The sequence below is a fragment of the Rhodococcus ruber genome (genome assembly GCF_027270735.1).
GTDB classification, from domain to species: domain Bacteria; phylum Actinomycetota; class Actinomycetes; order Mycobacteriales; family Mycobacteriaceae; genus Rhodococcoides; species Rhodococcoides rubrum_A.
Genome location: NZ_JAPWIJ010000007.1, coordinates 173015 through 288357, shown reverse-complemented (window position 1 = coordinate 288357; position 115343 = coordinate 173015). Strand labels below are relative to the sequence as shown.

General features: G+C 63.8%; 99 protein-coding genes, 1 pseudogene and 1 riboswitch (2 of these 101 running past the window's edge). Of the genes and pseudogenes, 46 read left to right on the top strand and 54 right to left on the bottom strand.

The window, feature by feature from the left end; all coding sequences use genetic code 11:
• On the top strand, positions 1-1016 hold the 3' portion of the coding sequence (locus O4220_RS18250; protein WP_269606778.1) for a benzoate/H(+) symporter BenE family transporter. It extends 232 nt beyond the left edge of the window; the window shows 1016 of its 1248 coding nt (coding positions 233-1248); its start codon lies off the left edge, out of view; the stop codon is at positions 1014-1016.
• Positions 1017-1099: 83 nt separating this feature from the next.
• Here the strand turns inward: O4220_RS18250 and O4220_RS18245 are convergent, their stop codons facing one another.
• Positions 1100-2098, bottom strand: coding sequence for a fumarylacetoacetate hydrolase family protein (locus O4220_RS18245; protein WP_269606775.1), 999 nt, complete (start codon positions 2096-2098; stop codon positions 1100-1102).
• A gap of 698 nt (positions 2099-2796) precedes the next feature.
• On the opposite strand from O4220_RS18245, the gene O4220_RS18240 reads away from it, so the two are divergent.
• Positions 2797-3579 carry a class II aldolase/adducin family protein gene (locus O4220_RS18240; protein ID WP_269606773.1) on the top strand — a complete coding sequence of 261 codons (783 nt, stop codon included), beginning with the start codon at positions 2797-2799 and terminating at the stop codon, positions 3577-3579.
• A gap of 42 nt (positions 3580-3621) precedes the next feature.
• On the opposite strand, the gene O4220_RS18235 is transcribed toward O4220_RS18240, so the two are convergent.
• Entirely contained in the window at positions 3622-4332 is a 711-nt protein-coding gene (locus O4220_RS18235; RefSeq protein ID WP_269606771.1) for a potassium channel family protein, read from the bottom strand.
• Positions 4333-4513: 181 nt separating this feature from the next.
• Between O4220_RS18235 and O4220_RS18230 the strand changes: the two genes are divergently transcribed.
• Together O4220_RS18230 and O4220_RS18225 are read left to right on the top strand one after the other, a co-directional pair.
• Entirely contained in the window at positions 4514-6505 is a 1992-nt protein-coding gene (locus O4220_RS18230; RefSeq protein WP_269606769.1) for a TerD family protein, read from the top strand.
• A gap of 146 nt (positions 6506-6651) precedes the next feature.
• A complete protein-coding gene (locus O4220_RS18225; RefSeq protein ID WP_037173634.1) occupies positions 6652-7116 on the top strand; it encodes an SRPBCC family protein in 465 nt (154 codons plus the stop codon).
• 68 nt (positions 7117-7184) lie between these two features.
• On the opposite strand, the gene O4220_RS18220 is transcribed toward O4220_RS18225, so the two are convergent.
• The 6 genes from O4220_RS18220 to O4220_RS18195 all read right to left on the bottom strand — a co-directional run bounded on the left by O4220_RS18220 (position 7185) and on the right by O4220_RS18195 (position 13540).
• Positions 7185-8003: an Fpg/Nei family DNA glycosylase gene (locus O4220_RS18220; RefSeq protein ID WP_269606765.1), complete on the bottom strand. Its 819-nt coding sequence runs from the start codon at positions 8001-8003 to the stop codon at positions 7185-7187.
• Between the two features lie 55 nt (positions 8004-8058).
• On the bottom strand, positions 8059-8640 hold the full coding sequence (locus O4220_RS18215) for a hypothetical protein (RefSeq protein WP_269606763.1): 582 nt from the start codon (positions 8638-8640) through the stop codon (positions 8059-8061).
• 69 nt (positions 8641-8709) lie between these two features.
• Entirely contained in the window at positions 8710-9105 is a 396-nt protein-coding gene (locus tag O4220_RS18210; RefSeq protein ID WP_269606761.1) for a VOC family protein, read from the bottom strand.
• Complete coding sequence (locus O4220_RS18205; RefSeq protein WP_269606758.1) at positions 9102-10712, bottom strand: MFS transporter; 1611 nt, start codon at positions 10710-10712, stop codon at positions 9102-9104. Before O4220_RS18205 ends, O4220_RS18210 begins: the two co-directional genes overlap by 4 nt.
• Before the next feature lie 66 nt (positions 10713-10778).
• Complete coding sequence (locus O4220_RS18200; protein ID WP_269606755.1) at positions 10779-11600, bottom strand: alpha/beta fold hydrolase; 822 nt, start codon at positions 11598-11600, stop codon at positions 10779-10781.
• Between the two features lie 122 nt (positions 11601-11722).
• Positions 11723-13540, bottom strand: coding sequence for a sensor histidine kinase (locus O4220_RS18195; protein WP_269606753.1), 1818 nt, complete (start codon positions 13538-13540; stop codon positions 11723-11725).
• A gap of 72 nt (positions 13541-13612) precedes the next feature.
• Here O4220_RS18195 and O4220_RS18190 point away from each other — a divergent pair, with 72 nt between their 5' ends.
• Positions 13613-13984, top strand: coding sequence for a response regulator (locus O4220_RS18190; protein ID WP_269606751.1), 372 nt, complete (start codon positions 13613-13615; stop codon positions 13982-13984).
• Positions 13985-13991: 7 nt separating this feature from the next.
• On the opposite strand, the gene O4220_RS18185 is transcribed toward O4220_RS18190, so the two are convergent.
• Positions 13992-14660 carry a response regulator gene (locus O4220_RS18185; RefSeq protein ID WP_269606749.1) on the bottom strand — a complete coding sequence of 223 codons (669 nt, stop codon included), beginning with the start codon at positions 14658-14660 and terminating at the stop codon, positions 13992-13994.
• A gap of 396 nt (positions 14661-15056) precedes the next feature.
• Here O4220_RS18185 and O4220_RS18175 point away from each other — a divergent pair, with 396 nt between their 5' ends.
• Positions 15057-15476: a hypothetical protein gene (locus tag O4220_RS18175; protein WP_269606747.1), complete on the top strand. Its 420-nt coding sequence runs from the start codon at positions 15057-15059 to the stop codon at positions 15474-15476.
• Positions 15477-15483: 7 nt separating this feature from the next.
• Here O4220_RS18175 and O4220_RS18170 read toward each other — a convergent pair whose 3' ends face one another.
• From O4220_RS18170 to O4220_RS18155, 4 genes are all read right to left on the bottom strand, one after another.
• The gene (locus tag O4220_RS18170; protein WP_269606745.1) at positions 15484-15708 is read right to left on the bottom strand and encodes a hypothetical protein; all 225 of its coding nucleotides are present in this window, start codon (positions 15706-15708) and stop codon (positions 15484-15486) included.
• A gap of 569 nt (positions 15709-16277) precedes the next feature.
• Positions 16278-18341: an AMP-binding protein gene (locus O4220_RS18165; protein ID WP_269606743.1), complete on the bottom strand. Its 2064-nt coding sequence runs from the start codon at positions 18339-18341 to the stop codon at positions 16278-16280.
• A 223-nt stretch (positions 18342-18564) separates the two neighbouring features.
• Positions 18565-19887: a flavin monoamine oxidase family protein gene (locus O4220_RS18160; RefSeq protein WP_269606741.1), complete on the bottom strand. Its 1323-nt coding sequence runs from the start codon at positions 19885-19887 to the stop codon at positions 18565-18567.
• A gap of 28 nt (positions 19888-19915) precedes the next feature.
• Complete coding sequence (locus tag O4220_RS18155) at positions 19916-21199, bottom strand: serine/threonine-protein kinase (RefSeq protein WP_269606738.1); 1284 nt, start codon at positions 21197-21199, stop codon at positions 19916-19918.
• Here O4220_RS18155 and O4220_RS18150 point away from each other — a divergent pair.
• Genes O4220_RS18150 through O4220_RS18140 form a run of 3 tightly spaced genes read left to right on the top strand, consistent with a single transcriptional unit; the run spans position 21182 to position 24671 of the window.
• Positions 21182-22696: an EAL domain-containing protein gene (locus O4220_RS18150; RefSeq protein ID WP_269606736.1), complete on the top strand. Its 1515-nt coding sequence runs from the start codon at positions 21182-21184 to the stop codon at positions 22694-22696. The genes O4220_RS18155 and O4220_RS18150 overlap by 18 nt on opposite strands.
• A 57-nt stretch (positions 22697-22753) precedes the next feature.
• A complete protein-coding gene (locus O4220_RS18145; protein ID WP_269606735.1) occupies positions 22754-23374 on the top strand; it encodes a GyrI-like domain-containing protein in 621 nt (206 codons plus the stop codon).
• 25 nt (positions 23375-23399) lie between these two features.
• Positions 23400-24671, top strand: a complete 1272-nt coding sequence (locus tag O4220_RS18140) for an MFS transporter (protein WP_269606734.1) — start codon at positions 23400-23402, stop codon at positions 24669-24671.
• Between the two features lie 18 nt (positions 24672-24689).
• Here the strand turns inward: O4220_RS18140 and O4220_RS18135 are convergent, their stop codons facing one another.
• From O4220_RS18135 to O4220_RS18125, 3 genes are read right to left on the bottom strand one after another with little or no spacing between them, the layout of a single operon-like run.
• Complete coding sequence (locus O4220_RS18135) at positions 24690-25109, bottom strand: VOC family protein (RefSeq protein ID WP_269606732.1); 420 nt, start codon at positions 25107-25109, stop codon at positions 24690-24692.
• A 58-nt stretch (positions 25110-25167) separates the two neighbouring features.
• Positions 25168-25485 (bottom strand): hypothetical protein, encoded by a 318-nt coding sequence (locus O4220_RS18130; protein ID WP_269606730.1) that lies wholly within the window; start codon positions 25483-25485, stop codon positions 25168-25170.
• Positions 25486-25504: 19 nt separating this feature from the next.
• The gene (locus tag O4220_RS18125) at positions 25505-26665 is read right to left on the bottom strand and encodes an NAD(P)/FAD-dependent oxidoreductase (protein ID WP_269606728.1); all 1161 of its coding nucleotides are present in this window, start codon (positions 26663-26665) and stop codon (positions 25505-25507) included.
• A 79-nt stretch (positions 26666-26744) separates the two neighbouring features.
• Between O4220_RS18125 and O4220_RS18120 the strand changes: the two genes are divergently transcribed.
• Positions 26745-27308 (top strand): dihydrofolate reductase family protein, encoded by a 564-nt coding sequence (locus O4220_RS18120; RefSeq protein WP_269606726.1) that lies wholly within the window; start codon positions 26745-26747, stop codon positions 27306-27308.
• A gap of 15 nt (positions 27309-27323) precedes the next feature.
• Here the strand turns inward: O4220_RS18120 and O4220_RS18115 are convergent, their stop codons facing one another.
• A complete protein-coding gene (locus O4220_RS18115) occupies positions 27324-27620 on the bottom strand; it encodes a DUF503 domain-containing protein (protein ID WP_269606724.1) in 297 nt (98 codons plus the stop codon).
• A gap of 70 nt (positions 27621-27690) precedes the next feature.
• Positions 27691-31218: a carboxylic acid reductase gene (car, locus tag O4220_RS18110; RefSeq protein WP_269606722.1), complete on the bottom strand. Its 3528-nt coding sequence runs from the start codon at positions 31216-31218 to the stop codon at positions 27691-27693.
• Positions 31219-31535: 317 nt separating this feature from the next.
• Between car and O4220_RS18105 the strand changes: the two genes are divergently transcribed.
• The gene (locus tag O4220_RS18105) at positions 31536-33332 is read left to right on the top strand and encodes an acyl-CoA dehydrogenase (protein WP_269606719.1); all 1797 of its coding nucleotides are present in this window, start codon (positions 31536-31538) and stop codon (positions 33330-33332) included.
• A 27-nt stretch (positions 33333-33359) separates the two neighbouring features.
• A complete protein-coding gene (locus O4220_RS18100; protein WP_269606717.1) occupies positions 33360-34121 on the top strand; it encodes an SDR family NAD(P)-dependent oxidoreductase in 762 nt (253 codons plus the stop codon).
• A 6-nt stretch (positions 34122-34127) separates the two neighbouring features.
• Here the strand turns inward: O4220_RS18100 and O4220_RS18095 are convergent, their stop codons facing one another.
• The 3 genes and pseudogenes from O4220_RS18095 to O4220_RS18085 all read right to left on the bottom strand — a co-directional run bounded on the left by O4220_RS18095 (position 34128) and on the right by O4220_RS18085 (position 35838).
• Positions 34128-35390 carry a cupin domain-containing protein gene (locus O4220_RS18095; protein ID WP_269606715.1) on the bottom strand — a complete coding sequence of 421 codons (1263 nt, stop codon included), beginning with the start codon at positions 35388-35390 and terminating at the stop codon, positions 34128-34130.
• Positions 35390-35572, bottom strand: a pseudogene (locus O4220_RS18090) (BatC protein); the annotation flags it as partial. The pseudogene O4220_RS18090 and the gene O4220_RS18095, both read right to left, overlap by 1 nt.
• A gap of 101 nt (positions 35573-35673) precedes the next feature.
• The gene (locus O4220_RS18085) at positions 35674-35838 is read right to left on the bottom strand and encodes a hypothetical protein (RefSeq protein ID WP_269606713.1); all 165 of its coding nucleotides are present in this window, start codon (positions 35836-35838) and stop codon (positions 35674-35676) included.
• Positions 35839-35882: 44 nt separating this feature from the next.
• Here O4220_RS18085 and idi point away from each other — a divergent pair, with 44 nt between their 5' ends.
• The 12 genes from idi (at position 35883) to gcvP (ending at position 46489) form a co-directional block, all read left to right on the top strand.
• Positions 35883-36500, top strand: coding sequence for an isopentenyl-diphosphate Delta-isomerase (gene idi, locus O4220_RS18080; RefSeq protein ID WP_269606710.1), 618 nt, complete (start codon positions 35883-35885; stop codon positions 36498-36500).
• 10 nt (positions 36501-36510) lie between these two features.
• A complete protein-coding gene (locus tag O4220_RS18075; RefSeq protein ID WP_269606708.1) occupies positions 36511-37146 on the top strand; it encodes an NUDIX hydrolase in 636 nt (211 codons plus the stop codon).
• Between the two features lie 60 nt (positions 37147-37206).
• A complete protein-coding gene (locus O4220_RS18070; RefSeq protein ID WP_269606706.1) occupies positions 37207-37809 on the top strand; it encodes a CDP-alcohol phosphatidyltransferase family protein in 603 nt (200 codons plus the stop codon).
• 128 nt (positions 37810-37937) lie between these two features.
• Positions 37938-38732: a DUF881 domain-containing protein gene (locus tag O4220_RS18065; RefSeq protein WP_269606704.1), complete on the top strand. Its 795-nt coding sequence runs from the start codon at positions 37938-37940 to the stop codon at positions 38730-38732.
• On the top strand, positions 38729-39169 hold the full coding sequence (locus O4220_RS18060; RefSeq protein WP_269606702.1) for a small basic family protein: 441 nt from the start codon (positions 38729-38731) through the stop codon (positions 39167-39169). The genes O4220_RS18065 and O4220_RS18060 overlap by 4 nt, the downstream gene beginning before the upstream one ends.
• A 3-nt stretch (positions 39170-39172) precedes the next feature.
• Entirely contained in the window at positions 39173-39922 is a 750-nt protein-coding gene (locus O4220_RS18055; protein WP_269606700.1) for a DUF881 domain-containing protein, read from the top strand.
• 40 nt (positions 39923-39962) lie between these two features.
• Positions 39963-40367: a glycine cleavage system protein GcvH gene (gcvH, locus tag O4220_RS18050; protein ID WP_032377956.1), complete on the top strand. Its 405-nt coding sequence runs from the start codon at positions 39963-39965 to the stop codon at positions 40365-40367.
• A gap of 212 nt (positions 40368-40579) precedes the next feature.
• The gene (locus O4220_RS18045; RefSeq protein WP_057479400.1) at positions 40580-41077 is read left to right on the top strand and encodes an FHA domain-containing protein; all 498 of its coding nucleotides are present in this window, start codon (positions 40580-40582) and stop codon (positions 41075-41077) included.
• Positions 41074-41811, top strand: a complete 738-nt coding sequence (locus O4220_RS18040) for a MerR family transcriptional regulator (RefSeq protein ID WP_269606696.1) — start codon at positions 41074-41076, stop codon at positions 41809-41811. The genes O4220_RS18045 and O4220_RS18040 overlap by 4 nt, the downstream gene beginning before the upstream one ends.
• A 96-nt stretch (positions 41812-41907) precedes the next feature.
• Positions 41908-42381: a bifunctional nuclease family protein gene (locus tag O4220_RS18035; protein WP_269606694.1), complete on the top strand. Its 474-nt coding sequence runs from the start codon at positions 41908-41910 to the stop codon at positions 42379-42381.
• A 412-nt stretch (positions 42382-42793) separates the two neighbouring features.
• Positions 42794-43333: a MerR family transcriptional regulator gene (locus tag O4220_RS18030; protein WP_157226114.1), complete on the top strand. Its 540-nt coding sequence runs from the start codon at positions 42794-42796 to the stop codon at positions 43331-43333.
• Between the two features lie 11 nt (positions 43334-43344).
• Positions 43345-43442: riboswitch (glycine riboswitch) on the top strand.
• A 194-nt stretch (positions 43443-43636) separates the two neighbouring features.
• The gene (gene gcvP / locus O4220_RS18025; RefSeq protein WP_269606691.1) at positions 43637-46489 is read left to right on the top strand and encodes an aminomethyl-transferring glycine dehydrogenase; all 2853 of its coding nucleotides are present in this window, start codon (positions 43637-43639) and stop codon (positions 46487-46489) included.
• A gap of 17 nt (positions 46490-46506) precedes the next feature.
• Here the strand turns inward: gcvP and O4220_RS18020 are convergent, their stop codons facing one another.
• From O4220_RS18020 to O4220_RS17995, 6 genes are all read right to left on the bottom strand, one after another.
• Complete coding sequence (locus O4220_RS18020) at positions 46507-47646, bottom strand: metallophosphoesterase (protein ID WP_269606689.1); 1140 nt, start codon at positions 47644-47646, stop codon at positions 46507-46509.
• Between the two features lie 3 nt (positions 47647-47649).
• Positions 47650-49314, bottom strand: coding sequence for a substrate-binding domain-containing protein (locus O4220_RS18015; RefSeq protein ID WP_269606687.1), 1665 nt, complete (start codon positions 49312-49314; stop codon positions 47650-47652).
• A gap of 67 nt (positions 49315-49381) precedes the next feature.
• The gene (locus O4220_RS18010; RefSeq protein ID WP_269606686.1) at positions 49382-51556 is read right to left on the bottom strand and encodes a malate synthase G; all 2175 of its coding nucleotides are present in this window, start codon (positions 51554-51556) and stop codon (positions 49382-49384) included.
• A gap of 64 nt (positions 51557-51620) precedes the next feature.
• On the bottom strand, positions 51621-52535 hold the full coding sequence (locus O4220_RS18005; RefSeq protein ID WP_269606684.1) for a 3-methyladenine DNA glycosylase: 915 nt from the start codon (positions 52533-52535) through the stop codon (positions 51621-51623).
• Positions 52536-53666 (bottom strand): hemolysin family protein, encoded by a 1131-nt coding sequence (locus O4220_RS18000; protein ID WP_269606682.1) that lies wholly within the window; start codon positions 53664-53666, stop codon positions 52536-52538.
• The gene (locus O4220_RS17995; RefSeq protein WP_269606680.1) at positions 53659-55038 is read right to left on the bottom strand and encodes a hemolysin family protein; all 1380 of its coding nucleotides are present in this window, start codon (positions 55036-55038) and stop codon (positions 53659-53661) included. Before O4220_RS17995 ends, O4220_RS18000 begins: the two co-directional genes overlap by 8 nt.
• Here O4220_RS17995 and O4220_RS17990 point away from each other — a divergent pair.
• The gene (locus O4220_RS17990) at positions 55037-55237 is read left to right on the top strand and encodes a hypothetical protein (protein WP_269606678.1); all 201 of its coding nucleotides are present in this window, start codon (positions 55037-55039) and stop codon (positions 55235-55237) included. The two genes, O4220_RS17995 and O4220_RS17990, sit on opposite strands and share 2 nt — an antisense overlap.
• Before the next feature lie 144 nt (positions 55238-55381).
• Here O4220_RS17990 and O4220_RS17985 read toward each other — a convergent pair whose 3' ends face one another.
• The 3 genes from O4220_RS17985 to O4220_RS17975 are packed head-to-tail and all read right to left on the bottom strand — an operon-like array spanning position 55382 to position 59081.
• Positions 55382-56818, bottom strand: a complete 1437-nt coding sequence (locus tag O4220_RS17985) for a GuaB1 family IMP dehydrogenase-related protein (RefSeq protein WP_269606675.1) — start codon at positions 56816-56818, stop codon at positions 55382-55384.
• An 11-nt stretch (positions 56819-56829) separates the two neighbouring features.
• The gene (locus O4220_RS17980; RefSeq protein WP_269606673.1) at positions 56830-57729 is read right to left on the bottom strand and encodes a DMT family transporter; all 900 of its coding nucleotides are present in this window, start codon (positions 57727-57729) and stop codon (positions 56830-56832) included.
• On the bottom strand, positions 57726-59081 hold the full coding sequence (locus O4220_RS17975; RefSeq protein ID WP_269606671.1) for a DEAD/DEAH box helicase: 1356 nt from the start codon (positions 59079-59081) through the stop codon (positions 57726-57728). The genes O4220_RS17980 and O4220_RS17975 overlap by 4 nt, the downstream gene beginning before the upstream one ends.
• A 142-nt stretch (positions 59082-59223) precedes the next feature.
• Between O4220_RS17975 and O4220_RS17970 the strand changes: the two genes are divergently transcribed.
• Entirely contained in the window at positions 59224-59694 is a 471-nt protein-coding gene (locus O4220_RS17970; RefSeq protein WP_269606669.1) for a DUF4262 domain-containing protein, read from the top strand.
• Positions 59695-59760: 66 nt separating this feature from the next.
• Here the strand turns inward: O4220_RS17970 and gndA are convergent, their stop codons facing one another.
• The 4 genes from gndA to O4220_RS17950 form a co-directional block, all read right to left on the bottom strand.
• Complete coding sequence (gene gndA, locus O4220_RS17965; protein ID WP_269606667.1) at positions 59761-61212, bottom strand: NADP-dependent phosphogluconate dehydrogenase; 1452 nt, start codon at positions 61210-61212, stop codon at positions 59761-59763.
• Between the two features lie 165 nt (positions 61213-61377).
• Positions 61378-63114, bottom strand: a complete 1737-nt coding sequence (locus O4220_RS17960) for a DEAD/DEAH box helicase (RefSeq protein WP_420030421.1) — start codon at positions 63112-63114, stop codon at positions 61378-61380.
• A 278-nt stretch (positions 63115-63392) separates the two neighbouring features.
• Positions 63393-64349, bottom strand: coding sequence for a M56 family metallopeptidase (locus O4220_RS17955; RefSeq protein WP_269606665.1), 957 nt, complete (start codon positions 64347-64349; stop codon positions 63393-63395).
• Between the two features lie 23 nt (positions 64350-64372).
• On the bottom strand, positions 64373-64789 hold the full coding sequence (locus O4220_RS17950) for a BlaI/MecI/CopY family transcriptional regulator (RefSeq protein WP_269606663.1): 417 nt from the start codon (positions 64787-64789) through the stop codon (positions 64373-64375).
• Positions 64790-64990: 201 nt separating this feature from the next.
• Here O4220_RS17950 and O4220_RS17945 point away from each other — a divergent pair, with 201 nt between their 5' ends.
• A complete protein-coding gene (locus tag O4220_RS17945) occupies positions 64991-66292 on the top strand; it encodes an alpha/beta hydrolase (protein WP_269606974.1) in 1302 nt (433 codons plus the stop codon).
• A gap of 128 nt (positions 66293-66420) precedes the next feature.
• Positions 66421-68943 (top strand): bifunctional lysylphosphatidylglycerol flippase/synthetase MprF, encoded by a 2523-nt coding sequence (locus tag O4220_RS17940; protein ID WP_269606972.1) that lies wholly within the window; start codon positions 66421-66423, stop codon positions 68941-68943.
• Between the two features lie 6 nt (positions 68944-68949).
• Here the strand turns inward: O4220_RS17940 and O4220_RS17935 are convergent, their stop codons facing one another.
• The 3 genes from O4220_RS17935 to O4220_RS17925 form a co-directional block, all read right to left on the bottom strand.
• Positions 68950-69819, bottom strand: coding sequence for an ABC transporter ATP-binding protein (locus O4220_RS17935; RefSeq protein WP_269606661.1), 870 nt, complete (start codon positions 69817-69819; stop codon positions 68950-68952).
• A complete protein-coding gene (locus O4220_RS17930) occupies positions 69816-70811 on the bottom strand; it encodes a FecCD family ABC transporter permease (RefSeq protein ID WP_269606970.1) in 996 nt (331 codons plus the stop codon). Before O4220_RS17930 ends, O4220_RS17935 begins: the two co-directional genes overlap by 4 nt.
• A gap of 101 nt (positions 70812-70912) precedes the next feature.
• Positions 70913-72388, bottom strand: a complete 1476-nt coding sequence (locus tag O4220_RS17925) for a FecCD family ABC transporter permease (protein ID WP_269606659.1) — start codon at positions 72386-72388, stop codon at positions 70913-70915.
• A 180-nt stretch (positions 72389-72568) separates the two neighbouring features.
• On the opposite strand from O4220_RS17925, the gene O4220_RS17920 reads away from it, so the two are divergent.
• The 8 genes from O4220_RS17920 (at position 72569) to O4220_RS17885 (ending at position 79816) form a co-directional block, all read left to right on the top strand.
• Positions 72569-73330 carry a hypothetical protein gene (locus tag O4220_RS17920; protein WP_269606657.1) on the top strand — a complete coding sequence of 254 codons (762 nt, stop codon included), beginning with the start codon at positions 72569-72571 and terminating at the stop codon, positions 73328-73330.
• A gap of 223 nt (positions 73331-73553) precedes the next feature.
• Positions 73554-74015: a PaaI family thioesterase gene (locus tag O4220_RS17915; protein ID WP_269606654.1), complete on the top strand. Its 462-nt coding sequence runs from the start codon at positions 73554-73556 to the stop codon at positions 74013-74015.
• 5 nt (positions 74016-74020) lie between these two features.
• Positions 74021-75289 carry a DUF6986 family protein gene (locus O4220_RS17910; protein WP_269606652.1) on the top strand — a complete coding sequence of 423 codons (1269 nt, stop codon included), beginning with the start codon at positions 74021-74023 and terminating at the stop codon, positions 75287-75289.
• Between the two features lie 85 nt (positions 75290-75374).
• A complete protein-coding gene (locus tag O4220_RS17905; protein WP_269606650.1) occupies positions 75375-76007 on the top strand; it encodes an urease subunit gamma in 633 nt (210 codons plus the stop codon).
• A complete protein-coding gene (locus tag O4220_RS17900; RefSeq protein WP_269606648.1) occupies positions 76007-77728 on the top strand; it encodes an urease subunit alpha in 1722 nt (573 codons plus the stop codon). The genes O4220_RS17905 and O4220_RS17900 overlap by 1 nt, the downstream gene beginning before the upstream one ends.
• On the top strand, positions 77728-78384 hold the full coding sequence (locus O4220_RS17895; protein ID WP_269606646.1) for an urease accessory protein UreF: 657 nt from the start codon (positions 77728-77730) through the stop codon (positions 78382-78384). The genes O4220_RS17900 and O4220_RS17895 overlap by 1 nt, the downstream gene beginning before the upstream one ends.
• Positions 78385-78436: 52 nt before the next feature.
• Complete coding sequence (gene ureG / locus O4220_RS17890) at positions 78437-79141, top strand: urease accessory protein UreG (protein ID WP_269606643.1); 705 nt, start codon at positions 78437-78439, stop codon at positions 79139-79141.
• A gap of 6 nt (positions 79142-79147) precedes the next feature.
• Complete coding sequence (locus O4220_RS17885) at positions 79148-79816, top strand: urease accessory protein UreD (RefSeq protein ID WP_269606640.1); 669 nt, start codon at positions 79148-79150, stop codon at positions 79814-79816.
• Positions 79817-79899: 83 nt separating this feature from the next.
• On the opposite strand, the gene O4220_RS17880 is transcribed toward O4220_RS17885, so the two are convergent.
• The 6 genes from O4220_RS17880 to dapA form a co-directional block, all read right to left on the bottom strand.
• Positions 79900-81303: an NAD(P)/FAD-dependent oxidoreductase gene (locus O4220_RS17880; protein ID WP_269606638.1), complete on the bottom strand. Its 1404-nt coding sequence runs from the start codon at positions 81301-81303 to the stop codon at positions 79900-79902.
• A 106-nt stretch (positions 81304-81409) separates the two neighbouring features.
• A complete protein-coding gene (locus O4220_RS17875; RefSeq protein ID WP_269606636.1) occupies positions 81410-82210 on the bottom strand; it encodes a HugZ family protein in 801 nt (266 codons plus the stop codon).
• A 22-nt stretch (positions 82211-82232) separates the two neighbouring features.
• Positions 82233-82910 (bottom strand): GAP family protein, encoded by a 678-nt coding sequence (locus tag O4220_RS17870; protein WP_269606633.1) that lies wholly within the window; start codon positions 82908-82910, stop codon positions 82233-82235.
• A 19-nt stretch (positions 82911-82929) separates the two neighbouring features.
• Positions 82930-83211 carry an isochorismatase family protein gene (locus O4220_RS17865; protein WP_420030428.1) on the bottom strand — a complete coding sequence of 94 codons (282 nt, stop codon included), beginning with the start codon at positions 83209-83211 and terminating at the stop codon, positions 82930-82932.
• Positions 83208-85592 carry an excinuclease ABC subunit UvrA gene (locus O4220_RS17860; RefSeq protein WP_269606631.1) on the bottom strand — a complete coding sequence of 795 codons (2385 nt, stop codon included), beginning with the start codon at positions 85590-85592 and terminating at the stop codon, positions 83208-83210. Before O4220_RS17860 ends, O4220_RS17865 begins: the two co-directional genes overlap by 4 nt.
• A gap of 6 nt (positions 85593-85598) precedes the next feature.
• Positions 85599-86543, bottom strand: coding sequence for a 4-hydroxy-tetrahydrodipicolinate synthase (gene dapA / locus O4220_RS17855; RefSeq protein WP_269606629.1), 945 nt, complete (start codon positions 86541-86543; stop codon positions 85599-85601).
• Between the two features lie 72 nt (positions 86544-86615).
• Here dapA and O4220_RS17850 point away from each other — a divergent pair, with 72 nt between their 5' ends.
• Positions 86616-87515 (top strand): LysR family transcriptional regulator, encoded by a 900-nt coding sequence (locus tag O4220_RS17850; RefSeq protein ID WP_269606627.1) that lies wholly within the window; start codon positions 86616-86618, stop codon positions 87513-87515.
• On the opposite strand, the gene helR is transcribed toward O4220_RS17850, so the two are convergent.
• From helR to O4220_RS17820, 6 genes are all read right to left on the bottom strand, one after another.
• Complete coding sequence (gene helR / locus O4220_RS17845; RefSeq protein ID WP_269606625.1) at positions 87476-89692, bottom strand: RNA polymerase recycling motor ATPase HelR; 2217 nt, start codon at positions 89690-89692, stop codon at positions 87476-87478. The genes O4220_RS17850 and helR overlap by 40 nt on opposite strands.
• 249 nt (positions 89693-89941) lie before the next feature.
• Positions 89942-90358 carry a hypothetical protein gene (locus tag O4220_RS17840; RefSeq protein ID WP_269606623.1) on the bottom strand — a complete coding sequence of 139 codons (417 nt, stop codon included), beginning with the start codon at positions 90356-90358 and terminating at the stop codon, positions 89942-89944.
• A gap of 225 nt (positions 90359-90583) precedes the next feature.
• Positions 90584-92779, bottom strand: coding sequence for a GGDEF domain-containing protein (locus O4220_RS17835; RefSeq protein WP_269606621.1), 2196 nt, complete (start codon positions 92777-92779; stop codon positions 90584-90586).
• Positions 92780-92917: 138 nt separating this feature from the next.
• A complete protein-coding gene (locus O4220_RS17830; protein ID WP_269606619.1) occupies positions 92918-93580 on the bottom strand; it encodes a class I SAM-dependent methyltransferase in 663 nt (220 codons plus the stop codon).
• Between the two features lie 42 nt (positions 93581-93622).
• Positions 93623-94162, bottom strand: a complete 540-nt coding sequence (locus O4220_RS17825) for a hypothetical protein (RefSeq protein WP_269606617.1) — start codon at positions 94160-94162, stop codon at positions 93623-93625.
• A 144-nt stretch (positions 94163-94306) separates the two neighbouring features.
• A complete protein-coding gene (locus O4220_RS17820; RefSeq protein WP_269606615.1) occupies positions 94307-94966 on the bottom strand; it encodes an HAD family hydrolase in 660 nt (219 codons plus the stop codon).
• Between the two features lie 156 nt (positions 94967-95122).
• Here O4220_RS17820 and O4220_RS17815 point away from each other — a divergent pair, with 156 nt between their 5' ends.
• The 6 genes from O4220_RS17815 (at position 95123) to O4220_RS17795 (ending at position 101180) form a co-directional block, all read left to right on the top strand.
• The gene (locus O4220_RS17815) at positions 95123-96307 is read left to right on the top strand and encodes a GNAT family N-acetyltransferase (protein ID WP_269606613.1); all 1185 of its coding nucleotides are present in this window, start codon (positions 95123-95125) and stop codon (positions 96305-96307) included.
• A gap of 78 nt (positions 96308-96385) precedes the next feature.
• Entirely contained in the window at positions 96386-96730 is a 345-nt protein-coding gene (locus O4220_RS17810; RefSeq protein ID WP_269606611.1) for a nuclear transport factor 2 family protein, read from the top strand.
• Complete coding sequence (locus O4220_RS17805) at positions 96727-97566, top strand: SDR family NAD(P)-dependent oxidoreductase (RefSeq protein ID WP_269606609.1); 840 nt, start codon at positions 96727-96729, stop codon at positions 97564-97566. Before O4220_RS17810 ends, O4220_RS17805 begins: the two co-directional genes overlap by 4 nt.
• Before the next feature lie 125 nt (positions 97567-97691).
• Positions 97692-98033 carry a hypothetical protein gene (locus O4220_RS17800; protein WP_269606608.1) on the top strand — a complete coding sequence of 114 codons (342 nt, stop codon included), beginning with the start codon at positions 97692-97694 and terminating at the stop codon, positions 98031-98033.
• Positions 98034-98053: 20 nt separating this feature from the next.
• Positions 98054-98413, top strand: a complete 360-nt coding sequence (locus O4220_RS27940; RefSeq protein WP_420030420.1) for a PadR family transcriptional regulator — start codon at positions 98054-98056, stop codon at positions 98411-98413.
• A 1174-nt stretch (positions 98414-99587) separates the two neighbouring features.
• On the top strand, positions 99588-101180 hold the full coding sequence (locus O4220_RS17795; RefSeq protein ID WP_269606605.1) for a TPM domain-containing protein: 1593 nt from the start codon (positions 99588-99590) through the stop codon (positions 101178-101180).
• A gap of 24 nt (positions 101181-101204) precedes the next feature.
• On the opposite strand, the gene O4220_RS17790 is transcribed toward O4220_RS17795, so the two are convergent.
• The 3 genes from O4220_RS17790 to O4220_RS17780 all read right to left on the bottom strand — a co-directional run bounded on the left by O4220_RS17790 (position 101205) and on the right by O4220_RS17780 (position 103963).
• On the bottom strand, positions 101205-102842 hold the full coding sequence (locus O4220_RS17790; RefSeq protein WP_269606602.1) for a cation:proton antiporter family protein: 1638 nt from the start codon (positions 102840-102842) through the stop codon (positions 101205-101207).
• A 206-nt stretch (positions 102843-103048) separates the two neighbouring features.
• Positions 103049-103504 carry a tellurite resistance TerB family protein gene (locus O4220_RS17785; RefSeq protein ID WP_027497122.1) on the bottom strand — a complete coding sequence of 152 codons (456 nt, stop codon included), beginning with the start codon at positions 103502-103504 and terminating at the stop codon, positions 103049-103051.
• 126 nt (positions 103505-103630) lie between these two features.
• The gene (locus O4220_RS17780; RefSeq protein WP_269606598.1) at positions 103631-103963 is read right to left on the bottom strand and encodes a hypothetical protein; all 333 of its coding nucleotides are present in this window, start codon (positions 103961-103963) and stop codon (positions 103631-103633) included.
• Between the two features lie 193 nt (positions 103964-104156).
• On the opposite strand from O4220_RS17780, the gene O4220_RS17775 reads away from it, so the two are divergent.
• The 3 genes from O4220_RS17775 (at position 104157) to pabB (ending at position 107237) form a co-directional block, all read left to right on the top strand.
• Positions 104157-104495, top strand: a complete 339-nt coding sequence (locus tag O4220_RS17775) for an RNA polymerase-binding protein RbpA (protein WP_027497120.1) — start codon at positions 104157-104159, stop codon at positions 104493-104495.
• Positions 104496-104771: 276 nt separating this feature from the next.
• Complete coding sequence (locus O4220_RS17770) at positions 104772-105167, top strand: chorismate mutase family protein (protein WP_269606597.1); 396 nt, start codon at positions 104772-104774, stop codon at positions 105165-105167.
• A 9-nt stretch (positions 105168-105176) separates the two neighbouring features.
• Entirely contained in the window at positions 105177-107237 is a 2061-nt protein-coding gene (gene pabB, locus O4220_RS17765) for an aminodeoxychorismate synthase component I (RefSeq protein WP_269606594.1), read from the top strand.
• 68 nt (positions 107238-107305) lie between these two features.
• On the opposite strand, the gene O4220_RS17760 is transcribed toward pabB, so the two are convergent.
• Positions 107306-107902, bottom strand: coding sequence for a hypothetical protein (locus tag O4220_RS17760; protein ID WP_269606592.1), 597 nt, complete (start codon positions 107900-107902; stop codon positions 107306-107308).
• A 100-nt stretch (positions 107903-108002) separates the two neighbouring features.
• Positions 108003-115343 carry the final stretch of a non-ribosomal peptide synthase/polyketide synthase gene (locus tag O4220_RS17755; protein WP_269606590.1) on the bottom strand. Its footprint extends 19428 nt past the window's final position, so the window shows 7341 of its 26769 coding nt (coding positions 19429-26769); the start codon falls outside the window, past its right edge; its stop codon occupies positions 108003-108005.

Here is a 115343-nt window from a genome sequence, read left to right as displayed (position 1 = left end):
TCCTGACCGTCGTAGCAAGCTGGGTGTACCGGATGCCGCTCAGCTTCTTCTGGACCATTCCGGGCACCGTTCTGGTCGGTCAATCGCTGGCCTCGCTGACCTGGCCGGAAGTCGTGGGGGCCTACCTCGCTACCGGAGTCCTCGTCATCGTTCTCGGAGCCACCGGGGTGGTCACGAAACTGATGGCATTCCTGCCACACAGCGTCGTGATGGCGATGGTCGCCGGTGCATTTCTGTCCTTCGGAACCGGACTCGTGCAGTCTGTTTCGTCCAACGTACTCGTCGCCGGGGCCATGGTGGTGGCATGGTTCGCGCTGACCCGATCCGCTACGTGGTCGAAGCGGATACCGCCGGTGCTCGCTGCGTTGGTTGCCGGTCTCGCTGCCCTCGCAGTCACGGGCGGATTCACCCGGGTGAGTGGGCCTGCAGCCGAGCTACCCCTGATCGGCCTGCCTGAACTCGTTGCGCCGGCGTTCAGTGGGGCAGCAATGGCCCAGTTGGTCGTACCGCTGGCTATCACCGTGGTTGCGGTACAGAACGGGCAGGGCGCGGCAGTACTGAACTCTGCCGGCCACCGGCCGCCGATGACCGTCGTCACCATCGCCTGCGGCGTCTGGTCACTTCTCGTCGCGCCGCTGGGCGCGGTGTCGACATGTCTTGCCGGTCCGACCAACGCCTTGCTCGTTGCGATGGGTGAACGATCGCGGCAGTACACCGCCGGAATGACGTGCGGCGCATTGGCGATTGTGGTGGGTCTCCTCGCGCCGCTGCTGGTGCGCGGTCTTGCCGTGGTACCCGCAACGTTCATTGCCGCTCTCGCAGGATTGGCCATGCTCGAGGCTCTGCGCGGTGCGTTCACCGCCGCGTTCTCCGATTCGACCGGTCGGCCGATTCTCGCGCCCCTGATCACGTTGCTGGTCACCATCTCCGGCACCGATGTCGGAGGACTCGGCGCACCGTTCTGGGGACTGGTTGCAGGTGTTGCGGTCACTTACCTGCTCGATCGCCGTCAGTAGGGGGATAGCGCTGTGTTAGTCGTCGTTCGATCGCTCTGGACTCCGCAGCACCACAGACCGTATGGGGCAGGTTCGAGCTTTCATCATCGACCGGGAAAGCCGACCTCGTTGGTCACCGATCCGATTGTCTCGATATCCAGTGTCAACGCGTCACCGGGACGAATCCACCGATCGAGTTCCAAACCACATCCCGACGGCAGCGTCCCCGAACTGAAAAGCTCTCCCGGGTAGAGGTTTTCGGCTCGACTCGCGTAGGCGATCGATTCGCCGGGGCTGTACCTGAGCCCGCTGGTACTCGTCGTTGTCCATGTTTCACCATTGACCGACACCGAAGCCGAGAGGTTGCCGAGATGGGGGAGCACCTCGTCAGGCGTGACAACGACAGATCCCATCGAGCTGCCAAACGTTTTCGTCTTGACCACGGGACCGAACGGGCCGTTACGTTGCTCGTCCCACTGAACGTCACGGGCACTCATGTCGTTGAACACGACGAACCCGCCGATCGCGTCCGAACCCTCGTCCTCGGTCGCGTCCAGAACAGGCCGGTCGATGATCATCGCGAACTCGAGCTCGAAATCGAGTTGGCGGGTGTATGCCGGCCATCGGAGAATCTCACCGTCAGCGACAATGCTCAAGGGGTTGCCGGTGTAGTACACCGGATGCTCGTCGAACGAAGCCCCCGGTCTGAGTGCGGGAAAATCGCGGCGTACGACGGATTCGTACGCCGCGATGGCCGGTTTCAGTATCGGGAGATTCTTACGAACCAATTGATGCGCCGCCTGACTCCAATGCTTCTCCCAACCCATGAAGCACCTGAGAGACGTGGGTTGATATGGCATGCCGGGCGGCGGATCGTCCAGTGTCGCAACATCCTCCGCGGCGGCGGCTTTCATCAGACGTTCGGCTGCCTCGCGGCCACTCTCACGGCTGGCGAGGAAGGTCAGCATGTCCGTGGTCCAGGGGCCTTGTCGAGAGGTATCGAACTTCGACGCGGCGGCATCGAGGTCGATCCAAGCCGTGGACTCCGGGTCCCAGGCAGCCAGCACTGCACGGTTGCCTGAACGAACGCGCCTGATCTTCACGATTCCCCCCGGAAGGGCACGGGTCGGCCCGGAAGTCAAGCTACCACTTGATCTCGCCGAGCCTATGTGTGCCCATCGCACGGCTGCGGTTGGCGTCGCGCAGGCGGCACCTGGGCGCCGATGAATTTCGAGTGTGAGCAACCCTTCGGGTGTCGGTGCCCTGTGCGACTCTGCACGGCATGGCGATCTGCATGGCGTGCAATCTGGAAATGCTCGATTCGGTGGGCTGTACTTGGCGGCCCAGTCGAATACCCAACGGGAGGAGCAAGTGTCACGACTGTGGCACTCCACCGAGAGCGCTTCATCACCCGGGGTGTGACGGCGAGCGGTGCCGGTGTGGCCAGATGCTCTCGTGCGGCAGCGGGTGCGCAGTGGACGAGTGCGAACGTGAAGACGGCCACGACTACGTCGACGCGAGCTGCAGGTGGTGCAACGAACCGTTCGGACAGCTCCGCGTGGTGGATAGCCGATGACCCTGCCGCCTGCTGATTGTTGTGCTGGTGGACCGACTCCGTCCCGGAGGTGGTGAGAAACCCCGGTCGGTTTTCGCGATCGAATGTGGGACTCGCGGGTGTAGAACTGAAGCATGACCGAGCAGTGATGTTTCGCTGCGAGGTCTGTCATTCGGACCGTCCGCTACGCGTCGACCATGCCCGAGGTAGCGCGCCGAAACGACACCTGCGACTCGAAGGAACACGATGTCCGAACTGGCACAGACCCGCCCAGGAATCGACGTACCCGCTCCGCCGGTTTTCGAGTCGGTCGACGACGAACGGCAGCACCGAAAGCAACGACTTGCGGCCGCTTTCCGGCTTTTCAGTCAGTGCGGCTTCGACGAAGGGGTAGCAGGGCATATCACCGCTCGTGACCCAGAGAAGACCGACCACTTCTGGGTCAACCCCTTCGGTATGCATTTCAGCATGATCAAGGCAAGCGATCTGATCCTGGTCGATCACGAGGGCCAGATCGTCGAGGGGAATCGTCCGGTGAACCGTGCCGCTTTCGTCATCCACTCCCAGGTGCACGCGGCTCGACCGGACGTGGTGGCGGCCGCTCACGCACATTCGTTATACGGGAAGGCCTTGTCGAGCTTGCGGATGGGGCTGGCACCTCTGACCCAAGACGCCTGTGCGTTCTACGACGACCACGCAGTGTTCGACGACTACACCGGTGTTGTTGCCGAGTTGGAGGAGGGCAGAAGAATTGGCGAAGCACTCGGTCAGCGCAAGGCGATTGTGCTGTCGAACCACGGTCTGCTCACGGTCGGCCGTACCGTGGACTCCGCGGCGTGGTGGTTCATCACAATGGAGCGATCCAGTCAGGCGCAGCTCATCGCCATGGCCGCGGGTGAACCGAAACCGTTGGATGACGTGACGGCGAAGCTGACCTACAACCAGGTGGGTCTCGAGTACGCCGGGTGGTTCCAGTTTCAGCCGATGTACGACCGAATCGTTGCGCAGCACCCGGAGCTGATGGACTGAACGACATGAGCGACGCGGACTCCGTGGACGCCGCGGCCTCGGTCATTCCGGCCGCAACGCGAGTTCGGTTCGCAGCGCTGCAATTTGGAAGGTCAGCTCCGCAACCTGTTGCTGGGTCGCAGCCTGGTTCGCGTCGTCCTGTTCGGCGACCTTCTGAACGAGCCACGACGCCAGGGTTGCTGTGACGACTCCGAGCAATGCGATGCCTGCAACCATCAGTCCGACGGCGATGAATCGGCCGGTCGCTGTTGATGGTGAGAAGTCGCCGTAGCCGACCGTCGTAATAGTCGTAGCTGCCCACCACAGGGCATCAGGGAAGGTCTTGATACTGCCAGCCGGTGCGGCGCGTTCGGCGTCGAACATCGCGAGTGACGCGACAAAAACCAGCATCGAGGTTCCGGCGACGGCATAGGTGACTACCCGACCACGGAGAGCGCCACCGATCGAGCGTTGCAGCAGGCTTATCAACGTAAGAAGGCGGAGCAATCGTAGCGGGCGCAGTACCGGCAGCGCGACGATTGCGAGTTCGTGCAGGTGTAGAAAGAACCAGCGCGTGCGTTGCTCGGCAAGGGCCAGCCGCACGAGGTAGTCGATCCCGAACAATGTCCAGATCCCGAGGATCGCGTACTCAGCGACGCGTGCCCCCATGCCTGTCGGTTGGCTCAGCACAGTCCAGGTGTAGATCGCCAGGAACGTCAGAGCCGATCCGGCAAGCGGCCACTCGGTTGCTCGCTCCCACTGCCGATAGTCCATGGGCGTGCACTGTACTGCGGGACCATGGGGCCTGGCCTGACCAATTTCCACTGTTGGCTCAGATTGCGCCGGTCGGTTGGTAGGTCGAATGAATGAAAGTCGAGCGAGGACGACTCACACTGCTACGCGGTGCATAGGGTGTGCAGTCGTAGTCCGTTTTGTCCGACAGGAGCGTGTCAGCGTGAGTTCACCCATTCTCGCCAAGGGCCAGAACATTTCTCTACCGGACGACGTGACCGAGTTGGATGTCATCGTGTCCTGGGTCGACCCGGAGCGAGATCTGGATGCGTCTGCACTGTTGGTGACGTCGAGCGGGCACGTTCGGTCAGATGCGGACTTCGTCTTCTACAACCAGCGGGAGTCTGCGGACGCGACCGTGCGCTACCGCGGGAGCAGTAGCACCGACGAGGGAAAACAGGAACGCGTATCGATCCATCTCGATTCTCTCGCAGCCGAAGTCGACAAGGTGGTCATCGCGGGTAGCTCCGACGATGTTCCGTTGGGTCACTTCGGGAAACTGTCGATGCAGGTGCGGGATCAAACCGGTTCGGTGCTCGGGGAGTTCCTGACCGCCGATGCGTCGTCGGAGCGCGCGTTGGTTTTCGGCGAGGTGTATCGGCGAAACGGAGCGTGGAAACTACGCGCGATCGGGCAGGGCTGGGAATCCGGATTGGGTGGTCTGGCGCTGGACTTCGGCGTCGAAGTCGACGACAGTGAGCCCGAAGCGTCCGTGAACGATGTGGTCGTGGTCGAGGTCGCTGACTCTCATGTGCAGGCCGTCGACAAGACCGGTGAGATCGTCGACGTCTCAGTTGTCGATGTCGAACCGCCGAAACGCGGCGTCCGCACCAAAAAGCCGATTGCCAAGAAGGTCACGCCGCCTCAGTTCACCCTGGCTGGGGGAGAAGGGTGGCAGACAGCTCGCCTGTTCTCCGTTTCCGGTGTTGGATCCGGTGAGGAGCAGGAGAAGAGGGCTACCTCCGCACTCATCGCGACGATGCAGGCGGTTCGTCCGTTCGCTCGCGCAATCTGCGCACATGCCGGTGCGCCGTCCGGTCCCTTCGAGGGCTACCTCGAAGTGCAGTTCGCCAAGGGCGAGGGCAAGGTCGTTCCCGATGGTGTGTTCCGTGTATCTCGCGCGGGCCAAGTGTGGACCGCGTTGCTCGAGGTGAAAACTGGCACCGGCAAGCTACAGAAAGAGCAGCTGGAGAACTACCTCGATGTCGCAAAACGACACAGGTACGAGACCGTTCTGAGTCTGTCCAACGACATACCAGCGTCCGCCGGTGAGCTCCCGGTCCAGGTGAACAAGACCAAGATGAACAAGGTATCGCTGCGGCATATCTCCTGGTCCGAGGTCATTCACGAGGCTCGAATGCTGTTGTCGCACGGCGACCTTGGGGATTCACTGCAAGTATGGATTCTGAGCGAATTCGTCCGGTATCTGACGCACCCGAAGTCCGGCGCGACGGAGTTCGTCGACATGGGTCGCCATTGGGTGGCGGTTCGTGACTCCGTCACTGCCGGAACCCTCCGCTCGAGTGACGTCAAAGCTTTGTCAGTGGCGAACACATGGGCGTCGCTGTCCAGGCATCTGGCGCTGCGGATGACGGCCGACCTCGGCGTTCCAGTGAAGCACCACCTCCCGAGAAAGTTCAGTGCTGACCCTCAGGCACGCAACGAGTACATCGTCGAGCAGCTCGTTGCCTCCGGGTGCCTCTCGGCTACGTTGCGCATTCCTGATGCCGCGGGAGATGTCACGGTCCAGGCGGATATGCGGACCAACAAGATTCAGTGCAGTACCGCTATCGACGCGCCGAGGGAAGGAACCGCGCTTCGACGAGCGTCGTGGCTACTCAAGCAATTGAAGAACGCTCCCGCCGACATCCTGGTCGAAGCCGTGTTCGAAGACCCAGGCGAAGTTTCGTGCGAGAACCTGGCGACAGTGCGAGCGGATACGAAATCGTTGACCGCGGGCCGGACCAGTGAGCTGCAGTACTTCACGTTGACCTCACCGACCAAGATGGGCAGCAAGCGCTCCGGATCGGCGGCCAGTTTCATCGGCAGCGTGACCGACGGTCTCGACGCCTTCTACCGGGACGTCGTACAGCCTCTGAAGCCATGGGTCCCTTCGGCCCCCGGAGTCAGTTCTGTCGAGACTATGGATGACTGAGTAGCCGAGATCTTGGAATGCCCCACGACGGGATGCAGCACAACCGACCCGTCGACTACGCGGTTGAATGTTCAGTCGGTTCAGGCCAAACGAGTTCTGTGCGAACGTCATGATTGAGGACGACGCACAGTGGGCACCCGGTACGCATGACAGACAATGCCAAGGTCACAGTCGAACGCACCATCGAGGCACCCGTCGACGCAGTATTCGACGTCCTGTCCAATCCCGAGCGGCACCAGGCGCTCGATGGATCAGGCTTCGTACGCAGCGTGGACCACGCCGATCGAATTCAGAAGGTCGGCGAGAAGTTCACGATGAATATGCAGGGCGATCACATGGGCGGCGAGTACCAGACCGACAATGTGGTGAGCGGCTACATCAAAGACAAGCTGCTCGCCTGGAAGACAGCCCCCGCCGGCAACGAGCCTCCCGGCTGGGAGTGGTTGTGGGAGTTGGAGTCGCAAGGTCCCAACGAGACCTTGGTGCGCCATACCTACGACTGGTCCAAGGTCACGGACAAGAAGCTGCTCGAGCAGATCAAGTTTCCGTTGGTCACAGAGGATCAACTGAACGACACTCTCGCTCGCCTCGCAGTGGAAGCGACGTCCTGATCGACTGAGATACGGATCGATCGACTATGAAGGCCGGCCCCCCGGGGCCGGCCTTCTGTATCTTCCGCTCAGGCCTGCTCGCGCGAGCACCACCAGGTGGTACGTCCGCCGACTGTCCCGCGAGTCATGGGCGCACCACACCGAGGACATGCCGCATCCGCCTTGCGGAACGGAATGATCTCCCCGGTGTGCACGCCACCCTTCTTGATCGCCGATCTGATCGCGCGACGCAGAATGACCCGAAGCTCGTCGAGTTCTTCTGTCGTCAGCGACTTGGCGCGTCTGGACGGTGATTGCTCGCTCTGCCACAGCACCTCGTCGGCCAGCAGATTACCGACTCCTGCGATCGCGGCCTGATCGAGCAGCCTCGCTTTGAGAGGTGCACCGCTGGAACCGATTCGGTGCCGAAACTCGTCGCGCGTGATCTCCGCGGCATCCGGTCCGAGAGCATCGATGTCGGGCTCGAGTCGAACCCGGCCGAGGCGGCGCTTGTCGAAGAGCCGAAGCTGGCCGCCGTCGTCGAACGTCATGGAGAAGCGCGTCCACTCCGGCTTGTCTGTTGCACGCTCACCGACGTGAGGATCGCCTCCGCCGTACTGCGACGTCCGCTCGCCGTCGGGAGCAGTGACGATGACACGTCCACCCATGCCGAGGTGAATGCCCAGGGTCGGGCCGCTTGAGCCGTCGGCCGTGATGGTTTCGCACCACATCGCCTTGCCCTGTCGACGTGCCTCGGTGAGTTTCCCGCCCGTCAACGCTCGGGCAATATCGCCTGGCATGTGCGGTCGGCATTCGAAGGAGTCGGTGTCATCGATGTCGACGATGACACGATCGAGAGCTTTTTCGACGACCTGTCGAGCGTTTTCGACTTCGGGTAGTTCGGGCATGCATCCGGTGTACCCAATTGGTCAGCAGTATGCGCGGATCCGTCGATCCGAACGTTCAGTCCCAGTAGGACGGCTCGATGTCGGGGTGGTCGGTGACGGTATCTATGACCGTCTCGGCCAGAACGCGGTCGACGGCCTCGGCGCTGCCTGCGACCGTCGCGAAGTGAGGGTCGACATCATTGGTGATGCACCACGCACGATCGGCAGGCCAGATGAAAGCGGGATCTGGTGAGTCGCCGTGCGGCCAGAGGACTGGATCATCGCTGCTCCAATTCTCGTAGTCCGCGAGTGAACCTCGAAAGAGAAAGTAGTCACGGTTCGGGACCTTGAACTTCGGCTGTGAGGCGATGTCGATCGAACTCCATCCGTCCCACAGAGCGAAGTAGCACTCGTCCGGCGTGGTCGTGTAGCGAGACAGGACGTCGAGTGCCACGCCGACCTGCGCCAGTTCGCTGATCTTCTGCTCGAATTCGACGTCGCCGGTGGATTGCCCCGGAAAATCCGGATCGGGTATGAACAACACCCGCGCGTACTTCTCGAACCCGATGGGACCCCGACCAGCCAAGTGGTACCAGGGGAGATTCTGATCGAGCAGCCACTGACCGGCCGACGCATCGTCACACAATTCGAAGCTCACGTGGTCATCGTGGCGTATGGCATGGAGAGGGGCCACCCCCATTCTCAGCGCACCGAGACACCAGCCAATTCATGGTCCGGCCGTGTCACTTCGGTTTTCGCTGACTGCCGTTGGCTGCCTGAAGCCGATGAGGTTGCCGAAGGGATCGAGTACCTGGCAGAGCCGCTCGCCGGTGAACACGGTTTTGGGTCCCCGATGCGCGACGCCTCCGCGGCTGACGCAGTGTGCGACCACCGCGTCCACGTCGTCGACATCCCAGTAGGACACCGAGCCGGCAGTTCCGGCCGGCCGGTTGTAGGTGTCGGTCAGGTGGACGGTCAGACGAGTTCCGGATACGTCGAAGGCTGCGAGTTGCGGATGCTCGTCGACGGGATCGATTCCCAGCAGCGCTCGGTACCACTCGATGGCGGCGGGGAGATCGTCGGCGAAATAGAAGACGTTTCCCACCTGGGAGATCGAGGTCATGTTCTTCCTTTCCTGCTGGTGCGCAATGGAATCGCAATGTCGTGTGTCTCGGTTTGGGTGGCTTCTCCGACCGCGTGGGCCAACGCGTTCTGCATCACTTCGTGGTCGGATCCGGTCCATCGCTCCTCTCGTTGACGCCGGTATTGGTTCCAAGACGGGATGGTGAATTGCTCGACCATCGTGTCGTTCACGTCCAGGCTGCGGTACAGGTTCCAGGAATACGCACCTGTTCGTTTCCGTGCGGCACCCACCGGTGCCATCGACGAGATGAAATCGTCGACAGAATCTTTCATCACTCGATAGGTGATGGTGACGCGCACCGGACCGTCCTCGGGCACGGGTTCGAGCAGAACCGTCGGGGTGGGCCATGCAACGGAGACAGCTCGGTCGAGAGTCCCCGTCTCGGGGTGCAAGGGGAGCACCGCGACACTGGCCGCCACCACCACGAGTACCCCGACTGCCACCGCCAGTGCATCCACTATGCCGATTTTGGACGCCAGCCAACCCCACGCCAGTGAGCCGACAGCCTGCGCGCCCATGAACACCAGTAGGTACACCGACATTCCGCGAGCACGCACCCAGGACGCAAGCGACAGTTGAATCGATGCGTTCAGTGCGGTCAAGGTAGTGATCCACGCGATGCCCGAGAGCAGCAGCGCCGGAACCACCAACCACAACGGTAGCCACGCAACTGCCGCCATCCCGACGGCGTACCCGACGGCCGAACCGATGAGGAGGGTGTTCGCGCCGAAGTTCTTCCTCAACACGGGCGTCAGCGCGACGCCCGCGATGGCTCCGACACCCAGTACACCCAACAGCACGCCGTACCCGACGGCCCCGAGCCCGAGGACCGCCGACGATGCCGAGGGTAGAAGCGCCCACAACGCGGACGCCGGAAATGCAAACAGCGCCGAGCGCAGGATGATTCGCCGAATCACCGGACCGGATCGGATGTAGCGCACCCCGGAGACGATCGACTCTGCCAAACCCTCCCGATCCACGACGACGTTGCGTGGGCGCTTCCACGCGATCAAGACACCCAGCGTGGCGAGGAAGGACACCGCGTTGATGGCGAACACGAAGGTCGGCCCGGAGACGGCCACCAGGACTCCGGCGAGTGCCGGCCCGATCGCTCTCGCACCGTTCACGGTGACGCCACCCAGCGCAGAAGCCGCCGGAATCTGTTCACGCGGAACCAGTTCAGGCTGAATCGCTTGCCACGCCGGAGCGGACAGCGCCGACCAGCAACCGAGGACGAACGTGCACGCGAGCAGTCCCCACGGAGACAAGGTGTCGGTCCACGCGAGTGCGGTGAGAATGCCTGCAGTGAGCATCGATGCACAACCGACGACGATCAGGAGGACCCGGCGATCGAGCGCATCGGCCAACGCCCCAGCCAACAGGGCCAACAGCAGGGTGGGGAGCAAACTGGCCGTTTGTACAGCGGCGATGACGGTGGTCGACGCTTCTCGCTCGACCAGAAACCACTGCGCGCCGACCGTCTGCATCCACCCACCGATGTTGGAGACCAACTGCGCGATGAACAGGCTGCGGTACATGGTGTTTCGTAGCGGAGCCCATGCCGATGTACCAACAATCGTGTTCATCGATCTTCGCTCTCTTTCCGAGGTGGACCCAGGTGGCGACGGTGGTCGCCACCTGGGCGGTTCTGTCTACTTCGAGATGAAGGCGAGAATATCTGCGTCCAGGGCCTTCTGGTATTCGCCGTAGATGCCGTGCGGCGCGCCGGGGTACACCTTGAGGGTGCCGTCCTTGACGAGCTCTACAGTCTTCAGTGCTGCCGCAGCGATCGGAACGATTTGGTCGTCGTCACCGTGTGCGATGAAAATCGGAACGGTGAGAGCTTTCAGATCTTCGGTGAAGTCGGTCTCGGAGAAGGCCTTCACGCAGTCGTACGCGGCGGTGAGATTGACGAGCATGCCCTGACGCCAGAAGTCGTCCTTGGCTCCCTGCGAGACGTTCGAGCCCTCACGATTGGCTCCGAAGAACGGCTCGGACAAGTCCTGGTAGAACTGCGAGCGATCGGTGAGAACACCGGTGCGGATGTCGTCGAATGCCTCGATCGGTGTGCCCTCCGGGTTCGACTCCGATTGCACCATGATGGGAGGAACAGCGCCTGCGGTGATGACGCGGGCAACGCGACTGCCACCGTGTTGTGCTGCGTATCGGACCACCTCGCCGCCACCTGTCGAATGACCGATGAGGGTGAGCTCCTGCAGATCGAGCGCCTCGACCAGTTCGGCGAGATCTTTTGCGTAGGTGTCCATATCGTGTCCGACGGCAGTCTGCGAGGACCGGCCGTGTCCGCGGCGATCATGGGCGATGGCGCGGTAGCCGGCATCGGCTAGCAACTTGAGCTCGAGCTGCCATGCGTCCGAGGACAACGGCCAGCCATGGCTGAGCAGCACAGGCTTTCCGGTGCCCTGCTCGGTGTAGTAGATCTCGGTTCCGTCGGTGGTGGTGATGTACGGCATGGTGCGCTCCTGGGGTGTCGGTGTTCCTTCGGGGTACCGACAACATTGGTCCGGGAGTGCAGCAAAAACGTCGCTGCTGGCGTCCAACTCGGGGGAGTGGATACCGGCGTCGCCACTACCGGCTACCCGGTAGTGAGGGCGATCCCTACCGAGATCACCGTGCCGACACCGGGTGGGCTGGAGATGGTCAGAGCCCCACCGACCGCGGCCACCCGATCCTGCAGGCCGATCAGACCCGACCCGTTGTTCGGATCCGCGCCACCCCGACCGTTGTCTACCACCGTGAGCTCGAGGTTCTCGTCGATCACGCGCGCGGTGATCTCGACGTCCGTGGCACCGGCGTACTTCGCGGTGTTCGTCAACGCCTCGGCGACAACGTAATACGCCGCTACCTCCACGGATTCGTCCAATCGAGAGGGGATATCGGTGGTGAGGGAGACGGGCACAGGGCTGCGCCGTGCAAGGGTCTTCAGCGCGGGGGCCAACCCACCGCGGGAGAGTATCGCGGGGTGGATGCCGCGCGAGAGCTCTCGCAAATCCGTATGCACCTGAGACAGCGTTTCGACACTGCGGTCCAAGCTGTCCCGTAATTCGCCGAGGTGACGGGGAACCGCAGCCTGAGCAACACGCAGCTCCATTCCCAACGAGACTATTCGTTGCTGCGCGCCGTCGTGCAGGTCACGTTCGATGCCGCGTCGTGCCTGGTCTGCCGCCGCAACGACACGCGATCGGGACCGCGTCAGCTGGAGCCGTGTGTCGTGGTTGTAGACGGCGGTGGCGATGAGGTCGGCGAAGTCGGTCAATCGATCTCGCACGCCGTCGCCCACGAAGTCCCGAACAGTGGTGGTGCCGAGAATGATTGCTCCCCACGTGGCACCGTCCACGGAGATCGGTACGCCCTCGGACTGCAGAATTCCTCGACCTTCCAGCCGAGCCGCGATGTCTCCTGTCGCAGTGGTGAAGTCGATGGTCGCGGGCCGGCCCGTCTCTGCAACGATAGTGGCGACATTTCGTCCACCGAGCGGCAGCTGGTCGCCGACGGTCAGTGACCGTTCGACATCGTCGCGGTGGGCCACGATTGTGTAGTAACTCTCTGCGTACCGCACCACGCAGACGTGTTCGTTGTCGAGACCGTCGGCCAGTTCGTGTGCGACGGCCGCGAACACATCGTCGGGTTCGGCTCGCAGCGCGACCAAGGTGGCAACTCGTCGCAGCGAAGTTTGTTGTCGTGCAAGCGCGACGGTACGGCCGTGCATGTCCTGCCGCTCGCGCGCGGCGGCCAGCAGAGCCTCGATCGATGGCACGACCCGTCGGATACGGCGAGACACCGTCGGATCCAGATTGGCGGGTACGACGAGGGACGCCGTCACCACGGGCCCGTCGTGCATCAGGGTCTTCTCCTGATCCGCCGACACGGGAGCGTCTTCGGACCCCAACGCCGCGTAGGGCAGGTCGAGCACAGCAGCCAGTCGGCTGCTGGCGGCGTCGAGCATCTCGGGTGTGTAGTCCGAGCGCAACATCGTTCGCGCGAACAATGCGAGCAAGTCTGCTTCACGGCGCCGTTGATCGGATTCGGCTGCGCGCAATCGTGATTGGCCGACGAGCATATTGGTGAGCAGTGCCAACACAAGAAAAACGATGACCGCAGGGACCAGGCTTTCACTGCTTTCGATGACGTGGATGTAGGCGTATGCGGCAGCGCTTGCCACTGACGTTGCTATCGACAATCGGAAGCCCCAACCCGCCGACACCACCAGAACGCCGAACAGGAAGATGGCTCCGAAGGCGTTCTCGGGGGCAACTCGTTTGAGGAGCAGCACGATGAATACCTCGGCCACGATCAACGCAGCGGCCAGCACTGCGCCCCACGCCACCGGTGGCGAGCTCGGCCGAAGAACGAGCGTCGTGAGCCGATCGCGGAGTGCGATCTCGCCAGTCATCGTCGAACCCGGGAGGCGAAAGTACCGTTAGCCGGAATGCCGGCCCCCGCGATTTCTGACACCCTCGATGGAGTGACGTCTTTTGGCCTGCGGTGTTTGATAGTCGACGACAGCGACGCGTATTGCGTCGCTGCGAGTCGGCTGCTCGAGTCGGCGGGCATCGTCGTGGTCGGAACGGCATCGACGTTGCCCGACGCAATTCGCGCCGCACAGTCGACGCACCCCAGTCTGGTATTGGTGGATATCGATCTCGGCACGGACAACGGCTTCGACGTCGTCGAAGCACTCGATTCGCTGGTCTTCACACCGAAGCCGGCGATCATTCTGGTGTCCACGCACGACGAGGACGACTTCGTGGACCTGGTGGAAATGAGCTCGGCCGTCGGGTTCCTTTCCAAGTTCGAACTTTCGGCCGCCGCCATCGACACCATGCTGAGCCGATGACCGGGTGTCATCCGACGGTGTCGAGGTAGAGGATCACTGCGCGTACTCGCCGATGGTCGTCGGCCGTCTCCGCCAGATCGAGCTTGGTGAGAATGCTGCGCACGTGTTTCTCGACGGTTCCCTCGGTGATCCACAACCGCCGACCGATACCGGCATTGGAAAGTCCCTCGGCCATCAATGTGAGGACATCGCGTTCTCGGCCACTCAGCGCGCCCAGCGGGTCTCCGCGACGTTTCGCCGCCACCAATTCGTAGACCAGAGCCGGGTCGATGACGGATGCGCCGGCGGCGACGCGACGAATCGTGGAGACGAAATCGGCCACATCGGTCACCCTGCTCTTGAGCAGATATCCGATCCCCTTTGCGCCGTTGTTCCCGCTGTCGAGTAGTTCCAGAGCATGGTCCACCTCGACGTGGGCGGACAGTAGCAACAACGCAACATCCGGGAATTCGGATCGAATGCGCAATGCTGCGTCGAGCCCCTCGGCGGTGTACGTCGGAGGCATCCTGATGTCGATGATGGCCAGGTCGGGTTGGTCTCGGTCGAGCAGCGCCAGCAGTTCCTCGGCGTCGCCGGCTCGGCCGACGACGCTCAAACCCGCCTCCGTGAGCAGGCTGGACATGCCCTCACGCAACAGGACGTCGTCATCGGCGATCACGACTTCGATTTCGGACATCACGCTCCCTGAACTGCGTCGAATCGCACAATCTTAAGCGACATGATGCGCCGTCATCGGGCGTTCGACTTGCCTGCCGTATCGAGCGGTCCGAGTTCGGCGTCGAGCACTTTCTGCACAACTCGCATCGTCGTCAGCGCGGCCGGTGCTCCGCGATGAGAATTCCGAGATCGAGCAGACTGCGGCTGCGGTGATCGAGTCCCTGGCGCGTCCACACACCTCCCCACACGGTGTCGGTGACGAAATCCTGCAGTGCGTCCTTCGTCTGCTGGGTGCCTTCAGATCATGTCAGGCGCAGACAGGCGAGGTCTCGATTCGGCCGCGACCCTTGTTCCAGCGATGAAGGGGGTGGAGTATCGAACACGCTCGCTTACCGAACCCTTGGAGGCTGCCTACATGAAACATGTTCGTGCACTTGTATTTTTCGCATCAATTGTCCTCGGGTCGGCTCTGGCGACGGTGGGTACTGCGTCCGCGGCGACAGCAGTACCATTTCAGATCAACCCTGCGCCGTTCGGAAATCCCAACGGAAGTTTCGATGCGCCCTCGGTTCGATGTATCGCTGTCGTCGGAGAGCAGGCCGGCACGATCAGAATCACCGGTGGTAAAGAAGGCGGGTGGGGCTGCCTCATCTCGTCCCAGGTGTACTGGGTGAACCTGTCGAGCGGGGCGGTCGGCACCGCCGTGACTTCGGCGGGCCTGCAGGGCTTCGCTCCTGAAGCGACCCTGGCGACCGGTCCCGGTCAGGTTGCGATCACGATTGTCTCGCGCGGCGGCATCATCACTCCGGGCCTGGCCACGGTGTCCGTTCCGTAGGGGTGACCTACTCCGGCGACGCGTCGGGTCGACCTGAGTCCGTACGGGGATCGCCGCGATCGGGTGGGGCGATCCCCGGTGTGCGTGTAGCTCCCATGAACGCCGAACCGCCGACCGAGCTTTCGATTCCGTGAAAGCGTCCGCTTCGCATCCTGGCGCGAAGTAAGCGCGCGATCGCGACGAAGACAACAAGAACCGCGACGACGGCGGCGACCACCAACGCAGTGTCCACAGTTGCTCTCCCTGTTCGTCCGTACTCCCTACCGTCGGACATCATCGCGCCGCTGTCAAACGCCGATGGATCTGTCGAGTTCGAGAACGCTGCCGAACCGATCAGTGACGACCAGTCGATGCGTCGTCGTGCGTGGACGCGTAGTCGCCGGGTGGTTGTTCCTCGCGAGTGGCTTCGAGGAACAGCTGGAGAAAGGACGAATGTTCGGGGCGTTTCTGGGTGGAATTCTTTCCGTGAGGCTCTTCGGATTGCTGTGGCATTTCGATTCGCGCCCTCCCGTATCGGCTGCTCGGAGTGCTCACGTCATTGCTGACTCCGGCAAACAGTCTCAGATTCTGAATAGTCAAACAACTGAGATAGTACCGAAGTGTCGAGCAGAACGACTGACTACGATGTTCGGCGGCGGCGAGGTTGCCGAGAAGCTGCAACGCATCGGAGGAAGAGCTGCCGGGTAGCCACCCGTTCTCAGGTGCTGGTAATTGCGGTGCAGCTCGCGTTCGTCGGCGTCGAGGAATGTTGTTTCGACGATTGTCAGGAGGCGAATCCGGTCGGTCGTAGGCCCACAGGGTTCACATTCCGGCGGCGGTCGGGGGTTCGATCAGCATTCTCTTGATGACCTTGCCGGTCGCAGTGCGGGGGAGTTCGTCGAGGAACGTGATGTCTCGTGGAACGCAGAAGCGGCTCAGCCGGTTTCGAATGTAGGCACGCACCATGTCTGCATCGAGTCCTGCCGCACCGCGGCCGACGACGAACGCTGCAAGACGTTGTCCGTACTCGCTGTCGGGCACACCGACAACTGCGACCTCGCCGACCTGGGGGAGATTGGCGATTGCATCCTCGACTGGTCCCGGAAATACGTTTTCGCCACCGGAAATGATCATCTCGTCGTCCCTGCCGCACACGAACAACCGCCCGTTGCAGTCGATGTACCCGAGATCTCCGGTGTCCATCAAGGCGGCTCCACGCGCAGACGCGGTGGGCGGAGGTTCGGCGTTGGTGTAGCCGTCGAACAGCATGTCGTTACCGACGAAAATGCGGCCGAGGCTTCCCACCGGCACGGCCGTGCCCTCGGCGTCGAGCACAGCGATGGTCGTGCCGAGCGGCGGACGTCCTGCGGTGCCAGGTGACGCGCGTAGGTCGTCAGGTGTGGCGATCGTGGCCCACGAGACCTCGGTGGACCCGTAGAAGTTGTAGAGAATATCGCCGAAGACGTTCATGAAGCGGCTGACTGTCGACCCGGTCAGCGCGGAACCGCTACAGGCGACGACGCGCAGACTGGAGGTGTCGTAACGGGATCGCACCGACTCGGGCAGATCGAGTATTCGTTGCAGCATGATAGGTACGGCTATCAACGAGGTGCATCGATTCTCCTCGACTGCGCGCAGGCAGTCTTCGGCATCGAATCGATCCTGGAGCACAACCGTGGCTCGCAACGAAGTGCTGATCTGCAAGGCTGCGAGCCCCCAGCTGTGAAACATGGGTGCTGCTATGAGCATCCGCTCGTTCGTCTTGAGAGGCATCCGAGACAACATGGCGGCGATGGTGCCGAAACCCCTCGGGGTGGGGCGGAGCGCGCCCTTGGGCGACCCGCTGGTCCCTGATGTCAACACGACGACCGACCCGGGACGATCCGGCCGTGCGAAGGTGGCGGACGGCGGTGCGACAAAATGCTCGAGGGTGCGCCGCCGCGGAATGGCGGTATGAGAAGAGAGACTTACTCGGGTGACGTCGTCCGGCAGGTAGCGAACCATCGAGTCGAATTCGTCGTCGACGAACAGCATTCGGAGCTCGTGGCGGGCGGCAATAGTCTCGATCTGCCGCGCCGCGAGGCCGGTATTGAGAAGCACGACCTCGACTCCGAGCATGCCGCACGCGACAGTGCATTCGATCATGGCCGAGTGGTTGCGGGCCAGAATTCCGACCGTGCTCCCGGGACGAATCCCTGATGCATCGAGACCTGCTGCGATGCGGTGTGACCGGTGGTGGATCTCCGCGAACGTACGGGTCCCTCGGTCGTCGACAACGGCTATCTCGTCCGGTGACTTCGCCGTAGCGGCCGCGAATCCGCCTCCCAATGTGAAGCCCCACTTCGCCAGCGAGTTCAACTGCCGGTACGCGCGGTCGGGACGTGCGGCACGGACGACGCCCGTTCCCACCATCGTTTTCAGGATTGCCAATTGCAGCGACCGGAAGTCGCCGCTGTTCGAGACAATGGAGTCAGCGGTGCCGGAAAGAGAATTCTCCAGTCTGCGAAGGCCTCCCAAGACCCAGTCGACCACCGCGCGGTTGTGTTCGGGCTGGGGCGCGTAGGCCCCGCCGAGACCTGCCTTGAACACGGTGACATCTATCTTCGTCTCGCCGGCCGATCGTCTGCTGAGGGTGAATCTGATGAAGCCACCGGACTCGACGTGCTCGATGGTGATGATCGGTTGATTGCGCCGGTTCACGACGAACTCGAGGTTGTGCTCGACGCCGCCGACGCCGCATCGGTACCCGGTGGCGGTGTCACGCAACGTGCAGTATTCGAGACCGGGGAAATAGCGTGGGAACAACTCGACCGCGCTCAAGACCTCGCATACCTGCTCGAGGTCGTGTGCGAACACAACCTTGCAGTCGATGACGTCCGAAACCATTCCCCACCCCTGTACCCGCCGAGGCGGACGACAACGCCGCATCAGCACCGACCAGGGGATGGCGGCGAGCGCTTGGAACGGGTCATCCGCCTGGATGAAATCGCTATGGTAATCCCGGTGCACGGTTTCGGGGGTGGAATCGGCCGAACTCGGTTCTCGACAGCCGACAACTCGGTATGAACCCACAGCGCCCGATCGTTGCGAGACTTCTGGCGCGTCCGACTTAGGTCCAGACGTCGCCGAACGCAACGGTGCGGCCCAGGATTCGTTCTGCAGCGCGGTGTCCCGACTTCATCGCAGCAGTGACCGTTGCCGGGTCGTCGGTCCAGGTGGCCTCGCCCGCAAGATGCAGCACATCTCCGATCGGCGTGGCGAGATCGTCGTGATCACGCGTCTGCGAACCGACTGTCATGTAGGAGTACGAACCGTACGAGAACGGATCGTCCTGCCAGCGTGTGACATACACACCGTTCGGCGGGACGACGCGGTTGCCGTAGATGCCGCGCAACGTGTGGACGACCGAGTCCCCGATACGTTCGTCCGACCAGTGTCGGGTCTCCTGTGCACACGGCCCCGCTGCGAAGGTCAGAAGAGTTGGCCTGCCACCCGGCTGTGTCACGTCGTACCACGAGTGCCACCAACGCCCGGCCTCGCCCTGCTGCCGTATGGCGTAGACGTCAGGGTCCCAGAACTTGACTGGGAACTGGAGGAACACTTTCTCGAAGGCGTTCATCGCGAGCCGGTCCAGCGCACCCGAAACAGGTTCTGGTAGCGGAGGTTCGACGCCGAAATCCGGCGACTTCAGTACCCCGATCGGCACTGTCACCACGGCGCGATCAGCCGAGAAGGAGCCTGCTGCGGTTGTCACGACCACTCCGTCTTCACCCCAGCTGACTTGCGAGACCTCGTGCGCGAGTCGAACGTCCAGTCCCTCGGTGAGACGGACCGCGAGTTCGTCGTAACCGTCGGGAAATACGACTTCGTCGCCGTCGATGGCGTCGTCGTCCAAACCGTGTGCGTCGAGATCTCCCTGGGCTACCCCCAGCTGTTCCTCGGCTCGGTGGCCGAGAAATTCGCGGACTCGGTTCAGGCGGTCGCTGTCCCAATCCAATCGAGTCAGAGTCGCTTCCACCGCATCACCGAACGATGTCCGTGGAGGGGATTCGGCAATGGTCCTGGCGAACCGTTCGTCGAAGTCGTGAACGTCGGCGGCAAACCGTGCGGCCGCGGACTCGCTCAATCTGACACCGGTGGGGGAGTAGTACGCGATGGGTCGACCATCCGGTTGATAGCTGCCCACGGTGAACTCGGCTGTCCGCAGACCGAAAGCGCGCACGGCGTCGGCGACGGGGTTGTTGTCGATCCCATGAATCCAGGACGCACCGACGTCGAGGGTGTCGACCTCGCCGCGGACCGTCCAGACACGACCGCCCACGCGATCGCGAGCCTCGAGGACGACAACTCGCCGACCTGCACGGTGCAGAATCCTGGCTGCGGTAGCACCGGATATCCCTGCTCCCACCACGATCGTGTCGAAATGGGTCATAGCTGCTCCGATCACGTGGTGGGCCTGCTCAGTTGCCTCGACCGGGGTTTCCCGGACCCGAATTGCCGTTGCCGGGGTTTCCCGGACCCGAATTGCTGTTTCCGGGGCCCGAATTGCCGTTGCCGGAGTTGCCGGGGCCTCCGTTGCCGGGGCCCGAATTGCCGTTCCCAGGGTTGTCGTTCGGCTGTGGTGCGGCTGGTGCGGCGGGCTGGATCAGCACCGGATTCGACGTCGGTGTCATCTCGGCGTCGGTTGGGTTCGCGAAGGTGGTTACCGGAGGCTTCGGCACCTGCGTCGTGGGTACGGCGATCGTCGACTCGTTCCGTGTCGGCGTCGGCGTAGCCGGTGAAGCAGGCACCTGACCTGGGTCGTCACCCGCGCTGGACGCGATCCAGATGATCCCCGCTCCCAGCGCGAGGACGAGCGCGGCCGCCCCAGGAACGATCCGCCGTCGACGCTGAGGATGGTGTGCGGTGCCAACCGGACCAGCGGCCGCAACGACGTTCGTGCGCTCGACTGGCATCACGGCAGTCGGGGGGAGCGGGGTCGCACTTCGGAGGATCCTGCGCAGTCGGTGCGCGACCGCAGCTGCGTCCGGGCGATCCCCTGGCTGCCGCGACGTCATAGCCGTCAGCAGCGAGTGCCACTCCGGCCCGAGCTGCTCGGGAACGGCGGGATCACGGTGTAGTCGCGCCACCGCGGCGGCCACCGCGCTGCCCTCGAATACCATTGTGCCGGTGAGGCATTCGATGAGAACGAGGCCGAGCGTGTAAATGTCGGTAGGCGGGCCAGCGGGCGTACCCGTCGCCTGTTCCGGGCTGAGATAGTGCGCGGTGCCGACCGTGGTGCCGTGCTCGGTGAGTCGCTCGGAGTCGACGATGCGGGCGATGCCGAAATCGGCCAGCTTGACGCACTGACCCGCACGTGAGTCCGGGGCCTGCGCGATCAGGATGTTGGCTGGTTTGATGTCGCGGTGCACCACACCTCGGTCGTGGATGTACGCGAGCGCCTCCGCCATCTCGCTTCCGATGCGCGCGACGTGAACGGCGTGCATCGATCTGTTCTGACGAAAGCTGTTCAGCGTGGGGCCGTCGATCAATTCCATCACCAGGTAGGGCGACGGAATTCCTGTGGAGTCCGGCGCAGTCCCTGCGTCGTACAACGTCACCAGACCCGGGTGCGACAGCGACGCCAGCGTTCGAATCTCCGCGTCGATCCGTCGGACTGTGTCCACCGGCTCGCCGTGGCGGAATATCTTGACCGCCACCGACCTGCCGAGAACCTGGTCTTCTGCATGCACGACGTCGGCCATCGCGCCGCGCCCCAGCACTTCGCCCAATCGATATCGACCCGCGAACAGACGATCCTGAGCAGCGCGAGAACGGGCATCCTCTTCCAACGTGATTCACCGCCGTTCGTCGACTACTCCGAGCACCTTATAACCAACGAATCGTCGTTCGGAGTGCAGTGGGTTGTCGACACCGTGGTTCCGTCGGGCATGATGATTCACCGGGTGGGGGACAGATCGAGCAGGCGGCGAGGAAAGGTCCTACCCATGCGTCCCCAATCGACGAATGCGCAGATCTCGCCGATGTCGACCGATATCACGTCGGCCTACCAGCCGATAGTCTCTCTGGACGACCGCGCCGTGGTGGGGTACGAAGCCCTCGTGCGGACCAGCGGCGACGGTCCGTCCATTGCTCCGCAGGAACTCCTGCGCGCCGCACGAGAGCAGGGTGTGACCACCGACTTCGACTGGCGGTGCAGAGCGAGCGCCCTGCACGGTGCAGTCGAGGCCGGTTACCCCGACGAGCTGACGCTGTTCGTCAATGCCGAACCCGCCGCACTCGACACGCCGCCACCGGGACACCTCCTACCGCTGATCGTCGACGCGGCGCGCTTGTCGATCACCGTCGAAATCACCGAACGAGACCTGATGGGCGATCCGGCCGGTCTGCTGAGGGCGGCCGAGCATGCCCGAAACATGGGTTGGCGGGTCGCTATCGACGACGTGGGTGCAGACTCGTCCAGTCTGGCGTTGATCCCGTTGCTACGTCCCGACGTGATCAAGCTCGATATGGCCCTCGTGCAAGAGCGTTCGACCGACCAGACCGCCGCCATAGTCGCTGCCGTCGCTGCCGAGGGCGAACGCACCGGCGCCCTGGTGTTGGCCGAGGGAATCGAAACCGACACACACGAAAGCTGTGCCCGCGACATGGGTGCCGTTCTGGGGCAAGGTTTCCTCTACGGTGCTCCGGGGCCGCTGCCGAACTTCGGGGGCGTATCCCGCCCTGTCGATTCGCTCGAGCTGAATGCAACTGTCACCGTCCGCGCTCCGGTCGCCGTGACACCCTTCGGACTCACCCACCAGCTCGGTGCCCGCAGGCATGCCGAGGCAACGTTTCTCGAAGCTATCGAAAACAGCCTGCTGGCGAGCGCGTTCGGCACCGGACCGTCGACGATCGTGTTGGCGACCGCAGACGTGTCGAACCGGCTGACGCCCGCGCGTGCAGCCCTCTTCGACGACCTGGCCGCGCGTTCCGCTCTTGTGGCAGTTTTCGGCTCCGATCAATCGCTGATGCAGCACCGCTTTCGTTCGGTGTCGGTCGGGGAGAACGAGCCGTTGGCCATGGAGCGTTCGACAGTGATCGTGGCACCGATGTCGAGCGTGGCGTTGATCGCTGTCGAGTGTGGTGTCACGCCCGATGGAAAGACGCTTTACGACTACCGCCTGACCTACGACCGAGACGTCGTACTCGATGCGGCCACGGTGCTTCTCAGGCGAATTCCTGCTCGGCCCACTCCATGATCGTCCGCCATCACATACAGGGTGTTCGCCATCCGACTCGTCGGCGAAGGTGAGCGTGTGAAGATCGACTTCAAGAAGACGCTCGACTCGTACTCCGCGCGGCACAACGTCTTTCGCAGTCTTGTTGTGCCGCCGCTGAGTTATCTGATGATCGACGGGCACGGAGACCCGAACACCGCGCCCGAGTATGCGGACGCGCTCGCCGCTCTCTACCCCGTCGCGTACGCGCTGAAGTTCGCCAGCAAGAAGGGCCTCGACCGCGACTACGTCGTCCCGCCGCTCGAGGCGCTGTGGTGGGCCGACGACATGGCGTCGTTCACCACGGACCGCAACAAGGCCGAGTGGAACTGGACCGTCATGATCCTGGTGCCCGACTGGATCGATCGAACGATGTTCGAGGCCGCAGTGGCGTCCGCCGGCGCGAAAGGCAAATCCGAGGCGTCCACCAGCGTTCGGATGGAGACCCTGAACGAGGGACTCTGCGTGCAGACACTGCATATCGGGTCCTACGACGACGAGACTACGGTGCTGGCCGAACTTCACGATAGGTACATTCCCGATTCCGGATTGACGATGACCGGCAGACACCACGAGATCTACCTGAGCGATCCGCGCCGGGTCGAGCCCGCGAAGCTTCGCACCGTTCTCCGCCAACCGGTTGTGCGTTCAGCGGGGTAGACGACGCTCTGACACGATGTCCGACATGACCAATGCGGTGCGTCCGGCGTCGTTCACTGCCGGAACCCTCACCTTGCTCGGGGCTCTCTACTTTGCGCAGGGACTGCCGTTCGGATTCTTCACCCAGGCACTCCCGGTTGTGCTGCGGGAGTCGGGATTCTCGTTGGTGAAGATCAGTGCCACCGGTGTGCTGTTTCTGCCCTGGGCGCTGAAGTTTCTCTGGGCACCGTACGTCGATCGTTACGGATCCAGACGGCGTTGGTTGCTGTCGCTGCAGTGTTCGGCCGCGGTGGTGGCTCTGGCGTTGTCGTTCCTCGACCTGTCGTCGACGTTGCGCTGGTTGTTCGTCGGCATCTTCGTCATGAACGCTCTCTCGGCCACGCAGGACATCGCGACCGACGGCATCGCTGTCAGAACGCTGACCACGGCGCAGCGCGGGTTGGGCAACGGCCTCCAAGTCGGTGCCTATCGAATCGGAATGGTGTGTGGCGGTGGACTGCTGTTGTGGCTGTTCACCTTTGCCGGGTGGCGGGTGTTGTTCGTCGCGATGGCGTTGCTCATCGTATTGACGACTGTCCCGGTGTGGTGGATGCGCAGGCAACTCGACGCTGCGGATGCCGCTTCCGATCGGCGCGCCGAGTCGGAATCGCCGGCTCGGCTTGCGGTTGCATGGTGGTCCAGGCTCCGCAGGCCCGGCATGGTCGCGTTAATACTGCTGATCATCGGGTTCAAGTTCGGAAACTCGATGGGATCGGCATTGGTGGGGCCGTTTCTGTCGGACAGTGGACTGTCGCTGCCACAGATCGCGTTGGTCGAGGGCGGCCTCTCTTCGGTGGCCGCGCTCGGCGGTGCTGCCCTCGGGGCGTGGATGACCTTCCGGCACGGACGTCGCCGGGCGCTGTTGGTGGGCGGAGTGAGCCAGACCATGAGCCTCGCGTTGTACGTCATCGCATCCCTCGGCATTGGTGGATTTCCACTACTGATCACGGCGAACATCACCGAGCACGTGCTCGGCGGCGCGGCCACGGTCGCGGTGTTCGCGCTGATGATGGACGCATCGGAGAAGCGTTTCGCAGGAAGCGACTACACGTTGATGGCCTGTGCGGTCGTCTTCGCGCAAGGAGCGGCAGGAATCGCAGCCGGTGTGGTGGGAGACCTGTTCGGCTACACAGCAATGTTCGGTTCTGCCCTGGTGTTGTCCGGAATCGGCTGCGCAGCATTGCTTGTCGCGCTCGACCGGGGTTGGGGCCCCGAAGGTCTCCGGCAGGTGATTCCTCCGAAGACCTTCGCCGGCTAGGGACGGTTGCGCCTGCGCTCAGCTACCGGGTGTGGATCCCGCGATGTTCACCATCCATTGCACACCGAACTTGTCGGTCAGCATGCCGAACGTATCGCCCCACGGAGCCTTGTCGAGGCCCATCGTGAATTGCGCGTCGACGGCCAGCTTGTTCCAGTACCCCGTCAATTCGTCCTCCTCGTCGCCGCTGAGAGAGACGCTCATCGCGCTACCGGGAGTGTGTTCCATCGAGGACGGTGTGTCGGCACCCATCAAGGTGAATCCGTTGGAAGTGGTCAACTGGCCGTGCATGATCTTGTTCTCGTCGGCGGGATCCTCGCTTGCGTGTGCCTCGCCGAGCGTGGTGAAAGTGAGCTCGCCCCCGAAGACGGACCGGTAGAACTCCATGGCCTCGCGGGCGTTGTCTCGAAACGAAAGATACGGATTGAGAATGGACATGACAGGCTCCTTTTCGCTGATGTGCACCGACGGCATCCGTCGAAACGGTAGACCGGCGCTACGACGAAAAGTCACCGGAGGAGGTATCGGTATCTCCCGGCCTGGGAATTTCGGACTCCCATCGAGCCCGTCGCTCGTCTTCGGACTGCTCCCACCACGGTGTTCCCCGTTCACCGAGAGCAACCTTGGTTGCCTGCACACCCGCGCGAGACTCCGGGGCACCCGACGTACGTTTGACCTCCCTGCGCCAAGCCATGAGAATCGACCGCAGTTCTGCGTTTCGATCCTCGGGTATGTCGGGATCCGTTGCGCGCCAACGTCGCCCCTTTATGACAACGTAGTGGCCGTCTTCGGTGCGTTCCGGTTCGTCAGCCATGAGTACACACTGCCATGGGTCAGCTGCTCAGATACGTCGGAACCTCGATTGCGTCCAGTCCGAGGGCCACAGCAGCGCGAGCGGTCACCGGCCCGACGAGATTGCCGGTTCCGTTGTAGCCACCGAACGCGATCACTCCGTCATCGACGTAGCCACACAGCGGGCGCCCGTCCGCGGTGAACCCCACCGACGCTGCCCACCGGGCGTTCACGGAGACGTGTTCACCGGCAAACAACTCGGCGAGCGAGTCGAGGTAATTCTGCACTCGGGCCGTCGGTTCGTTGGAGAAGGTCCACTCTTCCTCGGCGAACAAGTCGCGGCCACCCCCGACGTACAGCCGTCCCGACGCGTCCTGCTGCGCATAGTCGTATCCCCACCGTCCGTACACGGGGCACGGCAACCGACCCGCCGAGACAGGAGCGGTGGCGAGCATCTGGAGGCGGGCCGTCCGAACTCGACCGTCGAGCTGGGGGAGTACGCGTTCGAGGCGACCGTCTACGGCAACCAGTATGAGACCACAGCGGATCACCCCGGTCGGCGTCGTCACCGCTCCGGGTTCGATGCCAACCGCGGGGGTGTACTCGTGGAGCCTGGCGCGACCGGCCAGCGCCGCCGCCATTCCGACTGCACGACGGGCAGGATTCATCACCGCATCATCGGGCAGCAAGATGCCGTGCCCCAGCTCGCCCGAATACGGTTCGACGGCAATGTTGTTCTCGCGCAGGCACTTCTCCAGATCCGAGCAGTCCCGCGCATCGGCGGGGTCGGCCTGCGTATCCGGGACGCCCGCAAGCCTGATAGACCCGGTGCGGCGGATCACGCACGACCCGAGGAGTGCCTCCAACGAATCGATCTCGGTGAGGGTCGCACGATAGAGATCGACGGCGCACGGCCCCCACATCGACAACGCGGTGTGCAGAAACGTTGCGGGGCCGCCCAGCAGAAAGCCGCCGTTTCGACCCGCAGCACCGGCTGCGACTCGCCCTGCATCGATCCCGACCACATCGAGTCCGCGGTCGACGAGGTCGGCGACAGCGGCCAGACCCGAACCACCGAGACCGACGACGCAGACGTCAGCAGAGCAGTCGCCGTCCAACGTGGGCAAGCCCCGCCAACCCGACACCGCAGGATCGTCATCCCACGCCGGACGGGACATGTCGGTGGGGACGGTGCCGATCATGCCGACAATGGTATCCGTCGACCGGCACTGCATGGTTTACGATTCCGGCACCCGACACCCTTGACTGTGAGGACCGCCAATGCGCACTCTGATCGTGACCGCGTTCGTTTCGCTCGACGGCGTAATGGAAGGACCCGGTGGCGAAGCTGGCTACCGCAACTCCGGGTGGACGTTCCAGGACATCGAGTTCGACCCGGCGGCATACGAAATCAAGGGGCGTGAGCAGAGCGAAGCGTCGGCGCTGCTACTGGGCCGCACCTCGTACGAGGCATTCGCGCCGATCTGGCCGACGATGGACGATTTCGCCGAATACAATGCCATGCCCAGATATGTGGTCTCGACCACGCTGGAGCAGGACGATTCACGTTGGCCTGCAACCATTTTGCGCAGTATCGACGATGTAGCCGAGCTCAAGAACACCGACGGTGGCCCGATCTCCGTGCACGGTAGCGCCACGCTGGGCCGGAGTCTGGCCGACGCCGGGCTGGTCGATCGATACCACCTGCTCGTCTTTCCGCTCCTGCTCGGTGCGGGCAAGCGCCTGTTCAGTGCAGCAGACAAGGACACCACGCATCTCGACTTGGTCGAACACGAGGTCTACGGAAACGGAATTCAGAAACAGGTGTTCGACGTCCGCCGTTAGTCCGTCGGGCAGGCCTCAGATATCGTCGCTTCGGATGGTTCGCCGACGAACCGATACGAGTTGAAGCTCGGGCCGTGACGCCGCAGCCCGCTCGATGCGGTCGAGAACGTCGGTGACATGATCGAGATCGCCCGCCACGACGGAAGCGCCGATACCTGCTCGCCGGTGCAGTTCACGATGGTCGGTCTCTGCGACGGATACCGCAAATTTGCGGTGCATCTCAGAGATCACCGGCCGAACAACGGAGCGTTTCTCCTTGAGTGAGTGCACATCGCCGAGAAGAAAGTCGAATTCTATCCATCCAATCCACATAGAGTTATGACCTTACCGTCCGGGTGGCCACATCCCGATGCGGGCCACGAGGCCCGCATCGGGAGATGCTTCAGCGTTTGCCGACGAGTCCGAGGGCCACGAGATCGGATAGATACTTCTCGATCAGTCCACGCCCGAGGTGTGGAATCTCCCCTACGGCCGCAGCGAACTCGTCCGCCGGCAACATCGCACCCGACGACGGCTGCTGCGGTTGCGCGTACGACTGAATCAAGGGCAGCAGCGAGTGCGATCGCTGCTTCTCCGGAAGAGCCTCGACTGCAGCGCTGAAACGCTCGAACCATTCGTCGTAGTCGTCGACGATCTCGATGTCGCGACCTGCCTCACGGATCCAATCGACGAACGTGTCCAGCGAGATGTTGTCGTCGTGTGGGTTGAGGATGTCGAAAGTTCGGTAGCCCGAGACTTCGGCACCCGCAATCGTCGTGATGGCACCGGCGCTGAAATCGGCGGGAAGCCCGTCGTAATGGGCCAGGGGACGCCCACTTTCGTCCGTCGGCGCACCGGTTCCTGTGCCGTAGAACGTCCTGGGAGCCAGGCCGGTTGCCACAACCGACAGGATCAGACGCGTGAACACATCCGGTACGTTGAGCTGCCCCGACCACGTGCTGTGCGCCAGGATCATATCGGAGCGAAAGACCGACACCGGCAAGCCGAATTCGTCGAATGCGTTGCGCAACAACACTTCACCGGCCCACTTGGAGTTGCCATAGCCGTTGGCGTACGAATCGTCGACAGCTCGCGAGGGGCTGTCTATGCGGATGTCGCCGTTCTCCCGGAAATTGTCGACGCCCACAGCGACGGCGACCGTCGACAGGTAGGTCACCGGCTTGACGTGGTCGGTCAGCGCGAGCCGGATCACCTCGGCCGTACCGACGACATTGGGACCGAACAGGTGCTCGTACGGAAGAGCGTGGTTGACCAGCGCAGCGGGGTGAACGATGCGATCGATCCGCTCGGCCAGAGCCGCGAACTCGTCGTGGCCCAAGCCGAATCGAGGCGTGCCCAGATCTCCTGCCACGACCTCGAGCGCAGAGTCTGCCAGAGCTCGGTAGTGAGCGGACAGCTCTGTGTCTCCACTGTCGAACGCTGCATCGAGTCGGGAACGCGCGTCGGAATCGGAGCGTCCGCGAACCAAGCACACCACAGTTCCGCCGACCTCGGCCATACGCTCGAGCCACTCCAGGCAGAGGAAGCGGCCGAGGTATCCGTTGGCACCGGTCAGCAACACCGTTTCGGTTCGGGTGCGAGGGCCCGAAACATGATGAGCAGTATCGAGGAGCGACTCGTCCAGGAAGGCAGACAGGCGCAGGTCGGAGGCGTGCGCAACCGTGGCGTCGCGTCCGTGCACCGAGGCGAATGTTGCTGTGTCGGAATCGTTGTCCCGGGCCGAGGTGATGTAGTCGGCCAAGGCAGACAGATCCATGGCCGGCCCGGTGATCACTCCCACCGGGACGTCCACTCCGTAGATGTCCCGCAGGAGCGTCGAGAACGTCAACGCCGACAACGAGTCTCCACCGAGATCACTGAAATGGGCGTCGGGTCGGACGTCGGATCCGTCGCATCCCAGCAGTGCCTGTGCCGCATCGCCGACGGTGGTCAGCACCGGGGCGTCGGCACCGCTGCGTCGAAGCTCGCGTAGGCGTTCGTTCTGACCCGACTCGAGTTCTGCGTAGCGACGCTCGAGATCGGCACCGTAGCGTTCGACGAGTTTCGGCCGTAGTTGCTTCCCGGCACCGGAGAGCAGACCGTTCTCCTGCGTGAACGGCTGGTGCTCGATCGTCACGTCCCGCGGAATTTCGTAGGAATTGAGCGATTCCGTACCAGCGATTTCTTGCAGCGATTCGATGATCGAGGCGGTGGTCGTATCCGGATGAGCCGGGACGACGACGGCCAGAAGGTACGCGCGTTGGCTGTTGCCGTAGAGGAATATCTGGTCGACCAGGTCGCTGGTACCGAACACGGCCTCGAGACGGGCAAGGGCCACGAACTCACCCTGGGCCAGCTTGAGAACGTTCTTGCGGCGGTCGACGTAGGCAAGTCGGTCCGGCTCGATCTCGGCGACGACGTCTCCGGTGCGATAGAAGCCCTCGGAATCGAACACGTCCGCGGTGACGTCCGGGCGCTTGTAGTACCCGGGAATGATGGACGAGGTCTTGAGTAGGAGTTCGCCGCGCGGATGCGGGGTGTCGGTGGAGAAGTAGCCGAGCTCGGGTACGTCGTCGAGTTTGTACTCGATCACCGGTGGACGCGCGATGACGCCATCGTGCAGCACCATTCCGGCTTCGGTCGAGCCGTAGTTGTCGCGGACCGCAATATCGAGCAGCTCGGTGACGAAATCCTTGACCTCCGTCGCGATCGGTGCGGTGCCGACCATCGCCGCCAGGATGCGGCCGCCGAATTGCTCGTTCCGGTAGCGCCCCAGAACATCTCGCCGTACGGCGTCTTCGTCTCCTACCGTGGAGCGCTCGACCTCTCGGTCGATCTCGGCGAGAACGTTGTGTCGAATCATTTCGCACACTCGGGGGATCAACAGCGCCATCGTGGGCCGAGCCAGAGCGAAGTCGTCGAACAGGGTGGACAGGTCGCTGGCTCCGGCGAAGTGCACCGTCCCGCCGGCAGCGAGCGTCGAAAAGACGAGGCCACGGCCGGCCAGGTGACTCATCGGAAGATAGTCGAGAGTGATCACGGGGAAAGCAGGCCGGTCCACGGATTCGGAGGAAGCTCCGGTGTGGTGCCAGGCTCCGGTCCAGGCTCCGCAGACGATTCGTTCGGTGTGCATCGCCCCTTTGGGAGTTCCGGTGCTGCCGGAGGTGTAGATCAGTGTCGCGAGTCGGTCGGGATCTTCGGCATCGGGTAGTGGAACCTCCGGTAGTTGCTCACCGTCGCGAACCAGCTCGGTGAGGGGCCGGATGACAACCCCGACCTGCTCGGCATCGTTATGTGCGGACTTCATGATCCGTGTGTGCACGTCGAGTGCAGCGTCGTAGTCGAGGACGACGATTCGTCTGATGGACCTGCACTGCGTGGCGACTTGGACCGCGACGGACAGATTGTCGACATCGGCTGCGAGGACGACGGGCTCGACTTCGGCGGCGATGGCCGAGAGCTGGCCCGCGGTGGCACCGGCCTGCAGCGGAACGGCTATTGCGCCGAGCCGAATCGTGGCCAACTCCGCGATGACATACTCGGCGCTCGCGAATCCCAGGGTTGCGAAGAAGTCACCGGGAGCGATTCCGACCGCGTCGTGAGTCAGAGCCGAGGCCAGTGCGCCGGCGTCGTTCCAGGCTTGCCCGTAGGTGATGGTGTCGAAGAGAGGGAGCAGGCGAAGAGTGTTTGCGTTGTCGACTCGGGCGATTTCTCGAGCCCGGCTGCCCAGCGCCGGCCGGTCCGAGTATCGCGTCATGATCTCGGCAACGACGCGGGCCAGATTGGGCGACAACTCCTGGGCGGCGTCCGCAACTGCACTGTCCGGTTCGGCGGCTCGAAACTCCTGGTCGGACTCGTGCAGCTCGTGGAATCGACTGCGTTGCCTGCTCTCTCGATCCTGTCGGCTGTCGACGGCCAATGTGTGCGTCATGCTCGACTCCCTCCGACGACACGCACCGGTTGCCCGGGGCGCCTCGCGATTGTCCGCTTCATATCGTTATCAAAGGTAAGTATATGCCGTCGGGGACCACGTCAATCGTGACGCTGCTCATAGTCCGATAAGTCGTAAAAGTCTGCCTGGCTGCGTTTTTGGAGCCCGGACAGCGAACGCGGATCTGCAGTGACAGCTCGGGCGGGTACTCGGTGAAAGCCGGAGATCGCGACTTGTATGGTGAATCCACAGTCATGTGCGTCACAGTGCTCGTCACCATCGTGCGCACGTGTCACCCCTCGCGATCGGAGAAGTGAATGTCGGACGTCCTCTCGCGCCGCGACCTGGATTTTCTGCTGTACGAGTGGTTGGACGTGGCAGGCCTGACCACTCGTCCCCGCTTCGCCGAACACTCGCGCGAGACCTTCGACGCAGTACTCGACCTCAGCGCGGATATTGCGCGCAAGCACTTCGCGCCGCACAACAAGAAGGCCGATGCGCACGAGCCGACCATGAATTCGGACGGCTCGGTGCAGCTGATCCCCGAGGTCAAGGCAGCGCTCGACGTGTACGCGTCGGCGGGTCTGATCGCCGGGCAGTTCGACGAGTCGATCGGCGGAATGCAACTGCCTGCAACGGTCTCTCGGGCGGCGATGGCATTCTTCCAGGCCGCCAACGCCGGGACCTCCTCCTACCCGTTCCTCACCATGGCGAATGCCAACCTGATCGCAACGTACGGCACACCGGATCAGGTACGTGATTACGTGCGGCCCATGCTCGACGGTCGGTGGTTCGGAACCATGTGTCTGTCGGAGCCGCAGGCCGGATCATCGCTGGCGGACATCACGACCAAAGCGGTACCGCAGGACGACGGCAGCTTTCGTATCACCGGTACCAAGATGTGGATCTCCGGCGGCGATCACGAACTGACCGAGAACATAGTCCACCTGGTGCTCGCGAAGACACCGGGAGGTCCTCCCGGTGTCAAAGGGATCTCGCTGTTCATCGTTCCCAAATTCCTCCCGAACGGCGACGGCGGTGCCGGCGAGCGCAACGACATCGTGTTGACCGGCCTCAATCACAAGATGGGCAACCGCGGCACCACCAACACCCTGCTGGCATTCGGCGACGGAACCCATTCTCCCGCAGGGCAACCCGGTGCAGTCGGGTTCCTGGTCGCCGAGGAGAACCGCGGACTGTCGTACATGTTCCACATGATGAACGAGGCCAGGATCGGGGTCGGATTCCTGGCCATCGCGCTCGGGTACGTCGGCTACCTGAAGTCGGTCGAGTACGCGAAGACGCGCACCCAAGGGCGACCGCTCGGTGCAAAGGATCCAGCAGCACCTCCGGTCGCACTGATCGAACATGCCGACGTTCGCCGAATGTTGCTGGCCCAGAAGTCCTATGTCGAAGGAGCGCTCGCGCTCGGACTCTACTGCTCACGTCTGGTGGACCTCCAGGACTCGGCGTCCGACGACGCCGAAGCGGCGCGCTCGACCCTGTTGCTCGACGTCCTGACTCCCATCGCCAAGAGCTGGCCGTCACAGTGGTGCCTCGAGGCCAACAGCTTGGCCATCCAGGTGCACGGCGGGTACGGATACACACGCGACTACGACGTCGAACAGCACTACCGTGACAACCGGCTCAATCCGATTCACGAAGGCACGCACGGTATTCAGGGGTTGGACCTGCTGGGTCGCAAGGTCGTGATGCAGGGCGGCGCGGGATTGGCGCTACTCGGCGAGCAGGTCTCGGAGACGGTCGCGCGGGCTGACGCTGCCGGCGGTGACGCTGCCACCTTCGGCGCGGAACTGCAGGACCGATTCGCAAGAATCGTCGAGGTCACCGCGGCAGTATGGGGGACCGGTGACGCAGCTCTGGCTTTGGCGAACTCCACTGCCTACCTCGAAGCCATGGGGCACATCGTCATCGCCTGGATGTGGCTCGAACAGCTACTGGCCGTCGGCGCGAAGTCCGGAGACTTCTACGACGGAAAGCGTTCTGCAGCGCAGTACTTCTACGTCTACGAGTTGCCGAAAGTGACGGTTCAGCTCGATCTGCTGGCGCGACTGGACCGCACCACCCTCGATATGTCACCCGCCTGGTTCTGACCACGACCCACAAGGAGATTCACGTACATGTCGATCTTGGACAAATTCCGCCTCGACGGGCGAGTCGTCATCGTCACCGGCGCATCCTCCGGTCTGGGTGTTGCCTTCGCGAAAGCAGCAGCCGAGGCCGGGGCGGACGTTGTGCTCGCTGCACGCCGCGTGGACAAGTTGGCGCAGACCGCGAAGCTGATCGACAGTGTCGGAGGACGTTCGATCTCCGTCGCAACCGATGTGGTCGATCCGGACCAGTGCACCGCTATGGTCGACGCCGCAGTGGCAGAGTTCGGCAAAGTCGATGTACTGATCAACAACGCCGGTGTCGGCACAGCGTTCCCCGCGACCCGCGAGACTCCCGAACAGTTTCGCTCGGTGATCGACATCAACCTGAACGGGTCCTACTGGGCAGCCCAGGCCTGCGGTCGGGTAATGGCACCCGGGAGTTCGATTGTGAACATCTCCAGCGTGCTCGGGTTGACCACTGCAGGTCTACCGCAGGCCGCCTACAGCGCAAGCAAGGCCGCCATCATCGGCCTCACCCGCGACCTCGCGCAGCAGTGGGGCACCCGAAAGGGGATCAGGGTCAACGCGATTGCGCCGGGCTTCTTCCAGAGCGAGATGACCGACAGCTATCAGCCCGGGTACCTCGATTCGATGACTCCACGAATGATCCTCGGCCGCAAGGGCGACCCCGAGGAACTGGCCGCCACCGCGATCTGGCTCGCCTCCGACGCCGGGGGATACGTGACGGGTCAGACCATCGCGGTCGACGGTGGAGTCACGATCACCTGACAGCTGTCACGGTGCTGCGGTCACTGCAATCCCCTCGCGGATGAGTCTGCGCGCAACCACCAGTGCATCGTCGGGGTCGAGGCCCGGCATCGCATCGAGGCGGCACGAAGCGCCCTTCATCAGGCTCTCGATCGCGTCGGCGCACTGAGAGGGCAGCGTGACCGTTTTGTTCCGAAGCACCATCGAGACGCCGTCCTCGATGTGCGCGATCCGCGCGAAGATGCCGGGCCGCAATCGGATCGAATCCTCGCCCCGCAGCGCGCCCATCGCGGCGACGCTCGCCAGTGGGCGCACCGCTTGCGGTCGGACGAGGTCGTCGTGACGATCTGCGAGGCGTTCGGCGAGGCGACGTACCGCGTCGGGGTCTCGGTCGATCTCGTCGAGCGCGGCGCGCATGGCGTCCACAACACGGTGTACATGCGGAACGAGGGACTCCGAGTCGGAGTGGTCGAGGCCGGCGGGGAGGGGGGCACGCAGACTCTCGACGTCGCCGAGCGACTTCAGCACATGGTGGGCGAGGTCGTAGTCGTTGTACGACGCGACGCCGATGGTCAGGTGCACGGTCGTGTCGCCGAGCGCCTGCGCCGAGTGGATCCACCCGCGCGGCAGGTAGAGTACATCGCCGGGTTCGAGCACGATGTCCAGTTCGGGAGTGTTCGATGCGTGGTCTTCGACGGCCGACCGTCGGTCCGACCACGGTTGATTGTTGAGCGGATGCACGTGCACCGGCGAATGAATGCTCCACCGCTTGGTCCCCGCGATCTGCACGACGAACACATCGTGCACGTCGTAGTGCGGTGAAAAGCCTTGCGACGCAGCCGGTGTGACATACGAATTCACCTGCACCGGATGGCCCAGCTCTCGAACGAGATCACCGACGAAATGAATCAGCGGGGGCCACAGCCTGTGCAGGCCCTGAAGTACCAGTGTATTGCCGGCCGCGAAGGCCGCCAGCACAGCTGCGGAGTCGACCTGGTCCGTCACCTCGGCACCGAACCCGCCGGACGACGTGAACTGCGACTTGTCCAGCAGCCGACCGTCTTTGGCCATCCGCACGAACGGAGTGCGTACTCCGCGTTCGGAGATGAGCTCGTCGACCGCGTCGAGCGTCATCAGGTCGTCGAACGAGCCCGAGAGATCAGCTGATCTGGTCAGCTTGGGAGCAACGCCCCAGAACCGATCTGCGAAAGTCCCGAGGTCGATACCGGTGAGACGACGGAGCGCGGACCGGTTTCCCGATCCGCGCTCGCCGCTCGGCTCAGTGCTCAAGCGGTGCCGTCCGCACCGCCGTCGTGCCCGTTGGGGTTGGATCCGCCGTCGGCCGGGCCTTCGCCTGCTCCGGCTGGGCCGTCTGCTCCGCCGTCGTGACCGCCCGGGTTCGATCCGCCGTCAGCGGGGCCTTCGCCCGCGGCTCCGCCTGTGGTGGTGATGTCGTCGTCGTTGATGCTCATCGAGATCCTTCCGGTCGTGGAGGTTCGTGTGCCCGCGCGGCGCGAGAACATCGGGGGTATTGACGCGAACTCTGTTTTTCAAACAGCGGTGGTACGAAAATTCAGGCAGAGTCCTCGGCGATCTCGGGCGCGACCTCACGTGTCGCCATCCCGCCGCCGCCCCCGCCGTCCACCGGTCCCGGTCGGCCGCCCTTCGGCGAATCCGGCGTGGTCGATTCCTTGTCGTCGGTCGGTGTCTCGTCGCCGGTGTTCTCTGTGCGTCCCATGGTTCGACAGTAGACCGCGAGTTCGACCGTGGGACCATGGAACGATGGATCGATCACCGGCGCAGCACGTGGTGCTGCTCGACGACGAAGGCCGCGCCGTCGGCACACAGGACAAGACGACCGTGCACACGCTGCAGACGCCGCTGCATCTGGCGTTCTCCAGCTATGTGGTCGGACCGGACGGTGCGGTATTACTCACGCGGAGGGCGTCGAGCAAGAAGACCTGGCCCGGCGTGCTGACCAACACGTGTTGCGGTCATCCCGCCCCCGGTGAAGACCTCGCCGATGCAGTGCTGCGCCGGATCGGTGAAGAGTTGGGGCTGCACGCGGACTCCGCCGAACTGGTTCTCCCGCACTTTCGGTACCGGGCCGTCATGGACAACGGCATCGTGGAGAACGAGATCTGTCCCGTGTATCGCGTGCGGGTGGACGAGAGCGCGAGACTCGACCCCGACCCACTCGAAGTGGACGAGACCCGGTGGGTGTCGTGGCCGGAATTTGCTGCCGGCGTGCTCGACGGAACCGTCGACGTATCACCCTGGTGTCGAACGCAAGTGGAACAATTGGCGATTCTTGCCGACGACCCGCTCGGCTGGCCGGTTGCCGCCGACGACCTGCTTCCGCCCGCCGCCCTCCGCCCGCCGATACCGCCGGGGCTCTAGTGTTCGTGCTGTGAGTGACGATACTTCCGCTGAGTCGGCCGAGGACCTGCTCGATCGAGGTTCCGTCGCGCGCGAACTCGCAGGGTTCACCCACCGCACCGCCCAGGCCGACGGCCTACGCGCCGCCGCGGTGGCCGTCGCACTCGGCGGAGCGCCGGGGGACAGGCGGATGCTGCTGACGAAGCGGCCGAGTCGATTGCGCGCGCACCCGGGCCAGTACGCCCTGCCGGGCGGCGGCGTGGATCCAGGCGAATCCGCGATTGAGGCGTGCTTGCGGGAATTGCACGAGGAGCTGGGTATCCGTGCTGTAACGACCGACATACTGGGCAGGCTGGACGACTACGTCACCCGATCCGGCTACGTCATCACCCCGTTCGTGGTGTGGGTGGGTGACTACTCGTCCACGTTGCGCCCCAACGAGGACGAGGTATCCGAGGTGTTCGAGGTGACCGTCGACGAACTCGACGTCGACGCGCAGTTCGTATCGATTCCCGAATCGTCCCGCCCGGTGATTCGATGGCCGTACCGAACCGGAGCCATCCATGCTCCGACCGGTGCGATCGTCCATCAATTCCGTGAGGTGGCGATGCACGGTCGACACACCCGAGTCGCCGACTTCGAGCAGCCCGTGTTCGCGTGGCGCTAACGTGGCCGCAGGCTCGGCCCGAACGCACGACGAGCAGAAGCGACAGGAGGTGACGGTTCGGTGACGGACAACCGTGAGCTCGAGGTATCCGATCGCATTGCGACCGTTCCGAACCTGCTCAGCGCCATCCGGCTCGCCGGTGTTCCGCTGTTTCTGTATCTATTGCTCGGGCCCGCCGCTGATGGGTGGGCACTGGTCATTCTGCTCGTCAGCGGCGGAACCGATTGGCTGGACGGCAAACTCGCTCGGATGCTCGGACAGGCATCGAAGTTGGGTGCCGTCCTCGATCCGTTGGTCGATCGGCTGTACGTCGTCAGCACCCTCGTCGCCTTCGTTCTGCGCGGCATCATTCCGTGGTGGGTGGCAGCGATACTGATCGGGCGCGATGCCGTGCTCGGATTGACGATGTTCGTCTACCGACGTCGATCTCTACCTCCTCCGGACGTCATCTACCTCGGCAAGGCCGCAACCTTCGTCGTCATGATCGCGCTGCCGGTGCTGCTGGTCTCCGCGGGCACCAGTTCGGTGGCCGCCGCGGCAGGACCACTGGGTTACGCACTACTCATCTGGGGCACCGTGTTGTATTCCTGGACGGGTCTGCTGTACCTCGGCAAGGCCATCGCAGTGGCCAGGGCGGTCGACCCGACAGCGGCCGGCACCTGACGGTGGAGCCTGCGGAACGACCTGGAGCAGGAGTGGAGCCTGCGGAACGACCCGGGGCAGGAGTGGAGCCTGCGGAACGACCCGGGACACGGGTCAGGAGGAATCCTGTCCCGTCACTGTTGACCTCGTTGCTGACCGACCACCTCGATCCGGGATACGCAGCCGCGGCAGCCGAACGCACGGCGCAACACACCCGTAAGCCGCGCGTACCTGCCGCTCTGTGGTTGCTGACCGGTGCCGTCGTGGTCGGCCTGATATTCGGTGTCGCTCTCTCGCAGTTGGCATCCGGTGCGGCCGCGGTCGACCGAGCAGGTGCCGATGCGTCGGCAGCCGTCCGAGCCGCCCAGGGCCGAAGCGTCGACCTGGAATCGACGAGAGACGAACTGACCGAGCGGGTGTCGACCGAGCGCGATCGAGTTCTGCAGTCCGACGCCGCGGGCAGTGCACTGCTGGACCGATTGAGTGCCGTCGAATCCGCCGCAGGCATCGACACTGTCTCGGGTCCGGGTCTGTCCGTAGTCGTCACGGAGCCGGCGGGCGCGAGCGGTTCGTCGGCTCGCACGGGCTCGGGCGCTGCAGTGCTCGATCGAGACATCGCCGCAATTGTCAACTCGCTGTGGGCAAGCGGTGCCGAGGCGGTGTCGGTGGACGGCGTTCGAGTTGGCCCGAACGTGACCATCAGGCAGGCCGGAGGGGCCATGTTGCTGGACAATCGCCCGATCGACTCGCCCTACGACATCGAGGCGATCGGACCCCCGCAGCGTATTCAAGTCCAATTCGTCGTCAGCGACGCGTATCTCCGGATGAGCACCGTGGCGCAGTTGTACGGCATCGGGTTCTCGGTACGCCCGGCCTCCGATCTCGAACTCGGTCCCGCCGCTGTGAGAGAGTCGTTCGAGGCAGAGGAGGCAGGCCCACGATGACGGAGCACGACCCGACGACGGCCGTACCGGCCGACGACGACGAGGCAACAGACGCCGAGACAGCTGCGGAATCCCCGATCACCACCACTCACGGTGCATATGCAATCGCCGCTCTCGCCGCACTTGTCGCCGGAGTGGTCATCGGCACGGTTGCCGGACCGCAGGTGCCTTCGGTCGTCGCGCCCTATCTGCCGATCGCCGTCGTCGCTGCGATCGATGCGGTATTCGGTGGTCTGCGTGCGTTTCTCGACGGAATCTTCGACGCCAAGGTGTTCGTCGTCTCGTTCGTCTTCAACGTTCTCGTTGCTGCGATGATCGTGTGGCTCGGTGATCAGCTCGGTGTGGGTACGCAGCTGTCCACTGCCATCGTCGTCGTTCTGGGAATTCGTATCTTCGGCAATGCGGCCGCTCTGCGCCGCCGTCTGTTCGGAGCTTAGGAGATGACGGCACGGACCGGGCGGCACGGCTGGCGCGTTCGAGCCCTGGATGCAGATCGACGCAGGCGCGGAAAGGCGTTCGGCATTCTTGCGCTCGCCCTGTTGTGCGTCCTCGGAATAGGTATCGCCACGCAGGTGCGAGAGACGAGTACCTCCGACAATCTGGAGAGTTCCCGGCCGGAGGACCTGTTGGTCGTGCTGGACACCCTCACCCGGCGCGAGGCGTCGATTCGCGACGAGATCAGCACGCTGCAGGCCACGTTGGCGACTCTGCGCCAGTCCGGTTCGGGATCGGAGGCAGCAGTAGCCGAGGCGCAGGAACGACTGTCCGCGTTGTCGATTCAAGTCGGTACGGTCGCTGCCCAGGGCCCGGGCGTCACTTTGGTCGTCGTTGACCCGAATTCGGGAGTCGGGTCCGAGGTGTTGCTCGACGCCATGCAGGAGTTGCGTGCCGCCGGTGCCGAGGCACTCCAGATCGAGGGCGGCGGTAGTGCCGTCCGCATCGGCGTCGATTCGTGGATTGCTGGGCCCGCCGGTCGGGTGGTGGTCGACGGCCGCGAACTGCGAGCCCCGTACACGTTCACGGCAATCGGAGACTCGCCCACGCTGGCGTCGGCTCTGAACATCCCCGGGGGCGTGGTGGACACCGTCACTCGCAACGGGGCGTCGTCGAACATCACGCAGTCGGACCAGGTCACGGTCTCCGCCTTGCGGGACCCGCGCCCGCGTCAATACGCTCAGCCCGGTAACTGACCGCCCGACCGCCCGGGCCACGATCGAAGGGAATGCCGCGTTGAGCGACATAGACACACCAGCTGATCTGTACTACACGCCCGAGCACGAGTGGGTGCAGCGCACGGGCCCGGCGGCAGTGCGAATCGGTATCACCGATTTCGCGCAGTCTCAGCTGGGGGACGTGGTGTTCGTTCAGCTTCCGGCGGTCGGCGACACCGTCACCGCGGGTGAGTCTCTCGGAGAAGTCGAGTCGACCAAGAGCGTGTCCGACGTGTTCAGCCCGTTGACTGCGAAAGTGATTGGCGTGAACCAGGATCTGGACGGCGAGCCGGAGAAGGTGAATTCGGGACCGTACACCGGAGGCTGGCTGATCGACTTGGAGGTTTCATCCCCGGAGGAGTTGGACGCGGCACTGGCGCAGATGCTCGATGCTGCCGGATATGCTCTCATCACGGCCGAGTGATCGGCCGGCTGTCGACACCTGCCAACCGGCCACACGGTCCGTACTGCGCAGGGTACGGTCGACACCGAGCGAATACCCTGTCGGGGCGAAGGTCCAGCAAGCTGTACAGACGTAAATAGAACCAGGCGCAACGCAATACCAGATGTGAAGACCATGTACTGCGTTACCCGCGGCGCTCATTGCCCGGGTGAACGGACTGAGAAGGAGTAACGGTGAGCCAGAACGACAACGACAGCAACTACGGGGAGTCGCCGGCCGAGACCACCTCGGTCTTCCGCGCAGATTTCCTCCAGGAGCTGGACAACTCCGCGGCCGCCCAGAGCACCGAAGCTCCGGTCTCGGGTGTCGAGGGGCTGCCTGTCGGTGCCGCTCTGCTCGTCGTCAAGCGCGGTCCCAATGCCGGATCGCGGTTTCTGCTCGACCAGCCGACCACCTCCGCCGGACGGCATCCCGACAGCGACATCTTCCTGGACGACGTCACTGTCAGTCGTCGGCATGCCGAGTTTCGACAGGACGAGGACGATTTCCAGGTCGTCGACGTCGGCAGCCTCAACGGCACCTACGTCAATCGGGAGCCGGTCGACTCCGCAGTTCTGGCCAACGGCGACGAGGTGCAGATCGGTAAGTTCCGGTTGGTTTTCCTGACCGGACCGCGGGGCGGCAACGGATCTCAGGTCGGCGACACGTCTGCGGGTGCAGGAAGCCAGTGACCGCCGTCGGGCAGCAGTCCAACGGGGGGATGTCGATTGGCTCCGTCCTCGATCGACTTCGGCCCGACTTTCCGGATGTGACGATCTCGAAGATCAGATTCCTCGAAGCCGAGGGTCTGATCTCTCCGGAACGCACTCCGTCGGGCTACCGGCGGTTTTCCATTGCAGACTGCGAACGGCTGCGATTCGTTCTGACCGCCCAGCGTGATCAGTACTTACCGCTCAAGGTGATCAAAGAGCAACTCGAAGCTATCGATCACGGTGTTGCAAGTGTCGAGCGGGCAGACACATCGGTCAAACGACCGCGGTCTCTGACGCTCGCAGCGGGCGAGGTGTCGCCCGAGGAGTTCTTGCCGGACCGAGAGGTGCGGATCAGCAAGGCCGACCTTCTGGCTCAGGCCGGTATCGACGATGCGTTCCTGACCGAGCTGCTGCGGAGCGGGCTGATCACTCCCGGGCAGGCCGGTTTCTACGACGACGGTGCCGTGACGCTTGCTCGTACGGCACACGCAATGTTGCAGTTCGGTCTCGAAGTGCGCCACCTCCGTGCCTTCAAACTCGCGGCGGACCGCGAGGCCGGTCTGGTTGCACAGATCGCCGGACCGGTCGCCAAGGGCCGCGACGCCGGTGCCCGCGATCGCGCGGAGGAAATGATCAGAGAGCTCGCGGCGTTGTCGTTGACGCTGCACACCTGTCTGGTCAAAGCGGCAGTGCGCGGTGCACTCGACAGGTGACGCTCGCTCGCGTCTGTTCGACTTCCAATAGACTCGGCTGCGACGAGCTGAACGAACGAAGTGCAGCCCGGATTCACGAGGTGAGAGGCAGACACGATGAGTGAGATGCGTGTGGTCGGTATTCGTGTCGAACAGCCGCAGAATCAGCCCGTGCTGCTGCTGCGTGAGGCCGATGGAGACAGGTATCTGCCGATCTGGATCGGTCAAACCGAGGCTGCTGCAATTGCTTTGGAGCAACAGGGTGTCCAGCCCGCCCGGCCGCTCACCCACGATCTCGTCAAGAACCTGATTTCGGCATTGGGTCGCGAGCTCAAGGAGGTGCGCATCGTGGACCTTCAGGAGGGCACCTTCTACGCCGATCTCGTGTTCGACAAAGATGTCCGAGTTTCTGCTCGTCCGTCTGATTCCGTCGCCATCGCACTGCGAGCAGGGGTGCCGATCTTCGCCGAGGAACCCGTGCTCGCCGAGGCCGGCTTGATCATGCCCGACGAGCGCGAGGACGAGGTCGAGAAGTTCAAGGAATTCCTCGACTCGGTGTCGCCGGACGACTTCAAGGCCACCGACGGGTAACAGAAGAGTCTCAACCTCAACTTTAGGTTCAGGTTTACGGCGCGTTGCGTTGAATCTGCGCGATCGTCCCCATAACGTTCGTGCCAGTGAAGTTCATCGCCGTCGCTGGTCGGATTCGGTGCAGTTTCGCGCCTCTCGCAGACCTGCCGAGGCGTACTCTGGCCTGGTACACGGTATGACTTCACGCGAGTACACCGAGGCGTTCAGGTGCCCCGGACGGATCGCAGTACTGACTCGATCCGAACGCAGTGAGACATCCGAGAGGGAGCAGTCAGTGGGAGATCAGCCGCAGCAGCACGACGGCAGTCGAGAGTCCGAAGCCGCAGGCCGGACCGAGGACGCGTCCGTCTCCGATGCTCGGGTCGACACCCCCGACCAGGCGTCGAACGTCCGAGTCGACACACCTCAGGACATTCAGCCGGGATTGTTCCCCGATGATTCGGTGCCGGACGAGCTCGTGGGTTACCGAGTGCCCAGTGCCTGCCAGATCGCCGGCATCACCTACCGTCAGCTCGACTACTGGGCCCGCACCGGGTTGGTCGTCCCGTCCATTCGCGGCGCGGCAGGCTCAGGCAGTCAGCGGCTGTACTCCTTCAAGGACATGTTGGTTCTCAAGATCGTCAAGCGGCTGCTCGACACCGGTATCTCGTTGCAGAACATCCGCGTCGCCGTCGATCACCTACGCCAGCGCGGGGTGGGCGATCTCGCCAACATCACCCTGTTCTCGGACGGCACCACCGTCTACGAGTGCACGTCCGCCGAAGAGGTGGTCGACCTACTTCAGGGCGGTCAGGGCGTGTTCGGCATTGCCGTGAACGGCGCGATGCGCGAGCTCACCGGCACGATCGCCGATTTCCCAGCCGAACGAGCCGATGGCGGCGAAAGCCAGCCGAGTCCCGAAGACGAGCTGGCCTCACGCCGCAAGAATCGCGCGAGCCGCAAGACCGGCTAGACTTTCCTCGTCGCGCCCGCGCGGGAGAGTTCCGAGGCATCCAGTCTCGGACGCCGAAGGAGCAATACCTCCCCGTCAATCTCTCAGGCACACGGACCGTGTGGGCTTCGACAACTCTGGAAAGTGGTGGGAGTACCCACCCGCCCAAGGGGAAAGGTGCCGGCGCAGTCCACATGACGCGCCGTGTCCAACCGAATCTCTCAGGCGCACGCGTCAGCGGGCACACGACAGAGGGGGAGGAGCGGCCGGCGCATATGCCTCGGTCGTCCGACGCCTCGTCTTTCCGGCACCTGGGAGAACACCGTGACCGACCGAACTGCCTCGTCCGCACACACTTTCGTCGATCGGCACATCGGGCCCGACGCGACCGAACTGGTTCGCATCCTCCACACCATCGGCGTCGACAACCTGGACGAACTTGCCCGCAAAGCAGTGCCGTCCTCGATCCTCGATACCGTGGTAGACGGTGTTCCCGACGGACTGGCGACGCTCCCGCCGGCTCTGAGCGAGCACGAGGTACTGGCTGCTTTGGCGGACCTCGCCGGGCAGAACACCGTCGCGACGTCCATGATCGGCTTGGGCTACTACGACACACTCACTCCGCCGGTGCTGACCCGAGGGATCTTGGAGAACCCGGCCTGGTACACCGCGTACACGCCGTATCAGCCCGAAATCAGCCAGGGTCGGCTCGAGGCGTTGCTGAACTTCCAGACCATGGTCGCCGACCTCACGGGCATGGACGTGGCCAATGCGTCGATGCTCGACGAGTCCACTGCGGCAGCCGAATCCATGACCTTGATGCGACGCGCGAACAGAGCGTCGAAGTCGCCTCGGTTGCTTGTCGATTCCGATATCTTCCCGCAGACGGCAGCCGTTCTCGCCACTCGCGCCGAGCCGTTGGGAATCGAGCTGGTGTACGCCGATCTGACAGACGGCCTGCCGGACGGAGAGTTCTTCGGGGTGTTGACCCAGCTGCCTGGAGCGTCGGGCCGTCTGGTCGATCACACGGCGATCATCGAGGCCGCGCACGAACGTGGCGCCCTGGTTGCCGTCGGCGTGGACCTGCTGGCAGCTACCGTGGTGACTCCGCCCGGTGAGATCGGCGCGGACGTCTGCTTCGGCACCACCCAGCGATTCGGTGTTCCGATGGGATACGGCGGACCGCACGCCGGCTACCTCGCAGTGCGATCCATGCATTCCCGTCAGCTACCCGGCCGTCTGGTCGGGGTCTCGCTCGACGCGGACGGACACCGCGCCTACCGATTGGCGCTGCAGACCCGTGAGCAGCACATCCGCCGCGAGAAGGCGACGTCGAACATCTGTACCGCTCAGGTATTGCTGGCCATCGTCGCCGCAATGTACGCCAGCTACCACGGCGCAGACGGATTGCGCGCCATAGCAACTCGTGTCAACATGCACGCTCGATCCCTGGCTGCCGGCCTTCAGGAGGCCGGCGTCGAGGTGGTGCACACCGACTTCTTCGATACCGTTCTCGCGGCGGTTCCCGGTCGGGCGCAGGCCGTCACCGACGATGCCAAGCAGCGCGGGATCAATGTGCGACTGGTCGATGCCGATCACGTCGCAGTCGCGTGCGACGAGGCGACGTCCTCCGACACGATCGTGGGTGTGCTCGCTGCGTTCGGTGCCGAGCCTGCCGGCTCCGGTGCCGAATCGGTGCCCGCGAACATGGCCCGCACGTCGGAGTACCTCACACATCCGGCCTTCACGCGGTACCGCACCGAGACGGCGATGCTTCGTTACCTGCGCGCACTGTCCGACAAGGACATTGCCCTCGACCGAAGCATGATCCCGCTGGGCTCGTGCACGATGAAGCTGAACGCTACCGCGGAGATGGAATCGATCACCTGGCCGCAGTTCGCCCGCCAACATCCCTTCGCTCCGGCTTCGGACGTGCCCGGCCTACTGCGCGTGATCGACGACCTCGAACGGTGGCTCGTCGACATCACCGGTTACGACGCAGTGAGTCTGCAGCCGAACGCGGGAAGTCAGGGCGAGTACGCGGGGCTGCTGGCCATTCGTCGGTACCACCTCGCCAACGGCGACGCCGAGCGCGTCGTGTGTCTGATCCCGTCGAGCGCACACGGAACCAACGCGGCGTCGGCCGTGATGGTGGGCATGCGTGTCGTGGTGGTTGCCTGCCGCCCCAACGGCGACGTCGATGTGAACGACCTGCGCGCCAAGATCACCGAGCACGCCGACACGCTCGCCGCGATCATGATCACGTACCCCTCCACACACGGCGTCTACGAGCACGAGATCTCCGAGATCTGTGCAGCGGTGCACGACGCAGGCGGTCAGGTGTACGTCGACGGTGCAAACCTCAACGCCCTTGTCGGACTCGCGCGCCCCGGCCGATTCGGCGGCGACGTCAGCCATCTGAACCTGCACAAGACGTTCTGCATCCCACACGGCGGCGGCGGGCCAGGAGTCGGACCCATCGGTGTTCGATCACACCTGCAGCCCCACCTGCCGGGCCACCCGTTGGCCCCGCAGCTCGGTTCGGGACCGACGGTGTCCGGAGCCCCGTACGGCAGCGCTTCGATCCTGACGATCACATGGGCTTACATCGCGATGATGGGCGCGACGGGACTCCGGCAGGCGACGTTGACGGCGATCGCCTCGGCCAACTACATCGCTCGTCGCCTCGACGAGTACTTCCCGGTGCTCTACACCGGTGACAACGGCATGGTTGCCCACGAGTGCATTCTGGATCTGCGAGGTCTGACGAAGGACACCGGCGTCACCGTCGACGATGTGGCGAAGAGACTGGCGGACTACGGATTCCACGCGCCGACGATGAGCTTTCCGGTTCCCGGAACCCTGATGGTGGAGCCCACCGAGAGCGAGAACCTCGAGGAGATCGATGCGTTCTGCGACGCGATGATCGCAATCAGAGGCGAGATCGATCGCGTTGGATCCGGCGAGTGGACCGTGGACGACAACCCGCTTCGGGGAGCGCCCCACACTGCCCAGTGTCTGGTAGCGGACTGGGAGCACCCGTATTCACGGGAGCTGGCGGCCTACCCTGCCGGTTACGAACGTCCGAAGGTGTGGCCGGCGGTGCGGCGCATCGACGGCGCACACGGCGACCGCAATCTGGTGTGCTCGTGCCCGCCGATCGAGGCGTTCGCCTGATTCGACGGGAACCATGGTCAGCCCCGCGTGAGTTCGAGCATCGCGATCTCGGGCGGGGCGGCCACCCGCACCGGTGGACCCCATGCGCCCGCACCGCGGGTGGTGTACAGCGTGGTGTTGCCGATCGTGTCCAGCCCTTCGACACTGGGCTGCTGCAGCGGCACCAGATAGCGGATCGGCCAGATCTGGCCCCCATGCGTGTGCCCGGACACCTGCATGTCGACTCCGAAGTCCGATGCCTCCACCGCTTGCTTCGGCTGATGTGCCATCAGTAGTACGAATCGATCGGGATCGATCCCGTCCAATGCCGCCGGAAGATCGGGCTCGTACGGAGCCGGTGCGGTGGCGTCGTTGATGCCCGCGATATCGATCGCAGCGTCGCCGCGAGTGATCGTCGTGCGTTCGTTTCGCAGTACGTCGATGCCGAGCGTCGACCAGAAGTCGAGCCATTCGCCGCCGTCGCCCGCGTAGAACTCGTGATTGCCGCTGACGGCGAACACCCCCAGCGGCGCTTGGAGGTCGCGTAGCGGCTCGAGATCTTCTCCCACCAGAGCAACTGTGCCGTCGATGAGATCGCCGTCGAGCAGCACGACATCGGGATTCTGGGCGTTGACCGAATCGACGACCCTACGAACGAACCCCGCACCGCGGGACGGACCGGCATGCAGATCCGACACCAACGCCACTCGTACTCCGTCGAATTCGGCCGGTAGCCCACCCAACGCAACGGAAGTGTTCGTCACGCGCGGAGTCGCAGCCTCGACGAGTCCGTACCCCACCGCGGCAATGCTGACGAGCGCCGTGATCGCCGAGCCGACCCTCGACACCCGCAACCGTGCAGCGGCCGAATCGCGGCGCATCATCGCGAAGACGACTCGAACGACGGTGCAGACGAGCCCGACGAGCACCGTTCCGAGGAACAGATACAGCACCACGGCGAGCCAGGTGAGGCCGACGAACGCCGGGCCACGAGCCCAGGACGGATCGAACACGACACCGCTGCCGAACCCGATCAGCGCGCACAGCCACAGGACTAGCAACAACACATCCGCCGGCCGCTTCAGCCGAGTCGGTGCTCTGGTGACGGACAGGAACCGCCAATGTAGAAAGAGGGTGACGAGTAGCAGGAAGACGCCGACAAAAAGTACACGAGACATGTTCTAGTACAGCAACTTTCCGAGTCGATCGATGAGGTCTGGAGAATCCGATGTCGGTACCGCTTCTACGGTTCCGCCGGTCCGGGCGGCGATGTCGTCGAACGAGGAGGCATCGGGGTTGTCTCCGATACGCACGATGTTCACCGCCACCGGACGCGCCGGATCGGCCGCGGCGGTCAGGTCGGTGAGCAGTTCCTCCGTGGACAAGGACGAGTCGTCCGGTCCGTCGGTTATCAATACGACGGAATTGACACGGCCGGGAACGTATCCGGCCACGGCGTCGAGATATGCCACCAGTACGGAGGCATACGTGAACGACCCGGTTGCCGGCGTCAACGCCGCCGCGGTGGAGTCGAGTGCGGCGCGTCGGGGAGTCGTTCCGACCGGAACCGTCATCGGTCCGGTCGGAACGTCCACTCGGAAAGGCAGGGAGTTGTTCAGATTTTCGCTGAAACTCCACAGACCAAGCTCGGTGGCGTCGGGTACACGCTCGAACTGCTCGCCCAGGGCGCGAACGGTGTTCTGCAGTCTTGTCGCGCCGCCTTCTGCCGTACCCATCGACTCGGACACGTCCAGCAGAACGGTGGCGCGTCGCGGCAGGACGGGATTGCGCAGCACGGCGAGCAATGCGTCGGTAACCGGTCCCGATGGTGGGGCGACGACCCCCGCGTCCTCTGCTTCGTCGACGTCGAACCCGGCATCTCGGAGTGTCTGCGTGCCGTCCGCCTGACGTACGAACTCGACGAACGTACTTGCGGCTCGGGTGGACGTCTCGTCGCCGGTGAGGACGACGGCGGGATGATCGGCGACAGGCGTCGGACCTTGCGGTCGAACCGCGGTCAATGTCGACGAATCGGTCGACGCCAGTTGCTGTTCGGTCACCGGAACCGCATGAACAGGGGCCTGTGGGCCCGCTGCGTTCTCGAGGCTCGCCAGGGCGTCGTACGTCGTGCACGTGGACAGCGCGGCGGTGTTCGTATCCGTGACGGCCAGCTCCGACATCGCCGAAACCAGCTCTCTCGACGAGACCTGCTCGACGGTCAGCGGCGTGGTCGGGTCGCCCCGGACGCCGGCTGCGATCGCAGCTACCGCGAGAGCGGTGGCGCCGGTGTCCGAACCTGTCGGGACAGCGAGACGGAGACCGCCCCATTCACCCAGTCCGAGAGCCTGTGGGTCGCGTTGCAACCGCACCAGGTCGGCCCAGCTCGAGCCCGCGGCGGTGACGGCGTCGGCGACGACAGTCGGTGCCGCGAGTACCACCGGGCTGGACGCGAGCGACCGTGGAGTGCCGTCTACGGATCCGCGCGCGGTCACAGCCTCGACGTCGGCCGTGGACTGAGGTATCCACAGGCCCGGTCGGTCACCGAGCGCACCGGCATCCCAGGAGTCGATACCGGAGTTCAGGGCCGACCGCACCACGTCCGAGGCCGTGGCTCGAACCTGCACTGTCACACAGTGATCCCGAACCACCGGAGCGGTGGCGTTGAACCGCTCGGCCAACTGTTCGACGGGCCCGGAGATGTCGGGATCGGCGGCCACAGTGAGCACCGCCGATCCCTCCACACACTGGCTCGCAGCTTCGATACCTTGATCGGAAATCCGATCTCGTAGCTGAAACCACCCGAACACCGCCGCGACGATCACCGCGATCGCGATCACGACGACCACGGGTCCCGCGGCTATGGACCGCCCGCGCCCTCTGTTCCGATGTTCACCCACGTGATCGACAAGACCGTCAGGCGTTGACGGCCTTGTACTCCCGTCGGCGGCGGTGCAGGATCGGCTCGGTGTATCCGTTGGGCTGGCTCGTGCCCTGGAAGATGAGATCGCTCGCGGCCTGGAATGCGATGTTGGTGTCGAAGTCGGGAGCCAACGGCTTGTACGTCGGATCCGATTCGTTCTGACGGTCGACCACCGGGGCCATCCGCTTCAGCGACTCGCGCACCTGTTCTTCGGTGACGACGCCGTGACGCAGCCAGTTCGCGATGAACTGACTCGAAATGCGCAGCGTCGCACGGTCTTCCATGAGCGCGATGTCGTGGATGTCGGGCACCTTGGAGCATCCGACACCGTGGTCGATCCACCGGACAACGTAGCCCAGGATCGACTGCGAGTTGTTGTCGAGTTCGTTCTGCTTCTCTTCGTCGGTCCAGTCCGTGGACGGGGCCAGAGGGATTTCGAGAATGTCGTCGACCGTGGCCCGCTTGGCCTGTGCGATCTCGTGCTGACGGGCGAACACATCGACCTTGTGATAGTGCAGGGCGTGAAGGGTGGCTGCAGTGGGGGAGGGAACCCATGCGGTGTTGGCCCCGGCCTTGGGGTGGCCGATCTTCTGCTCGAGCATGTCGTGCATCAGATCCGGCATGGCCCACATGCCCTTACCGATCTGCGCCTTGCCTTCGAGGCCGGCGGCCAGGCCGGTGTCGACATTGAAGTCCTCGTAGGCGGCGATCCACTTCTCGCCCTTCATCGCACCCTTGCGGACGACCGGACCTGCCTCCATCGAGGTGTGGATCTCGTCGCCGGTGCGGTCGAGGAAGCCGGTGTTGATGAACACGACGCGCTCGGATGCGGCTTGGATGCACGCCTTCAGGTTCACCGTCGTGCGGCGTTCCTCGTCCATGATGCCGACCTTGAGCGTGTTGGTCGGCAGTCCCAGAACCTGTTCGACACGGCCGAACAGCTCCGCAGTGAAGGCGACCTCGTCCGGTCCGTGCATTTTCGGCTTGACGATGTACAGCGAACCGGTGCGCGAGTTGGACAGCACGTTGTCCGCAGTCAGCGAATGCAGGCCTGCGAGCGAGGTGAACAGCGCATCGAGAATGCCCTCGGGGACCTCGTTGCCGTCGGCGTCGAGGATCGCGTCGGACGTCATCAGATGACCGACGTTGCGGACGAACAGCAGCGAGCGACCGTGCAGCGTCAGTTCGGAACCGTCGACCGAGGTGTAGGTGCGGTCCTTGTTCAGCGCGCGAGTGAATGTCTTGCCGCCCTTGGAGACCTCTTCGGTGAGATCGCCCTTCATCAGACCGAGCCAGTTGCGGTAGCCGAGAACCTTGTCGTCCGCATCGACTGCCGCGACGGAGTCCTCGAAGTCCATGATGGTGGTGACCGCCGACTCGAGCAGGACGTCCTTGACGCCTGCGCCGTCGGTCTTGCCGATCGGGCTCTCGGCGTCGATCTGGATCTCGAAATGCAACCCGTTGTGCACGAACAGGATTGCCGTCGGCGCGTCCGGGGTGCCCTGGTAGCCGAGCAGCTGTGAGGGATCCTTCAGCCCGACCGTGCTGCCATCGGCGAGAGTGACCGTCAACGATGCGGCGTCCACGACGTAACCGGTGGTGCCGACGTGCGAGCCGGAGCTCAACGGCAGCGCCTCGTCCAGGAAGTCACGAGCGAAGGCGATGACCTTGTCGCCGCGAACCTTGTTGTAGCTCGATCCCTTCTCGGCCCCGTCGGCCTCGGGAATGGCATCGGTTCCGTAGAGAGCGTCGTACAGCGAGCCCCACCGTGCGTTGGACGCGTTGATCGCGAACCGGGCATTGAGCACCGGCACCACGAGCTGCGGACCGGCTGTGGTGGTGATCTCGGTGTCCACTCCAGCCGTGGTGATCTGGAAGTCGGCCGGCTCGTCGAGCAGGTAGCCGATCTCCTTCAGGAATGCCTTGTAGGCGGCGCGGTCGTAATTCGGGCCTGCGTGCTCGCCGTGCCAGGCGTCGACCTTGCCCTGGATCTCGTCGCGGACGGCCAGCAGAGACTTGTTCTTGGGAGCGAGATCGGCGATCACCGACGCGGCACCGGCCCAGAAGGCATCGGAATCTACATCGGTACCCGGCAGCGCCTCCTTCTCGACGAAATCGAATAGGACCTTGGCGACCTGAAGTCCACCAGCCTGCACACGATCGGTCATGAATTCCTCACTCTTTCCGGTCTCGGACACCGATGACGGTGTCCCCACGACAACGATGTCGATGTTACTCGGCAGTAAGTCCGTCGCCGAACTCGCCGCCGATCAGTAAATTCTGGCACCGAGCCATCAACGCCGAGCGTAGTGGTGCCGCTTCGCTCGACAGTTCCCCCTGAGCACGCACGTATTCTGCTCGCCCGGCCGCGGTCTCGATCCGAATGGGTTCGAGGTCGTAGTCGCTCAGATCGTAGGGACTCGCCCGCATGTCGATCGTGCGCGCGTGCAGCGCCAGCTCGAAACAGTCGGTCAGAAACTCCGAATCGATCAACGGCCCCAGCTTGTAGCACCATTTGTACAGATCCATGGAGGCATGAATGCAACCGGGCTGCTCGGACCCCAGGCGCGATTCCGGCGAAAGCGTCACAGCGTTGCGCGGTGTGGCGTCGGGGGTGAAGAACCGGAAGGCGTCGTAGTGGGTGCACCGCAACGACATCGAATCGACCACAGCATCGGTCCCGTCACGGCCGAGGCGCAGTGGCACCTTCTCGTGCCGCTGCGCCGAGATTCCTCCGCGGTAGACCATCGCCCACTCGTGTAGGCCGAAGCAGCCGAGCAGGGGTGCTCGCTCGGCGGTGGCGGTCAGCAGTCCGAGGATGAATTCGATACTGGCGCGGCGGCGCTCGACGAGATCCGACCGCACCCGGTAACCGACGCCCCGGGCGGTCTGCACCTGTTCGTAGGACGCGAAGTCGGCGTATTCGCGTGCACGGTCGCCGGTCAGCACGATGCCGTGACCCGGATTCCACCGGCGCAGTTGACCAGGTCGGTGACTGTAATAAGTGAACAGGAAATCCAGCACCGGATGGGTGTTGCCACGTCCTCGGTCGGTCAGATAATCACCGACGAGAAGCTCGACCCGCGCCGTGTGCGCAGCCCGTCTGGTGGTCCACTCCGCTTCGGTCAGCGACGTCGAGCCGGACATCTACGCGTTCCGCGGGGTAGTGCTCGACGAGCTCGATGCAGGTTGACCCGGCCGAGGGCCGGCTACCCGGTGCGTGCCGTCCCGAACGGTACCGACGAACTCCTCGACCAAGTCTTCGAGCGCAACGATCCCGACCGTGGCCCCCGTCGAGTCGTGCACGGCCCCGAGGTGGCTACTGGCGCGTCGCAATTTGGTCAGTGCGTCGTCGAGCACCGTGTCGATGGAAACGATGGGCAGTGCCCGAACGTCGCTTCGTGGGATGACCGTGTCCGGTCCGGCCGATTCGTCGGCCATGTCGTCGAGAACGTCCTTGAGGTGCAGGTAGCCGACCAGCGCGCCGGACGCGTCGCGGACCGGGTACCGCGAGAAACCGGTCTCGATGACGGCGCGTTCGACGGAGCCCAGTGTGGGTCCGAGGGTGTGATCGGGCCCGGACAACTCGATGCTGCGAACCTGGTGGGAAGGGATCAGCACCTCGCCGACCGTCCGACCGGACGTCTCGAGTGCCTGCCGCAGTCTGCGGTGCTCCTCGGCGTCGATCAGTCCCTCGGATCGTGATTCGCCGATCATCTGCGACAACTCCACCGCCGAGACCGAAGAACTCAGCTCGTCCTTGGGCTCGATACGCAGCATCCGGAGCGTCAGGTTGGCGCACAGGTTGTAGAACGAGATCAGCGGCAGCGCGACCTTGATGAACACGAGGTGGATCGGCACCAGAATCATGGCGGTGCTCTCCGGACCCGCGATCGCGATGTTCTTGGGAACCATCTCGCCGACCAGGATGTGCAGTACGACCACAAGCGTCAACGCGATGGCGAAGGCGATCGGGTGCAGGAACGACTCGGGGATTCCGACGGCGTCGAGGGGAACCTCGATCAGGTGCGCCACCGCCGGCTCGGCGACCCGGCCCAGAAGAATCGAGCAGATCGTGATGCCGAGCTGGGCAGCGGCGAGCATCTGCGACAGATTCTGACCTGCCTCGATGACACTCTGTGCGCGTTTTTTGCCCTGCGCGAGCAGTGCTTCGAGTCGATCGCGTCGAGCGGAGATCAAAGCGAACTCGGCTCCGACGAAGAATGCATTGCCGGCCAGCAGGAGAACAGCGAGACCGACTCCGAACAGGTCACCCATCGATCTCTCCCTCCGATCTCATTCGCGCCACCGTTGCGGCATCGACGGGCAGGATCAACACCCGATCTATCCGACGACCGTCCATGCGGATGACCCGTGCCACCCAGCCACCGTCTCCGTCGAGCGGATCCTCGCTCGCCGGCGGCGGCAGGAGAACCGCGTCTCCCTCGGTCGGTATGCGTGCCAACTCGGACAGAACCAGACCACCGATGGTTTCGTACTCGCCCTCCGGGGCGGAATAGCCTGTAGCCGACGCCACTTCGTCGATGCGCAGTAGGCCGGCGCAGTCCCATCCCTCGCCCGAACGCGAGACATCGAGTTCCGGCTCGTCGTGTTCGTCGCGCACGTCACCGACGATCTCCTCGATGAGATCTTCCATCGTCACCATGCCTGCGGTACCGCCGTACTCGTCGACGACGAGCGCCACCTGCATGCCGTCTGCCCGTACCCGTTCCATCACCGCGTCGCCGTCGAGGCTCGACGGTACGACGGGGACATCGCGCGCCAGGGACTCGACCGTTGTCGAACGCCGGAGCGCTCCGGCGACGGTGAACGCATGTTTGATGTGGACGACGCCGACGGTGTCGTCCAGATCGCCGTCGACCACCGGGAAGCGTGAAAAGCCGGTCCGCGCCGCAGTTTCTATCAGATCGGCCACGGTCGAGTCGGTGGCGAGCGTCTCGATCTTGACGCGTGGTGTCATCAGCTCCTCGGCTGTTCGATCGCCGAACTGCAGCGACCGATCCACCAGTCGAGCCGTGTTCTCGTCGATCGATCCCTGCCGTGCCGACGTCCGCACGAGCGAACCCAATTCTTGTGGCGATCGCGCCGATCTGAGTTCCTCGGCAGGCTCGATTCCGAGCCGTCGAACGAGCCAGTTGGCAGAGCCGTTGAGACCGTTGATCGCCCACTTGAAGATCAGCGAGAACCCTGCCATGGCACCTGCGGTGACACGGGCCGTCGACATCGGTTTCGCGATGGCGATGTTCTTCGGGACCAGCTCACCGAAGATCATCGAGAACGAGGTCGCCAGGATCAGCGCCACGGCAAGTGAGATCCCGGAAGCGAGCGTCTGGGACGCGCCGAGTGCACCGGCCACCGGCCGGATGAAGCCGGCCAACACCGGTTCGGCGAGATAACCGGTGATCAGAGTTGTGATGGTGATGCCCAGCTGCGCACCGGAGAGTTGAAACGACAGGGTCTTGTGGGCGTGCAGAACCTGGCGCGAGCGCATGTCGCCGTTCTCGGCCTGAGACTCGACCGCACTGCGTTCCAAGGCAGTGAGGGAGAACTCCGCCGCGACGAACAAAGCGGTACCGGCAGTCAAGGCGACGAAGCCGAGAAGGCTGACGATGGTGAGAAGAGTCGCCATGTCTCAACTCCGTCCGAGCCGGGGCCGTCGAAGCTGGGACAAGAGCATCGCGCCGCCGGACTGCGTGCGGCTGCTGAAATCGGTGTCGCCGGGTTTCTCTCCCGGCTCGATAGAGGAGCCCTCCGAAGTGGAACTCTCGTCGTGCTGCTCTGCAGTTGCCGGACCGGCAACCGAAATAGTGGGTGCCTCGGGCACCTGATTCCCTTCTGTATGGTCCGCGATGTGACCCCACTCTTGCGGGACCTACGATTCGACGGCACTCAGGCGCGAGTGATCGGCCTCGGGCGCACAGCGAGCGCGGACAACTGTGATTGCTGTTGGAGAGTCTAACCGTGAACTGGGGTCACCACCCGGACGGCAGGGGGCGCCCCTCGGCGAATCCGGCTGCGGACTGAACTCCCAGAACTGCGCGTTCGGCCAACTCCGGGAGAGTGCGGGCTCCTGCGTAGGTGCAGGTGCTCCGAACTCCGGCACAGATGTGATCGATCAGATCCTCGACGCCTGGGCGGTCGGGATCCAGGCGCATCCGAGAACTGGAAATGCCCTCCTCGAACAAGGCCTTGCGAGCCCGATCGAACGCACCGTCGGTAGCGGTACGTGCGGCGACCGCACGCTTGGACGCCATGCCGAAGCTCTCTTTGTAGCGATTGCCCGACGCGTCCACTCTCAGGTCGCCGGGAGACTCGTACGTTCCGGCGAACCACGAGCCGATCATGACGTTGGCGGCTCCTGCGGCCAGGGCGAGCGCCACGTCACGGGGGTGCCGCACGCCGCCGTCGGCCCACACCGAGGCTCCGAGTTCTGCTGCCGCAGCGGAACAGTCGGCCACCGCCGAGAACTGAGGGCGCCCGACGCCGGTCATCATCCGCGTCGTACACATCGCGCCCGGACCGACACCGACCTTGACGATGTCCGCGCCGGCCTGCACCAGATCGCGCGTACCCTGCGCAGACACCACGTTCCCGGCAGCGAGGGGCACTCCGAGATCGAGAGCGCGGACTGCAGCGAGAGCGTCGAGCATCTTCTCCTGATGTCCGTGGGCCGTGTCCATCACCAGAACGTCGGCACCGGCCTCGACGAGTGCGGTCGCCTTCTCCGCGACGTTGCCGTTGATGCCGACAGCCGCGGCGATCCGTAGGCGCCCCGATGCGTCCACGGCAGGGGCGTAGATGCCCGTACGAACCGCGCCGGTTCTCGTCACGACACCCGCCAGCGAGCCGTCGTCCTCCACGACGACAGCAAGGTGAGCATGTGCCGACTCGATCTTCTCGAACACTTCCTTGGGCGACGCGTGGCGGGCAACGCGCACGAAGTCGGCAGACGCCACGGAACTGAGCCGGGCGAATCGGTCGACGTCGGTGCAGGCGCTCTCGGTGACGACTCCGATGGGCTTGCCGTGTTCGACGATCACGACCGATCCGTGGGCTCGCTTGTGTACGAGCGCCAAGGCGTCGGACACGGACGCGTTCGGCCCGAGCACCACTGGTGTGTCCGCGATCAGGTCACGGCTCTTGACGAATGCGACGGTGTCGGCGACGGCCTCGGTCGGCAAGTCCTGCGGGATGACGGCGATGGCACCGCGGCGGGCGACCGTTTCGGCCATTCGCCGACCCGATACTGCCGTCATGTTCGACACCACGATCGGAATGGTCGTTCCCGAGCCGTCCACCGTGCTCAGGTCGACGTCGAAACGCGAGGTGACATCGGTTCGGTTGGGGACGAGGAAGACATCGTCGTAGGTGAGATCGTAGGGCGGCTGGTGACCATCGAGGAACTGCACGTTGATCGAGACTACCGGTCGGATGAAGTTCCCGTGTTCGACGCCCGGTCCGGCGTCGTCGAATCGGCAGTGTTGGCCGCCTGAGTGCGCGACAGGAGGACGGTGGTGACGATCATGACGGCGATCGCCAACACGATCGTCGCCAGGGCTGCGCCCTCGGTTCTGATTCTCTCGTCCAGGACTGTCACTCCGATGAATGCTGCACCGAGCGGTTCGCAGATCGTGACGGCCGGCATCGATGCAGACAGCGGCCCCACCTGGAACGCGCGTTGTTGCAGGTAGAAACCGACAACGCCGGATCCGATCAGGGCGTAGGTCTGCCACGCCGTCAATGCTGCAAGTGGATCGGCGTCGACGAGATCGGTCACGAATTTGGTGAGAGCTGCAGCGAGTCCGAACAACAGACCTCCCGCAGCTCCGAGAAGCAGGGCCCGCAGGCCGGGGGAGGACAGCACCAGGCCGCCCACTGCCGCGACGCCGATCACGACAGCGGCAACGAGCAGAGGCACGATCCACGCTACGAGTGGAGCGTCGGTCGTCCCTTCGCTCGGGTCACCGACCACGATGAAGACCGCGAGAGCGGCAGCGAGTAGAAACGCGAGTGCCCAGGTCGACCCAGGCAGGGAGCGGCGCGCGAACTTCGCCGACATCGGCAATGCGAACAGCAGGGCAGTGACGAGCAGCGGCTGCACGACGAGGACCGAACCGACCCAGAGCGCCGCGATCTGAACCGCGTAGCCGCCCCCGTCTCCGACCACGCCCATCCACCATCGAGGACTACGAACGAGGGCTGATACCAGCGATGTTCCCTCTGGAACGGACGCAGCGGCGCTCTGCTGCGCCACCGCCGCGCACGCGAACAGGAATGCCGAAATCAGAGCGAGTACAACCGACAACCAGGGCGAAGTCACCCGCGTCGTCCTCGGCCGGTGCCCCGACTTCCTCCGGCTCGGCCCCGTCGCTCGTGCCGCGCGGGGGCGGCACCCCGGCGTGCCCCGCGCTCCGGCAGATCGCTGCGGGCGGATCCCGAGGTGTCTGCCGGATTCGACAGTGGTCTGCCGACGGGGGTGCGAGCGCCGGTCATGCTGCGCCACGAGACGGGGTCCGCTTCGGTATCGACGACGGTGGCCGAGATTCCCGCTTCGTCTGCCATGGCGCGCACCTGCGCCAACTGATCGTCGGTAGCCAAGGTCACGACGGTCCCGCTGGCTCCGGCTCGCGCGGTTCGGCCTGCTCGGTGCACGTAGTCCTTGGAATCCATCGGCGGGTCGACGTGCACCACCAGTGTGACGTCGTCGACGTGGACACCGCGAGCCGCGACGTCGGTTGCGATCAGCGCGGGCGAGCTTCCGTCCGCAAAGGCGGCCAGTGAACGCGTGCGGTGCGCCTGAGTCTTGTTGCCGTGCAACGACGATACGGGTACGCCCAGTCGGCGACACTCGTCGGTGAGTCGATCGACCGCGTGGGTGGTACGTACGAACAGCAGCGTTCGTCCGTCTCGGTTGGCGAGTGCGGCAGCTACTTCGGTCTTGCGCGCGGCATCGACCTCGAACACGTAGTGCGCAATGTCGGGCACGCTCACCGATTCGGCAGTGGAGTGCTCCGCCGGATCGTGCATGAACCTCTCGACCAGGCGGTCGGTGTCCTGGTCGAGGGTTGCCGAGAACAACAACCGCTGGCCGTCGGGCGGCGTCGCAGACAACAGCGATTCGATCTGGGGCAGAAACCCCATGTCCACCATTCTGTCGGCTTCGTCGATCACGGTCGTCTCGACGCGATCCAGCGCGATGGAACGCCGTTCGAGCAGGTCGTTGAGACGACCGGGGGTGGCGACCACGATGTCGACACCGCGCTGAATCTCGCGGACATTTCGTTCGAGGGGGACACCGCCCACGACACCGACGGTGCGCAGGCCGAACGTGGCACCGTGCAGGTCGAGGACCTCGTGGATCTGTAGTGCGAGTTCCCGAGTCGGCGCGAGCACGAGCCCACGCGGTGCCGCCGGCTCGCTTCGACGACCTGCCAGCCGTACGAGCAGTGGAAGTCCGAACGCAAGCGTCTTTCCCGATCCGGTCGGGGCGCGTCCGAGGACGTCGCGGCCGGCAAGTGCGTCGGGGACGGCAGCAACCTGGATCGGAAAGGGGTGTGACACACCCGCGTTCTTCAGCGAATGTACGAGAACCACCGGGAGCCCCAGGTCTGCGAACGATGAAGCGGGTGGAGTGGAGCCTGCGGAACGCCCCTTCGGTGATTGACCCGGCATAGCTGTGACCTTACCGCTGCGTCGAGCACGCATGGAATCTTCTTGTCGGTGCCGCGCGCAATACTCGGTTGTAGAACGCACGTTCGAATGCGTTCGACATCGCGGTTGCCGTGGGGGCGACCGCTCGCCGAGTGGGGGAGCTATGTGCAAGACGTGTGAGGGCTACGGCGTCGACGAGTACATCGGAGATGTGAGAAGTGCTATCGATCGATTCGGATGGGCCTTGCAGTACGTCGAATCGGAGGTCGACCGGGACGGTATTCATCCCGCGTTCTGCTACACCGTCGGTCTCACCGGTTTCGGCAGTCCGGAGATCGTCGTGACGGGTCGCGATCCGAACGAATCTTCACGAATACTGAATGCGCTCGGCACTTCGGTTGCTTCGGGTCTCTTGGAGGTCGAGGCTGGAATCGGTTGCTGGGCTGCAGGATTCGAGCTTTTCACCATCGACGTACCGGCTTGTGCAGACATTCTTCATGCGGCATCGGACGTGTACGGCACGGGGTGCTTCAGCGCCGTTCAGGCTGTCTGGAAGGACTGCGAGGGTTCGTTGCCGTGGGAGGGTATTCCCTCGACGGTGGTCCAACCGGTGCTCGGTCCGTTGCCCTACTGACCGACGTCGTCCATGAACCGGAGGCGCTGCGTGAAGCACGCGGCGCCTCCGGTGGACGAGGGTCGGTCAGGCCTCGATCTCGGAGCGATCGCCACTCCAGAGGGTGTGGAACTTTCCATCCGAGTCGGTTCGCTCGTAGGTGTGGGCACCGAAGAAGTCTCGCTGCCCTTGAGTCAGTGCCGCGGGCAGACGCTCTGCCCGCAACGCGTCGTAATACGAGAGAGACGACGCGAATGCGGGTACCGGAATGCCCAGCGAGGCAGCGGTGATGACGACGCGACGCCAGCTGTCGATGGCGTTCTCGATGGCGTCACGGAAATACGGAGCCAGGATCAAACTGGGCAGCTCGGCGTTGTCGTCGTACGCATCCTTGATGCGGTTGAGGAACCGCGCGCGAATGATGCAACCGCCTCGCCAGATCGTGGCCAGGTCACCGGGATGCAGATTCCAGTCGTATTCAGCGCTACCCGCGGCGATCTGGTCGAAGCCCTGTGCGTAGGCGACAATTTTCGACGCGTACAGCGCCCGGCTGATGTCGTGTGTGAACTGCTCCGCGTCGGTGGGCTTGTCGGCAAGGACACCCGAGGCCAGCCCTACGGCCGCCTTGCGCTGCGCCCGCGACCCCGACAGCGCCCGAGCGAAGACCGCTTCGGCGATACCGGTGACGGGAACTCCCAGATCGAGGGCCGCCTTGACGGTCCAGCGTCCGGTGCCCTTCTGCTCGGCGGCGTCGACGATCACGTCCACCAGCGGCTGACCTGTCTTGGCGTCGACCTGACGGAGCACCTCGGCGGTGATCTCGACCAAGTAGCTTTCCAGATCACCGTTGTTCCACTCGGTGAACACGTCGGCAACCTGCGCCGGGGTGTATCCGAGGGCGTCGCGGAACAAGTTGTACGCCTCGCCGATGAGCTGCATGTCGGCGTACTCGATGCCGTTGTGCACCATCTTCACGAAGTGGCCGGAGCCGTCGGGTCCGATGTGAGTGCAGCACGGCGTGCCGTCCACTTGTGCCGCAATGGACTCGAGCAGCGGACCGAGTGCCTTGTAGGACTCGGCCGGGCCGCCCGGCATGATCGACGGGCCGTTGAGTGCGCCCTCCTCGCCTCCCGAGATTCCGGCACCGACGAAGAGCAGGCCGCGCTCCTTCATGGCGGCCTCACGGCGGATGGTGTCGGTGTAGAGCGCATTGCCACCATCGATGATGATGTCGCCCTCCTCCATCGCGCCGGCGAGCTCCTCGATCACAGCGTCCGTCGGGTCGCCCGCCTTGACCATGATGAGGACCCGGCGCGGCTTCGCGAGTGCAGCGACGAATTCCTCGATGGTTTCGGTACGAATGAACGAGCCCTCGCTGCCGTGCTCGGCGATCAGGGCATCGGTCTTGGCGACACTGCGGTTGTGCAACGCGACGGTGTGACCGTGATGGGCGAAGTTGCGTGCGATGTTGGAGCCCATGACGGCGAGTCCGGTGACTCCGATCTGAGCCAGTTCTGTCGATTCTGCTGCTGAGGTCATACCGACAGCTTTCCCTGCCGAGCGGCGTCGCGCGAGCCAACCCCCCAGCAGAACTCAAACCTGGCCGTGGACAACGACAAAAGGTGCCGCATTCGCGAAGAATGCGACACCTCGTGTCGTCGAAACATGTTCCGGTCGGTTCACGACCGCACGGTTACGAACCGATCAGTGGCTACGAGCCGGACCTTCGAAACCGTCGTACGAGCGACGGTCCGTGCGGCTGCGGAAGCCACCCGACCGGTGCTCGTCCTGGCGGGGAGCGGATGCCGGGCGACGGTTGTCCGAGCCCCGGTTGTCGGAGCTGCGTCCTTCGTAGCCACGGCCTTCGGAGCCACGGTACGAGCTCGAATCGGTGCGACGCGGGCGGTCACCCTGGTATCCGCCCTCGCTGCGCGGGTTGGAGCCCTGGTATCCGCCGCTGGATCGCGGGTTGGAGCCCTGGTAGCCGGTGCGGGGGCGGTCACCCTGGTAGCCGCCTTCACTACGGGAGTTGGAACCCTGGTATCCGCCGCCGCTGCGGGGATTCGAGCCCTGGTATCCGCCGCTGGAGCGCGGGTTGGATCCCTGGTATCCGCCGCTGCTGCGGGGGTTGGAGCCCTGGTAGCCGGGACGGCTGTTCCGGTCGCGCGGAGCGGACTCGGCGCGCAACGGTTCACCGGTGGGCTTCTTCGCGCCGGTGATGCTGTTCAGCTCGGCCGAACCGGGCGAGACGTTGACGGCAGTGGCCTTGACGCCGGCCATACCGGTCAGACGCAGAACCTGACGACGCTGGTTGGGGAGCACGATCGCGACGACGGTGCCCTTTTCGCCTGCGCGTGCCGTACGTCCTGCGCGGTGCAGGTAGTCCTTGTGGTCTGCGGGCGGATCGACATGAACGACCAGGTCGATACCGTCGACATGGATTCCGCGAGCGGCAACGTCGGTAGCGACGAGGACGGGGGTGCGGCCGTTCTTGAAGCGCTCGAGAACGCGGGTGCGCTGATTCTGTGCCTTGCCACCGTGCAGTGACTCCGCGGCGATACCGAGAGCGCGCAGGCGGTCGGTGATTCCGTCGCAGCCCAGCTTGGTACGCGCGAACATGATGGTGCGGCCGCCTTCGCGGGCACCGATCTCGGAGAGAACCAGATCCTTCTGACCCCGGTCGACCATGAGGACGTAGTGGTCCATGGTCCGGACGCTGGCCTTGCCGTCCTGGGTGGAGTGCTCGACGTGGTCGGGCAGGAACTGGCGCACGAGGGACTGAACCTCGCGGTCGAGGGTTGCCGAGAACAGCATGCGCTGTCCGTCTGCCGGAGTGTCGGCGAGGACGGCACGCACCTCGGGCAGGAAGCCCATGTCGGCCATCTGATCGGCCTCGTCGAGTGCTGTGATCTCGATGGAATCGAGGATGCAGGTGCCCTGACGAAGGTGATCGGCGAGGCGGCCGGGCGTGGCGACGAGTACGTCTACTCCGCGTCGGAGCTGCTCGACCTGCTTGTTGAACGGGGTGCCGCCGACGGCCGGCATGACCCGGAGGCCCTGCGCGTTGGCGTAGGGAGCCAGAGATTCGACGACCTGGAAAGCGAGTTCGCGGGTCGGAACCAGCACGAGCGAACGCGGGCGCTTGGCGGCCGGTCGATCGGTGTGCAGCGACAGGCGCTGCAGAATCGGCAGGCCGAAGGCGAGGGTCTTGCCCGAGCCGGTCTGTGCGCGACCGAGAACGTTCTTGCCGGCAATGGCGTCGGGAAGTGCCTTCTCCTGAATGGGGGATGGCACCGTGATCGAGTTACGCGCCAAAGCGGCGACGACGGCCTCGGGCAGTCCGAGCTCGGCGAAAGTGAAGGCCGGTGCCGCTACGGGCGTCGGGACTGCCGTGGTGTCGGAAGTGGTGGGAACGGGTGTGTTGGAAACAGCGTGGGTCACGCAGTAAAGCCTCTCCGGATTACGGGCACGCCAATAAGCCCGAAGCTGAGAGCACCCGAACGAGAAGGGAAACACGAAAAACAGCCAGAACACATTGATACGAGCCAGGGCACTGTCACCTGGCCATCGATATGCAGATGAGAACCGCATAAAGTGGGGCTGTTTGTGCCATTTCGATTGCATGGTCGCGATGGCGACCGAGGTCCACTGTACTCGACGCACCGCGAATTGTTCACCCGGAGTCGATGTGACCTGTACGACCCCGACCGGTCGTCGATTCAGCCGATCAGTTTGCTCAGTTCCTCGAGCCACGGCATGGCCACGTAGATCGTCGGAAGAACGAGGATCACCACCGCTGCCGCATACGCGACCGCGGCGATGCGGACGTCGCGTCCAGGTCCGCTCAACCGTTGAACGCGGATGAGAGTGTGCGGTCCGCCTGCCGCCATCGCGCCCCGCGGTGCAGTGGACCCGGCGCACGTGATTAAGGCCCGAGCGAGTGGGGTGGGTCCGGTGACCTTCACGGCCGAATCGTCTGCGAGGAGTTCGACCAACAGTTGCACGCTGCCGAGGGCCGACTTGCTGCGCACGATTCTCGGAAATGCTTCGTTGACGGCGGTGAATGCTTCGAGGACCAGGTCATGGCGGGCACGAAGGTGTGATCGTTCGTGGCTGAGGATGGCGGTGACTTCGGCTTCGGAGAGATTGGCAAGTGTTCCCCGGCTCAGGACCACTCTCTGGCGCAGGCCCGGTAGGCAGTAAGCGATGGGTTCCGCCGCGTCGAGCACGCGAATGTCTGCGTCACGAAGGCCACGGAAAGGGTTGTCGCTGAGGTTGTTTCGGTCCAGTAGGTCGACGAGCATGCGGTGCCGGGAGCGGCGTCGGCGGGTTCGGACCGCTACCTGGACCACGGAGAACATCAGCTTGGCGCCGATGCCGAGTGTGGTCGCGAGTACGACCACGTACAGGATCCACAGGGGAAGGCCGAGTGCGTCGATCTCGTCGGTGGGTGCTGTGGTGGGACGACCGTCCGGGCCGGGAACCAGAAGCAGTCCGCCGATAGCGAGACCGGAGCTGAATGCCGAGAGCACGGCGGCCAGCGCAATTGCCTGCCACAGAACCAGCGCTGCACGCGGGGACCGATACGGCCAATTGGCGCGAGCGAGCACGGCTGGCACCGGCCCCGCCAGAATCAGCGCGAGTACCGCGAATACCAACGCAGTCGTCGAGTTCATGTCCTCACTTACTACGGCGAGCGTCAGTCCGTCGGACGGCCTTCTCCAGCCGAAGGGGACTCTCTCTCCGATTGTGCCACTTCCAGAGCGGCGAGTGCCTCACGGAGTGCGGCGGCTTCGTCGGCACCGACCTGTCCGACGAAGTGGACGAGTGCGGCAGCGCGTCCACCGGACGCGGGTGCCTGCGACAACGCGTCGACCATCAAGCTCGCAACCAACTCGTCGCGACCGTGCAGAGGTGCGTATCGATGCGCTCGATCGTCGCGCTGCTGAACAACCAACTTCTTCTTCGCCAGACGCTGCAGCACCGTCATCACAGTCGTGTAAGCGAGCTCACGATGTGTCGCCAGTGCCTCGTGGACCTGACGAACGGTCTGGGGATCCGACGACTCCCACAGATGGTCCATCACTGCGCGCTCTAGTTCACCAAGACCAGCCATTCTTCGTACTCTACGGCTACTCCGACGCTGATGCGTACTACCCGTGGTAGTACCGACCGTTCCGGCACTGTGGGTTCGGTCATAGTCGTAACGTCTCGAATCGACGGGTCTCGACTGGCAGAACATCGGGGCGAATATCCTTCTCACGTGATCGTGCCGCCCCGCGGCCCGACTCTTCGAGAAGTGAGCGGAGACGCAAGCGTGGAGTGGTTCGATTCTCTGTCGTTGATCGACGGCCCGGTGCCGGTGATCGTGTCCGTTCTGGGCGCGCTCGGTGGTGTGTGGCTGGTCGTCTCGTCGTCGCGGCGATACTCGAGGCGTGCGCTGCCGATCGCCGCGACGGTCGCGGTCGTTGCCACGGCTGTCGGTTACGTGGTGGTCGAGAAGGTGTGGCGACCGTTTCCGGATCCGATAGCCACCTCGATCTACGTCTGGATCGGGGTGGGCCTCGCCGCACTGTTTGCGGTGATGCCCCGGTTGCTCGCGGCCCGTGGGGTGCTGGGCAAACTGACGACGGTGGTGGCGGCCGTTCTGGTGGTCGCAGCTGCGGCGCTGCACGTCAACCTGGAGTTCGATGCGTATCCCACCGTGGGCAATGCCCTCGGAGTCGAGTCCGCGGCCCGTATTCAGTTCTCGGATGTGCCGGCCGCAGTGACACAGACCGTCACCGGTACGCCCTTGGATTCGGTGTGGACTGCACCTGCTGATCTGGCGACCGCAGGACGAGTCACCTCGGCACCCATACCGGCCGCCGCGTCCAACTTCTCCGCCCGGGACGCCGAGATCTACCTCCCGCCTGCGTATTTTGCCGATCCTCGACCGTTGTTGCCTGTCCTGGTCTTGCTCGCCGGTCAACCGGGTGCGCCCGAGGACTGGCTCAACGGCGGAAAGCTCGCCCAGACCATGGACAACTTTGCCCGTGATCATGCCGGTCTTGCGCCGGTCGTGGTCGTCGCGGACGGCACCGGGTCATCGATCGCCAATCCGCTGTGTGTCGATTCGCCTCTGGGGAACGTGGACACGTATCTGTCTCGAGATGTTCCCGATTGGATCGACGCGGCGCTGCAAGTGGACCGCAATCGTGCCCACTGGGCGATCGGTGGATTGTCCTACGGTGGAACGTGCTCCATTCAGATGGCGACCAACCACCCTGACGTCTATCCCACCTTCCTCAACCTGTCGGGTCAGCGCGAGCCCACCCTCGGAGATCGGGATCGAACCGTGCAGCAGGCCTTCGGCGGCAATTCTGCAGCATTCACCGCCATCAACCCGCTCGACCTTCTCAAATCGCGTCGGTACCCCGACTCTGCCGGTATTTTCGTCGTGGGCGCGGACGACAAGGATTACAAACCGGGTCAACAAGAGATGTACGACGCGGCGAAGGCTGCTGGAATGGATGTGCAGTACGTGGAGGTACCTGGCGGACACAGCTTCGCAGTCTGGTCGGAAGGCCTGCGTCGTGAACTCCCATGGCTGGCAACGAGAACAGGGCTGACTTCGTGAACGTGACCGAGCCGGAGCTTCCCGGGACAGCCACCTCGTCGTCGGCGGAGGCCGACGCAGGCGACCTCGCTGGACCTTCGTGGATATCGAAGCGCACCGGGGCGTTGAAGGTGGGATCGTCCGCAGTGATGCGGCAGGTTCGCAGATTGTGGGCGCTCATCGTGTTCGGTGCGGTCGGGGCCCCGGTCAGTTTCACTTTGCTCGCGATCGTGTGGTTGTCCGGTATCGCTGCGGCCGTGTTCGATGATCGCGGCCAATTGGACAAGTACTTCGCCGTAGGCATCATGCCGTTCGAACACTGGCACCTGTGGACTCCGCTGACCTCGGGCTTGACGGCTCCCAATATCGCCGGATGCGTGGTGGCGACTGTTGCGGTTCTGCTCGCCGCTGCGCCTATCGAGCGCCGGATCGGGTCCCGTCGCTTCGCGATCGCTGCTTTCGTCACGCAGGTGGCCGGTTCGCTACTCGGTCTCGGTCTCGCTGCTCTGGCCAAGACCTTCGACGCCGATTGGGGCTTCCGGTTGCACGTCGGAACCGCTGTGGGTCCGACGACATGGATATTCGGCGTGGTGCTCGTTGCGACCTCGCGAATGGACACGTTGTGGCGCAGACGTATCCGCGTCGGTGTACTGGCGCTGCTGGTGACGTTGGCGCTGTTCGGTGGGCACCTGCAGGACGTGGTTCGACTGGCCGCCGCGGTCATCGGCCTGATCGTGGGTCCGTGGATCGTCGGCCGTTCGGCGCGTGGCCCCCGATTGGCGGGTACCCAGCGAGAGGGCCGTGTGCTGGTTGCGCTCATCGTTGCTGCGAGTGCCTTGGGGCCGGTGCTGGCGGCACTGAGCCCCAACGCTGTCGGCCCGTTCGCTGTCCTCCGAGATGTGGTTCGAGGAGTGCCCTACACGGCAGCCGAGGTGCGCGAGATCTGCGCCGATGCGACCACCGATCCGGTGGAGTGCCGTCGCGGTCTGCTCGATCTCAGGCTCGGCGGCGTCGGTCCGACCATTCTGAGCATCATGCCCTCCCTGTTCTTGCTGGTGGTCAGCGACGGCCTTCGTCGTGGCAGGCGTTTCGCCTGGGTGCTGGCGATGGTCTCGCAGCTGATCCTGCTCGCTCTGTCGGTGGCCAACTTCGCTATTCGATTCCTCGAGGCCGGAGACGACCAATCGCTGTTCTACGGCCTCGAATCGCCGACCGCATATCGCACGGCCGTGCCGTTCTTGCTGCCGCTGATCGTGCTGGTGGTTCTCCTGGTGACGCGCAAGTTCTTCGACGTATCGGCACCCTCGGGCACCTACCGGCGGTGGGCCGCGTCGGTGATCGGAGTCGGGGTGGGACTCGGTGCGGTCTACGCGATCGGTGGGTACCTCGCGCGTGGCGGCTTTGCCGATTCGCCGTCGTTCGGCGGTTTGCTGGCGGACTTCCCGCAGCGTCTGATTCCGCCTGTCTACCTGCAATGGCTCGAACCCGCCCTGCTGCCGCAAAGCATTCCCACCACCCTGCTGTTCGAGTGGACCGGCGTGGTGTTCTGGTCGGTGGTCTGTGTTTTCGCTGCGAGTACCTTCCTGACCCCGGTGTACGGGACGGAGACCGACGCGACCGAACGCGCGCGCGGACTGCTCATGGCGAGCAGCGGTTCGGCGCTGTCGTGGATGACGACCTGGCGCGGAAACAAGTACTGGTTCGGCCCCGACGGCCGCAGTTACGTCGCCTATCGCGTCATCTCGGGTGTGGCTCTCACTACCGGCGATCCAGTGGGTCCTCGAGAGTCGTTGCGGGACAACGTCGTCGAATTCGCCGAGTTCGCGTCGAAGAACGGCTGGATACCGTGTTTCTACTCCGTCACCCCCGATGTTCGCCGCATCACCGATTCCCTCGGCTGGGGCGGAATCCAGGTGGGTGAGGAGACTGTGCTGGACCTGGACGGAATTGCCTTCACCGGCAAGCGTTTCCAGGACGTGCGGACGGCGCTGAACCGGGCGAAGAAGGCGGGGGTCGTAGCCGAATGGATTCGTTTCCCTTCGGCACCACTGGCCATCACCGATCAGATCACCGCGATTTCCGAGGAATGGGTTGCAGACAAGGGTATGCCCGAGATGGGGTTCACTCTGGGCGGTCTCGAGGAGGTGGACGACGAGAACGTTCGGTGCCTGATCGCGGTCGACGAGCATCGGACCGTGCACGGCGTCACCTCGTGGATGCCGGTGTACGAGGACGGCGTCATCGTCGGATGGACGCTCGACTTCATGCGTCGTCGGTCGGAAGGCTTTCGTCCGACGATGGAGTTTCTCATCGCGTCGGCTGCTCTGCTGCTCGAGCAGGAGGGTGCCAGATTCCTCAGTTTATCCGGCGCACCGCTGGCCAAGGTGGACGAGAAGCAACCCGAACACGTCTCCAGCGCTGAGCAGTCGACTCTGTCGGGACTGCTCGAACGGTTGCTCGACGTGCTCGGACGCACACTCGAACCCGTCTACGGATTCCGTTCTCTCCTGGCCTTCAAATCCAAGTTCCAGCCTCGCTACGAACCGATGCACATGACGTTCGCGGATCCGGCAGCATTGCCCAGTATCGGTAACGCGATCGGTCGGGCCTACTTGCCCGACGTGTCGATCGGTCAGGGGTTCAAGCTGGTGCGCACGATGATCGAGCGGTGACGGTGGCTAGACGGCTGTGGCTGGGCCCTCGGCAGAGTTGCCCTCGGACCTGACCGGCCCGCCGACCGACCCGTACACGTGCCGTGTCCCGATCGGAACGATGAGGGGTCGATCGGACATCGGGTCTTCGATCACGGTGGCCTCCAGGCCGAAGACGTCGAGCAACAACTGCTCCGATATGACGTCCTGAGGTCGCCCGGAGGTGACGATCTGCCCCTGCTTCATGACGATCAACCGGTCGCTGTAGCGAAGTGCCAGATTGAGATCGTGCAGCACCATCACGATCGTCCGCCCGAGCTCGGCGTGCAGTCGATCGACGAGATCGAGGACCTCGATGGAGTGTGCGAGGTCGAGGTACGTCGTCGGCTCGTCCAGCAACAGGATGTCGGTGCCCTGTGCGAGCGCCATGGAGATCCACGCTCTCTGACGCTGACCGCCCGAGAGTTCGTCGACGGGTCGGTCGGCGAGGTCGCCGACTCCGGTCAACTCGAGTGCGTTCGCCACCTCGGCCTCGTCGTCGGAGCTCCACTGCCTTATCCACGATTGGTGGGGATGACGACCACGTGAGACGAGGTCTGCGACGGTCAGTCCTTCGGGGGCGGTCGGTGCCTGCGGCAGCATTCCGAGGGTTCGGGCAACCTCCTTGGTCTTCATCGAGGAGATCGCCCGCCCGTCGAGCATCACACTGCCGGCCTTGGGCTTGAGCAGGCGACCGAGCGAACGCAGGAGCGTCGACTTGCCGCAGCCGTTGGGTCCGATGACCGTGGTGATGACTCCGGTGTGAATTTCGAGGTCGAGGTGCTCGACGATGGTGCGATCGCCGTAACCGAGGCTGAGATCCTCCGCGATCAGACGCGAGGGTTGGCTGGTGGTCATACGGAAGCCTTTCGATTACTGCGAACGAGAAGGTACAGAAGGAACGGTCCGCCGAGGGCCGAGGTGACGATGCCGACCGGTAGCTCCACCGGCAGAATCGTGCGGGCGATCAGATCGCTTGCCACGACCAGCAATCCACCGAGCAGTGCCGACGCAATGATGGGCGGGCCAGGCGTACGCAGGATTCGGAGTGCGATCTGCGGCGCTGCCAGCGCAACGAATCCGATGGGTCCGGCCGCGGCGGTCGCTATGGCGGCGAGAGCGACGGCAGCCAAGAGCATCATGGCCTGGCTGTGTTGCAGGCGTACTCCGAGCGATCGGGCGTTGTCGTCACCCAGACGCAGCGCGCCGAGGGTGAACGTCGCAATGATGGTGCCACCGCCGACGAGGACGACAGCGGCTGCCACCGGCCAGACCGACGCCCAGTTGGCACCGTTGAGCGAGCCGTTGAGCCAGACCTGAGCGCGCGAGACGTCGTTGATGTCCGCGCTGATCAGTAGCCATCCGATGACTGCGGTGAGCATGGCGTTGACGGCAATTCCCACCAGGATGAGCCGGAAACCGTCGACACCTTTTCGCCAGGCCAGGGTGTAGATCGCGATTGCGGTGAGCAGACCGCCGATCAGAGCCGCGAGCGGCAGGCCGAGAGTAGCGAGCAGACCGCTGAAGCTGCCGCCTCCGCCGAGCACGATCAGTGCAACGGCTGCGGCACTGGAACCGGCGGTGATCCCGAGTATGTCGGGGCTGGCGAGCGCGTTGCGGGAAATCGATTGGGTGATCGCCCCGGAGATACCGAGTGCGGCTCCGACGAGGAGGCCGGTGAGCGACCGAGGCAGCCGCAGATCCATGACGATGAACCGCTCGATCCTCGAGCCGCCCCCGAGAAGTACGTCGAGAACCTGTGCGATCGACAGAGGAAAATCACCACGTCCGATGTTGATACACATGACCAGCACGAGGGCTGCCGCCAACAGGACTGTGGCGATGACCATCAGCGGTCGTCGGACCAGAGAAATCGGGCCGAGACGAAACGCGGGCCGGGCGCGAACGACGCCCTTCTCGGACGACGGCGGTGTCGACTGCAGATCGGTTGTCACAGGCCGACCAACTTCCGGCGCCGAACGAGAGCGATGAAGAACGGCGCGCCTATCAGGGCCAGAACGATGCCCACCTGGAGCTCGCCCGGGCGCACGACGACCCGTCCGATCACGTCGGCGATCATGAGCATCACACCGCCCATGAGGCCTGCATAGGGGACGAGCCAGCGGTAGTCGGGTCCGGTCACTGCTCGGGCGATGTGCGGTACGACGAGGCCCACGAAGGCGATGGGACCGCACGCTGCGGTCGCAGCGCCGGTCAGCAGCGTGATGGCGAGGATCCCGACGGTGCGGGTGACCGCAATGTTGGTTCCCAGTGAGCGTGCGACGTCCTCACCGAGGCTCATGACGTTCAGACCGGGAGTGCTCGCGACTGCGATGAGGACGCCGATCACCAGGAACGGCAAAACCTGCCACAACACGTCGAGGCCGCGTCCGGCGACGGATCCGACCACCCAGAAGCGGTAGCCGTCCAGGCTGGTCTGATCGAGCAGGACAACGGCGTTGGTCATTGCCGAGAGGAAGAATGCGACACCGGCCCCGGCCAACGCCAGATTGACCGGACTCGATCTTCCCGACCCGATCGACGACAGTCCGAACACGACGACGCTCGCCACCGCCGAACCGGCGAACGCGAACCACAGGTACTGACTCGGCGAGGTGAACCGGAACAGGTAGATGGCCATCACGACGAAGAACGCCGCTCCCGAGTTGAGGCCGAGCAGGCTGGCGTCGGCCAGTGGGTTGCGTGTGTGTCCTTGGATGAGAGCGCCTGCGATGCCGAGCGCAATACCCACGACCAGCGCGAGCACTGTGCGGGGGACTCGGAGCGTGCGCACGATGATGTCGGTGTCGGTACCCGTCGAATTCAGCAGGGCGTGGGCTATCTCGGCAAAGGTCAGGGGCCGAGCGCCGATGGCGATGCTGGCGAGAATTCCGGCCACGAGAGCGGCGACCAGAACGGCCAAGCCCAGCAATCTCCGCCGACGAATGGCAGCGACCGAACCGTCCTTGGGTATGGGCTCGAATCCTTCTGCTGCAGCGACCTTTTCGCGCACCACCTCGGACGATGCAGCGCCGATCCGAAACTGACGACGCAGCGCTCGGCGTGCGCCGATCGGGCCGTGGGTGACGCTGTCTCGCAGCGTCAGCCCCAGCCATCGCCTACCGGTGCTCTGGCCGTCGTTGCCGTCGCGGTACCCGCGGTTCCAGACGAAAAGAGCCACCGCGACGCACACGGCAATTGCGCCGAACACGAATCGGTCCGCTTGTCCGCCTCCGTTGTCGTCACGCAGTGCGTCGACGATGGACCATCCGACGAACAAGGGGACCACAACGATCAGGGTGTCGATAGCGCCTGCCCCGATTCGCGAGATCCGCGGCGGCGGGCCATCGGGCACGTTCTCGGTCCCGTATTGCTCGTCGGGAGACCGGCGAGCGCCGTGTGGGCCGAGTAGCGGAGCTGTGGTCACAGTGGTCGTGACTCCTCGCTGTATCGAAGGGACTCGTTTAGGTTACGGAACCCTTGCTTTCCATGTGAGGTGAGGTAAGGGTAGCGGTACCTGATTCCCAAATGTATCTGGTTAGGCTAACCTACATAACGAGTCGGGGTGCGACGCATCCACCCGCCACGAACTTCAAGGAGCGATCAGGTGTCAGTTGCAACGGCGGCATTCTCGAGCTGGGCCGATGTTCGTCGATTCTCGAACCGATCCGATGGGTCGGCGCAGTTGGCCGACTCGTGTGAGACTCTTCGCGCACTCAATCCCGATTACCCGCGGATGTACGCGGTGGCCGCCATGGCGAACGAAGGTAAGCGCCGGTGGTGGCAGTTGGCCGTCGGTCTCACGGACGGACGCGTCGAGCAGATGTACAGCCGGTCGCTCGAGGACCTGGATGTGCCCGAGGCTGCTGCGGTGCAGGTGGCCACGGCCTTGATCCACGCCGTGATCGGCCGAGTCTCGGCGTTGCTGGTCCTGGAGGCCCGGGCGTGGGATCCGGGCATCGACAACATGTGGATCCACATGGACAGTGACGGCGGAATCGACTGGGCGGGTGTCGCGTCGCCGATCCTGAGGGTGCTGCCGGAGGATCCCTCGGCGGGTGAGCCCGGCACGGTCACGCTTCCGTGTGAGGAGGCTCTGCTGGTCTGGACGGCGCATCGCTGCACGACGTCGCTCGGTGCGGTGTTTCGCGCGATATCCGAGCGCGCTCCACTGGATGTTCGCGTCTTCTGGGCTCTGGTCGGAGACGCGATTCTCGGTGCCTCGACGTACGTTCCGATTCTGGCGGGGGCGAGCGCGTCGGACGGAGCTCGTCGGGGCCAAATGCTGCTCGACGCCATGGTCGACGCAGGCGCACCCGTCCGGTCACGCGCGGGTGTTCCCGGGCGAGCGAAACTTCGGGCGTCGTGAAGCCCTTGCGTCGTAACTAAGGTATGCCTATGCTGACTACGTACCAACGGACCGCGCCGGAGTCCTGAGGGCTGCAGTGACTCCCGGTCCTTGCCACGGTGGGCCTCTCGTTCTTCACGAACGGGAGGCCCACCGATTTTCGTGGGTCGACCGTCGTGTAATTCTGATGGAAAGTCGGCTGCGCAGTCGGCCGAGATGTTTCGACGCAACCGGAGGCAGTGCAATGACGGACTCGAACGGCACCACGGAAGAGACGCCTTTCGACGCCTTGACGGCGGAGCAGTTGACCGAGCTGTGTCATCGCGGATTCGACGGAGTCGTCGGTCTGAAGTACCTCGAGGTGTCCGGTGAGGACGTGCGTGCGGAGTGGACAGTGACCCCGCAGCTCCATCAACCCGCCGGAATCATGCATGGCGGCGTCCTGTGTGCGGTGGTGGAATCGGTGGCCAGCATCGCCGGATCGGCCTGGTTCGGGTCACGTGGACACGTGGTCGGCGTCAACAACAACACCGACTTCCTGCGAGCCACACGATCGGGAACCTTGACCGCACACGGACATCCGATTCATCGTGGACGCACCCAGCAGCTGTGGCAGGTGGACATCTCCGACGAGACCGGACGCTTGGTAGCTCAGGGCAAAGTCCGACTGGCAAATATCGAAAACACTGCACATCTGGGACAGTGATGCCCATGACGGGTCACAACCAGAATCCAGATTCACCGGTCACCGCGCTGACCCCCGACGCTGTCGATCGCCTCGAGTCACTCTTCGGTCCCATCGACGAGGATCTGGCGCTGCACTATCCCGGGGACCGAATCGGCGGGCAGCCTTCGCACACCGTGTACGTCTCGGCGGCGGACGCCTCTGCGAATGTGCCGGCCGAGTGGGGCACCGCAGCGTCGGCGATTCTGCGCGATCACCCCGAGGCATTTGCCGAACTCGATACTGCGAACGTTCTGCCCCTGGTTCGTGAGCGATTGAGCACGGCCCCCATCCAGGACCTCCGGATCGATTTCGAGGACGGTTACGGGTGGCGGTCCGACGCTGTCGAAGACCGTCATGCAGCGGCAGCGGGTGCAGCGCTGGCGGCGTTGGCCGAAGATTCCGATGGTCCGACCTGGCTGGGTATCCGCTCCAAAGGACTTGCAGCACACGAGCGTCGGCGTGGGATTCGCACCCTCGAGCTCGTTCTGGACGGGGCCGGGGGAGTGCCCGACGGTTTCGTGTTCACCGTGCCCAAACTGCGCGCCGCCTCGCAGGTGGCCGCAGTGGTCGCGTTGTGCGAGGAACTCGAGCGCGCGCACGGCCTGCCCGAACGCGCCCTGCGATTCGAACTACAGATCGAGAGTCCCCAGGCGGTGATCGGAGCCGACGGTACGACGACTCTCGCGAGGGCAATCACCCGCGCGGACGGTCGCTGCACGTCACTGCACTACGGAACCTACGACTACAGCGCCGCGTGTGGAATCACGTCCGCGCAGCAGTCGCTGGCACATCCGGTGGCGGACCACGCGAAGAACGTCATGCTGGTGGCAGCCGCCCAGACCGGAGTGTGGGTGTGCGACGGCTCGACCCAGGTTGTTCCCACCGGCAGTCCGGAGCAGGTGTCGGCGTCAGCCCGTCGGCACTTCGATCTGGTGACGAGGTCCCTCGAACGCGGTTTCTATCAGGGCTGGGACATGCATCCCGGGCACCTGGTCACGCGATGGCTGGCCACCTTCGGTTTCTTTCGCCACGCCATGCCGGTCGCGGCTGCTCGACTCGGGGGCTACCTCGAGCGTCAGGGCGGTGAGGTGATGGACGAGCCCGCCACCGCGCAGGCGTTGGCCGGCGTGCTGGTCCGAGGCCTCGACGCAGGTGCGTTCGGTCTCGCCGAAGTGCAGGCTATTGCCTCGGGAATCGACCGAGATGTCCTGCGGGGGCTGCTCGATCGATCGGTGACCGTGTCCCTCGGGTGACGCGTGAAATGGCGCTCCGCTGCCGGTCCGCCTCGAGCATGTCAGAATTGCCGGGCACCATCACCGATCGGGACGGAGAACTCCAATGCGGTTGTCTCCGCACGAGCAGGATCGACTGCTCGTCAGCTATGCGGCCGAGCTCGCGCGACGTCGTCAGGCTCGAGGCTTGAAGCTCAATCATCCCGAGGCCATCGCGGTCATCACCGATCACCTTCTCGAGGGTGCCCGGGACGGGCGATCGGTTGCAGACCTGATGTCCTCGGGACGCGAGATTCTCACTGCCGACGATGTCCTCGGCGGGGTTCCCGAGTTGCTTCCCGAGGTGATGGTCGAAGCGACCTTTCCCGACGGCACCAAATTGATCACCGTGCACGAGCCGATCTCACCCAAGCGAGGTGACGGTCACCTGATTCCCGGCGAGATCATCACCGTCGCAGGGGACATCGAGATCAACGAGGGCGCCGAGGTGATCACGATGGTCGTTGTGAACGGTGGAGATCGGCCGGTTCAGGTGGGCTCTCACGTGCACTTTCCACAGTCCAACGCCGCCTTGCAGTTCGATCGTGAACGTGCACACGGCCACCGCCTCGACATTCCGGCGGGTACAGCGGTGCGTTTCGAGCCCGGCATCGAACAGGCAGTTCGGCTCGTGCCCCTCGGTGGCACGCGCGAGGTCCACGGTTTGAGCATGACACCTCCCGGAAAGTTGGACAGCTGATGGCGCGTCTGAGTCGTAGTCGATACGCACAGTTGTTCGGTCCCACCACGGGTGATCGAATTCGCCTGGCAGACACGGATCTTTGGATCGAGGTCACCGAGGACCGTAGCGGCGGACCGGGCAACGCGGGGGAGGAAGCGGTCTTCGGCGGCGGCAAGGTGATCCGCGAATCGATGGGTCAATCCCGTGCGACCCGCGCAGACGGAGCTCCGGACACAGTAATCACCGGGGTGGTTGTCGTCGACTACTGGGGAATCATCAAGGCCGACCTCGGTATTCGCGACGGGCGCATCGTGGCATTGGGCAAGGCCGGCAACCCCGACACCATGACCGGAGTCCATCCCGATCTGGTGATCGGACCCTCGACCGAGATCATCGCAGGCAACGGAAAGATCGTCACGGCCGGCGGCATCGACTGTCACGTCCATCTGATCTGCCCGCAGATCAAGGAGGAAGCTCTCGGCGGAGGCATCACCACCGTGATCGCCGGCGGCACCGGACCGGCCGAGGGAAGCAAGGCCACCACGGTCACCCCCGGTGCATGGCACCTGTCCCGGATGCTCGAAGCTCTCGACGACTGGCCGATGAACATCGTGCTCCTCGGCAAGGGCAACACTGTCAACCCCGACTCCATGTGGGAGCAATTGCGCGCCGGCGCATCAGGATTCAAGCTGCACGAGGACTGGGGTTCGACCCCTGCTGCGATCGACGCGTGCCTGCGAGTGTGCGACGACGCCGGCGTGCAGGCCGCGCTCCACTCGGACACCCTGAACGAGGCAGGCTTCGTCGAGACCACTCTCGCTGCGATCGACGGCCGCGGAATTCACGCGTATCACACGGAAGGCGCGGGCGGCGGGCACGCACCCGACATCATCACCGTGGCCGCGCAAGGGCACGTGCTGCCCAGCTCGACCAACCCGACGCGTCCCCATACCGTCAACACCCTCGACGAGCATCTCGACATGCTGATGGTGTGCCATCACCTCAGTCCGTCGATTCCGGAGGATCTGGCCTTCGCCGAGAGCCGTATTCGGCCGTCGACCATTGCGGCCGAGGATCTGCTGCACGACATGGGTGCGATCTCGATGATCGGCAGCGATGCGCAGGCGATGGGCCGGATCGGCGAGGTCGTTCTGCGCACCTGGCAGACGGCGCACGTGATGAAGTCTCGCCGGGGCTTCCTGTCCGGTGACAACGGGGCCGACAACAACCGCGTCATGCGGTACGTCGCCAAATACACGATCTGCCCGGCCGTGGCCCACGGGCTGGACGATGAGATCGGTTCGATCGAGACGGGAAAATTGGCCGATCTGGTGCTGTGGGACCCGGCGTTCTTCGGCGTCCGTCCGCACATGGTCATCAAGGGCGGAATGATCGCCTGGGCGGCCATGGGCGATGCCAACGCGTCCATTCCGACACCGCAGCCCGAGCTTCCGCGTCCGATGTTCGGAGCCTCGCCCAAAGCAGCTGCAGCCACATCGCTGCACTTCGTCGCTCCTCAGGCAATCGAAGATGGACTCGCCGGCCGCCTGAACTGCGATCGCCGGCTCGTGCCGGTCAAGAACGTCCGCAGCATCAGGAAGTCCGACATGGCTCTCAACGACGCCATGCCCGACATCGAGGTGGACCCCGACACGTTCACGGTGCGCATCGACGGTGACGTGTGGAAAGAACAGCCGGCAACCGAACTGCCGATGGCGCAGCGATACTTCCTCTTCTGATGACGGCTGCTCGTCTACAGGTGACAACGCTTCTCTCTCTTGCCGATTCACGTCTGCCCACCGGTGGACACGTGCATTCCGGTGGAGTGGAGGAGGCGATCGCCTCGGGTTTCGTCCGAGACATCGCGACACTCGAGGCTTTCTTGCGACGTCGTATAAAGACCTCCGGCGCCACCATGGCGTCGGTGGCCGCAGCGATCGTCCGCGGCTCTCTCGGCACGGAGGGTGCCGACGCCGAGTGTGACGCTCGGACGCCGTCCCCGGCGGCCAGGTCCGCGTCACGCGCACAGGGTCGCGGTCTGCTTCGGTTGGCCAAATCAGCTTGGCCGCAGCATGATTGGATGTCGATCGGCCGCAAGCCGCACCTGCCCGTCGCCGCGGGGCACGTGGGCCTCGCGTGCGGGCTGTCGGTTGCCGATACTGCGGCCGTGCAGGTGTACATCACCATGACCGGTTCGGCGATCGCGGCGCAGCGTCTGCTGGCGCTCGATCCGGCCGAGGTTGCTGCATGCACCATCCGCCTGGGCGACTTCTGTGACGATGTGACCGCCTCGGTGTGCGAGTGCCTACCCGAACTGATGGAGTTGTCGGATCCGTTGCTCGACATGTTGGCCGAAGCCCACGCCGTCCGCGATCGGCCGTTGTTCGTATCCTGAAATTCCGATCCACTGTTTCGACCGACTGTTCTCGAACGACAAAGGAGATGTCATGCCCCCGCACCTGATCGACGGTGAGCCCCACGACCACGGACTGGATCGTCCCAAACGCGCGCGGGAGGCAGGCGAGGCTCTGCGAGTGGGAATCGGCGGACCGGTCGGTTCCGGGAAGACCGCTCTGGTGGCTGCCCTGTGTCGCCAGCTGCGCGACGAGCTGTCGCTTGCGGTTCTGACCAACGACATCTACACCACCGAGGACGCGGACTTCCTGCGTCGGCATGCGGTTCTACCGGACGAGCGCATCACGGCCGTACAGACAGGTGGGTGCCCGCACACCGCAATTCGCGACGACATCACAGCCAATCTCGACGCCATCGACGATCTGATCGAGAGCAATCCTCCCCTGGACCTCATTCTGGTCGAGTCGGGCGGAGACAATCTCACCGCGACGTTCTCGTCCGGTCTGATCGATGTGCAGATCTTCGTCGTCGATGTCGCGGGTGGTGACAAGGTGCCGCGCAAGGGTGGTCCCGGTGTCACCTTCTCCGATCTGTTGGTCGTGAACAAGACGGATCTGGCTCCCTACGTCGGGGCTGATCTGGGTGTGATGGAGCGCGATGCGGCACAGGTGCGCGAGGGCCGACCGACTGCGCTGATCTCACTCACCGACGATCCGGCCGCCACCACCGTGCTCGCGTGGATTCGGGAGCAGCTGAAGGTCGTTGCCGACTCCGACGCGCATGCCCACACACACTGAGCGTCGATGCACACCGAGCTCTGCATCGATGCGAGCCCGCATCGCAGCCCACGCATCACCTCGGTGGGCGGACTTGCCGGCCGGCAGACCGGGCCGGATACGGTCCACCTGATCGGAACCGCCGCAACGCCACTCGGTGGTGACACCATCACCGTCAGAATCTTCGTGGCGGCCGGCGCACACCTGGAGGTCCGCAGCGTCGCGGCGTCACTGGCAATGCCCGGTGGGCAGCAGCGTCATTCGTCGGCGCAGTGGCACGTCGAGGTCGGTGCAGGTGCGTCTCTGATCTTCGATCCCGAGCCGATGGTCGTCGTTTCGGACGCATCGCATTCTGTGGTCAATACTATTGCGCTGCAACAGGATTCGACGCTGTGGTTGCGCGAGCGGACGCAGATCGGGCGTTTCGAGGAGGCTTCGGGTCGGTGGACCAGTGCGATGCACTGCGACGTCGGAGACCGTCCGTTGTTGCGCCACCGGGTGGCACTGGGCGACGGTTCGATCTCGCACGACGCGTTGTCTGCTCCGCTGTCGATGTCCAGTACGTTGCAATACCCCGATGCTCGCGCGTCCGAGGTCGATCTACGCGGCGGAAGCGTTCGGCTGGCTCTCGCAGGAGGCGGCTCACTGACTACCTCGATGGGGCACCGCTTGCAGCCCGGTGATTCGAGTACGTGAGAGTGGCACGCTGAACGAGCAATCGCATCGGCCGACGGTGTCGTCGGCCGATGCGATGTCCGAAAGCTGGGGTCAGTGGTCGATCAGCCCGCTGCCTTCTCGCGCTCCTGCTCTGTCTCGGCGGTGTCCGTCTCGACGGCCCCCGCGCGTTCGAGGGAGTTGAGTTGCTCGATGGCCAATCTTGCGAACACCTGCTGTTCGGTCGATGCCATCTGGGCGCGACCACGGCCGAGGAAGGTCACGAACCAGGAGATGACAGTGGTGATTCGACTGCGGTAGCCCACGAGGTAGTACAGGTGCAACGCAAGCCACATCAGCCATGCGATGAATCCACCGAACTCGAGCTTGCCGACCTTGGCGACCGCGTTGAACCGCGACACCGTTGCCATAGAGCCCTTGTCGAAGTACTTGAACGGCGCACGCTGAGCGGGGTCGTCCTCGCCCTTCACCGTTGCCTTGATCAGCTTGGCGGCGTACGTCGCCCCCTGGATGGCACCCTGCGCCATACCCGGCACATCCTTGACCGACATGAGGTCGCCGACCACGAACACGTTCGGGTGACCCTTGACGGTCAGATCGGGTTCGACGAGCACCCGTCCGGCGCGGTCCGTCTCCGAACCGGACTGGTCCGCGAGCTGCTTGCCGAGGGGGCTGCCCTGAACGCCTGCCGACCAGACCTTGCACTGCGCCTCGATGCGACGCGTCGTGCCGTCCTTCTCCTTGACGGTCAGGCCGTCGTTGTCGACGTCGGTGACCATCGCGTTGAGCTGGATTTCGACGCCGAGCTTCTCGAGTCGCTCGGCAGCCTTGCGGCCGAGCTTTTCGCCCATCGGCGGCAGCACGGCGGGCGCTGCGTCGAGCAGGATGACGCGGGCGTCGCGAGGATCGATGTTGCGGAAAGCTCCGTCGAGGGTGCGATCGGCGAGCTCGGCGATCTGCCCGGCCAGTTCAACACCGGTGGGGCCGGCCCCGACGACGACGAACGTCATGAGGCGGTCCTTCTCCTCCTGATCATCGGAGAGCTCTGCCTGCTCGAACGCGCCGAGGATGCGTCCGCGTAGTTCGAGTGCGTCGTCGATGGTCTTCATTCCGGGCGCGAACTCGGCGAAGTGATCGTTGCCGAAGTAGGACTGCTGCGCTCCGGCCGCGACGATCAGGCTGTCGAAGGGAGTGACGGTGATGCGCTCGAGCAGCTTGGACGTCACCGTTTTGGCCTCGAGGTCGATGTTCAACACGTCGCCCAGCAGCACCTCGGCGTTCTTCTGCTTGCGGAGAATGACGCGGGTGGTCGGAGCGATCTCGCCGACGGACAGAATGCCCGTCGCGACCTGGTAGAGGAGCGGCTGAAAGAGGTGGTGCGTCGTCTTGGCGACGAGGGTGATGTCGACGTCGGCCTTCTTGAGCGCCTTGACGCCGAACAGACCTCCGAACCCGGAACCGATGACGACGACACGATGACGCTTCGATTCGACCGGTTGGATGCTCATTACCTGCTCCCTAGACGTTGAGATGTAAGCACAACGGTAGCCGCCATCGTTCGCGGCGTCTCGGCGAGGTGGCTGTACCGGTACAGACGGGGGAGCGCAGCGGAAACTAGCGCCCGCCCACCGCTCGCTTCGCCAGTTCCACCGTTGCGGCCCGTAGTTCCCCAGCCGAGTCGATCGGAGCCGCGTAGCCAACCCTGGTGTACGCGACTCCGCGCGGCGTGAGCACCTTCAGATCGAGTCCGTAGCGGTCTGCGGCGGTGCATTCGGCGGACGTGGCATCGGGATAGCCACCCAGTTCGCGTGCCATCGCCGTCAGAGACGTCGAGTGGTCGGCGTTCAGGTGCTCGATCGCGTATGCGGAGCTGGGCGATACCGGATCGGCTGCGGCCTCGGCATAGTCCTCGGCAGTTGCCGAATCCATCCGCCCGTATCCGCCGACCCATCGGACCCGATGCACGCGCATGATCCAGAGCGTGAAGTCGCTGTAGTCGAGGTAGTACTTCGCCGCGGGCACCCCCGCGAGATGCGCCTCGCGGGCAGCCGCCAGCTCGTCGCCCTCGGGCCGTTCGACCACGCCGGCCAGAGTGATCCGGCCCGACGCCAACGGATCGGTCTGCGATTGCGGTGCCACGATCGACAGGCTCGCGCGCTGATCGCCGGCGAGGTTACGCCCGTGCTCTGCCATCCGCGACACACACAGAACCGGAGCGCCGCCGTGCAATCCGTACGTGACGAACGATGCCCAGGGATCGCCGTCCGCGGTCAGGCTCGCGAGGGTCGCGGTGTTGGTGGATGCGGCGATCGTGCGCGCCTCCTCGGCCGCCGAGGGACGACGGTCGGCAACTACGGGAGACAGGGGAGGGGGAACGGACGGAGCGTCACCAGGGTCGCCGTGATCGAGTGCCATGCGCAGAAGCTTAGGCGACGACCTACAGGAGGTCTCGCGCATGAATCAGAGCGTCGGCGACCGATGCAACACCGAGCACGACGAAGATGACGCGCACCGTCGGCGGGCCGTACCGCGTCAGGCCACGCACGGTGGCGATGAACGCCCGCCGGGAACGTCGACTCTTCCTCGACGCCAGAATCAGGACGAGGATGGGCGGTAGCAGTCCGATCAGGCAGTAGACGACGACAATGGCCGGCCACCACTGCGGGCGGGGAGCGTGGGTCGAGAGCATCGTCAGCCCGGCGAGATACGGCACTGCCGTCGGGCCCTGCACCAGACCGATCGTCAGCCCTGTCAGGGCGACAAGGGGGATGCTGGAGCCGGCTCTGGAGGCCCATGCCGGTGGGCGGCGCTCGGCGGTGCGCAGCATGCCGAGGGTGATCAGGACCGAACCGACCACGAGCTCCGTGCGATACCGGACCGTGGGAGTGATGGTGAAGTCGAACAGATCCGTGACGAAGTCGATGCCGAGAACGGTGAGAATGCCGAATACCGTCGTCGCCGTGAACACTCCGCCGACGAAGGCCAGCCCGGCTCGGAACGGCGACCGCCGCGTGGTTCTCGAGTGCACCGCGATAGCTGCAGTGACGCCGATCAACAAGACGTCGAGCGAATCGAGTATCGCGAAGCCGACGAGCGCAAGCAGCAAAGTCACCATGGAAGGTTCAGGGTATCGGTCAGGTGAAGGCGATATCTTCCGTCGCCACTGCCGCCGCGGTGCGTCCGGGCGCGGTCTGGTTGTCCCAGTACAGGTTGGCGTGTGCAATGACCTGCTCGGGCAGGGGAGCTCCCCATTTCGTCAGATCTTCCGTCGTGTGCGCGTCGCTCACCAGCGTCACGTCGTATCCGCGCACCAGAGCGCCGTGAAGGGTGGATCGCACGCAGAAATCGGTCTGTGCGCCTGCGATCAGGACATGCCCGGCCTCGACCGCAGTCAGCTCCTCCTGCGTATACGTCAGCTCCCGACGTAGGCAGCCAGATGGCGGCCGGTGAGCGTGGATCCGTCCGCCACCAGATCGGACGGCGTTCCTTCGAACACCACGAGTCCGCCGTCGTGGCCGGCACCGGGTCCCAGATCGATGATCCAGTCGGCGTGTGCCATCACGGCCTGGTGATGCTCGATCACGATCACCGACTTGCCCGAGTCGACCAGTCTGTCGAGTAGCCCGAGCAGCTTGTCGACATCGGCGAGATGCAGGCCGGTGGTGGGTTCGTCCAGCACATAGACCCCGCCCTTGCCTGCCATGTGCGTCGCGAGCTTGAGGCGCTGACGTTCGCCACCCGAGAGCGTCGTCAGCGGCTGTCCGATCTTCAGGTAGCCGAGTCCGACGTCGTTCAAGCGCTGCAGAATCTTGTGTGCTGGGAGCAGTGTGGCTGCGCCGCCGGAGAAGAACTCCTCGGCCTCCGCGACCGACATGGACAACACCTCGTCGATGTTGCGACCGCCGAAGTGGTACTCGAGTACCGAAGCTTGGAACCGCTTGCCCTCGCACACCTCGCACGTCGTGGCCACTCCGGCCATCATCGCGAGGTCGCTGTAGATGACGCCTGCTCCGTTGCACGTCGGGCACGCGCCTTCGGAGTTTGAGCTGAACAGTGCCGGCTTGACGGCATTTTCCTTGGCGAAGGCCTTCCGAATCGGTTCCAGCAAGCCGGTGTACGTCGCGGGGTTGCTTCGACGTGAACCACGGATAGCACCCTGGTCCACCGACACCACATCGGTCGTGCCCGAAAGTGACCCGTGAATCAATGAGCTCTTGCCCGAGCCCGCGACCCCGGTGACGACGACCAGCACCCCGAGTGGAACGTCGACGTCCACGTCGCGCAGGTTGTGGGAGTCCGCGCCGCGAATTTCGAGTACTTCCGAGAACCCACGCACCGAGTCCTTGAGCGACGCTCGATCGTCGAAATGCCGACCGGTGACGGTGTCGCTGTGTCGCAATCCCTCGACGGTGCCCTCGAAGCACACGTGCCCGCCCGCGCTGCCGGCACCTGGACCCAGGTCTACGACATGATCTGCGATGGAGATCGTCTCGGGCTTGTGCTCGACGACCAGCACCGTATTTCCCTTGTCTCGCAACTGCAACAGCAGGTTGTTCATTCGTTCGATGTCATGGGGGTGCAACCCGGTCGTGGGCTCGTCGAACACGTACGTCACATCGGTCAGCGAGGATCCGAGGTGGCGAATCATCTTGGTGCGCTGAGCCTCTCCGCCGGACAATGTTCCCGAGGGGCGATCCAGGCTCAGGTAGCCGAGGCCGATCTCCACGAACGAGTCCAGGGTCTCGCTCAGCGTCGTCAACAGTGGTGCCACCGATGGTTCCTTCAGGCGTGCGACCCATGTCGCCAGATCGTTGATCTGCATCGAACAGGCGTCGGCGATGTTGATGCCCTTGATCTTCGACGATCGGGCTCCCTCGTTGAGTCGGGTGCCGTCGCAGTCGGGACACGTGGTGAACGTGATCGCGCGTTCGACGAATGCGCGGATATGCGGCTGCATCGCGTCGACGTCCTTGGACAGGAACGACTTCTGAATCTGAGGCACGAGTCCCGAGTACGTCAGGTTTATGCCCTCGACCTTGATCTTCGTGGGCTCGCGGTAGAGCAGATCGTCGAGTTCCTTCTTCGTGTACTTCGAGATGGGTTTGTCGGGGTCGAAGTAGCCGCAGCCGCGGAATATTCGGCCGTACCAGCCTTCCATGCTGTAGCCGGGAATCGTGATCGCGTTCTCGTTGAGGGACTTGCTCGCGTCGTAGAGGGCGGTCAGATCGAAGTCGCTGACCGAACCTCGGCCCTCGCAGCGTGGGCACATGCCGCCGGTGACGGAGAAGGACTTCTTCTCGGTGGTCTGACGACCCCCCTTGTCCACCTTGTACGCGCCTGCACCGGAGACCGATGCCACGTTGAACGAAAAAGCTTGTGCCGAACCGATATACGGCTTACCGACTCGACTGAAGAGAATGCGAAGCATGGCATTGGCGTCGGTTGCGGTACCGACGGTGGAGTGAGGATTGGCGCCCATTCGCTGTTGATCGACGATGATGGCCGTGGTGAGCCCGTCCATGACGTCGACGTCGGGTCTAGCAAGTGTCGGCATGAATCCCTGCACGAAGGCGCTGTAGGTCTCGTTGATCATCCGCTGCGATTCCGCGGCGATCGTGCTGAAGACCAGTGAGCTCTTGCCGGAGCCCGACACACCGGTGAACACGGTGAGTCGCCGCTTGGGTAGATCGACACTGATGTCCTGGAGATTGTTCTGCCGCGCCCCCTGTACACGAATCACATCGTGACTATCGGCAGCGTGCGGTGCGGAGACCTGCGTGACCTTCTTCGTCGCCATGAGCAGTCAGGCTAGTCGCACCGGGACGCCCACGCTTCTCGATTCCTGATCGATTCCGGTGGCGCACAGTGCCTCGTCCAGTCGCCTCAGGTCGGTTGCAGATGACTCGAGGAGTGGACGGCGAACGGTTGCGTCGGACAGCACACCGATCCTGACCAGTGCCGCCTTGGCCATGATGGCGCCCTGCGTCGTGCGCATGACGGCGTCGGTCAGCGGCAACAGTGACCGCTGTACTGCGTTTGCCCGCTCCAGGTCGCCGGTCCGCACGGCTTCGATCATCTCGGCGTACCGGTCGGCCACGACGTTGCCGGTAACGCTGACCAATCCTGTTGCGCCACAGCAGAGATAGGGCAAGGCAAGCTCGTCGATTCCGCAGTAGTACGCAAGCTCCGTCGCGGCCATGACGGTCATGGCCTCGTACAGGTCACCCTTTGCGTCTTTGACGGCCCTGATCGAGGGATGCCGGGACAGTTCGATCAACGTCGACCCCTCGATGGCGACGCCCGTGCGCGCCGGGACGTCGTACACCATGACGGGAAGCCCACCGGCTCCGGCGATGTCGACGATGTGAGCCGCGATGCCTGCCTGGGTAGGGCGCGAATAGTGGGGAGCACTGATCAGTAGTGCATCGGCGCCGGCCGCTGCAGCGGACCGAGCCATGTCCATTCCCGCCGCCGTGTCGTTGGTACCGACTCCTGCGATCACCCTGAAGGCATGGTTCGAGTGGTCTCGAGTCTGGGTGACCAGCTCCGAGATCTCGTGGGAGGTCAGTGTCGGTGCTTCGCCAGTGGTGCCGGCGACGACGACGCCATCGCATCCGGTCGACAGCAGATGTGTGAGCAGGGCATCCACACCGTGCCGGTGCAATGCCCCGGTGCGGTGCATAGGGGTCGTCATGGCGACGAGGTTGGTTCCGAATACCGACGAGGCCGGAGGTGCGGTGATGGTCACCTCGTAAGTGTGGACCGCACGAAACCGCCGGTCCAGCGATGCATTATCGACATTATTGCGTAGTGTTGCTTCATGATCGATGTGAGTGCGCTGCACGCTCTGCGGGCGGTGGCTGCCCTCGGCACCCTGGCCAGGGCGGCCGACGAGCTCGGGTACACCTCGTCCGCAATTTCCCAGCAGATCAAACGACTCGAACGGCAGATCGGGACGCCGGTTCTGGCGCAGGCCGGCCGAGGCGTCGTACTCACCCCAGCGGGTCGGGCGGTGGTCGAATCGGCGGGCGAGGTGTTTCAGGCCCTCGAACGCTGCGTCGAGTCGGCACGCTCCGCGGACGAAGGCGTCGCTCGTGGAGTCGTCCGCCTCGTCGGCTTCTCGACCGCCCTTCGCGGTCTGGTGGCACCTGCGCTGAGCCGACTGCACCAGCGGTATCCCGATCTGACCGTCCACATCAGCGAGGAAGATCCCGATCGCGCCCTGCACAGCGTCCACGCGGGTACCGCCGACTTGGCGCTGGTGCACGACGCCGACGGTGTACCTGCGGCGGCGCCGCCCTCGATCGTCCGGCGTCCGATCCATACCGACCGGGGCGACGTGATCATGAAACGTACCCATCCACTCGCCGGACGTAAGTCCGCGCTGACCCATTCCGACCTCGCCCGCTATCCGTGGGTGACCAGCCCGGCGGGAACGGTGTGCCATCAGTGGTTCCGTCGGCTGTTCGCCGACACACCCACGGACGTGGTCGTCCGCCATCTCGTCGATGATTTTTCGACCCAGCTCGCACTGGTCGAAGGGGACGACGTTCTTGCGCTCGTTCCTCGTCTCGCACGGCCGGTCCTGGGCGACGGTCTGATTGCAGTGTCACCGGCACGGACTCCCACGCGCGAGGTGTACGCGGCATGGAGGCACAGTGCGAATGCGAGCCCGGCGATTCACGCGGTACTGGACGTACTGAACCCGGCCTCGAGCTGAGAGGTCAGAATTGCCAGCCGCCCCGTAGCTCGCGTCATTGCCACGTAACGGTCGACAGCACCGGCGATTCCGGACCCGAACGACTCCGGGTCGACGAGGACGACCAAGTCGAATTCGAGTCCCTTCGTCAGTTGTGGCGTCAGTGAGCGTACGCGTTCCGATCCCGAGAACGCAGGATCACCTATGACGCAGCCGATTCCGCTGGCGTTCGACTCCATCCACCTTTCCAGGATCGACAACAGATCTGCTGAGTTGCCGTACTCGACAGGCACTCCACTGCTGCGAATCGATACCGGGACGTTGGCGTCCGGCAACACCGCTCGGATCACCGGCTCGGCCACCGCCATGACTTCTCGTGGTGTGCGGTAGTTGACGCCGAGGGTGGCAATGTCGACCCGCTCGATACCCACTCTTCCAAGCCGTTCGCGCCAGGACTCTGCGAATCCCTGCCGCGCCTGCGCGCGGTCTCCGACGATGGTGATGCTGCCCGACGGGCACCGGCGCAGGACCATCTGCCACTGGGCGTCGGTCAACTCCTGCGCCTCGTCGACGACGACGTGTGCGAACGGCCCCACCATTGGATCCGACGGGATCTCCTCGAAGCCCGCCGAGTCAACGAGCGCATCGCGGATCCCATCCTGCCGCAACTGCGCAGCCATCATCTCGTCGTCGTCGGCAGCCATGAGTTCGTCGACGACGCGATCCATCCGTGTCCGCTCGACCGCCGAAGCCGCCTCTCGGCGTTGGGTGCGCCGCGCGTGCTCGGGATCACCGAGCCGCATACGCGCTGCATCGAGCAGAGGTAGATCGGCCAGTGTCCAATGCGTCGGATCGGTTCGTTGCAGCGTGCGCACCTGCTCAGCACTCAGCCAGGGTGCACATCGACGGAGATACGCCGGCACGCTCCATAGGTCGGCGACGACGTCGGCGGCCTCGACGATAGTCCAGGAACTTTCGAGCGTCCGCCGTAGATGCTCGTTGCGCTGCAGAGACTGTCGTACTTCTCGGGTGGATTCGTCGCCGTCGTATCGCTCCACGAGAATCGAGAGGAGTAGGTCCCAGATCTGTTCACGAGCCTCGTTGTGCGGAGTACCGGGCTCGGCTGCCCCGAACGCTTCGATCCAATCGTCCGGGGTGAGTCTCAGGTCGGCCCATTCTGTTTCCACGATCATGTTCCGGTTGGGCGGTTGCTCGTAGAACGCGACGGCCGCGTCGATCGCGTCGATCGTGCGGAGAGTGGACTTCAGTTGCGCCACAGCAGGATCGGCCTCCTCTGTTGCGTCGGTTCCTTCTGCCACGAGGTCCCGGAGGGTGCAGGTGTGTACGCCGTCTTCGCCGAGACTCGGCAGGACGTCGGAGACGTAAGCGAGGTACGGCTCGTGCGGGCCCACGAACAGTACTCCGCCTCGGTTGTGTCCGATGCGTGAGTCCGTGTACAGAAGCCAGGCAGTACGGTGAAGAGCGACAACCGTTTTCCCGGTACCCGGACCACCGTCGACGACGAGAGCTCCGCGCGCATCTGCTCGGATGATCGCGTCCTGATCTGCTTGTACTGTGCCCAGTACGTCCCGCATGCGCGCTGAACGTTCGGTACCCAAGCTCGCGATGAATGCCGACTGGTCGTCGAGTGCCGTATCGGAGTCGAGCCCCGTCGAGTCGAAGACCTCGTCCCAGTAGTCAGTGATGAGGCCGTTCGTCCAGCGATAGCGTCGGCGACTCCCGAGCCCCATGGGGTTCGCGTGGGTAGCACCGAAAAAGGGCTCGGCAGTGGGGGAGCGCCAGTCCACCAGAAGTTGCTCGCCCGAGTTCCCCAGCAGTCCGAGACGCCCGATGTAGACCGGTTCGTCCGAGCCGGTGGGGACCATTCGACCCAGGCACAGATCGATGCCGTAGCGACGGAGGGAACGAAGGCGTCCGTTCAGTCGATGGATCTCGAAGTCCCGCTCCATTACCTCCTGGCCCATCCGGCCCGACGACTTCTGGATGGTGTTCAGGCGATCCGCGGTGTCGGATCGCGCCGTCTCGATACTCGACTGAATTGCTGAAAAGTGTTGCTGATCAGTGCCGATCAACTCCGGATCGCGTTTGCGAGAAAGATTGTCGGGCAGGTGGAAGACGCGTGGGTGCCCAGGAATCACAGAACTCCGATCGACTTCTTCTTGGCTGTAGCGAGCCATTCTGAGCCCTGTGCGGGGTCTTGCCGCAAGCCCCGGGGTGCGCTATACATTGAAAGTGGAATGAGGTGGTCGTCGCTTTGCGATCCCATCTGTCCGCACGTCGGTGCTACTTCGTGTATCTCTCCCCTCGCCGGAACCGGCCCGCTTGCCGGTGACACAGTTCAACTCGCGCGGAAATCCAGAACTACTCGTCGTCTGTAGCGACTGTCTGTCGAAACAGACTGCGAGACAACTGATGCGATTTCAGTATCACGCCACGAGGCCCCTGCCGCGATGCAGTTCGAGTCGGTAGATGATGCCGCCGAACAGAATGGACTGCACGGTCTCGTCGGCGAAGTAGCTGTCGATGTCGTTCGGCTGCAGCGTCGGATTGTTGTCGAGGTGTTCACGCAGCACGATCAGCACGCTGTCGACAGTGAGTACGAACCGCTCGCCGCCGAGGTCGGTTATCGCCGCCCGAGCGACGCCGTCCCATTCCTCGACACGCGCCCAGTGGCGGATTCCGCACCCCTCCACAGCCTCGATCAGCAGGCGCTGAGCGAAGGGCGACAACGATGCGCGATCGGCGCGGGCGCCTCTCATCGACGTCAGAGCCTGACGATAGGGGAGTGAATGCAATTGTGCGTATGCCCGTGCTGCGCGCTTCTCGGAGTGGTTCTTGGTCATCGTAGTTCCGAATTCTGTGCAGCGGCCCCGCGGCACCACTGCACCGGTCGGAGGTCGAGGACACGGCGTGCGGCAACAAACAAAAAGGTCTTCGATCGCAGATCCGTGAAAGACCTTGCCCGTCGAGCGCTGGCGGAGGCGACGCGGGTGCCTGCTGCAGCTGGGGTGGCTATGCGAGTAGCTCTGCTTCGGCACGCTATCACGAACGTGGTCGCTGCTCGCCGCTCATGGTTCGGTGAGCAGCAAATCTGCGATCGCGTCGGCATCGACCGGTCGTCCCAACAGGAACCCTTGGGCGAAATCGCATCCGGCAGCGGCCAATGCTTCCAGTTGTTCCACGGTCTCGACCCCTTCCCCGACGACGGTGACATCGAATGCTCGGGCGAGTGCGACGATCGCCGAGACGATGGCGCAGGCGCGTGGGGCCGGCAGCCGGGCTATGTACGACCTGTCGATCTTGAAACTCTCGAACATGGGATAGCGGTCGAGATAGGACATGGAACTGTGTCCCTTTCCCATGTCGTCGAGCAGCAGAGTGACACCCATCGAATGCAGTGTGGAGACGGTGTCGGCGACTCGTTCGGTGTCCGCGACCCAGACGGTTTCGGTGACCTCCAAACCGAGGGCGAAAGCGGGAAGTTCGGTGTCTGCCAACACGGACGCAACCTCTTTCGGAAAATCCGGATCTCGAAGTTGGAGTGCGCTGACGTTGACGCGAACGACGATGTCGGAGAACGTGCGCCATCGTGCCGCAGCGGCACACGCGGTGCGAAGAGCCCAGGTTCCCAATGGTGTTGCAAGGCCGGTTCTCTCGGCGACGCTGACGAATTCGCTGGGTTCTATCGGCCCGAGGTGGTGGTGATTCCAGCGAGCCAGCGCCTCGACCGCAACGACCTTCCGAGTTGCGATCTCCACCAGCGGTTGATAAGCCAGCGTGAGTTCGTTCGCTTTCAAGGCCGCCCTGAGATCTATCGAGAGCGACCTGATGCGATCGGCGTCGTAGAGATCGGTTGGATCGAAGACGGCATGGCCGCCCGTGCCGCTGTCCTTCGCGCGGTACATGGCCAGGTCCGCACGGTGAATGAGCTCCTGTCTCGTCGAATTCCGGTCGGACACAGCGATGCCGATACTCGCGCTGAGGGGGATTGGAACATCGACGGCAGAAAACGGCACCGCGATCGAACGCGAGATGTGCCGCGCGAGTTCTTTCGCATGCTCGACGCTGTCCACTCCCTCACACACGATCAGGAACTCGTCTCCGCCCAGGCGGGCAACCGTATCGGCCTCCCGAACAGCCGAGGCGAGTCGGTCGACGAATTTGACCAGCGCCCTGTCGCCGGAATCGTGGCCCAGGCTGTCGTTGATGATCTTGAAATCGTCGATGTCGAGCAACAGCAGGGCGACAGTCCCGAACTGTCGCCGCGCGCGGGCCAGCGCAGCGTCGATGACGTCGTAGGCGAGCGTGCGGTTCGGCAGACCGGTGAGTGCATCGTGTGTACTGCGTCGTCTCAGCTGGCGTTCCAGATCGATCCTTCGAATTGCCGCCGACACGATCCCGGCGACGGAGCCGAGAAACGACACCTCCTCGTCGCGGTAGAGACGGGCCTCCACGCTGTGGATCGTAAGCACGCCCCAGGCGGCGCCGGCCACGTCGAAAATCGGAACTCCCACTCCGCTGCGGAGCCCGAAAGCAGCCATCGTGTCGGTGCGAAAGCGCGTCTCGACAGTGCGGTCGTTGCAGACGGCCGGCTCGGAGTTCGCCAGGACGAAACCCATCAGCGAACCGTCCCCCGGTGGAACATCGCGCCGTATACCGAGTACACCGCTTGCTGCGTCCATGGTCAGGTAAGAATCGTCGGGGCGTTCGAGATGGGCAATCGCCGAGTTTCCGACACCGATCAAGGTTGCGGCGGTATCGGTAGCGGCGGTGAGCAGTTCGGATCGGTCTGCGGCGACGGCGAATCTGCTGAGATCGGCAAGAGCCTTCTGCTCTCGAGCATGCCGACCTGCGACGAGTGCATCGGCGGCAATCCGAGCATTGCGCTGTTCGGTGGTGTGTCGATGGCGAATGGTGGACACAACCACATCCGGCCCACCGTCCTCGGAATCGATCGAATAGGCGGTGACCATCACCGGAATCTCGGCACCGGTCACCTGATGGCGTAGTTCGCAGTAGCCCTCCCACTTTCCGTCGGCGCGCAGACCGAAACCGATATCTGCCGCGAGATCGAGCCCACCAGGGGTGAGGAATTCGAGCGCAGTCAACTCCATGGCAGCGGATAGGCTCGTCGATCCGATCAGATCCAGGCCGGCAGGGTTGATGTACAGGACCTTTCCCGAGAAGTCGGAAAGTGAAACGAAGTCGGGAAAACGATCGAGAAACGACCGAAGGCTCACCGGATCGCCCGTGAGATCGTTCACCGGTCCTCCGATCCGGCTCGCTCGTAATCCGAGCGGCACCGGGTCAATGCTATTCGGAGGGTGCGATGCGTGTGCACGATTGCCACGACGGGCCCGAACGACCTGCTGGACACACAAGGATGCGAGCGACGACCGGGTCTACGGTCGCGTGCGAGGCCGCCTGGCCACGAAGATCGCGACATTGCCGACCATCGTCACCTCGACCTGCTCGAATATCTCGGACAGCAGGCGGCGAAGGCCGGGCAGATCGTCATGACGATTTCCGAACACGCCGGTTTTGTTGTAGGCGAACATCAACGCCGTACCGAGGACGGTGAAGCTCTGGTCGACACCGATCACGGTCGATCCGAACAACACCCCATCCGGTGTCAGCGTCCCCGCAAGGTTCGTCAGGGCACCGGCCTTGGTGGACCAGTCGCCTGGGAGGCAGTGGAGAACGTAATTGATCGACACCGAGTCGAACTTTTCGACGTTCTTGTCCAACGGCACCAGAACATCGTGTTCGATCAGCGTAAGGGGAACATCCAATCGGGATGCCGTGTGATCGAGCGAGTTGGCGTTGAGGTCGAGGAGGGTGAGGTCGATATCGGTGGGCAGGTCGATGTTCGCGAGGGCCCAGCCGGACCCAGGACCGACCTCCAGGTGGCGGTGGCCGATGTTGCGACGGTAGAGATCGACGAAATAATCTCTGTTGCAACGCCATCCGTAATTGTTCGAAAGTCGGATCACCCACAGGTCGTACAGTCGTAGGACGAGTTTCGTATACGGGGCCGCCCCAGCTCGGGTGGATAGCGTAGTCATGTGGTGGGTCGCCTCTCAGAATTTCCGGGAGTTACGGAATTGTCACCACACCACAATGGTGTCTTCGACGCGAACTCGACCGAAAAATCTGTTCGTGATGTCGTCCCCGGAATGGTCGAAGCTGTTTACGATCGATGCGAGTTCATCGACGAGAGCGCGAAGCGCGGGGGAGTAGGCGTCGATCCCGCCGTCGCGGTACCAGCCCCAATCGGTTGGAATGCAGCTGATCGTCACGACGATCTCGCAGGCGTGGTCTACGTCGACTTCGATCCGAATGTCTTTGGGTGCGTTGGCAACTGGATCCACAGGGGCGACCCCGGAGAATTCGGTAGCGGAGGGACGGTCGGTGCGGGCCATCGTGATGTCGTCGCGAATCATCTCGGCGATGCTGTCGAGGCCTGAATGTCGGCCGAGACGGCCGTGGCTCGAACCGTGCTGTCGACGAGCGTCGGTGATCGGCCGCGACGTGCGAAGTATCCGATTCAGCATGCGCTGCGCCGTGTCCCGTTCCGAGCTGCCCGTGCGGGGGTGGTCGATCAACGTTCGCAGCCCGGAGATTCTGACTGCGGGGTTGCTTGCCATAGGCAGAGAATATCGCGCAGGCGTCATCGGCGGCACCTATCCTGACCCTTGGAGCCTGTTGACGTCGTCATCAATTGGTCGCCGGTACCAGGCACACGAGCAGCTTCCGTTGCGGCGAGCCGGGCTCTGTCCGAAGATCGCTGATCAGGATCGGTCGAGTCCGCGTTCCCACGCCTCCAGCCAAGGTATGACTGCGGTCAGATCCTGGGTGGCTATCGCTGCGGTGGCAGCCTCTCGGGCGGCTGGGCTCGCGTTCAGGGCGAGCGACGCGGGAAGAACCTCGAACAACGGAACATCGGACCGGCTGTCACCGATCGCGCAGCACTGCTGCACTGGAATACGTCGCTCGGCTGCGAGCGCGAGCGCACGATCGCGCTTGTCGTATTCGTCGAAGTGCTCGGCCACCGTCCCGTCATAGACGAACTCGGAGGTGCCGACTCGCGGTCCGCCATTGGCGGTGAACCCGTACCGCCGCGCGATCGAATTACTGACGGGCTGCCAAGCCAGCGAGGCAAGGGCCGGTTCGATCCGATGGCCATGGCACCAGGACGTCACTTCTTCGATACCGTCGATCAGTGGGAGATCATCGAGCCACCTTTCGACGGTCCTGGTGCTCATGCCACGCCACCCTTCGGCGTCTATGACACTCACCTCTTCGTTTGTCAGCTCACCGGTGGCATACAGCCGCTCGGCATGATCGAGTTGTTTCTGGTGACCGAAGCGTGACGCGAGAAAACTGCCGCTGGACATCGATGGGACAAGCGTCCCGTCGATGTCGAAAAACACGATGCCTCGTGTCGTCATGTTCGGAGCATAGCCAGTCCGTGCCGGCCACCACACGTAGTCGAAAGCAACAACGTCGATGAGTCGTCGAGTGGTTGATCGTGCTACCGCGTACGCCGCAGCGGAGTTCCGGACGCGTTGCGGGGTGCGGTGGGAACAGTCCAGACTGAAGCAATCATGACGAACGACGACTTTCGAGCAAGTCCGCGCACGGTGAGGACGAGGCGGGCAGCACCGCTCGAGGCAGCGGTCGAGCTGACTTCCAGTGGCGTGCCTGTTTCCGAGCGGGACTTCTTCATCGAAGAGTTCCGCGGGGTCACCATCGTGGTCGCAGTACCCGTCGTGAGCGCCGCGGGTCTGGACGCAGTCAGCCGCACAGTGGGAGAGTTCGGTTCAGGGGATACGCGGTTCATCTTTGTCGTTCCGTCCGAATACGTTTCGGACGCCTCTACTGCGGTCGGTGGACTTTCCATGGACGGTTCGACCGCGTGGACCGACGAGGCAGTTGCCCGTCTGTGGCTCGCCATCGCGGACTCGGAATGCGTCGTGATCGGGACCGAGGCTTCCGACGTCGCACGCACCGCCGGGTCGGTAGCTGCGAGCGTCCGGGCGTCCAAAATGGTGCTCACCGATCCGGGCGGCGGCTGGGGGACTCCGCCTCGTAGCTTCGCGGATATCGACGTGCACCGCGAGCGTCTTTCCCGTCACTTGGCCGAACGAGGGCTCGAGGACTTCCCGCACGCTGCACAGGAGGCGCTTGCAGGCGGTGCTTACAGCGTAAATCTCTGCCGTGCAGAGGATCTCGAATTCGAGCTGTTCACCTTCGACGGCCGCGGCACCGTCCTGACCCAGGGTCGATACCTACACTTGGCATCGCTTCAGGTGGACGATTTTCCGGCGATCGAGACGCTGGTCGCGCAGGGGGTCCGCGAAGGGGTTCTCAAGCGGCGCAGCCGGATCGAGATTGCGAGGATGGCGGCCGGTGGGCTGGGAGCTCGGGTCCTACGCACCGGACACCTGGCCGGAATTGTGGGACTCGAGGTCGACCGATACGTCGGAACCGGATTCGGCGAGGTGTCGGGCTTGATCACGGTCGCAGAGTTTTCCGGTCTCGGCGCTGGGGGCCTACTGATCGATGGATTGATGGATCTCTGTCGCGAGCGAGGGATCGCGAACTTGTTCGCTGTGACCGTCAGCGGTGATGCTGCAGATTTCTTCAGCAGACGGGGATTCAGTGAGGTGGGACGCCAGGATGTGCCGGCCGCGAAATGGACACACTACGACGCCGATCGGCTGGAGTCGGCTCGGTGCTTTCTGCGGTCCGTCCCAGCAACCGCGGGGAGTGTTTCCCAGACCACGTGAAGGCGAATGTCGGGCACGTACACCGGTGTGTCGACCCTGTATTGACCTTCCCCCTGGGGGAGGCATCACGGTGGTGGCATGACCACAGAATGGGATGGACTCCCGGACACCGTAAAGAAGTTCATGACCGCACTCGACGCCCGCCAAGGCACCCGAGCGCTCACCGTGTTCACCGCAGATGCAGTGGTGACCGATGAGGGCCACGACCACTCGGGCCGCGACGAGATCGAGGCCTGGCTGACCGCCTCGGTCAGTGAGAGTGAGTACACCTACACGACAGAGTTCACCGGAGCGACCACTACCGGCACGACTGTCGACGTCACGCAGCACCTGGAAGGCAATTTCCCAGGGGGAGTTGTCGATCTGCACTATCGCTTCACCCTGGACGGCGCACTGATCAACCGGTTGGTGATCGAGCCATGAGCAAACGATGGTTCATCACCGGTGGCACACCAGGCGGCTTCGGTATGGCGTACGCCGAGGTAGCGCTGGAGGCGGGGGACCGCGTGGTACTCACCGCCCGGCGTCCAGGGGAACTCACGTCGTGGGCCGATGAGTACGGTGACCGCGTTCTCGTCCTGCCGATGGATGTCACCGACGCGGCACAGGTACAGCTGGCGGTACGAGCGGCCGAAGAGCATTTCGGCGGTATCGACGTGCTGGTCAACAACGCCGGCCGCGGCTGGTTCGGATCGATCGAGGGAATGAACGAAGCATCGATGCGGGCGATGTTCGAGCTGAATTTCTTCGCAGTACTGTCCGTCACGCGTGCAGTGCTACCAGGGATGCGCACCCGTGGAAGCGGGTGGATCGTCAATGTGTCCTCAGTGGCTGGGCTTCTGGCGGCGGTCGGATTCGGCTACTACAGCGCCACGAAGTACGCGATCGAGGCCGTCACCGACGCGCTGCGCCAGGAGGTCGCCGAGTACGGCATCTCCGTGTTGGCAGTCGAACCGGGGGCTTTCCGTACGAACGCATACGTCGGATTCGTCGACGAGCCGGTCGCGGAAGCGATTCCGGAATACCACGACATGCTGGACGAGGTCCGTGCCGCTTTCGTCGGCATGAACGGCGTGCAACCGGGCGATCCGCATCGCGGTGCTCGTGCGGTGATCGCAGCGATGGCCCAAGGCCCGCCGCCACGCCGGCTGATCCTTGGCAACAGCGGGTACGACGCCGTGATCGACGCGCTGGAACGGAACCTTGGCGACATTCGATCGAACGAAACGCTTTCTCGTAGCGCCGATTTCCCCGCCTGACCCGAGCGAACTGAATTCGATACCGACCCATTCGGTGCACCAGCTGACCGATCCCACGGTGACGGCCAGGTCGTTCTCATCTGGCGGCACTTCACGCAGACGGCGCGACACTTGAAAGCCCTATTGTGCCAGTACTTCTCGGCCAGACGTCAGGAATCGTCGAAGGCGGGATCGCGCTGGACTACGTTCTCGAGGAAGCAACTCCGCGCCGCCCCTACGGCAACGAACTGCGGTCGCTCCACCCGTTCCGAGATCTACGCATCGACGGCCACCGCCTGATGTGGGGATACCCCCGGCGCACACCGGACGGCAATCAACTCGATCTCGTCCAACTCGATCTCGTCGAAGTCATGGAACTCGACGGTGCACGGAATGGCGCGACAGGACGAGGTTTGAGCCAGAACGATATGCAGACTTCTACTGGTGAAGCCCGGCTTTCCGACGCTCTCTCTTGCTCAACAAGCTAGCAGCAGCTACCTTGTTGAGCATGAGTGCTGTCGAGAGGCGAAGCCTGGTGCTTCGAGGGGTTTTGGACTTGTGTCTACTGGCGCTACTCAAAGAACGGCCCGTCTATGGCTACGAACTGACTCGACGACTTGCCGAGCAAGACCTGCTGGTCGGGGGAGGATCGGCCTATCCGCTGCTTGCTCGCCTGGAAAAGACTGGGCTCGTGGTCTCCGTGAAATCGCCATCTCCGTCTGGTCCGCCTCGGAAGTATTACTCGCTCAGCGCAATCGGAGAGGATGCATTGGAGAGCGGCACGACCGAATGGATTGCTGTGTCCTCTAGCGTCACCTCGCTTCTTCGATCGGCCGACTCAGTCGACAACAGAAAGGTCGTCTCATGAACACCTCTGTTGCAGATGTCGAGAACAGCAGAATTCAAGACGTGTTGAGGGAGGCGAATCGCCTGTGGAGACGTCGCGGTGTGCGCGGTGTCGATCGGGCCGAACTGCTTGACGAATTGGAAGCCGAACTCGCAGGCGCACACCGTGATGGGCACGGTGTGACCACGGTCTTGGGCGACGACAGGACTCGGACCTTCCGCCAGCTGGCAGACGAGCGAGGAGTGTCTGGTCGCGCACTTCGGCTCGGTCTGGTTGTTCCGGCCTCTTTCGTCGGCATCGTTATGGGTTCGGCGGTCGTCCTACTTCTCGTCGTCGGAGGGTTTTCCAACCGCTGGTCCTTCGATCTTGGTCCCTTTGTTCTTCCGCTCTACGCTTCGGCGGGTCTGCTGGCCTACCTGTGCTCACTTCTTTGCGTGTGGTTCATCCTTCGCCACGATCCTCACAACCCGTCGACGGTGAGGTGGCTTGCCGCACTCCTTCCAGTGGGGGCCGTTCTCGCTAGCGGCGCAGGTATCGCTATTGCGTGGTGGAGAAACTTCAACACAAGTTCGCCCGTCTTCACGGTAGTAATCGGAGTCGTAGTCGTCGTGCTCGGCGCAACTGTCGGTCTTGCCCGGTATCAGTCAGTCCGATCTTTGTCCGACTCCTAGCTAGCCGCCGCACTCACCAGAGGTCGTTGTCGCGGGGAGACGTACTTGCCGCCGGCCCGCACCGCGTGTTTCTCGGTGACCTGGTAGCTGCGGCCAAGGCGCGGCCTCAGGGGATCGCGCATCCGATGCAGGAACTGAAGGTTAGTTGACATAATGCTGATTATCGGCAAAACTTCCGACGTGCAGTTCGCTGAACCCGGACAGTTTCCCTCGAATTGTCGATTCGGCCGTAGCTCTTCACTGTTCGGTTTCGAGTCGATGTCATTCCGCTCGTCGGTGTCGACATGCATACGAGGAATGTGGCGCGCATCGAGTGAGCAGCTCTCGCAGCCGCCGGCCCTTGTCTGTCCACTGTCATGGGATCGGCTCACTTCGGCTCGGACGGTACGCCCTCTCCTACACTCGCTCGCTTAGCCTTAATTCGTCACAGTGACGAATTAAGGCTAAGCGGCTGTCCCGATATTTGCTGTCGCTTCGGTCGAATGTGCTGGCTACCGCACAAGACCTCTGGTTAGCATTCGTCGATGGACGCGTTCACTGAGACATCCCGTCGTCGGAGCTCGAACCGCCGGGTTACCGCGGTACTGATCGCCCTCTTCGCGGCACTCGGCCTCGTCGGTTGCTCCGACGACTCGTCGGCCGACGCCGGTTTCGACACGCTGACATCGAGTCAGCGTGTCTACGACCGAACGGGTTACTCGCTGGATCCGTCGCAGATCTCGGACATCCAGCGTCAGTTGGAGAACGTGAAATCCGAAACCGGTGCTGACGTGATCGCCTACGTGCGTGAACTCGATGCGGATTCCGATGACACGCTGGATCAGGTCGAAGACCTGCAGCAGAGATGGGTGTCCGCGGCAGGCGTAGACCAGGACACTGCGGGCGCGATCCTGATAAACCGGGTGCCGGGAAAGGTCGACGAGGCTCGCGCGGGTATTTTTCTCGGCAGCACGTACGACGACGGCAGCGTTCCGCGGGACGAGCAAGAGGCCATCGTCGAGGACGCACTGATTCCGCCGCTGCGAGATGGTGACGTCGCTGGCAGCCTGACCGCAGGGATAGACCGCCTGAGGTCCGACATCAGCAACGGTCCGCCAGTGACGGCCCTGGACAGGGTCGCCGACGGTCCCGGCTCGACATGGCTGCCATGGGCCGGTTCGGTGATCGCGCTTCTCGGGCTGCTCGTGGTGGTAACGGTGTTTCGCACCCGCGCGAAACCGACTGTCTCCCAACAATCCCCGACCACGGTCCGACCGGACCAGGCCACCGACGCGGCGTACGCGACCGCTCTGGTACACCGCAGCGCGCAGCCCAGCGGCGTACCGGGGACCGTACTGGCGCTTGCCACCGCCGATGCGCTCACCTTCGAGCAGGACAAGAAGCCGGGAAAGTTCGACAGAGGAACAGTCAGGATCAGGCTTCTCGATCGAACCCGTGTCCGCGGCGATGTCCAACAGGCGGTCTGGTCGATGCTCGCCGAACGTGCAGAAGACGATGTCGTACACGGCGACGAGTTGACGAAGGTCGCGCGGGGTCCCGGCGCAACGAAAGATCTCGTGGACAAAAGACTGCACTCCAGCGGATTCGTTGCCGACGGCACAGGTCGACGCCGGGCAGTGCTGGCCGGTCTGGGCGTACTCGGCGGAACGGTCGCGATCGGAGGAATCGCCGTTGCGACGTCGGGTGCCCCGACGATGTGGCTTGCGGTAGTGGCATCGGCCCTACTCTTCGTTGCGGGACTGTCGACGGCGATCGTGTACTCACGGTTCTCGGTCGCAGGCCTGGACGCCTCCCGCCCCTGGGAGGCATACCGAGACGGACTGAAACAGGCCGCCAAGGACAACGATGAGTCGGTCGATCTCGATGCAGCTCTGCCCGACATCGTTGCATTCGGCTTGGCCCCTTATTTTCGCAAACGACTGGAGGCCGCAACCGACCCCGGGAATGACACGCCGCTGCGAGCCTTCACATCACCCGCGGGTGCCGAATACGCGACGGGCGGGCCCGTGGTGCTCCCCTGGGCGGCGTTCTCCGGAGTGTTCGTGTCCGGTGGTAGCGGATCTGTTGCCTCGGGCGGAGGTGCAGGTGGAGGAGGCGGAGCGGCAGGCAGTACCTGATCGATCGGTCGATGTCCCGCCGGCTCATCTGGAGTTGCCCGGTATGTGCGGTTCGTCGGACTCGGGGTCGACTCCGTCGCCGAGGGGGCTTGGGGCACCGTGTCCCACTTGATCCGCCAGCTCCAGTCCGGCACCGGCGTAGACGTTGAACGCGATGTCCACACCGTGTTCCTTGGCCCACTGAACTTCGTCGTCGTAGCGGGCGACGGCCGCGACGGTTCCGCTGAATCCGGATTCGCGGAGACAGGCGAGTGCTGTGACGTTGGCTCCGTGACGTGGCATTGCCAGCACCGCGATCCGCACGGATTCCGAGTGCCGCAGTTGATTCCAGAAATCGAGATCGGTAGCGTCCCCCTCCAGCACTCGCAGACCCTGTTCCGCGAGTCGACGAATTCGAGGACCGTCGTAGTCGACCCCCACCACGCTGAGCCGGTAGTGCTCGGTAAGCCGCTGATACGCCGCGAATCCGACACGCCCCATCCCGATCACGACGACCTCGGCGTCGCCCGCGTCCCCGGAGCGTTCCTCCGGGTGCAGGCTCTGATCGTCCTGATCAGGCAACCGCGCCGCGATCTTCTCCACCATCAGGTGCCCCCGGCCGTTCACCAGAGCCGACACGACGAAGCTCAACGCCACGGCGATCGACATCTCGACCAGCCACGCCGGTGCCAGCAGCCCGGTCGTCACTCCCACCGAGACGACGATCAGACCGAATTCGGAGTAGTTCATCAGGCTCAATCCCGCGAGCAGCGCGGTTCGATACCGCAGTTTCATCATGGCGAACAGCACCAGGTACAGCACCGATTTGAGCGGCAGTAGGAGCACCATCAGCAGGGCGACTCCGAGGCTGGGAACATCGGGCAACCCGGAGAGGCCGATGGAAACGAAGAAGCCCACCAACAGCAGTTCCTTGACATGAAACAACGATCGGGACAGCTCGGAGGAAGCCGGATGCGATGCCAGAAGAACGCCGATGATCAAGGCTCCCAGATCTCCTTTGAGCCCCAGCGCGGAAAACAAGGCGTAACCCGGAACGAGGGCCATCACGATGCCGAAGAGCGACTGCATCTCGCCGTGGCCCAGCCCGCTCCATACCTTTCGGAGGATCCGTGTCAGGGGCCACAGGAGTACGAGAGTCACCGCCCAGGGACTGGGCAGTGTGCCGCTGGTGACGGTAAGGAACACCACGGCAACGATGTCCTGCATCACGAGCACACCGATGGCCACACGACCGTAGAGTGCGTGCGATTCGCCTCGTTCTTCGAGAACTTTGACGACGAATACTGTGCTCGAGAAAGACATTGCGAAGGCGAGCAATGCGATCGTCGTCGTGCTCTGCCCGGACAGCATGGCCATTCCGGCGACGGCCGCGAGCCACAGGACGGTGGTACCGAGCACCACGCTGACGACCAGATGGATCGACGTCGTCAGCCACACTTCTCGGCGCAGCAGAATTCGCACGTCGAGCTTGAGACCGATGGCGAACAGCAGCAATGTGACGCCGAGGTCTGCCATCAGCTCGAGTTGGGGCACATCACCGATGTCGAGGGCATTGATGACGAAGCCGGCCGCCAGGAAGCCGACCAGTGGAGGTAGCCGGACCGCCATGGCGAGTCCGCCCAAGCCGAAGGCGATGACGAGGTAGATCGCGGCAACTGTCATGCACGGTCTCTCTGCTGGTGGGTCGCAACCGGATCTCCAACGGCGCGACGACATCGGCATATGCAGTCGGAGTGACCCAAGTATCCCGGCATTCCGGCTAAATCACAGCGCACACCGTCCCGACGACAACGGCGATCGGCGAAGGCGTACCTTTGCCGATCGCCGTTGCTGCAATCGAATGTTCGTCCTCTATCGGTCGGAAGGTCTCAGAGCTCGAATTCGGCCGGATCGATTCCCACTGCGAAACATGCGTTGCGGACGGCAGCCTTCTCGTGATCGTCGAAATGACCGTCTGCGCCGCCGATGATGATGCCGATCTGGATGACGGCTCGCGCCTGGTCGGGCTTCGACTTCAGCTTGCCGATCGTGGCAGTTGCTTCGACCTTCCCGAAGTCGAAGTCACCCTGCAGCTTGTCGCAGTACCAGTCGAACTTCTGACGAAGTTCGTCGGATTCGAACACCCGCAGAGCCTCGTTACCGGCGATCAGGGCTGCTGTCTTCTGACGTTCGGCAGGATCGATGGTGCCGTCTGCTGCCGCGATGAGCGCGCACATGGCCATGCTGCCGTTGGCAAATTCCTTGTTCTTGAACTGGCTGGTCTTGGTTTGCAGCTGCCCGTTCAGTTCCTGTGCCTTGGACTTGAGTTGATCCCAGAACGCCATGGAGCTCCTCTTCGTGTTCTTTCATCCGCGCACATGCGCGAACTCCGTCCATTGTCCATGCTGCCGGTGAACGAGGGTGGAACCACAGTTCAGTGTGGTCGATCCACCGGACCTTCCCTGTCTTCCTCAGCGCAGCCGCTCCGCATCGCGCGCTTTGGTCAACAGTTCGACACACAAGCGGTGCAGTTCCGTGGCGTCGGCACCTTCCGAGACTGCGGTGCTGACGTCCTCGGCGGCGCAGCGAACCTCGAACGCTCGATCGGCAGCCGCCGACGCCTCTTCGGCCGTCAAGATGACGGCGTCGTCGGGAATCGAGGTTTCCTTCATCGCACTGCGCTGCTCGTAGGCACGTTGGCGACACGACTGACGGCAGTACCGTCGCTTGCGTCCGGTTCCGGAGTCGGCGACAGGGCGTCCGCACCATGTGCACGTCTGGTCACGGCGGGTTCTGACGGACATGGTCGTTCAGCCTACTGCGGCCGGAAGGTAAGATGCATTCACCAGCTGCGACGATGGCATCGCGCCGGGGCTCCATCGGCCCGGGAACGAACCGACGCGCGGCGACGTTGTAGATCAGTGGGTAGACGGTGTAGCTCGGTGTCGACGGATGACACCGACGCGCGTACCTACTATCGATGGAGAGGACTTCACCATGGCAGATCGTGTACTTCGAGGTAGCCGACTCGGAGCCGTGAGCTACGAGACCGATCGTGATCACGACCTGGCACCTCGCCGCGTTGCACGCTACCGATGCGACAACGGCGAGGAGTTCGACGTCCCCTTCGCCGACGACGCAGAAATCCCCGGCACCTGGGCTTGCCGAAACGGTCTCGAAGGGTCGCTGATCGAGGGAACCGCGCCGGAGGCCAAGAAGGTCAAGCCGCCGCGCACGCACTGGGACATGCTGCTCGAACGGCGCTCGGTGGACGAGCTGGAAGAACTCCTCAAAGAGCGCTTGGATTTGTTGAAGGTCAAGCGCCGCGGAGCATGAGTATCGTCGTCTGCACCGTCTGATTGGAAACAATCCGGCGGTGCAGTTTTTTTGTGCTGTTCCAACTCGACGTACGTTCCGGAAGAGGGCGGTGTGTTTATCGTCGCGCTTTCGCGGGTTCCAATACTGTTGAGTGGCGGTGAAACCGCGCGAGGTGTCATGATCGAGCATCGATTACCGCGCAGGAGGTCGAGCGGCAATGTCTGCCGTAACAATTGTCGGTGCATTCCGATAATCATCACCACTGGAGTCGAAAACATCAGGGGGCAGTAACTCGTGAGCCAGGATTCTGATCAACGCTCCAACGACGCTCTGCGCACAGCTGCCTCCGAGGCGAAATCCGAAGGTCATCGCGCAGTAGGCGAACAGAAGCTCGTCGAGCTGAGGCGTGAGTTGGACGGAATCGACGAAGTTCTGCGCGCTGCAATTCGAGACCGTATCGATGTGTGTGTCCGAGTTGCACACGTAAAGCGGGAACATGCCATTCCGATGATGCAACCCGGACGCGTCGGTTTGGTGACCGAGCGCGCCCGAGAATTCGCGTCGGAAAATGGTCTGTCCCCCGACTTCCTCGAAGAACTGTATCGATCGATGATTGCCGAAGCATGTCGCGTCGAGGACTTGATCATCGACGCTCCGGCCGCTGGGCTCGGCCCTGAGAGTGAACGGTAGAGCACGTCGATGACCATCAACACACTCCTCGTGGACAACTACGATTCGTTCACCTACAACCTGTACAGCCTCTTGGCGGAGGTCAACGGCCGTCCGCCGACAGTGGTCAAGAACGACGTCGAGTGGACGTCTCTGGACTTCGGCGCCTACGACAACGTGGTCATCTCCCCCGGGCCCGGACGCCCTGATGTGGAACAGGACTTCGGCATCAGCAGTCGAGTGATCACCGAATCCGGTCTGCCGATCCTCGGTGTGTGCCTCGGGCACCAAGGGCTGTGCCACCTGTTCGGTGGCAGTGTCGATCTTGCACCGGCACCGATGCACGGCAGGATCACCGATATCACTCATACCGGTGTCGATCTCTTCGCCGGGATTCCGACTCCCTACTCGGTAGTTCGGTATCACTCACTGGTCGTGACCCGCACTCCCGCCGACTTCGAGGAAGTCGCATGGACACCCGACGGCTTGGTGATGGCAGTTCGGCATCGCAGCAAGCCGATGTGGGGAGTGCAATTCCATCCCGAGTCCATCAGTACCGAGTACGGACGCGAGCTGCTCGCCAACTTCAGAGACCTGACATTGGCACAGTCCAACGCATCGAGTGCTGCAGGTACCCAGGATTCCATGTTCACCATCGAAACTCGCTCTCTCGACGAGGCTTTCGATCCCGAGCAGGTATTCACCACGCTCTACGCCGACGGTACGAAGAGTTTCTGGCTGGACGGCAGCGCAGCACTCGAGCCCGAATGCAGGTTCACCGTCATGGGCGACTGTTCGGGGCCGCACGCGGAGTACGTGACCTACTCCGTTGCCGAGACCACGGTGACCGTGCAGAGTGCCGACGGTACGACGGAGCTCGTTCACTCCACATTTTTCGACTACATCGACGATCGATTGCGCGAGCGAGTCACTCCCCCTCGCCACGACCTTCCGTTTGCCTTCGGACTCGGCTACGTCGGATATCTCGGCTACGAGTTGAAGGCCGATACCGGCGGACAATTGGTGCATACAGCTGCCACCCCCGACGCCTCCATGGTCTTCGCGGATCGCGCGTTGGTCTTCGACCACGAGGCCGGCACCCTCTACCTGATGGGATTGGCCACCACGCCCGGTGACCCCGTCCTGGCGCAGTGGTTCGACTCGGTAACCGCCACACTGCGTGGACTGTCCGGGCAATCCGCACATGCGGCCCGTTCCGGTGCAGGCGCGTCCGGTACTCCCCTGCTCGGAGCAGAGCACTCGCTCGAACCGCGACTGCGGCACGATCGCGCCCACTACCTCGATTTGATTTCCCAGTGCCTCGCCGAAATCCGCTCCGGTGAAACATACGAGGTCTGCTTGACCAACACCGCTACATCGGCCGGTTCGATCGACCCTGCGGCCACGTATTCGTACATGCGGGAAATCAACCCGACTCCGTACAGTGCGTTCTTGAATTTTCCCGAGGTCTCGGTCTTGAGCGCGTCACCAGAGCGCTTCCTACGAATCGACGCGGACCGCATCGTGGAGTCCAAGCCGATCAAAGGAACTCGTCCGCGCGGAGCGACCTCCGACGAGGACAACGCGCTGAAGGCCGACCTCGTGGCCAACGAGAAGGACAAGGCCGAGAACCTCATGATCGTCGATCTGGTCCGCAACGATCTGGCTCAGGTCTGCATTCCTGGTTCGGTGCACGTGCCGAAGCTGTTCGATGTCGAAACTTATGCTCCTGTACATCAATTGGTGTCCACGGTTCGCGGGCGCCTGCGCGACGACGCGTCGGCGGCGGACTGTATCCGCGCTGCATTTCCGGGTGGATCCATGACCGGTGCCCCCAAGATTCGCACCATGGCGATCATCGACAAGCTCGAAGACGGACCGCGCGGGGTGTATTCGGGTGCCATCGGCTACTTCTCGATCACGGGTACTGCGGACTTCTCGATCGTCATCCGCACGATTGTCGCCACCGAGCACGAGGTGACGTACGGGGTAGGCGGTGCGATCGTCGCACTCTCCGATCCCGATGAGGAGTTCGAGGAAACGATGGTCAAGGCCGTGTCCATGCGCCGAGCGCTGACCGGCCGAACGTAAAACGGAGGGTAGGGCGCGTGCGCCCTACCCTCCGTTTCAGTTCGCCGTTTGTCGACGCTCGCCGCGCCTTACGGAGTGGTGAAGTACTCGAAGACCGCGGGCTGAGCCTGCGGGTTGCCGTTGTTGATTCCGATTACCGTTCCGGCGACCGTTCCGATCACAGTTCCGATGATGCAACCGGAAATGAAGTTCGGGAAGATGGATACGCAGCCGATGGCGAAGCCGAGGCCTGCACCGATTGCCGTGCCGACGCCGCCGCCGTTGTTCCAGCCGATGGCCAGCTGGTTGACCATGTTGTCGAACGCCTGCTGCTTGGTACGAGGACCCGCAACGTCCGCGACGGGAACAGTCTGCGGAGTCAAGGTCAGCTCGCGACCCTCCGCACCGATCAGGGGTGCGATCGAGTAGACCGTGCCGTTGACGGTGTATTCCAGCGGAACCGATGCGAGCGTGGCACCGGACTGATCGATGATCGACACTGTCTCGCTCGTCGCATCGACCCGGAACAGGCCGGCGTCGAGGATGGTCTTGACGGATCCATCCGGGTTGACCGACGTCTGGTAGTTCACCGTGTCCGACGACGGGTCTGCTACGGCGTGGCCCGCTCCGGTTGCTACCGCAGCGGTCAACGCCACCGCGACCGTAGCTGTTCTGATCAGTTTCACTTCTGTCCCCTGGTTGTAGTGACGAGCATTCGACCGCATTGGTACCGAACGCCGATGTTATTCGTACAGGTGCTCCTCGATGTGAAGAACACGCCAAACGTTATTCAGCTGTATTACCGAGATGAGAATCGACGATCGGCCCGATTACATCGGCCGCATCGGCATTTGTCATCTCGTTGTGGAAAACCTCGACGTCGTGGATGACGATATCCCCTGTCACGTACGGTCGCCATTCCTGCGGTGATCTGACAATTCCGTCGCTTGCACCCTTCGTTGCTGAAAAGAACAAAACATCTCCGTCGAAGACGTCCGGTACGAACTCGGCCATGATCTTTGTCGAATTCTCGAATCCTGCGTTGATTCTTCGCAGATGATCAGCAGTCACGCCGGTCGTCTGACCCAAGGATTCGTCGAGCAGTTCTACGCCCCTCTCGTAGGTCAGCGGCTTGGCCGACGGCTGCGCCGTCAGGTCGAGACCCAGTCCGCCGAGCAGATTTTCGACGCTCAACGCTCCGTCGGTGTTGTCGTCGTCGTGGCCGTCGACGTAGCTGTCCAGCAAAGCGAGTGTGCGAACTTCGCTGCCGGTGCTGCGCAATTCCACTGCGATCGCGTGAGCGAGCGAGCCGCCGAGCGACCAACCGAGCAGGTGGTACGGACCGACCGGCTGGACAGTGCGGATCTCGTCGGCGTACCGATGCGCGAGGTCGCGAATCGACCCGAACGTCGTACCTTCCACGATGCTCGGCAGCTGCAGGCCGTACACGGGACGGTCGTCGGTCAATTTCGAGACGATACCGGCGTATCCCCACGAGAGCCCGATTCCTGGGTGGACGCAGAACAGCGGTGCCTTCGATCCGGTACCACGCAGTGGAATCATCACCCCGAACACCGAATCGAGATCGGCACCCGCGGCATCGGCGTCGGACGCAACCCGCGCGGCCAGCCCAGCCGGTGTGGGGTCGACGAACAACGCTTGCAGCGGCACTCGTACTCCGATGGCACCTTCGATGGCCGGCACGATCTTCGTGGCCACCAGCGAGGTTCCGCCCAGTTCGAAGAAGTTGTCGTCCATGCCGACTCGCTCGACTCCGAGAACCTGAGCGAAGGCGTCGGCGATAGCAGCCTCCACGTCGGTACTCGGTGCTCGGTACGGAGTTGTCGAGACCGTCAGCTCCGGTATCGGCAATGCCCGACGGTCGAGCTTGCCCACAGGGGTGAGCGGAATGTCGTCGAGTTCGATGATCGCCGACGGAACCATGTGCGGCGGAAGCACTTTGGCGACTCGATCCCGGAGCGCCTCAGTGTCGACCGTTTCGCCGTCTGCCGCCAGGACATATGAGACGAGCACCGTGTCCCCGGACGCCGCGGTGTGTCCTATCGTGGCGGCGAATCCGACCTGTTCGGCCTCGGTAAGCGCGGAGTCGATCTCGCCGAGTTCGATACGGAAGCCGCGCACCTTGACCTGGAAGTCGCTGCGTCCGACGAATTCGACGGCACCGGTACTCCCCCAGCGCACCACGTCACCGGTTCGGTACATCCGCTCACCCGGAGTACCGAACGGGTCGGCTACGAACCGCTCGGCTGTGAGTCCGAATCGCCGTAGGTACCCGCGTGCAGTGCCCGGGCCGGCAATGTACAGCTCGCCCGAGACACCCGCCGGGACAGGTCGCAGGCGTGCGTCGAGCACCACGAACCGGAATCCGGTGCCTGGGCTGCCGACATCCACCGTGCCGCCGGGCACCAAAGGCCCACCGACACTCGCCTGAATGGTGGTCTCGGTCGGACCGTACCCGTTGAACATCTTGCGGCCGGGTGCCCACTTGGCCACCAGTTCCGGAGTGCAGGCCTCGCCGCCGACCGCAAGGACGCGGACAGTGCCGAGACGAGTCTCGTCGATCGAGGACAACGCCGCCGGAGTCAGGAATGCGTGCGTGACGTGTTCGGACTCGAGCAGGTCGGCAAGTTCGCTGCCGCCGAATGTACCCGGCGGCACGATCACGACCGTGGCGCCGACGCCGAATGCCATCGTCAGCTCGTACACCGACGCGTCGAAACTCGGCGAGGCGATGTGCGACACCCGAGAATCTCGGGTCGGTCGGAATCGCTCGATGACCTCGGCCTGCAGGTTGGCCATGCCTCGGTGCCGCACCGCCACGCCCTTCGGCCGACCCGTCGAACCCGATGTGTAGATCAGGTACGCCGGGTGGTCGAGGTGCAACGTCGCTGTGCGCTCCGAGTCGGTGACGGCGTCCACGGGGTAACGAGCCAGTTCCGAGGACGTCTCGGGATCGTCCAGGACAAGCCACGGCACGGTGTCGGGTAGCGAATCCCTACTGTCGACATCGGTCAATCCCATTGCAGCGCGCGAATCTTCGAGCATGTGCGCGATGCGATCGGACGGGTAGTTCGGGTCCACCGGCAAGAACGCTGCGCCGGTCTTGGCAACCGCCCACACCGACAGAACCGATTCGATCGACCGAGGCAGTGCCAGGGCGACGAACGTTTCCGGGCCGACGCCGTAGTCGATGAGCATCCGAGCAATTCGGTTGGACCAGCTGTCGAGATCTGCGTAGGACAGGCTCACGCCTCGATAGGTGACGGCGACCGCGTACGGGTCGAGTGCCACCGACGCGGCGAGCATTTCCGGCCATGTCCGTAGCGCGACGTCAACCGACCCGCGGGCCGGTGCCAAAGCCTGCCTCTCGTCGGCACCGAGAAGATCGATGTCCCCCACCGCGGTGAGTCGATCGTTCCCGACGGCGTCGAGTACACGAACCAGACGCGCCGCGATGGCGTCGACGGTGGCCGCATCGAACAGTGATGTGGCGTAATCGAACGCTGCCTCGAAGCCCGCCGGTCGCCCGTCGTCCCCGAAATTCTCGGACACCAGGAGTTGCAGGTCCTGCTTGGCCACGGGTACGTCGAAGTCGAAGCCCTCCACCCGCAGGTCGGGGAGCTCGAGCGACGCCTTCTCGTTGTTCTGGAACGACAGTGCCACCTGCGAAAGCGGAGCGTATGCCGTCGACCGGGTGGGATTGAGCACCTCGACGATGCGCTCGAACGGCATCTCGGTGTGATCGAAGGCATCGAGATCGTGTGCCTTCACCTGCGTGAGCAGATCCACGAACGAGGTGGAGTCGACAACCCGGCTGCGCAGCACCAAGGTGTTGACGAACATACCGACGAGGTCGTCCAGGCCCGCGTCACCGCGCCCTGCCACCGGGGTGGTGATCGCGATGTCGTCGGTGCCGCTCAGTCGTGCCAACACCACGGCGAACGCGGCGTGCAGAACCATGAACATACTGACGTTCTGCTCGCGGGTCAGCTCGACGAGTGCCTGATGTATCTCGGCGTCGACGGTGAATCGCACCCGGCCACCACGGAAATCCTGAGTGGTCGGACGAGGGCGATCGGTGGGCAACGGCAACAGATCCGGCAGGCCTGCGAGCGTTGTGGTCCAGTACTCCAACTGGGCCGCGGCGACGCTCGACTCGTCCTTTTCGTCGCCGAGCAGCGAACGCTGCCAGAGCGTGTAATCGGCGTACTGCACCGGTAGCGGCCGCCAATCCGGTGCGTGTCCTGCGCTGCGAGCCGAGTACGCGAGTACCACGTCGCGCGCCAGCGGTGCCATCGATGCGCCGTCGGCGGCAATGTGGTGCACCACCATGGCGAGGACGAAGACATGATCGTCCGTCGCTGCGCCGGTCGTGTCGAGCACCTGGAACAGTTCGACATGCACCGGAATCTCGGTGGTGACGTCGAACCCTCGACCCGCCAAGAGAGCCACGCGATCGGTCAGTACACCGGCATCGATCCGTTCGGGTTCGACCGTCGGTGCCACATCGCCGGCCGGATGCACCAGCTGTACCGGGAATTGCGGACCCTCGGGGAAGGTCGTACGCAGCGACTCGTGGCGTTCGAGAACGTCGACGACTGCGGCGGCCAGTGCCGCCGTGTCCAGCTGCCCGGTCAGTTTGACGACCAGCGGCACGTTGTATGCCGCCGACGAGGTGTCGAACCGGTTGATGAACCACATACGTTGCTGAGCGAGCGAGAGCGGAATGTGCTCGGGACGCTGAACTGCCACGAGGGCCGGCCGCTGTGTTCGGGTGTCCGCGGTACCGACCGCATTCGCCAGACCCGACACCGTGGGCGTCTCGAAGATCGTGCGAACGCCGATCGCAGTACCGAATTCGGCGTTGACTCGCGCGATCACTCGAGTTGCACTGAGCGAGTCGCCCCCCAGCTCGAAGAAGCTGTCGTCGGCACCGACTCGGTCGATGTCGAGGATCTCGGCGAACACCGCAGCGACGGTGAGCTCGGCAGGGGTGTTCGGCTCGCGGTAGGACGTGGCCGCGCCGAACTCCGGAATCGGCAGGGCAGCACGATCGAGCTTGCCCACGGGGGTGAGCGGAATGGTCTCGAGCACGACGATGGCGCTCGGAACCATGTGGGACGGCAGCGCAGCGGCGAGATGATCGCGCAGCACAGCGGTGTCGAAGGTGTCGACACCCTCCCCTGTGAGACGTACGTACGCAACGAGGACCGTGGCCCCCGAAGGCCCCGGCGTGCCGAAGGTCGCCGCAAAGTCCACCGCGGGATGCGCGGAGAGCGCAGCGTCGATTTCGCCGAGTTCGATGCGGAAGCCGCGAACCTTGACCTGGGAGTCGCTTCGACCGACGTACTCGATGGTCAGATCCGGTGACCACCGCACCACATCTCCGGTGCGATACATCCTCGAACCGGGTGCGCCGAACGGATCGGCGACGAATCGCTCTGCCGTCAGGCCCGTTCGGTCGTGGTAGCCGCGGGCCAGACCCACACCGGCGAGGTACAGCTCTCCTGCAACGCCGATCGGAACCGGCTGCAGCCGAGAATCCAGGACCACCTCGTGCACGCCGCGCACCGGCCCGCCGATCGACACCGGTTCGCCGGCGACCATCGGTGCACTGATGTTGGACATGATCGTGGCCTCGGTCGGTCCGTACCCGTTGTACAGATTGCGCCCGGGGGCCCACTTGCCGACCAGCTCGGCCGGGACGGCCTCGCCGCCGACGACGACATCGGCGAACGTGTCGAGACCGGTCGGGTCGACCGACGCGAGTGCAGACGGAGTGATGAATCCGTGAGTCACTGCCTCCGAGGCCAACAGCGCCGCGAGCTCCTCGCCGCCGTACACCGTCGGCGGCACGATCACCATCGTTGCTCCGACGCCGAACGCGAGCAGATATTCGAGCACGGAGGCATCGAAGCTCGGCGACGAAACGTGCAGCGTCCGTGAGTCCTTCGAGACGCCGTAGCGCTCGCGCTGCTCGGTCGCGAAGTTGTCGAGGCCGGAGTGCGTGACCACGACGCCCTTCGGAACGCCCGTCGAACCCGACGTGTAGATCGTGTACGCAGCACTGTCCAGGGTGACCCGGCCGTGCCGTTCACTGTCGGCTATCGGCTCGTCACCGACGCCGTTCGGGCCGTCCGCGGCGAGATCGTCCAGAATGATCCACGGCACGGTCGAAGGTAGGTCGTCGAGATGGGCACGGGTGGTGACGCCGAAACTGGCACCGGAGTCCGCCAGCATGTGCTCGATGCGATCGGCCGGGTAGTTCGGGTCGACCGGAACGAATGCTGCACCGGACTTGGCGACAGCCCACACTGTCAGAACGGACTCGATGGATCGCGCGATACCGAGCGCGACGAACGTCTCGGTGTGCACGCCGTGGCTCAGCAGAATCCGCGCGAGCTTGTTCGACCGTCGGTCCAGCTCCCGGTACGTCAGCTCTCCGTCCGCGCTGCGTAGTGCGATGGCGTCCGGATCGATCGCTGCGGCATCGGAGAAGATCTCCGGCAACAAACGCGTCGAGTGGCCCTCGATTCCGAATACCGGTGCAAGGGAGCCAAATTCGTCCTGATCAAGCAGGCGGAGTCGGGCCACAGGCTGCTGTTCGTCAGCCAGCACTGCGTCGAGCACCCGCTCGACTCGATCGACGATGGCGTCGACATCCTCGACGTCGAAGAGTTCAGGCAGGTACTTGGCTTTCAGATTCAGGCGCTCGTCGACGGACGAGACCAGAGTCAGAGGGTAGTGCGCGGCGTCGGTTCCCAGAATGTCGGTCACCTGCATACCAGCGAAATCCGTTGCCGCAGAGGCACCGGCCCGATCGACCGGATACGACTCGAACACTGTCAGCGTGTCGAATGCGACCCCGGCACCTGCCGCACGCTGGATGTCGGTCAGTCCGAGGTAGTGGTGGTCCAGCAACGACGCCTGCTCCGACTGAACACGATCGACCAGAGCGCCCAGCGTCTCGCCGGGATCGAGCGTGACCCGAACGGGCAGCGTGTTGATGAACAGCCCGATCATGCCTTCGATGCCCGGGACCTCAGGCGGACGTCCCGACACGGTGGCACCGAACACGACGTCGTCTCGACCGGTCAGTGTCGCGAGCACGACGCCCCACGCGGTCTGTACCAGTGTGTTGAGAGTCGACCCGCGCCGCGCCGCGAAATCGCGTAGGGCAGCGGTGGTCTCGATCGACAGCGAGCGCTCGGATTCGCGCGAGACGGTGGACAGTTGCCGCCCTCGATCGCCGGTGACCAGAAGAGTCGGCTCCTCGACGCCAGCCATCGCACTGACCCACTGCGCGGTGGAGATCGAGACGTCGCGTTGCCGCATCCATGCCAGGTAGTCCCGGTATGCAGGCACCCGCGGCAGCATCGAGTCGTCGGACTCGGTGACGTACAGCGTGATGAGCTCCTTGACGACCAGCGGTGTCGACCACCCGTCCAGCAGAATGTGGTGGTTGGTCAGCAGCAGTCGCCAGTGATCGTCGGCGAGGGTGATGAGCGTGAAGCGAAGCAGCGGCGCGGAGTCCATCTCGAACCGAACACCGCGATCGGCTTCGAGGACTGCTTCCAGTGCAGCCTCGACATCGGCTTCACCGCGCAGATCGATTTCGGCCCACGGAACCGTGACCGCACTCTGCACGATCTGCAGAGACTCGCCGGTGCTGTTGTGGACGAACGCTGCCCGCAGATTCGGATGACGCGAGACGAGCTTGTCGACCGCGGCGTGCATCCGCGCGGAATCGACGGTGCCACGCAACTCGAGGCCGAGTTGCACCATGTAGGCGTCGACGCCCGCAGTGTCGCTGCCGACCTCGCCCGCGAGGCGCGCGTGGAAGAGCAAGCCGGCCTGCAGCGGCGACATCGACCACACGTCGTCCAGGTCGGGGAATCTGTTCTCCAGTACCTCGATGGACCTCTGATCTATGTCGACCAGCTCGAGATCCGACGGGGTGAGACCACCCGCACCCTCGGCCGAGGCGTGCTCGGTGATCGAGGTGAGTGCCTGCGTCCAGAGCTCGATCAGCCGATCGACCTCGTCGGCACCGAGGATCCCGGCCGGGAACGCGAAGGTGGCGTCCAGCTGCGGGCCGTCGGGTGT

Coding starts and splice junctions, on each gene's coding strand:
- O4220_RS18220 (WP_269606765.1), bottom strand. CDS start 8,003: ATGCCCGAACTACCCGAAGTCGAAAACGCTCGACAGGTCGTCGAAAAA.
- O4220_RS18115 (WP_269606724.1), bottom strand. CDS start 27,620: ATGTGGATTGGATGGATAGAATTCGACTTTCTTCTCGGCGATGTGCAC.
- O4220_RS18160 (WP_269606741.1), bottom strand. CDS start 19,887: ATGACCCATTTCGACACGATCGTGGTGGGAGCAGGGATATCCGGTGCT.
- O4220_RS18165 (WP_269606743.1), bottom strand. CDS start 18,341: ATGGTTTCGGACGTCATCGACTGCAAGGTTGTGTTCGCACACGACCTC.
- O4220_RS17880 (WP_269606638.1), bottom strand. CDS start 81,303: ATGAGCATCCAACCGGTCGAATCGAAGCGTCATCGTGTCGTCGTCATC.
- O4220_RS18020 (WP_269606689.1), bottom strand. CDS start 47,646: ATGTCTCGTGTACTTTTTGTCGGCGTCTTCCTGCTACTCGTCACCCTC.
- O4220_RS17815 (WP_269606613.1), top strand. CDS start 95,123: ATGACGAACGACGACTTTCGAGCAAGTCCGCGCACGGTGAGGACGAGG.
- O4220_RS18200 (WP_269606755.1), bottom strand. CDS start 11,600: ATGCCGTACATCACCACCACCGACGGAACCGAGATCTACTACACCGAG.
- O4220_RS17830 (WP_269606619.1), bottom strand. CDS start 93,580: ATGACTACGCTATCCACCCGAGCTGGGGCGGCCCCGTATACGAAACTC.
- O4220_RS17840 (WP_269606623.1), bottom strand. CDS start 90,358: ATGACCAAGAACCACTCCGAGAAGCGCGCAGCACGGGCATACGCACAA.
- O4220_RS17810 (WP_269606611.1), top strand. CDS start 96,386: ATGACCACAGAATGGGATGGACTCCCGGACACCGTAAAGAAGTTCATG.
- O4220_RS17955 (WP_269606665.1), bottom strand. CDS start 64,349: ATGAACTCGACGACTGCGTTGGTATTCGCGGTACTCGCGCTGATTCTG.
- O4220_RS17940 (WP_269606972.1), top strand. CDS start 66,421: ATGCGGCAGGTTCGCAGATTGTGGGCGCTCATCGTGTTCGGTGCGGTC.
- O4220_RS17870 (WP_269606633.1), bottom strand. CDS start 82,910: ATGGTGACTTTGCTGCTTGCGCTCGTCGGCTTCGCGATACTCGATTCG.
- O4220_RS18210 (WP_269606761.1), bottom strand. CDS start 9,105: ATGACCTCGATCTCCCAGGTGGGAAACGTCTTCTATTTCGCCGACGAT.
- O4220_RS18225 (WP_037173634.1), top strand. CDS start 6,652: ATGACAGACAATGCCAAGGTCACAGTCGAACGCACCATCGAGGCACCC.
- O4220_RS17850 (WP_269606627.1), top strand. CDS start 86,616: ATGATCGATGTGAGTGCGCTGCACGCTCTGCGGGCGGTGGCTGCCCTC.
- helR (WP_269606625.1), bottom strand. CDS start 89,692: ATGGCTCGCTACAGCCAAGAAGAAGTCGATCGGAGTTCTGTGATTCCT.
- O4220_RS18195 (WP_269606753.1), bottom strand. CDS start 13,540: ATGACTGGCGAGATCGCACTCCGCGATCGGCTCACGACGCTCGTTCTT.
- O4220_RS17995 (WP_269606680.1), bottom strand. CDS start 55,038: ATGGCGACTCTTCTCACCATCGTCAGCCTTCTCGGCTTCGTCGCCTTG.
- O4220_RS17900 (WP_269606648.1), top strand. CDS start 76,007: ATGGCGCGTCTGAGTCGTAGTCGATACGCACAGTTGTTCGGTCCCACC.
- ureG (WP_269606643.1), top strand. CDS start 78,437: ATGCCCCCGCACCTGATCGACGGTGAGCCCCACGACCACGGACTGGAT.
- O4220_RS17785 (WP_027497122.1), bottom strand. CDS start 103,504: ATGGCGTTCTGGGATCAACTCAAGTCCAAGGCACAGGAACTGAACGGG.
- O4220_RS17990 (WP_269606678.1), top strand. CDS start 55,037: ATGTCTCAACTCCGTCCGAGCCGGGGCCGTCGAAGCTGGGACAAGAGC.
- gndA (WP_269606667.1), bottom strand. CDS start 61,212: ATGACCTCAGCAGCAGAATCGACAGAACTGGCTCAGATCGGAGTCACC.
- O4220_RS18205 (WP_269606758.1), bottom strand. CDS start 10,712: ATGAACACGATTGTTGGTACATCGGCATGGGCTCCGCTACGAAACACC.
- O4220_RS18100 (WP_269606717.1), top strand. CDS start 33,360: ATGTCGATCTTGGACAAATTCCGCCTCGACGGGCGAGTCGTCATCGTC.
- O4220_RS18130 (WP_269606730.1), bottom strand. CDS start 25,485: ATGGCTGACGAACCGGAACGCACCGAAGACGGCCACTACGTTGTCATA.
- O4220_RS18125 (WP_269606728.1), bottom strand. CDS start 26,665: ATGATCGGCACCGTCCCCACCGACATGTCCCGTCCGGCGTGGGATGAC.
- O4220_RS18010 (WP_269606686.1), bottom strand. CDS start 51,556: ATGACCGATCGTGTGCAGGCTGGTGGACTTCAGGTCGCCAAGGTCCTA.
- O4220_RS17885 (WP_269606640.1), top strand. CDS start 79,148: ATGCACACCGAGCTCTGCATCGATGCGAGCCCGCATCGCAGCCCACGC.
- O4220_RS18175 (WP_269606747.1), top strand. CDS start 15,057: ATGAAACATGTTCGTGCACTTGTATTTTTCGCATCAATTGTCCTCGGG.
- O4220_RS17895 (WP_269606646.1), top strand. CDS start 77,728: ATGACGGCTGCTCGTCTACAGGTGACAACGCTTCTCTCTCTTGCCGAT.
- pabB (WP_269606594.1), top strand. CDS start 105,177: ATGACCATCAACACACTCCTCGTGGACAACTACGATTCGTTCACCTAC.
- O4220_RS17915 (WP_269606654.1), top strand. CDS start 73,554: ATGACGGACTCGAACGGCACCACGGAAGAGACGCCTTTCGACGCCTTG.
- O4220_RS18055 (WP_269606700.1), top strand. CDS start 39,173: ATGACGGCACGGACCGGGCGGCACGGCTGGCGCGTTCGAGCCCTGGAT.
- O4220_RS18035 (WP_269606694.1), top strand. CDS start 41,908: ATGAGTGAGATGCGTGTGGTCGGTATTCGTGTCGAACAGCCGCAGAAT.
- O4220_RS18120 (WP_269606726.1), top strand. CDS start 26,745: ATGCGCACTCTGATCGTGACCGCGTTCGTTTCGCTCGACGGCGTAATG.
- O4220_RS18085 (WP_269606713.1), bottom strand. CDS start 35,838: ATGGGACGCACAGAGAACACCGGCGACGAGACACCGACCGACGACAAG.
- O4220_RS17930 (WP_269606970.1), bottom strand. CDS start 70,811: ATGGTCATCGCCACAGTCCTGTTGGCGGCAGCCCTCGTGCTGGTCATG.
- O4220_RS17970 (WP_269606669.1), top strand. CDS start 59,224: ATGTGCAAGACGTGTGAGGGCTACGGCGTCGACGAGTACATCGGAGAT.
- O4220_RS18155 (WP_269606738.1), bottom strand. CDS start 21,199: ATGGCCGACGTCGTGCATGCAGAAGACCAGGTTCTCGGCAGGTCGGTG.
- O4220_RS18185 (WP_269606749.1), bottom strand. CDS start 14,660: ATGTCCGAAATCGAAGTCGTGATCGCCGATGACGACGTCCTGTTGCGT.
- O4220_RS17775 (WP_027497120.1), top strand. CDS start 104,157: ATGGCAGATCGTGTACTTCGAGGTAGCCGACTCGGAGCCGTGAGCTAC.
- O4220_RS18240 (WP_269606773.1), top strand. CDS start 2,797: ATGTCCGAACTGGCACAGACCCGCCCAGGAATCGACGTACCCGCTCCG.
- O4220_RS27940 (WP_420030420.1), top strand. CDS start 98,054: ATGAGTGCTGTCGAGAGGCGAAGCCTGGTGCTTCGAGGGGTTTTGGAC.
- O4220_RS17790 (WP_269606602.1), bottom strand. CDS start 102,842: ATGACAGTTGCCGCGATCTACCTCGTCATCGCCTTCGGCTTGGGCGGA.
- O4220_RS18060 (WP_269606702.1), top strand. CDS start 38,729: ATGACGGAGCACGACCCGACGACGGCCGTACCGGCCGACGACGACGAG.
- O4220_RS17975 (WP_269606671.1), bottom strand. CDS start 59,081: ATGCCGGGTCAATCACCGAAGGGGCGTTCCGCAGGCTCCACTCCACCC.
- car (WP_269606722.1), bottom strand. CDS start 31,218: ATGACGCACACATTGGCCGTCGACAGCCGACAGGATCGAGAGAGCAGG.
- O4220_RS17825 (WP_269606617.1), bottom strand. CDS start 94,162: ATGGCAAGCAACCCCGCAGTCAGAATCTCCGGGCTGCGAACGTTGATC.
- O4220_RS17910 (WP_269606652.1), top strand. CDS start 74,021: ATGACGGGTCACAACCAGAATCCAGATTCACCGGTCACCGCGCTGACC.
- O4220_RS18000 (WP_269606682.1), bottom strand. CDS start 53,666: ATGGGTGACCTGTTCGGAGTCGGTCTCGCTGTTCTCCTGCTGGCCGGC.
- O4220_RS18140 (WP_269606734.1), top strand. CDS start 23,400: ATGACCAATGCGGTGCGTCCGGCGTCGTTCACTGCCGGAACCCTCACC.
- O4220_RS18005 (WP_269606684.1), bottom strand. CDS start 52,535: ATGTCCGGCTCGACGTCGCTGACCGAAGCGGAGTGGACCACCAGACGG.
- O4220_RS17935 (WP_269606661.1), bottom strand. CDS start 69,819: ATGACCACCAGCCAACCCTCGCGTCTGATCGCGGAGGATCTCAGCCTC.
- O4220_RS17875 (WP_269606636.1), bottom strand. CDS start 82,210: ATGGCACTCGATCACGGCGACCCTGGTGACGCTCCGTCCGTTCCCCCT.
- O4220_RS18105 (WP_269606719.1), top strand. CDS start 31,536: ATGTCGGACGTCCTCTCGCGCCGCGACCTGGATTTTCTGCTGTACGAG.
- O4220_RS17805 (WP_269606609.1), top strand. CDS start 96,727: ATGAGCAAACGATGGTTCATCACCGGTGGCACACCAGGCGGCTTCGGT.
- O4220_RS18135 (WP_269606732.1), bottom strand. CDS start 25,109: ATGTCCATTCTCAATCCGTATCTTTCGTTTCGAGACAACGCCCGCGAG.
- O4220_RS18150 (WP_269606736.1), top strand. CDS start 21,182: ATGCACGACGTCGGCCATCGCGCCGCGCCCCAGCACTTCGCCCAATCG.
- O4220_RS17950 (WP_269606663.1), bottom strand. CDS start 64,789: ATGGCTGGTCTTGGTGAACTAGAGCGCGCAGTGATGGACCATCTGTGG.
- O4220_RS17795 (WP_269606605.1), top strand. CDS start 99,588: ATGGACGCGTTCACTGAGACATCCCGTCGTCGGAGCTCGAACCGCCGG.
- O4220_RS17780 (WP_269606598.1), bottom strand. CDS start 103,963: ATGTCCGTCAGAACCCGCCGTGACCAGACGTGCACATGGTGCGGACGC.
- O4220_RS17905 (WP_269606650.1), top strand. CDS start 75,375: ATGCGGTTGTCTCCGCACGAGCAGGATCGACTGCTCGTCAGCTATGCG.
- O4220_RS17860 (WP_269606631.1), bottom strand. CDS start 85,592: ATGGCGACGAAGAAGGTCACGCAGGTCTCCGCACCGCACGCTGCCGAT.
- O4220_RS17820 (WP_269606615.1), bottom strand. CDS start 94,966: ATGACGACACGAGGCATCGTGTTTTTCGACATCGACGGGACGCTTGTC.
- O4220_RS18235 (WP_269606771.1), bottom strand. CDS start 4,332: ATGGACTATCGGCAGTGGGAGCGAGCAACCGAGTGGCCGCTTGCCGGA.
- idi (WP_269606710.1), top strand. CDS start 35,883: ATGGATCGATCACCGGCGCAGCACGTGGTGCTGCTCGACGACGAAGGC.